Annotated in this window: 104 protein-coding genes and 1 pseudogene (2 of these 105 running past the window's edge); 53 read left to right on the top strand and 52 right to left on the bottom strand. The window is 53.5% G+C overall.

The window, feature by feature from the left end; translation table 11 throughout:
- The 5 genes and pseudogenes from R2K28_RS16520 to R2K28_RS16500 all read left to right on the top strand — a co-directional run.
- Nucleotides 1-56, top strand: partial view of a radical SAM protein gene (locus R2K28_RS16520; protein WP_316366162.1) — the 3' end only. Its footprint begins 832 nt before the window's first position; only the last 56 of its 888 coding nucleotides appear in the window; its start codon lies beyond the left edge, outside the window; it ends in the stop codon at nt 54-56.
- Nucleotides 57-222: 166 nt separating this feature from the next.
- Nucleotides 223-1,104, top strand: coding sequence for a hypothetical protein (locus R2K28_RS16515; protein ID WP_316366161.1), 882 nt, complete (start codon nt 223-225; stop codon nt 1,102-1,104).
- Between the two features lie 14 nt (nt 1,105-1,118).
- Nucleotides 1,119-1,388, top strand: a pseudogene (locus R2K28_RS16510) (NUDIX domain-containing protein); the annotation flags it as partial.
- 1,045 nt (nt 1,389-2,433) lie between these two features.
- Nucleotides 2,434-2,868: a hypothetical protein gene (locus tag R2K28_RS16505; protein WP_316366159.1), complete on the top strand. Its 435-nt coding sequence runs from the start codon at nt 2,434-2,436 to the stop codon at nt 2,866-2,868.
- 89 nt (nt 2,869-2,957) lie between these two features.
- Nucleotides 2,958-3,494 (top strand): TlpA family protein disulfide reductase, encoded by a 537-nt coding sequence (locus R2K28_RS16500; protein ID WP_316366157.1) that lies wholly within the window; start codon nt 2,958-2,960, stop codon nt 3,492-3,494.
- A gap of 11 nt (nt 3,495-3,505) precedes the next feature.
- Here the strand turns inward: R2K28_RS16500 and R2K28_RS16495 are convergent, their stop codons facing one another.
- The 3 genes from R2K28_RS16495 to R2K28_RS16485 form a co-directional block, all read right to left on the bottom strand.
- Nucleotides 3,506-3,739, bottom strand: coding sequence for a hypothetical protein (locus R2K28_RS16495; protein WP_316366155.1), 234 nt, complete (start codon nt 3,737-3,739; stop codon nt 3,506-3,508).
- A gap of 452 nt (nt 3,740-4,191) precedes the next feature.
- Entirely contained in the window at nt 4,192-5,349 is a 1,158-nt protein-coding gene (locus R2K28_RS16490; RefSeq protein WP_116448049.1) for a ribonucleotide-diphosphate reductase subunit beta, read from the bottom strand.
- Between the two features lie 53 nt (nt 5,350-5,402).
- Entirely contained in the window at nt 5,403-8,231 is a 2,829-nt protein-coding gene (locus tag R2K28_RS16485) for a ribonucleoside-diphosphate reductase subunit alpha (RefSeq protein ID WP_442871447.1), read from the bottom strand.
- A 1,224-nt stretch (nt 8,232-9,455) separates the two neighbouring features.
- Between R2K28_RS16485 and R2K28_RS16480 the strand changes: the two genes are divergently transcribed.
- Nucleotides 9,456-9,908 carry a CBS domain-containing protein gene (locus tag R2K28_RS16480; protein ID WP_116445225.1) on the top strand — a complete coding sequence of 151 codons (453 nt, stop codon included), beginning with the start codon at nt 9,456-9,458 and terminating at the stop codon, nt 9,906-9,908.
- Between the two features lie 169 nt (nt 9,909-10,077).
- Here R2K28_RS16480 and R2K28_RS16475 read toward each other — a convergent pair whose 3' ends face one another.
- Nucleotides 10,078-10,584, bottom strand: a complete 507-nt coding sequence (locus tag R2K28_RS16475; protein WP_316366154.1) for a DUF302 domain-containing protein — start codon at nt 10,582-10,584, stop codon at nt 10,078-10,080.
- Nucleotides 10,585-10,634: 50 nt separating this feature from the next.
- Entirely contained in the window at nt 10,635-11,246 is a 612-nt protein-coding gene (locus tag R2K28_RS16470) for a c-type cytochrome (RefSeq protein WP_316366153.1), read from the bottom strand.
- A gap of 505 nt (nt 11,247-11,751) precedes the next feature.
- On the opposite strand from R2K28_RS16470, the gene R2K28_RS16465 reads away from it, so the two are divergent.
- The gene (locus R2K28_RS16465) at nt 11,752-12,528 is read left to right on the top strand and encodes a c-type cytochrome (protein WP_316366151.1); all 777 of its coding nucleotides are present in this window, start codon (nt 11,752-11,754) and stop codon (nt 12,526-12,528) included.
- Between the two features lie 130 nt (nt 12,529-12,658).
- Here R2K28_RS16465 and R2K28_RS16460 read toward each other — a convergent pair whose 3' ends face one another.
- The 9 genes from R2K28_RS16460 to R2K28_RS16420 form a co-directional block, all read right to left on the bottom strand.
- Nucleotides 12,659-13,957 carry an NAD(P)/FAD-dependent oxidoreductase gene (locus tag R2K28_RS16460; protein ID WP_116444466.1) on the bottom strand — a complete coding sequence of 433 codons (1,299 nt, stop codon included), beginning with the start codon at nt 13,955-13,957 and terminating at the stop codon, nt 12,659-12,661.
- A gap of 16 nt (nt 13,958-13,973) precedes the next feature.
- Nucleotides 13,974-14,591 carry a c-type cytochrome gene (locus R2K28_RS16455; RefSeq protein ID WP_116444465.1) on the bottom strand — a complete coding sequence of 206 codons (618 nt, stop codon included), beginning with the start codon at nt 14,589-14,591 and terminating at the stop codon, nt 13,974-13,976.
- Nucleotides 14,592-14,776: 185 nt separating this feature from the next.
- The gene (locus R2K28_RS16450; protein ID WP_316366148.1) at nt 14,777-15,709 is read right to left on the bottom strand and encodes an ankyrin repeat domain-containing protein; all 933 of its coding nucleotides are present in this window, start codon (nt 15,707-15,709) and stop codon (nt 14,777-14,779) included.
- Nucleotides 15,710-15,789: 80 nt separating this feature from the next.
- Entirely contained in the window at nt 15,790-16,260 is a 471-nt protein-coding gene (locus R2K28_RS16445) for a NapC/NirT family cytochrome c (RefSeq protein ID WP_335342914.1), read from the bottom strand.
- 291 nt (nt 16,261-16,551) lie between these two features.
- The gene (locus tag R2K28_RS16440) at nt 16,552-17,178 is read right to left on the bottom strand and encodes an anaerobic ribonucleoside-triphosphate reductase activating protein (protein WP_316366145.1); all 627 of its coding nucleotides are present in this window, start codon (nt 17,176-17,178) and stop codon (nt 16,552-16,554) included.
- Between the two features lie 21 nt (nt 17,179-17,199).
- On the bottom strand, nt 17,200-17,385 hold the full coding sequence (gene nrdD, locus R2K28_RS16435; protein ID WP_316366143.1) for an anaerobic ribonucleoside-triphosphate reductase: 186 nt from the start codon (nt 17,383-17,385) through the stop codon (nt 17,200-17,202).
- A complete protein-coding gene (locus tag R2K28_RS16430) occupies nt 17,369-19,414 on the bottom strand; it encodes a ribonucleoside triphosphate reductase (RefSeq protein WP_316366141.1) in 2,046 nt (681 codons plus the stop codon). The genes nrdD and R2K28_RS16430 overlap by 17 nt, the downstream gene beginning before the upstream one ends.
- A 205-nt stretch (nt 19,415-19,619) precedes the next feature.
- Nucleotides 19,620-20,258 carry an MBL fold metallo-hydrolase gene (locus tag R2K28_RS16425; protein ID WP_316366139.1) on the bottom strand — a complete coding sequence of 213 codons (639 nt, stop codon included), beginning with the start codon at nt 20,256-20,258 and terminating at the stop codon, nt 19,620-19,622.
- A complete protein-coding gene (locus R2K28_RS16420; RefSeq protein ID WP_316366137.1) occupies nt 20,258-20,629 on the bottom strand; it encodes a thioredoxin family protein in 372 nt (123 codons plus the stop codon). Before R2K28_RS16420 ends, R2K28_RS16425 begins: the two co-directional genes overlap by 1 nt.
- Before the next feature lie 259 nt (nt 20,630-20,888).
- Here R2K28_RS16420 and R2K28_RS16415 point away from each other — a divergent pair, with 259 nt between their 5' ends.
- Entirely contained in the window at nt 20,889-21,551 is a 663-nt protein-coding gene (locus R2K28_RS16415) for a hypothetical protein (RefSeq protein ID WP_316366135.1), read from the top strand.
- Here the strand turns inward: R2K28_RS16415 and yacG are convergent.
- The 4 genes from yacG to R2K28_RS16395 form a co-directional block, all read right to left on the bottom strand.
- On the bottom strand, nt 21,548-21,739 hold the full coding sequence (gene yacG, locus R2K28_RS16410; protein WP_316366133.1) for a DNA gyrase inhibitor YacG: 192 nt from the start codon (nt 21,737-21,739) through the stop codon (nt 21,548-21,550). The two genes, R2K28_RS16415 and yacG, sit on opposite strands and share 4 nt — an antisense overlap.
- 4 nt (nt 21,740-21,743) lie before the next feature.
- Nucleotides 21,744-22,511 (bottom strand): cell division protein ZapD, encoded by a 768-nt coding sequence (gene zapD / locus R2K28_RS16405; RefSeq protein ID WP_316366132.1) that lies wholly within the window; start codon nt 22,509-22,511, stop codon nt 21,744-21,746.
- A gap of 174 nt (nt 22,512-22,685) precedes the next feature.
- Complete coding sequence (locus tag R2K28_RS16400) at nt 22,686-23,696, bottom strand: dihydroorotate dehydrogenase-like protein (protein ID WP_316366130.1); 1,011 nt, start codon at nt 23,694-23,696, stop codon at nt 22,686-22,688.
- 169 nt (nt 23,697-23,865) lie between these two features.
- Entirely contained in the window at nt 23,866-25,599 is a 1,734-nt protein-coding gene (locus tag R2K28_RS16395; protein WP_316366128.1) for a DUF3592 domain-containing protein, read from the bottom strand.
- 465 nt (nt 25,600-26,064) lie between these two features.
- Between R2K28_RS16395 and R2K28_RS16390 the strand changes: the two genes are divergently transcribed.
- Both R2K28_RS16390 and R2K28_RS16385 read left to right on the top strand, forming a co-directional pair.
- Nucleotides 26,065-26,787 carry a response regulator gene (locus R2K28_RS16390; protein WP_316366125.1) on the top strand — a complete coding sequence of 241 codons (723 nt, stop codon included), beginning with the start codon at nt 26,065-26,067 and terminating at the stop codon, nt 26,785-26,787.
- A 5-nt stretch (nt 26,788-26,792) separates the two neighbouring features.
- Entirely contained in the window at nt 26,793-28,394 is a 1,602-nt protein-coding gene (locus R2K28_RS16385) for an ATP-binding protein (protein WP_316366123.1), read from the top strand.
- A gap of 247 nt (nt 28,395-28,641) precedes the next feature.
- On the opposite strand, the gene R2K28_RS16380 is transcribed toward R2K28_RS16385, so the two are convergent.
- Both R2K28_RS16380 and R2K28_RS16375 read right to left on the bottom strand, forming a co-directional pair.
- Nucleotides 28,642-29,061 (bottom strand): hypothetical protein, encoded by a 420-nt coding sequence (locus R2K28_RS16380; protein WP_316366122.1) that lies wholly within the window; start codon nt 29,059-29,061, stop codon nt 28,642-28,644.
- Entirely contained in the window at nt 29,061-30,221 is a 1,161-nt protein-coding gene (locus R2K28_RS16375) for a hypothetical protein (RefSeq protein ID WP_316366121.1), read from the bottom strand. Before R2K28_RS16375 ends, R2K28_RS16380 begins: the two co-directional genes overlap by 1 nt.
- Nucleotides 30,222-30,281: 60 nt before the next feature.
- Here R2K28_RS16375 and R2K28_RS16370 point away from each other — a divergent pair, with 60 nt between their 5' ends.
- From R2K28_RS16370 to R2K28_RS16305, 14 genes are all read left to right on the top strand, one after another.
- A complete protein-coding gene (locus R2K28_RS16370) occupies nt 30,282-31,550 on the top strand; it encodes a diguanylate cyclase (RefSeq protein ID WP_316366119.1) in 1,269 nt (422 codons plus the stop codon).
- A gap of 236 nt (nt 31,551-31,786) precedes the next feature.
- Nucleotides 31,787-31,987 (top strand): transposase, encoded by a 201-nt coding sequence (locus tag R2K28_RS16365; RefSeq protein ID WP_316366117.1) that lies wholly within the window; start codon nt 31,787-31,789, stop codon nt 31,985-31,987.
- Nucleotides 31,984-32,853: an IS3 family transposase gene (locus R2K28_RS16360; RefSeq protein WP_316366115.1), complete on the top strand. Its 870-nt coding sequence runs from the start codon at nt 31,984-31,986 to the stop codon at nt 32,851-32,853. The genes R2K28_RS16365 and R2K28_RS16360 overlap by 4 nt, the downstream gene beginning before the upstream one ends.
- Before the next feature lie 117 nt (nt 32,854-32,970).
- On the top strand, nt 32,971-34,212 hold the full coding sequence (locus R2K28_RS16355) for a toll/interleukin-1 receptor domain-containing protein (RefSeq protein WP_316366114.1): 1,242 nt from the start codon (nt 32,971-32,973) through the stop codon (nt 34,210-34,212).
- A gap of 88 nt (nt 34,213-34,300) precedes the next feature.
- Complete coding sequence (locus tag R2K28_RS16350; RefSeq protein WP_316366112.1) at nt 34,301-35,200, top strand: TIR domain-containing protein; 900 nt, start codon at nt 34,301-34,303, stop codon at nt 35,198-35,200.
- Between the two features lie 51 nt (nt 35,201-35,251).
- Nucleotides 35,252-35,710, top strand: a complete 459-nt coding sequence (locus R2K28_RS16345; RefSeq protein WP_316366110.1) for a DUF4760 domain-containing protein — start codon at nt 35,252-35,254, stop codon at nt 35,708-35,710.
- Between the two features lie 58 nt (nt 35,711-35,768).
- Nucleotides 35,769-36,134, top strand: a complete 366-nt coding sequence (locus R2K28_RS16340) for a hypothetical protein (protein WP_316366108.1) — start codon at nt 35,769-35,771, stop codon at nt 36,132-36,134.
- Between the two features lie 325 nt (nt 36,135-36,459).
- The gene (locus R2K28_RS16335; protein WP_316366107.1) at nt 36,460-37,269 is read left to right on the top strand and encodes a MipA/OmpV family protein; all 810 of its coding nucleotides are present in this window, start codon (nt 36,460-36,462) and stop codon (nt 37,267-37,269) included.
- Between the two features lie 11 nt (nt 37,270-37,280).
- A complete protein-coding gene (locus R2K28_RS16330) occupies nt 37,281-38,357 on the top strand; it encodes an efflux RND transporter periplasmic adaptor subunit (protein ID WP_316366105.1) in 1,077 nt (358 codons plus the stop codon).
- A complete protein-coding gene (locus R2K28_RS16325) occupies nt 38,354-39,016 on the top strand; it encodes an ABC transporter ATP-binding protein (RefSeq protein WP_316366103.1) in 663 nt (220 codons plus the stop codon). The genes R2K28_RS16330 and R2K28_RS16325 overlap by 4 nt, the downstream gene beginning before the upstream one ends.
- On the top strand, nt 39,013-40,257 hold the full coding sequence (locus R2K28_RS16320; RefSeq protein ID WP_316366101.1) for an ABC transporter permease: 1,245 nt from the start codon (nt 39,013-39,015) through the stop codon (nt 40,255-40,257). The genes R2K28_RS16325 and R2K28_RS16320 overlap by 4 nt, the downstream gene beginning before the upstream one ends.
- A gap of 5 nt (nt 40,258-40,262) precedes the next feature.
- Nucleotides 40,263-41,381 carry a serine hydrolase domain-containing protein gene (locus R2K28_RS16315; RefSeq protein ID WP_316366098.1) on the top strand — a complete coding sequence of 373 codons (1,119 nt, stop codon included), beginning with the start codon at nt 40,263-40,265 and terminating at the stop codon, nt 41,379-41,381.
- Nucleotides 41,382-41,415: 34 nt separating this feature from the next.
- Nucleotides 41,416-42,258, top strand: coding sequence for an alpha/beta fold hydrolase (locus tag R2K28_RS16310; protein ID WP_316366096.1), 843 nt, complete (start codon nt 41,416-41,418; stop codon nt 42,256-42,258).
- Between the two features lie 247 nt (nt 42,259-42,505).
- Nucleotides 42,506-43,267, top strand: a complete 762-nt coding sequence (locus R2K28_RS16305; protein WP_316366095.1) for a sulfite exporter TauE/SafE family protein — start codon at nt 42,506-42,508, stop codon at nt 43,265-43,267.
- A gap of 21 nt (nt 43,268-43,288) precedes the next feature.
- Here R2K28_RS16305 and R2K28_RS16300 read toward each other — a convergent pair whose 3' ends face one another.
- A complete protein-coding gene (locus R2K28_RS16300; RefSeq protein WP_316366093.1) occupies nt 43,289-44,365 on the bottom strand; it encodes a hypothetical protein in 1,077 nt (358 codons plus the stop codon).
- Nucleotides 44,366-44,560: 195 nt separating this feature from the next.
- Between R2K28_RS16300 and ppk2 the strand changes: the two genes are divergently transcribed.
- Both ppk2 and R2K28_RS16290 read left to right on the top strand, forming a co-directional pair.
- Nucleotides 44,561-45,481: a polyphosphate kinase 2 gene (gene ppk2, locus R2K28_RS16295; RefSeq protein WP_316366092.1), complete on the top strand. Its 921-nt coding sequence runs from the start codon at nt 44,561-44,563 to the stop codon at nt 45,479-45,481.
- 7 nt (nt 45,482-45,488) lie between these two features.
- Nucleotides 45,489-46,163, top strand: coding sequence for a DUF502 domain-containing protein (locus tag R2K28_RS16290; RefSeq protein ID WP_316366090.1), 675 nt, complete (start codon nt 45,489-45,491; stop codon nt 46,161-46,163).
- Between the two features lie 119 nt (nt 46,164-46,282).
- Here the strand turns inward: R2K28_RS16290 and R2K28_RS16285 are convergent, their stop codons facing one another.
- A complete protein-coding gene (locus R2K28_RS16285) occupies nt 46,283-49,744 on the bottom strand; it encodes a choice-of-anchor D domain-containing protein (protein WP_316366089.1) in 3,462 nt (1,153 codons plus the stop codon).
- Between the two features lie 481 nt (nt 49,745-50,225).
- Between R2K28_RS16285 and R2K28_RS16280 the strand changes: the two genes are divergently transcribed.
- Entirely contained in the window at nt 50,226-50,720 is a 495-nt protein-coding gene (locus R2K28_RS16280; RefSeq protein WP_316366088.1) for a DUF1648 domain-containing protein, read from the top strand.
- A 288-nt stretch (nt 50,721-51,008) separates the two neighbouring features.
- Nucleotides 51,009-54,185 (top strand): MMPL family transporter, encoded by a 3,177-nt coding sequence (locus tag R2K28_RS16275; protein ID WP_316366086.1) that lies wholly within the window; start codon nt 51,009-51,011, stop codon nt 54,183-54,185.
- 118 nt (nt 54,186-54,303) lie between these two features.
- Here the strand turns inward: R2K28_RS16275 and R2K28_RS16270 are convergent, their stop codons facing one another.
- A complete protein-coding gene (locus tag R2K28_RS16270; RefSeq protein ID WP_116445358.1) occupies nt 54,304-54,513 on the bottom strand; it encodes a cold-shock protein in 210 nt (69 codons plus the stop codon).
- Between the two features lie 390 nt (nt 54,514-54,903).
- On the opposite strand from R2K28_RS16270, the gene R2K28_RS16265 reads away from it, so the two are divergent.
- Nucleotides 54,904-55,203, top strand: a complete 300-nt coding sequence (locus R2K28_RS16265) for a DUF1488 family protein (protein WP_316366085.1) — start codon at nt 54,904-54,906, stop codon at nt 55,201-55,203.
- Nucleotides 55,204-55,258: 55 nt separating this feature from the next.
- On the opposite strand, the gene R2K28_RS16260 is transcribed toward R2K28_RS16265, so the two are convergent.
- Complete coding sequence (locus R2K28_RS16260) at nt 55,259-56,077, bottom strand: NYN domain-containing protein (RefSeq protein WP_316366084.1); 819 nt, start codon at nt 56,075-56,077, stop codon at nt 55,259-55,261.
- Between the two features lie 74 nt (nt 56,078-56,151).
- Complete coding sequence (gene nifJ / locus R2K28_RS16255) at nt 56,152-59,727, bottom strand: pyruvate:ferredoxin (flavodoxin) oxidoreductase (RefSeq protein ID WP_316366082.1); 3,576 nt, start codon at nt 59,725-59,727, stop codon at nt 56,152-56,154.
- 385 nt (nt 59,728-60,112) lie between these two features.
- Here nifJ and R2K28_RS16250 point away from each other — a divergent pair, with 385 nt between their 5' ends.
- The 8 genes from R2K28_RS16250 to R2K28_RS16215 all read left to right on the top strand — a co-directional run bounded on the left by R2K28_RS16250 (nt 60,113) and on the right by R2K28_RS16215 (nt 68,864).
- Nucleotides 60,113-61,162, top strand: coding sequence for a 4Fe-4S dicluster domain-containing protein (locus R2K28_RS16250; protein ID WP_316366080.1), 1,050 nt, complete (start codon nt 60,113-60,115; stop codon nt 61,160-61,162).
- Nucleotides 61,155-61,985: an FAD/NAD(P)-binding protein gene (locus R2K28_RS16245; protein WP_316366078.1), complete on the top strand. Its 831-nt coding sequence runs from the start codon at nt 61,155-61,157 to the stop codon at nt 61,983-61,985. Before R2K28_RS16250 ends, R2K28_RS16245 begins: the two co-directional genes overlap by 8 nt.
- Nucleotides 61,986-62,200: 215 nt before the next feature.
- The gene (locus tag R2K28_RS16240) at nt 62,201-62,989 is read left to right on the top strand and encodes a sulfhydrogenase subunit delta (RefSeq protein WP_316366076.1); all 789 of its coding nucleotides are present in this window, start codon (nt 62,201-62,203) and stop codon (nt 62,987-62,989) included.
- Nucleotides 62,982-64,283, top strand: coding sequence for a Ni/Fe hydrogenase subunit alpha (locus R2K28_RS16235; protein ID WP_116445365.1), 1,302 nt, complete (start codon nt 62,982-62,984; stop codon nt 64,281-64,283). Before R2K28_RS16240 ends, R2K28_RS16235 begins: the two co-directional genes overlap by 8 nt.
- On the top strand, nt 64,280-64,711 hold the full coding sequence (locus tag R2K28_RS16230; RefSeq protein WP_316366073.1) for a hydrogenase maturation protease: 432 nt from the start codon (nt 64,280-64,282) through the stop codon (nt 64,709-64,711). The genes R2K28_RS16235 and R2K28_RS16230 overlap by 4 nt, the downstream gene beginning before the upstream one ends.
- Nucleotides 64,712-64,814: 103 nt before the next feature.
- Nucleotides 64,815-67,193 (top strand): protein kinase domain-containing protein, encoded by a 2,379-nt coding sequence (locus R2K28_RS16225; RefSeq protein WP_316366070.1) that lies wholly within the window; start codon nt 64,815-64,817, stop codon nt 67,191-67,193.
- 213 nt (nt 67,194-67,406) lie between these two features.
- Nucleotides 67,407-68,048, top strand: a complete 642-nt coding sequence (locus R2K28_RS16220; RefSeq protein ID WP_316366068.1) for an SGNH/GDSL hydrolase family protein — start codon at nt 67,407-67,409, stop codon at nt 68,046-68,048.
- A 201-nt stretch (nt 68,049-68,249) separates the two neighbouring features.
- The gene (locus R2K28_RS16215) at nt 68,250-68,864 is read left to right on the top strand and encodes a hypothetical protein (protein ID WP_316366065.1); all 615 of its coding nucleotides are present in this window, start codon (nt 68,250-68,252) and stop codon (nt 68,862-68,864) included.
- Nucleotides 68,865-69,241: 377 nt separating this feature from the next.
- On the opposite strand, the gene R2K28_RS16210 is transcribed toward R2K28_RS16215, so the two are convergent.
- Nucleotides 69,242-70,567: a putative Ig domain-containing protein gene (locus tag R2K28_RS16210; protein WP_316366064.1), complete on the bottom strand. Its 1,326-nt coding sequence runs from the start codon at nt 70,565-70,567 to the stop codon at nt 69,242-69,244.
- A 778-nt stretch (nt 70,568-71,345) separates the two neighbouring features.
- Between R2K28_RS16210 and R2K28_RS16205 the strand changes: the two genes are divergently transcribed.
- Complete coding sequence (locus R2K28_RS16205; RefSeq protein WP_316366062.1) at nt 71,346-71,663, top strand: YceI family protein; 318 nt, start codon at nt 71,346-71,348, stop codon at nt 71,661-71,663.
- A gap of 203 nt (nt 71,664-71,866) precedes the next feature.
- On the opposite strand, the gene R2K28_RS16200 is transcribed toward R2K28_RS16205, so the two are convergent.
- A complete protein-coding gene (locus R2K28_RS16200) occupies nt 71,867-72,265 on the bottom strand; it encodes an HIRAN domain-containing protein (protein WP_316366060.1) in 399 nt (132 codons plus the stop codon).
- 87 nt (nt 72,266-72,352) lie between these two features.
- On the opposite strand from R2K28_RS16200, the gene R2K28_RS16195 reads away from it, so the two are divergent.
- Nucleotides 72,353-72,754, top strand: coding sequence for a hypothetical protein (locus tag R2K28_RS16195; protein WP_316366058.1), 402 nt, complete (start codon nt 72,353-72,355; stop codon nt 72,752-72,754).
- Here the strand turns inward: R2K28_RS16195 and R2K28_RS16190 are convergent.
- Nucleotides 72,745-72,966, bottom strand: coding sequence for a hypothetical protein (locus tag R2K28_RS16190; RefSeq protein WP_116447578.1), 222 nt, complete (start codon nt 72,964-72,966; stop codon nt 72,745-72,747). The two genes, R2K28_RS16195 and R2K28_RS16190, sit on opposite strands and share 10 nt — an antisense overlap.
- Before the next feature lie 70 nt (nt 72,967-73,036).
- Nucleotides 73,037-73,693: an HAD family hydrolase gene (locus R2K28_RS16185; RefSeq protein ID WP_316366056.1), complete on the bottom strand. Its 657-nt coding sequence runs from the start codon at nt 73,691-73,693 to the stop codon at nt 73,037-73,039.
- 134 nt (nt 73,694-73,827) lie between these two features.
- Here R2K28_RS16185 and R2K28_RS16180 point away from each other — a divergent pair, with 134 nt between their 5' ends.
- The 4 genes from R2K28_RS16180 to R2K28_RS16165 all read left to right on the top strand — a co-directional run bounded on the left by R2K28_RS16180 (nt 73,828) and on the right by R2K28_RS16165 (nt 80,746).
- Nucleotides 73,828-74,397, top strand: coding sequence for an RNA pyrophosphohydrolase (locus R2K28_RS16180; RefSeq protein WP_316366054.1), 570 nt, complete (start codon nt 73,828-73,830; stop codon nt 74,395-74,397).
- Between the two features lie 88 nt (nt 74,398-74,485).
- On the top strand, nt 74,486-76,747 hold the full coding sequence (gene ptsP / locus R2K28_RS16175; protein ID WP_316366052.1) for a phosphoenolpyruvate--protein phosphotransferase: 2,262 nt from the start codon (nt 74,486-74,488) through the stop codon (nt 76,745-76,747).
- Nucleotides 76,744-79,302 carry a PAS domain S-box protein gene (locus tag R2K28_RS16170; protein ID WP_316366051.1) on the top strand — a complete coding sequence of 853 codons (2,559 nt, stop codon included), beginning with the start codon at nt 76,744-76,746 and terminating at the stop codon, nt 79,300-79,302. The genes ptsP and R2K28_RS16170 overlap by 4 nt, the downstream gene beginning before the upstream one ends.
- 67 nt (nt 79,303-79,369) lie before the next feature.
- Complete coding sequence (locus R2K28_RS16165) at nt 79,370-80,746, top strand: sigma-54-dependent transcriptional regulator (protein WP_316366049.1); 1,377 nt, start codon at nt 79,370-79,372, stop codon at nt 80,744-80,746.
- A gap of 596 nt (nt 80,747-81,342) precedes the next feature.
- Here R2K28_RS16165 and R2K28_RS16160 read toward each other — a convergent pair.
- The 4 genes from R2K28_RS16160 to R2K28_RS16145 all read right to left on the bottom strand — a co-directional run bounded on the left by R2K28_RS16160 (nt 81,343) and on the right by R2K28_RS16145 (nt 85,229).
- Nucleotides 81,343-82,185: an HDOD domain-containing protein gene (locus tag R2K28_RS16160; protein WP_316366047.1), complete on the bottom strand. Its 843-nt coding sequence runs from the start codon at nt 82,183-82,185 to the stop codon at nt 81,343-81,345.
- A 190-nt stretch (nt 82,186-82,375) separates the two neighbouring features.
- The gene (locus R2K28_RS16155; RefSeq protein ID WP_316366045.1) at nt 82,376-83,044 is read right to left on the bottom strand and encodes a TIGR04211 family SH3 domain-containing protein; all 669 of its coding nucleotides are present in this window, start codon (nt 83,042-83,044) and stop codon (nt 82,376-82,378) included.
- An 87-nt stretch (nt 83,045-83,131) separates the two neighbouring features.
- Nucleotides 83,132-84,037: an ornithine carbamoyltransferase gene (gene argF / locus R2K28_RS16150; protein WP_316366043.1), complete on the bottom strand. Its 906-nt coding sequence runs from the start codon at nt 84,035-84,037 to the stop codon at nt 83,132-83,134.
- Between the two features lie 22 nt (nt 84,038-84,059).
- Nucleotides 84,060-85,229: an aspartate aminotransferase family protein gene (locus tag R2K28_RS16145; RefSeq protein ID WP_316369764.1), complete on the bottom strand. Its 1,170-nt coding sequence runs from the start codon at nt 85,227-85,229 to the stop codon at nt 84,060-84,062.
- 288 nt (nt 85,230-85,517) lie between these two features.
- On the opposite strand from R2K28_RS16145, the gene R2K28_RS16140 reads away from it, so the two are divergent.
- Nucleotides 85,518-85,976, top strand: a complete 459-nt coding sequence (locus R2K28_RS16140; RefSeq protein ID WP_316366041.1) for a CopD family protein — start codon at nt 85,518-85,520, stop codon at nt 85,974-85,976.
- Nucleotides 85,977-86,026: 50 nt separating this feature from the next.
- Nucleotides 86,027-87,715 (top strand): hypothetical protein, encoded by a 1,689-nt coding sequence (locus tag R2K28_RS16135; protein ID WP_316366039.1) that lies wholly within the window; start codon nt 86,027-86,029, stop codon nt 87,713-87,715.
- Nucleotides 87,716-87,780: 65 nt separating this feature from the next.
- On the opposite strand, the gene moaA is transcribed toward R2K28_RS16135, so the two are convergent.
- The 10 genes from moaA to R2K28_RS16085 form a co-directional block, all read right to left on the bottom strand.
- Nucleotides 87,781-88,755, bottom strand: coding sequence for a GTP 3',8-cyclase MoaA (moaA, locus tag R2K28_RS16130; protein WP_316366036.1), 975 nt, complete (start codon nt 88,753-88,755; stop codon nt 87,781-87,783).
- Nucleotides 88,756-88,833: 78 nt separating this feature from the next.
- On the bottom strand, nt 88,834-89,406 hold the full coding sequence (locus R2K28_RS16125; protein ID WP_316366034.1) for a NapC/NirT family cytochrome c: 573 nt from the start codon (nt 89,404-89,406) through the stop codon (nt 88,834-88,836).
- A gap of 73 nt (nt 89,407-89,479) precedes the next feature.
- Nucleotides 89,480-89,905, bottom strand: coding sequence for a nitrate reductase cytochrome c-type subunit (locus R2K28_RS16120; RefSeq protein WP_316366032.1), 426 nt, complete (start codon nt 89,903-89,905; stop codon nt 89,480-89,482).
- A 49-nt stretch (nt 89,906-89,954) separates the two neighbouring features.
- Nucleotides 89,955-90,863: a quinol dehydrogenase ferredoxin subunit NapH gene (napH, locus tag R2K28_RS16115; RefSeq protein WP_316366030.1), complete on the bottom strand. Its 909-nt coding sequence runs from the start codon at nt 90,861-90,863 to the stop codon at nt 89,955-89,957.
- 1 nt (nt 90,864) lies between these two features.
- Nucleotides 90,865-91,722, bottom strand: coding sequence for a ferredoxin-type protein NapG (gene napG, locus R2K28_RS16110; RefSeq protein WP_316366028.1), 858 nt, complete (start codon nt 91,720-91,722; stop codon nt 90,865-90,867).
- A 100-nt stretch (nt 91,723-91,822) separates the two neighbouring features.
- Nucleotides 91,823-94,393: a nitrate reductase catalytic subunit NapA gene (gene napA / locus R2K28_RS16105; RefSeq protein ID WP_316366026.1), complete on the bottom strand. Its 2,571-nt coding sequence runs from the start codon at nt 94,391-94,393 to the stop codon at nt 91,823-91,825.
- Nucleotides 94,380-94,649: a chaperone NapD gene (locus R2K28_RS16100; protein WP_316366024.1), complete on the bottom strand. Its 270-nt coding sequence runs from the start codon at nt 94,647-94,649 to the stop codon at nt 94,380-94,382. The genes napA and R2K28_RS16100 overlap by 14 nt, the downstream gene beginning before the upstream one ends.
- A complete protein-coding gene (gene napF, locus R2K28_RS16095) occupies nt 94,646-95,197 on the bottom strand; it encodes a ferredoxin-type protein NapF (protein WP_316366022.1) in 552 nt (183 codons plus the stop codon). The genes R2K28_RS16100 and napF overlap by 4 nt, the downstream gene beginning before the upstream one ends.
- A 274-nt stretch (nt 95,198-95,471) precedes the next feature.
- Nucleotides 95,472-96,134, bottom strand: a complete 663-nt coding sequence (gene narL / locus R2K28_RS16090) for a two-component system response regulator NarL (protein ID WP_316366019.1) — start codon at nt 96,132-96,134, stop codon at nt 95,472-95,474.
- Nucleotides 96,127-98,061 carry an ATP-binding protein gene (locus R2K28_RS16085; protein ID WP_316366016.1) on the bottom strand — a complete coding sequence of 645 codons (1,935 nt, stop codon included), beginning with the start codon at nt 98,059-98,061 and terminating at the stop codon, nt 96,127-96,129. The genes narL and R2K28_RS16085 overlap by 8 nt, the downstream gene beginning before the upstream one ends.
- Before the next feature lie 161 nt (nt 98,062-98,222).
- Here R2K28_RS16085 and R2K28_RS16080 point away from each other — a divergent pair, with 161 nt between their 5' ends.
- A complete protein-coding gene (locus R2K28_RS16080) occupies nt 98,223-98,594 on the top strand; it encodes a YajD family HNH nuclease (RefSeq protein WP_116447029.1) in 372 nt (123 codons plus the stop codon).
- A gap of 41 nt (nt 98,595-98,635) precedes the next feature.
- Here R2K28_RS16080 and R2K28_RS16075 read toward each other — a convergent pair whose 3' ends face one another.
- The 4 genes from R2K28_RS16075 to R2K28_RS16060 all read right to left on the bottom strand — a co-directional run bounded on the left by R2K28_RS16075 (nt 98,636) and on the right by R2K28_RS16060 (nt 104,603).
- On the bottom strand, nt 98,636-100,540 hold the full coding sequence (locus R2K28_RS16075; RefSeq protein WP_316366009.1) for a M48 family metallopeptidase: 1,905 nt from the start codon (nt 100,538-100,540) through the stop codon (nt 98,636-98,638).
- A gap of 200 nt (nt 100,541-100,740) precedes the next feature.
- On the bottom strand, nt 100,741-101,331 hold the full coding sequence (locus tag R2K28_RS16070) for a LemA family protein (RefSeq protein ID WP_116446401.1): 591 nt from the start codon (nt 101,329-101,331) through the stop codon (nt 100,741-100,743).
- A 209-nt stretch (nt 101,332-101,540) separates the two neighbouring features.
- A complete protein-coding gene (locus tag R2K28_RS16065) occupies nt 101,541-102,956 on the bottom strand; it encodes a class I SAM-dependent methyltransferase (RefSeq protein ID WP_316366007.1) in 1,416 nt (471 codons plus the stop codon).
- A gap of 90 nt (nt 102,957-103,046) precedes the next feature.
- A complete protein-coding gene (locus tag R2K28_RS16060) occupies nt 103,047-104,603 on the bottom strand; it encodes a SulP family inorganic anion transporter (protein ID WP_316366004.1) in 1,557 nt (518 codons plus the stop codon).
- Between the two features lie 151 nt (nt 104,604-104,754).
- Between R2K28_RS16060 and R2K28_RS16055 the strand changes: the two genes are divergently transcribed.
- A complete protein-coding gene (locus R2K28_RS16055; protein ID WP_316366001.1) occupies nt 104,755-105,543 on the top strand; it encodes a TIGR00266 family protein in 789 nt (262 codons plus the stop codon).
- A 27-nt stretch (nt 105,544-105,570) separates the two neighbouring features.
- Here the strand turns inward: R2K28_RS16055 and cobO are convergent, their stop codons facing one another.
- On the bottom strand, nt 105,571-106,107 hold the full coding sequence (cobO, locus tag R2K28_RS16050) for a cob(I)yrinic acid a,c-diamide adenosyltransferase (protein WP_316365998.1): 537 nt from the start codon (nt 106,105-106,107) through the stop codon (nt 105,571-105,573).
- 333 nt (nt 106,108-106,440) lie between these two features.
- Between cobO and R2K28_RS16045 the strand changes: the two genes are divergently transcribed.
- The 3 genes from R2K28_RS16045 to R2K28_RS16035 are packed head-to-tail and all read left to right on the top strand — an operon-like array spanning nt 106,441 to nt 110,149.
- Nucleotides 106,441-107,445, top strand: a complete 1,005-nt coding sequence (locus tag R2K28_RS16045) for a Fe(3+) ABC transporter substrate-binding protein (protein ID WP_316369762.1) — start codon at nt 106,441-106,443, stop codon at nt 107,443-107,445.
- Between the two features lie 6 nt (nt 107,446-107,451).
- The gene (locus tag R2K28_RS16040) at nt 107,452-109,128 is read left to right on the top strand and encodes an ABC transporter permease (protein ID WP_316365995.1); all 1,677 of its coding nucleotides are present in this window, start codon (nt 107,452-107,454) and stop codon (nt 109,126-109,128) included.
- Nucleotides 109,112-110,149: an ABC transporter ATP-binding protein gene (locus tag R2K28_RS16035; RefSeq protein ID WP_316365993.1), complete on the top strand. Its 1,038-nt coding sequence runs from the start codon at nt 109,112-109,114 to the stop codon at nt 110,147-110,149. The genes R2K28_RS16040 and R2K28_RS16035 overlap by 17 nt, the downstream gene beginning before the upstream one ends.
- A 39-nt stretch (nt 110,150-110,188) precedes the next feature.
- On the opposite strand, the gene R2K28_RS16030 is transcribed toward R2K28_RS16035, so the two are convergent.
- A complete protein-coding gene (locus R2K28_RS16030) occupies nt 110,189-110,545 on the bottom strand; it encodes a DsrE family protein (protein ID WP_316365991.1) in 357 nt (118 codons plus the stop codon).
- A gap of 134 nt (nt 110,546-110,679) precedes the next feature.
- Between R2K28_RS16030 and R2K28_RS16025 the strand changes: the two genes are divergently transcribed.
- Nucleotides 110,680-111,147 carry a nuclear transport factor 2 family protein gene (locus R2K28_RS16025; RefSeq protein WP_116446409.1) on the top strand — a complete coding sequence of 156 codons (468 nt, stop codon included), beginning with the start codon at nt 110,680-110,682 and terminating at the stop codon, nt 111,145-111,147.
- A gap of 30 nt (nt 111,148-111,177) precedes the next feature.
- Here the strand turns inward: R2K28_RS16025 and R2K28_RS16020 are convergent, their stop codons facing one another.
- Nucleotides 111,178-112,356 carry a ketose-bisphosphate aldolase gene (locus tag R2K28_RS16020; protein ID WP_316365988.1) on the bottom strand — a complete coding sequence of 393 codons (1,179 nt, stop codon included), beginning with the start codon at nt 112,354-112,356 and terminating at the stop codon, nt 111,178-111,180.
- Nucleotides 112,357-112,693: 337 nt separating this feature from the next.
- On the opposite strand from R2K28_RS16020, the gene R2K28_RS16015 reads away from it, so the two are divergent.
- Nucleotides 112,694-112,891 (top strand): hypothetical protein, encoded by a 198-nt coding sequence (locus tag R2K28_RS16015; RefSeq protein ID WP_316365986.1) that lies wholly within the window; start codon nt 112,694-112,696, stop codon nt 112,889-112,891.
- A gap of 67 nt (nt 112,892-112,958) precedes the next feature.
- Here R2K28_RS16015 and R2K28_RS16010 read toward each other — a convergent pair whose 3' ends face one another.
- Both R2K28_RS16010 and R2K28_RS16005 read right to left on the bottom strand, forming a co-directional pair.
- Entirely contained in the window at nt 112,959-113,147 is a 189-nt protein-coding gene (locus R2K28_RS16010; RefSeq protein WP_116446412.1) for a ribonuclease H, read from the bottom strand.
- Between the two features lie 142 nt (nt 113,148-113,289).
- A complete protein-coding gene (locus R2K28_RS16005) occupies nt 113,290-114,975 on the bottom strand; it encodes a lytic transglycosylase (protein ID WP_316365983.1) in 1,686 nt (561 codons plus the stop codon).
- 190 nt (nt 114,976-115,165) lie between these two features.
- Here R2K28_RS16005 and R2K28_RS16000 point away from each other — a divergent pair, with 190 nt between their 5' ends.
- On the top strand, nt 115,166-115,343 hold the 5' portion of the coding sequence (locus R2K28_RS16000) for a class I SAM-dependent methyltransferase (protein ID WP_316365982.1). The gene runs 605 nt beyond the window's last position; 178 of the gene's 783 nt are visible here — the first part of the coding sequence; its start codon is at nt 115,166-115,168; its stop codon lies beyond the right edge, outside the window.

Raw genomic sequence — 115,343 nt, 5'->3', positions numbered from 1 at the left:
CACTCTCACACCCCGAGTCGACGAGTTTTCGTGCTGAATGGCAAAGAGGTTTGTAGTAAGCATCTATACTTAATAGTGACTATAAAGGAGAGCGGGAATTAGGGAGGTGCGATGATGAAGGGTAAATTATTCTATTTCTTAATATTTGCGCCGTTTTTAATCAGTTGCTCAGGCTATGTGTTCCATACCCTGCCAGACCTTGACGGCCCTTCGGGCAGAGCCATGGGTATCAATAATCGAGGTGACATTGTCGGTTATTGTGAAACCGAGGCTGGAGATTTTCATGCCGTATTGTGGGAGGGTGGCGCTGCTACCGACCTGGGAACCCTGGGCGGGGATAACAGCTATGCGTTTGCTATAAATGATGACGGTGTGGTCGTGGGTTACAGTCACACTGCCGATGGTAAAGTGCATGCCTTCATGTGGCGGGATGGCATCATGACCGATATCCATGATACTGAATTGCCACCCATTAATGAAAGTTATGCTCGCGCAATCAATACTGGTGAGTCAATTGCAGGAACAGTTGGATATGGGGGTGTAATGTGGCGAACGCCGGACGATTACGTCTGGCTCTTGGATGGGAGCGGCCTCAGCGGGCCATCGGATGCCCATGATATCAATGACTCCAATCAGGTGGTCGGTTGGCACCACTCAAGTGATGAGGCCTTTATTTGGGAGGATGGATTGATGGAGATACTTCCCCATCTTGGTATCAATCGTTCCAGGGCGTATGGGATCAATAACGCAGGTCAGGTGGTCGGCAATGTGTTCGATCCCGATAGCCATGAGGAACAGGCCGCCATTTGGGAGGGCGGTGCCCCACCTGTATTACTGGGCTCTTTAGGCGGTTCGTATAGCAGGGCAAACGATATCAACAACTCAGGAACAATCGTCGGAGCGGCGAAAAAGGCCGATGACGCCACGGTCCCGTTCTACTACAAGCTTTCGGATGGGGTTATGACAGAGTTGATGAATATTGGAATCGGTTCTGCCAGAGCTGTAAATAACAACGGTGTCATCGTAGGGTATGCTGTCAATTCCGCCGGGGATGATAAACCGGTAAAATGGGTCTGGTCGCGTGTAAGGTGGCCCTGGGAGTAGTTGCTTGAAGAAATATGAAGGTGATTGAGTATTGCCCTAAGTGTGGAAACGACGGACTGGCGTGGAGAGAAGGCAAGCAATGGGTCTGCCATCATTGCGGCTTTACTTATTATCATAATACAGCAGCAGCCGTTGGCGCGGTGCTGCTGTATCGTGATGAGGTTTTGATGACAGTAAGAAAGCATAGCCCAGGGCAGGGCGCACTGGACCTGCCAGGCGGTTTTGCCGATCACTATGAATCTCTGGAACAGGTGCTGACAAGGGAAGTAAATGAAGAGCTGATTGTTGTTGTTGATGTGAGTGACTGGCGTTACCTGTTCTCATTTGCCAATCGTTATCCATATGCCGGGATTTCTTATTACACTTGATAGCATAGGTTTTTAATCAGTGCGCGATGCGGTACGAAAACTACAGAAAACAAAAGGATAATCCGGTTAACGAATGTAATCTGTTCCATTGTCCTGATTTTTTGATTGTCTGTTTAATAATTACAGGGCGCGGATACCCAAATATAACCACCTGTCTATGACAACTGAACAGGATGCTCGGTCCATCTGGTCGATCCTATTTAAATCATGCACTATTTCTGAGAGAGCATGACTTGATGATAGACACTAATATACTAGGAATATGGTCTATGTTTGATTGTACTTTGAGAGATGTCATGAAGAATCTTATTTTCAAATCATTGGTGTCTCTACTAACCTTTCTTGTGATGCCATCAGAGAGTTTTGCGAATTCATGGACATGTCACTATGCGGAACTAACAAGGAATGTGGTTATCTTCTATCCAAATGAACCAAACACATTACCCTGCAAAGTCTACTATACAAAGCCCAAGGAAAATATTATGCCGCGTACATTATGGAAAGCTGAACATGAAGATACTTATTGTGAACGAAAAGCTGTCGAGTTCATTAACAACCTGGAATCAAAGGGCTGGCAGTGTGCCAGTGACAATGATCGTTAATCCAAGTCGCTCCATTCTTCACAAAATATCGATACCCTGCATTATAATCTGAGAATGCGATACCTGAGAGTCTGTGGGTGTTAATGGATAAATATTTTCAGGGCAATGTGATGAATAAGAAAATCACGCTATAGCGCATTTAAATTAATTTGCTTTTAAGCTGTCTAAGCCATGACTCGACTTACATAAAGCTGTAGAGGACTGGCTTTTGTTATTTATGAGCACTTTCCAAATTTATTGAATCCGTCTTCCCCTCTAACTCGTAAATTCATGTGATGGGAGTTTCCAGAGCTGTTGTAACAGAAACTTCTTTTTTTTCTATATCTCACAACATACTTATTGTGGAGGAGGGTAATAGAATGAAATTCAGATCACTTACCGGGATCAAAATGGCATTGGCAACAGCAGCCATGGTTGCTGTACCAATGTGGGTTCATGCTGAAACATTCACTGGCACGGTCAATGGTCATGACTGCGCACACAATGGCGTCACCTGTCCAGTTGAAAAACTTGATCCGCATATTGCACTCGAGTCCGATTTTGTCTTGATGGTGGGCGAGGGTGATTATCTCTTCATGCCGAACCTGTCCAGAGATATCAAAGTCAGATACGTACTGGATAACGTGCAGGTGAAGGGTGAAAAACATCCTCGGTTCAATGCGATTCAGGTCGATGAGTTTCGCGTCAAGAAGGGTGGCAAATTCGTCACGGTCTGGTCCCGGAAACAGGCAGCATTTGAATATGAAGCCCTGTATAGAGATGGGTTGGCCTTTCCCGGACAGAAAGCCTACTAAGCCCGGGCAAAAACGAGAAACCGAAGTGTAATTCAAGCTGGGTTCGGAAACTGGCTGAACCCAGCTTAATCTGTCACTAGATGATTCGCATGAAAGCCGCCACGCTGGTAATACTCTATATCCTGTTTGCACCAACGCTCGCATGGTCTACTGGATTGGGTATACGTGCCTACACAGTACCAAAACCGGCAGCAGATTTTTTCCTGCCCGATATGATGGGAGAGATACACCAAAGGTTTGATTACCGGGAGCGGGCGTACATAGTCAGTTTTTGGGCGACCTGGTGTTCACCCTGCATCAAAGAGCTGCCGGATCTGCAACGTGCAGCTGAGATACTCGGTGCTGATAATATAGCTGTTGTTACGGTCAACAGCGGTGAAAGCCGGGAGCTTGTGCAACAGTTTATAAAAGAGCGGTCCCTTATCCTGCCGGTGCTTTTGGACCGGGACTCCCATATGCTGAGACAATGGCAGGTGCTGGCACTGCCTACTTCATATATCGTCAATGCCCGGGGATTGGTTGTAGCGCGTGTGGTCGGTGGTATTGATTGGGATGAGTTATCGATACTGGCGCAGGTGCGTTCATTGATTTCAGCAAATCAAAACGATGTTGTACCTGACGACTAGGTCCCAAACCATCAATCCCGGCCAGTCGCCAGCTTTGCAACAATCCCATGCATTGCTACTTCAGCATTCTCAAAAGCGTCCGAGAGTTCATCGATCGTCGCATAGCCCTGTTTGGCGTTTTCCAGGCCTTTGGCGATCTCCGCCATCAATTCAGCAATCACATTCAGTGCATCGTCACCGCCCGTGGTAAATGCCTGTGTGACAGAATCTGTTATTTGATCGTTGACAGCAGTTGGAAATGCCATTTCAGTAACCTCGGTTGTCAATGTTTGGATCTCTAATTATTTAGACTAATTTTGAGATGGCTATAACTTATATCTTAGTTTAAAGCTTGAAAAAAAGGAAAAATCGGGCGATGTGCTCGCTGCTGCAACATCGCCCGCCTGCAGTGGCAGGAAGTGAGGAGAAGTGTTGAAAACCCTGTTATGTATGCCGCAGCGTCTGCCTCGCCAAACGTCCCATCTGTAAGGTTAAATTCTCTTTCCATTGGTCCAACGTCCTTGTAATCAACTGGGTGCGTCCACAAACCGGACACTCAAACAGCGACTGTTCCGTTCGTCCTTCCTTCTGGGATTCAACTTCGGCCATCAACGAAGAACAGTGTGAACAATGCATTTTACTCTCCGAGTAACTTTAAAAAACTCCTTACCATTAAGCCACCTCCCTTATGGCGGCATTTTCTATCGGCTATTGCCGATCAATCCCATTTGAGCGCGCCACCCGTTTGATACTCGGTGACCCGTGTTTCAAAGAAGTTCTTCTCTTTGCGCAGATTTGCCTGCTCATCCAGCCAGGGCAGGGTTGCCTCGGCACCGGGGAAAGGCTCATCCATACCCAGCTGCCGTGCACGGCGGTTGGCGGTAAAACGGAACTGACCGATGTGATCCTCTTTGGAGTAACCCAGGATTGGGTCGCGCATGATGTAGCTCGCATAGCCGATTTCGGCGGCTTCGGCCTCATCCCACATGTCGCGCATTGCCTGTTTATCCAGGGTGATGTTCTCTTCCTGGATGATCTGCTTGACCACGCGGATGCCGAATGAGGCATGCAGCACTTCGTCACGCATGATGTACTGCAGCTGTTCCGCTGTGCCTTTCATCAGGCCGCGACGCTGCAGGGCGAAGATGGGGCTGAAGCCGTTGTAGAACCAGCAGCCTTCGAAGATGGCGCCGAAGAAGATGTAGGCCATGACGAAGTTGTGCAGCTCGTCCGGGTCGCGCAGGTTGATATCGGCGCGCAGGATGGAGGAGAGGCGGCGGTTGGTGATCTGGATCTTCTTGTTGATCTCCGGCACCACCCGATAACGGTTATAGATCTCCCCCTGGTCGAGGCCGATGGTCTCGATGCAGTGCTGGTAGGTCCAGGTGTGCAGGGACTCTTCGTAGACCTGGCGCGCCTGGTAGATCTGCAGCTCGGGGGCGGACATCTTCTCCATCACCGCCAGGCCGATATTGCGCATCGCCAGGATGTCGGAGGTGGTCAGGTAGGAGAGCACGTTCTCGTAGACGTGGCGCTCCTCCAGGGTCAGCTTGTACTGATAGTCGTGGACATCCTGGGCCATGTTGATGTCCAGTGGGGTCCAGTGATTCTTGTTGGCGTTGAGGAAGTACTCCCAGGCCCAGGGATATTTGAAGGGGGCCAGCTGATTGATGTCGGTCATGCCGTTGATGACCCGCTTGTCATCCGGGTTGACCGGCTCCATGGAGGCCATGGCTTCGCTCTGCTGTTCCACCTCCAGGGCGCGGGCTGCCTCTTCCACCACGTGGGGATGGGCCGGCGTTGTCTCGGTTGACGCGGGTGCCGGGGTGACTTCCTGGAGTACCGGTTTAGCGAGTGGATCGTCCCAGTTCAGCATCTTCTATTCCTCTCTGTCTTTATCGCTTGAGTGGTGGCTTCTCATTGCATTGCTTATTGGCAGGCTTCGCAATCCGGATCGAGGATCGAGCAGGCCTGGGGCGCTTCGCTGCCACCGGCGCCGATCATGTCGACACCGTTACCGCTGCCTCCCTGCTGGACCGAGGTCTTCTCCGCGCCGGTGGCGCCGATGGAGCGCAGGTAGTAGGTGGTCTTGAGACCACGCACCCATGCCAGCTTGTAGAGGTTGTCCAGTTTCTTGCCGGAGGGTTCGGCCATGTAGAGATTGAGGGACTGACCCTGGTCGATCCATTTCTGACGCCGGGAGCCGGCCTCCACCAGCCAACGGGCATCGATCTCGAAGGCGGTGGCATAGATTGCCTTGATCTCGTCCGGGATGCGATCGATGGGTTGCAGGGAGCCGTCGTAGTATTTGAGGTCGTTGATCATCACCTCGTCCCACAGCCCCAGCTTCTTCAGGTCGTGGACCATGTAGGGGTTGACCACGGTGAACTCACCGGAGAGGTTCGATTTGACGAACAGGTTCTGGTAGGTGGGTTCGATGGACTGGCTGACACCGCAGATGTTGGAGATGGTCGCGGTGGGGGCGATCGCCATGGTGTTTGAATTGCGCATGCCCTGGATGCCGATCTTCTTGCGCAGGGCGTCCCAGTCCAGGGTCTGGCTCTCGTCCACCTGCAGATAGTCCCCCCGCTCGGCCTTCAGCAGCTTGAGGGAGTCGATGGGCAGGATGCCCTGGCTCCACAGGGAACCCTCGTAGCTGGAGTAGCGTCCGCGCTCCGCCGCCAAGTCGGAAGAGGCCTGGATGGCGAAGTAGCTGACTGCCTCCATGGAATGGTCGGCGAAGGCCAGGGCCTCTTCGGAGGTGTAGGCCAGGCGTTGTTTATACAGGGCGTCCTGGAAACCCATGATGCCGAGGCCCACCGGGCGGTGGCGCAGGTTGGAGTTGCGCGCCTGGGGGACGCTGTAGTAGTTGTAGTCGATGACATTGTCGAGCATGCGCATGGCGGTGCTCACGGTCTTTTCCAACTTCTCCAGGTCGAGGCCGTTCTCGTTGACGTGGGCGGTCAGGTTGACCGAGCCCAGGTTACACACCGCGATCTCATGATCGTTGGTATGCAGGGTGATCTCGGTACAGAGGTTGGAACTGTGCACCATTCCCATGTGCTGGTTGCTGTAGCGCAGGTTGCAGGGATCCTTGAAGGTGATCCAGGGATGGCCGGTCTCGAACAGCAGGCCGAGCATCTTGCGCCACAGATCCACCGCCTTGATGCTCTTGCTCACATCCAGCACGCCCTTGGCCGCCTTCTCCTCATAGGCCAGGTAGGCCGCTTCGAAGGCCTTGCCGGTGAGGTCGTGCAGGTCAGGGGTGTCATTGGGCGAAAACAGGGTCCACATACCATCTTCCGCGACCCGTTTCATGAACAGGTCGGGTATCCAGTTGGCGGTATTCATGTCGTGGGTGCGGCGGCGTTCGTCACCGGTGTTCTTGCGCAGTTCCAGGAACTCCTCGATGTCGATGTGCCAGGTCTCCAGGTAGGCGCAGACCGCGCCCTTGCGCTTGCCCCCCTGGTTGACCGCCACCGCGGTGTCGTTGGCCACTTTGAGGAAGGGGACCACACCCTGGGATTTGCCATTGGTGCCTTTGATGTGGGCGCCGAGGCCGCGTACCCGGGTCCAGTCGTTGCCCAGGCCGCCGGCGAACTTGGAGAGCAGGGCGTTGTCCTTGATGCTGCTGTAGATGCCGTCCAGGTCGTCGGGCACCGTGGTCAGGTAACAGCTGGAGAGCTGGGGGCGCAGGGTGCCGGAGTTGAACAGGGTCGGGGTGGAGCTCATGAAGTCGAAGGAGGAGAGCAGATTGTAGAACTCGATGGCTCGCGCCTCCCGGTTGATCTCGTTGATGGCCAGACCCATGGCGACCCGCATGAAGAAGGCCTGGGGCAGCTCGAAGCGGATACCATCCTCGCTGTGGATGAAGTAGCGGTCGTAGAGGGTCTGCAGGCCCAGGTAGGTGAACTGCAGGTCCCGCTCAGGTTTCATCGCGGCGATCAGATGGTCCAGGTCGTACTGACCGATGCGGCTATCCAACAGATCCAGCTCCTCGGCCTGCTGGATGTAACGTTTGAAATAGCTGCAGTAGCTTTCGGCCATTTCCGCCTGGGTGTTGACCGGGGTATCCAGACCGAGAAAGCCGAGGGCCTCCCGACGCAGGATGTCGAGCAGCAGGCGTGCGGCGACCTGGGAGTAGTTGGGTTCCTGATCGATCAGGGTGCGGGCGCTCATTACCAGGGTCTGGGAGACATCGTTCTCTTTCACCCCGTCGAACAGGTTGCGGCAGGCATCCTGCAGGATGAGGCCGGCATCCACCTCCTCCAGATCGTTACAGGCCTCGTTGACCAGGGCTTGCAGACGCTCCACGTCGAGGGGACGGGTGGTGCCGTCTTCCAGGGTGACATTGACAATATGCTCCTGGGGAATACCCTCGACCTCGGCGCGCTTGGCCTCCTCTTCGATGCGCTTTTGTGATTGGCGCTCACGATACAGGACATAGGCGCGGGCAGCCTTGTGTTCACCGGAGCGCATCAGGGACAGCTCCACCTGATCCTGGATATCCTCGATATGCACCGTGGCGTTGTCGGACAGGCGACGGGTGAGTGCACTGAGCACCTGATCGGTGAGTGCCTGGACGGTATCGTGAATGCGGCTGGAGGCGGCGGCGCTGCCGCCCTCGACAGCGAGGAAGGCCTTGGTCATGGCGACGCTGATCTTACCGGGGTCGAAATGGGTGACCTTGCCGTTACGGCGAATGACCTGGATGCCACTGCTGTTGCTGGATCGAGCCTGTGTTTGAGGCTCTTGCATCAAGGGTGGCTGGGTAACTGAAATGGAAGCGTCGCTATTGGCTGCTTGTGTGGCCATCTCTTCTCCTGAATATGTTCGCATCGTAGCCATTATTGCGCCGGGTCTATGAACTGACTGTCCTGGCTGTCGATTGTCTGTTGGTGGTTACATTGTTGTCTTTATTCGGCTGACAGGGTGGCCGGTGTGTGCGGATCGCTGCATCCCCTGTCTGCGTCAAGCCTGTTGCCATGGGAACGGCTGTTCCGGAGGCTGGTCTTTATCTCATCCCGGCCGGTTATCTCCGGCCTTGTTATCTGATTGTTGAAGTGGGAAACAGGATTCGGACTTCAAAACCAGTAAACACAATATATATCCTATTTGCTCGATGTCAACCACAATATATTGTGTATGAAGTTGTGGAAAAGCAGCTCCAGTCTGTGCGTGAATTGTGGATAAGCTATGGATTGTTATCTCCTTTTTCCGTTAAATCATTAGCTTACATTGCCAGGTGAAAGTCACCCCGGGGGATCGCTTGGACAGGGAGGGTTGAGGATTTTAGATTGGGGTAGACATGCTGCCTGATAATCAGGAATTTTGTTCCTGTGATATTGTTTGATTCCAGGCTCTCCAGATACAAATCCACATCATCTACCGAGTGGTGCCGTGGATATCTGCCAAGGTAGTCATTTACAACCGGGACTTTTCCCACGGCCGGTGAATTTGATGCAGTGGCCGATGCGCCCGGGGGTGGGAAAAGGGTTGGCAACCACATCCAGAATGCGTATTGTTAAGAGCCTGGAAAACAACAATATTTAACTAGGGCCTGTTAACACTAATCCAATGCACTCTGCTGGGGCTGTTTTTGCACCCAGCAAGGCAGAATGAGCGTGGTGTAGCCCGGCTACATGAGCGAATGATAACGCCGCTGGGCGCAAAAACAGCCCCAGCCCTTCGGGTTGCGCCTGAAAGAGCGCCACTCAGCGTTGCTCGTCGTTCATTTGGAGTGACCAAACTTCTCTCCTCGCGCCTTGATTGGCGCTCTTTCAGGCACAACAGAGTGCATTGGATTAGTGTTAACAGGCCCTAAGCTCAGAACAAGTCCTGGATGTATATCTTGCGTTTAAGGGCTTGCGTCCCTGGATTGTCAATCTGGACGATAGGGTGGCAATCATCAGCGAATGATAGCTTGATGTGGTTCAGGGCTTGGATAACTAAAATACAGTTGAACTGACGAGGAGTTTTTAAATGCTGGTAAGCGAAATCATGACAAGAACACCTAAAACGGTGACGCCGGATACCAAGCTTCTGGAGGTGGTTTCTCTAATGTGCCTGTTTCGTTACAGCGGTCTTCCGGTGGTGGAGGATGATAAATTAATTGGCATAATTGCAGAGAAGGATGTATTGCATCGGATGTTTCCCACCCTGGAGGAGATCATGGATGGAATATCCTCACCAGACTACGACAGTATGATGCTGCAGTATAAGGATGTGGTGAATCTCAAGGTGTCCGATCTCATGACCCCAAGTGTGATTACGGTCAGCCCCGACATGCACATACTGCGTGCCGCCACCATCATGGTTCGCCACAAGTTCCGCCGGATTCCTGTTGCCGATGCCGGGCAACTGGTGGGAATGCTCAGCCTGGGTGACATCCACAAGGCGATCTTTCAGGCCAACATGGCGGAGAGTATCGGTTAACGATTCAAGCCGCGAATTAACGCAAATCACCGCCAAGACTCGCAAATATAAAAAGGGAAAAGCATTGCTTTCAAGCCAATCCATGCCTTTGTGGCAGTAACCCGATACAAAAGAATTTCTAACATTTTTTTGCGTTAATTTGCGGTGATTCGCGTCCAGTTGCGGTGAATCAGAACTCCCCGGTCGCACCGGCAACCATCACGTCGAGCATCGCCTGGTTGACCCGAATGGCGATCTCGGTCAGTTCTGGTGGTAGAAGTTCACTGTTGATCAGCATGTCCAGATTCAACATCATCAGCCAGAGCTTGCCCTTTTTGTCCTCCACCATGGCGATACGGCAGGGCATATAAGCGGCATAGATGGGATCATGCATGATCATCTTGCGCGCATCTTCCGGATTACAGAACTGAAAGATGTCCAGATATGGGGTTTTAAGTCCCCGTGCCTCCAGCTCTTTTGATACCTCTTGTCTGGCTACGTATTTCAGGTTGATCTCCGCGGCGCGGGACATCAATGCCTGTATAGCGTCATCCTTGGTGATCCCATCCTTGACGCTCATCTGCACGACTGTCTGATTGATGTCGGTGATGTTGATTTCAGGTTGATCCCCAGCCACTACAGTTGTAGAGATCAGGCCCAACACCAGAGCGAGTCCCAGTGCTTGTATCGATTTCATAGCATTCTCCCGAGTATTTCGGTTCTTAAATTATTGTGAATGGGTCAGGGTTACTTTTTGTTATTGGGCGCAAGTGATGAGATATAGGCGAGCAGGGCCTCTATCTCTTTGTCCTTCAATTCATCGAAGGTTTCATCCTCAGGATCGTCATCGTGTACCCGTTTATCCCACTGGAACATCTTGATCTGGCGGAACAGGTAGCGTGGGTATTGCAGTGCCAGCGCAGGGATACCCTTACGCGATCTACCCATGCCGTTTTTCCGGTGGCAGCTTTTACAGTCACCATTATAGAGCTCTTTACCCAGTTCCATATCACCCGGCCAGAGCGGAATATTATTCAATACCGGATTGATCTTATCCAGATTGACACTTTCGTAGTAGGCGGCGATGTCGTCGATATCCTCCTCGCTGATGGAGTGGAGGGAGGAGGTGATGAGCATACGAGGATTGATTCTCTCTTCTTTGATATAGGCCTCGATCTGCTTGATCATGTATCCGGCTGGCGTGCCTGCGAGCCTGGGTGAGGCGGGCCCTGGAGTTCCTTGTCCATAATGGCCATGGCAGAGGGCGCAACTGCGAGCCTGCTTTTTGCCGTTTTCCAGATCGATGGCGTGGGCAAACATGGGGATGGTTAACAGGAGGGTTATGAGTAGCCTGTTCATAGTTCTGCGGCTCCTTCTATAGAGGATGGTCGTTATAAAAAAGTTTTTTTGGTATATAAATCCAACAGCGGAGCAAAGAGAACTCATGCCCCATTTCTTTAAAGGAATGAGGTCAAATTAGATTTCCTGGTCCTCTTGGCACCCTTGGCTGATGGTTTGTTATTAGGATTATTAATCCGACTTTGTATGAGCCGTCGATCGTTAAATTCGATCTTTTATTATCGCGTTCAATTCTCACAAAATCGTCTGTCGCTTTCAATTATTCTTATTCCTTTCAACCACTAATAAAATGGTGGAATAAGACTGATTTGAACTTTCTTTATTGTGTCATTGCGATACCCTCGCTATATTACAATGTTATATTGGACAAGATCCAAAGCGGTGATTGGAGCCCGAACCGGGGCGTCCACCGCTATCAGGCAGAACGCTGGTTGTTGAGTGGATTAAAAGGCGTACTACTTCTGGTGGGACGGCACTATAACGATAAATCACATATGGAGTTTCAATGAGAAAGTCTATCTTGGTAGTCTCCTCAGTGGTCATGATGCTGACGGGGCAAGCGGTTGCAGAACCCGCCAGCGATGCAATGCGCGAATATGAACAGGCATTGGAACTGACGCCGAATATTGAAAATGGCAAGCGGGTTTACAGAATCTGCTCTGTCTGCCATACACCGGAAGGATGGGGTCTCGAAAGCGGCGCCTATCCCCAGGTGGCCGGTCAGCTGCCGACTGTACTGATCAAACAGTTGGCTGATATTCGCGCCCGAAACAGAGACAATCCAACCATGTTGCCGTTCACCTCACCAACCCTGCTTGGGGGAGCGCAGGAGATCGCCGATGTGGCCGCCTATATCTCACGCTTGCCCATGTCACCATACAATGGGGTGGGACACGGTAATGACCTTGAAAGGGGTAAGGCGCTCTACCAGGACAACTGTACCGAGTGTCATGGTGATATGGGGGAGGGTAATCTGGAGGATCATATCCCGGCTATCTATGGTCAACACTATCGCTATCTGCTGCGCCAGTTCGAATGGATAAAACTTGAGCGTCGTCGGAATGCGGATAAAAAGATGGTCAAGCAGATTCATAACTTCACCCATCGGGATATACGCGCGGTGCTCGACTATGTATCACGCATCAAACCACCGTCGGAAAAGATTGCTAAAGAGGGATGGCGAAATCCCGACTTTCCCAATTTTGCCAGGCCGGCAGATCTGCACTCAGGTGCCGGTTACGCCATCGATAGGCGGCCTGTCAGGCCTATGCGCCCGAAATAGCCAGACAGTTTATACCCAATGAGCGGGCATAAAAGTTTAGTCATCGGTGTTTAACCGATTTCTTAGGGGAATAAAAAAAGCGGGGTTGAACCCCGCTTTTTTATTGCGCCAATCCTTGGCTTCAGTCGGCTTACATGAAGATATCGTTGGTGATATTTGTAAACCAGCTGTGGGCGTATGCAACTTCCCGTGCACGCATCTCCGGTGTTGCCTCGGTTGGGGTCAAGCCACCAGATACCTTGGTGATCTTTGAGCCGTCCTCGGCCAGCTGATAGACAGCCGCAACTGAGATACCCCAGTCCTTGCCAACGATGGAGTAGCAGGTGTTGACATAGGCCGGTGTGCCGGGCTCTTGACCGTTCAGCAGGGCTGCAACGCTTGCGGCGCAGACCTTGGCTTCAGAGTTGGCGGCGTAACCGGATTTCGGCATACCCTTGGCAATCGAGGCATCACCGATCACATGGATGTTTTTGTGAATGGTGGACTCGAAGGTGTGCAGGTTGATGGGGCACCAGCCGCTGTCATTGGTCAGACCCGCGGCGAAGGCAATCTTACCTGCCTTCTGGTTGGGGATGACGTTCAGAACGTCAGCCTTGACGGTGTCATCAAAACCGGTAGTGACAGATCTGGAACCTGCGTCCACCTTGACAACGGCATTGTCGTTGGAACCCTGGGCACTGCCACGCCACTCGATCATTGAGTTGTCGGTCTCATAGCCGTAGAGTGCTTTCCAGCCCTGGGTGAAGAGACCCATCTTGGAAAATTTCGGCTTTGGATCGAGGATGATGATCTTCGACTTCGGCTTGTGCTGTTGCAGGTAGTGTGCAATCTGAGAGGCACGCTCGTAGGGTCCGGGAGGGCAACGGAATGGATTGCCTGGTGGTGCAATGACGACTGTGCCGCCATCCTTCATGGCTTCCAATTGCTTACGCAGGGTGACGGTCTGAGAACCAGCCTTCCAGGCGTGAGGAATATCCTCGGCAACCTTGGCGTCGTAGCCCTCGATGCCTTCCCACTTGAAGTCGATACCAGGTGCAACGATGCAGCGGTCGTAAGCGAAGCTTTGACCTCCGGCTGTCTTTACGGTTTGGCCCTTGGCGTCGATTTCGGTGACCACATCATGGACCACTTTGACGCCATGACCACCTAGTCCGCTGTAGCCGAACTTAATGGAATCGATGCTGCGTCCACCACCCAGTACTTCATTGGACATGTAGCATGTGTAGTAGTGCTTGTTGGCTTCGATCAAGGTAACTTCGATGTTCGGATCGGCCATACGCAGATACTTTGCCGCAGTGGCACCACCGGTACCGCCGCCGACAACCACAACCTTCTTGGAAGCGCCCATGGCAATATAGGGGGTGCCCATCATGCCTATGGCAGTAGCCGCACCCGCGCCTTTAACAAATCCTCTTCGGGTAATCTTCATATCTCTTATTCCCCTCTTATTTCTTGCCTTGGGCATAGTAGTTGAAGAGCGCCTCGAAGCCGGCATCGCCCTCTTTCTTGATCAACTGGTTGACTTTTTTCTTCATCTTCTTCGTCATCTCACGATCACCCGCCTTGTAATCGGACATGGTGTAGTGAAGATAAGGTGTCAGCTGACCCATCAGGATGCCGGAATCGTCTTCCGCTGAAGTACCACCCTCGGCATGACACTTTTCGCAATACTTGTCATGCAGCTTGGCACCTTTCTTGGCTAGCTTGGCATCGAAGTCTTGCTTGGCTACAACGAAGGGTTGTTTGCTGAAGAGTTCGCCCATGGCCTTGATCTCGTCATCGGAATAGCCTTTGGCGATACGACCCATGATGGTGTTTTTAATCGAGCCATCTTTGAAACCCAGCATTACTTCTTCGAAGTAGATAGCGGAGATTCCGGCAATGCTCGGGGTGGCCGGGCCTGCGCTTGCACCGTTAGTGCCATGGCAACCAGCACAGGTAACGGCCAGCATATTGGCACTGGCGCCCGTCATCGTCTTGGGCTTGTCAGCAGCGAAGGCCGCAGATGAAGCACCGATAACCAGTGCGCCGATCAGGGCTCTCTGTAGTTTTTTGTACGCCATGTTACCTCCTTTGGTATTGAAAACAGGCTTACATTATTAGAACAGGGTACAAGGTGCGCCCTGCCGTTCGAACCGGAGCAGTGATTAGGACTGTTCCTGTTGCAGTAGACTCAGATGGGTATCCTCCACGCCTCATGTAAGGCAATTATTGGGAAACGCGTTCCCCCACCTGGGTAATGCCCTTTTTATTTTAGAAGGCTCGCAACCTCGACATGCTTTTTCTTTTTAGCGATGTCCAGGGCAGTGTGGCCCTCATTGTCTTTATTCATTTTGTTTGCGCCGTGTTGAAGCAGCAGCTTCACCATCGGCTTTGAACCTTTTCTTGCAGCTTCCATCAATGCTGTAATGCCGTCAGCATCCGCCAGATTAATATCGGCACCGCCCTCGAGCAGCAATCTCGTTGTCTCTAATCTGTCCTGACCTACAGCCCAGATCAAAGCGGTAGCCCCATCCTGGTCTTGAGCATTAACGTCCGCATAGTGGTCGATGAGGGTTTTAACCACATCGTTATGGCCGCTATCGGCGGCAAGTATCAATGCTGTTGAACCGTTTCTGTCCCGGCTGTCGATTTCAGCGCCATGTTTGAGCAGCATAGCACAGGTGTCGGTGTGTCCTTTTTCTGCTGCCATCATCAAGGCGTTGTGACCATGCTTGTCAGAAGCCTTGGGGTCGGCCCCCTTGAAAAGTAACTGTTCGACCATATCGGTTATGCCATAGCGGGACGAAATCATCAGTGCATCCCAACCGGCCCGGGTGCGATCATGAATGTATGCGCCACGTTCCAACAGCATGGCTGTCAGGGCAGGATGGCCGTTCTCAGCGGCGAAGGTCAATGCCGTGCAGCCGACCTTGGTCCGCGCATTCACATCCGCACCACGATTCAGCAGCAGTACCACCGCTTCGAAATTATCGTTCTCCACCGCCATCATCAGGGCGGTCTTGCCGAACTTGTTTGCAGTGTCGACCGGGAGGCCTTTGTCCAACAGGACTGTCATGGACTCAACATCGCCAACGCTAGCGGCCAGGCGCAGGTCTTTCTCGTCCTGTGTATCACCACCATACAGGGGTGTTGTCAGAAGAATCACAATGATTGCAAAGAGCAGTCTGGTGTTTTTCATTGCATTCCTGTAAGGAGACTTAACTTCATATTTCATCTAAGAGAAGCCGTTAAATTATTGCAAAGCAGTTTTCAGACCGGTCAAGACTCATCAGTTTCTTCTTCTTCTGGCTCATCCGGTTCCTCGTGTGCGACACCTTTATGGCAATCGATACAGGCCTTGCCCTCGTCCATTGCCTTCGGGTGGCGTTTGCGGGCGCTGCGATCCTGCTCACTCAGGTCCATATTGGTAAACTCATGGCAGGAGCGGCACTCACGGGAGTCTGAAGCGCGCATCTTTTCCCAAACCCTTGTCGCCATATCCCAACGGTGGGCCTCATACTTTTCCCTGGTGTCTATAGTGCCCATGATCTCATGATACACATCCTTGGCAGCCATGACCTTGGCGATCATCTTCGGGATAAAGGGTTTCGGTACATGGCAATCCGAACAGGTAGCCTGTACACCCGAAGCATTCTTATAGTGCAGAGTCTCTTTATACTCTTCAAGATTGACTTTCATAGAGTGACAGGATGTACAAAACTCCATCTCATTAGTGTAGGCAAGGCCCATGCTGAACAGGCCAGAGAATATGATGCCACCAATGAAAATAATGCCCGCTAAAATTATAGATATTTTACCCGCGGATCTGTAGCCAGCACGCTCTTTGAACATACTCCACCCTCAATATTATCCAAGGAAAGTTGTCAGCTTCCCCAGTGTCGTTTTTTGCTACCCCATCAATTTTGCTGCATACAGGGTATTTTTTCTAGACTGGAGGATGTTACGTCAAGTCGAATGTCAATGCAAAAAATACCATGTAAACAATTGCATGTGAAATTATTAGTAGGAACTAATTTAGTCCTATCCCAGCCGCTGGGTCGGGTCATTCCCTGGCAATTGCCGGTAGGGCTGCCACCTGTGATTGATCTCACCCAGGCGCATGAGTTCCCCTTGCAGGCGATGCTTGTACTCGGGATTGTCTATGCCGGGATAGAGGGTGGTGCGTATTTCGTATGCCACGCCGCTGGCCACCAACAGGCGGGCGGAATGCCAGGCAGACTCCCCGGAATTGGTTATTCCGGTCAGTGAGGGATAATCTGCCGCCAGCGCCTTGATATCCAATCCTACCCAGTCAATCATGGAGAGCAGTTGCTCGAAGCGTTGAGGATAGATGCCGGCCGTATGCAGTCCGACTCGATATCCCAGTCTTTTGATCTCCTCAATAGCCTTTCCGATGGATCGCTGCAGTGTCGGTTCACCGCCGCTGAATACAACCGCATCCAGCAAACCGATACGGGTAGTGAGAAAGTCGATAATATCCTTCCACGACATAGGGTTATCGGTCAGCCTCGGCTGCAGTTGGCGATTATGACAGTAGTGGCAACGCATGGGACATCCCTGACAAAAGATCACGGCTGAAAGATTGTCGGGGTAGTCGATGGTGGTGATGGGGGTAAGCCCCCCAACCTGGAGTCCCTCGCCTGGCATGGTTTAACTCATAATGGCCTGTTATGCGTCGTCTACAGGGGAATGGATCGAGCCTGACATCTGGGCCTGAGTGAAATAGCGGCGTTCCGCGTGCTCCGCCTGTTTGCCGGGATTGAATGCGGAGATGGGGCGGTGGTAGCCCATCACACGTGTCCAGATTTCACACCGGGTGCGTTCTTCGTCTTTTAGTTCAATGCTTAGGTGCATGGTTGATCTCCTGTTGTTTGCGCAGGATGAGTTCCTGATCGCATTTGGGGCAGAATTCGTGTTCACCACTGATATAGCCGTGTCGCGGGCAGATGGAGAATGTGGGGGTGACGGTCATATAGGGGATGCGGAAGTTCTCCAGTGCCCGTTTAACCAGTTTTGCGCAGGCCTCTTCGCTGCTGATATGTTCGTTCATGTAGAGGTGCAGCACGGTACCGCCAGTATATTTACGCTGCAGTGGCTCCTGGTGGTGCAGGGCGGCGAAGGGATCATCGGTAAAACCCACTGGGAGCTGGGATGAGTTGGTGTAGTAGGGTCTATCGATACTCCCCGCCTGGAGTATGTCTGGATAGCGCTTTCTGTCCTCCTTGGCGAAGCGGTATGTGGTCCCCTCTGCGGGGGTCGCCTCCAGGTTGTAGAGATTGCCCGTCTCTTCCTGAAATGCCACCAGGGTGTGACGAATATGGTCGAGGAAGCGCATTGCGAACGCCGCACCTTCGGCTGTGGCGATATCCTCCCGGTCATGGGTGAAATTGCGGATCATCTCGTTGATGCCATTCACCCCAAGGGTGGAGAAGTGGTTCCTCAGGGTACCGAGATAGCGCTTTGTATAGGGGAAAAGACCGGCGTCCATGTGGCGTTGGATCACTTTGCGTTTGATCTCGAGACTGTTGCGGGCCAGCCTCAGGAGCTCATCCAGCCGCACCATCAGGGCCGCCTCATCCCCGGGATAGAGATACCCCAGCCGCGCGCAATTGAGGGTCACCACACCCAAGGAGCCGGTCTGTTCAGCCGATCCGAAGAGCCCATTTCCACGTTTTTGCAGTTCGCGCAAATCGAGCTGTAGACGGCAGCACATGGAGCGGACCATATTCGGGCTCAACTCGGAATTGAGAAAGTTCTGGAAATAGGGCAGGCCATATTTTGCGGTCATCCTGAACAGCCGCCTGGCGTTTTCACTCTCCCAAGGGAAATCGGGGGTGATGTTGTAGGTCGGTATGGGGAAGGTGAAGACCCGGCCTTTCGCATCCCCGGCGGTCATCACCTCGATATAGGCACGGTTGATGAGGTCCATCTCGAGTTGCAGGTCGCCGTAGCAGAAAGGCATCTCCTGGCCAGCGACGACGGGGACCTGGTGGCGCAGGTCCTCGGGACAGACCCAGTCGAAGGTCAGGTTGGTGAACGGGGTCTGGGTTCCCCAGCGTGAGGGCACATTCAGGTTATATATCAGCTCCTGTATGGCCTGGTAGACCTGCTCATAGCTGAGCCTGTCTTTGCGCACGAAGGGTGCCATGTAGGTATCGAATGAGCTGAAGGCCTGGGCCCCGGCCCACTCGTTCTGCAGGGTACCGAGAAAATTGACTATCTGACCGACGGCGCTGTTCATGTGCTTGGGCGGGCCCGACTCCACCTTGCCGGGTACCCCGTTCAAACCTTCATGCAACAGGGTGCGCAGGGACCAGCCTGCGCAGTAGCCGGCCAACATGTCCAGGTCGTGGATGTGGATCTCCCCCAATCGGTGCGCTTCGCCGATTTCCGGGGGATAGACGTGATTCAGCCAGTAGTTGGCGATCATCTTGCCGGAGGCATTGAGTATCAACCCACCCAGGGAGTAGCCTTGGTTCGCATTGGCCGATACCCGCCAGTCGGTGCGCTGCAGATATTCGGTTACCGAGGCGCTCACATCCAGCAGGGTACGGCGGTCCTCCCTCAGCTTTTTGTGTTGTTCACGATAGACGATATAGGCACGGGCTGTTTTCAGGTGGTTGGCACTGATCAACACTTGCTCGACGATATCCTGGATACGTTCGATACCCGGGGTCTGTTCGCGATAACCGGTATGGCTCAATACCTTGATCACATGGGCGGTCAGGAGTCCGGCCTCTTCGCTGCTGAATTCACCGCTGGCTTCACCCGCCTTGAGGATGGCGTTTTCTATCTTCACCCGATTGAATTCCACCTCAGTGCCATTACGCTTGGTGACTTTAATGGGTAACCAGGATTCTCTCTTCAAGGCGTGGGCATGCATGACCTGCGACCCTCCAGGTAATTTAGCTTTATCTACTAGATGTAGGAATGTATATGAAGTAAAACACTATATGTTGTGTTTACAAGGCGATTCTTTGACTCAAGTCAATTGCCCTTCAAATCTTTTTCAGATGAGAGCTTATTGTTGATTCAACAAGTTAGAAATGGGTGTTGATAAATAACCCTAAGTGTTTGGGGGCGTTACACTAGCAACCATCGCAGACAAAGGGATTGCTGCGGCGCTCTTCAGCGAAGGTCGATTCCGGGCCATGTCCGGGAATGAACCTGACTTCATTGCCCAGGGGCCAAAGTCGACCTCGGATGGATTGGATGAGCGTAGCGTAATCGCCACGGGGGAAATCGGTGCGCCCGATGGAACCGTTGAACAGTACGTCACCGACCTGGGCAATTTGTGTGGCTCGATGAAAGAAGATTATGTGTCCCGGGGTGTGACCGGGGCAGTGAAAGACCTCCAGGCGCTCCTCCCCAATGGTGATTTCATCACCCTGGTCGAGCCATTGGTCCGGTATGCAGTTTGTACCCTCGCCAAATCCGAACATGGCGGTCTGTTGCTGCATATTATCCAGCAGGTAGGCGTCATCACGGTGCGGTCCCACAATCGGCAGGCTTAGACGTTGAGCCAGTTCATTGGCACCGCCGGCATGATCGAGATGGCCATGGGTGAGCAGGATGCATTCCGGTATGAGATCGAGGGCGTCGAGTTGACTCACCACCTGTTGGGTGTCACCCCCCGGATCGATGATAGCCGCATGCTGGGTCTTGTCGCACCAGAATAGGGTGCAGTTCTGCTGAAAGGGGGTGACTGGGATGATCTTGTAGTGCATCAGGTTATCTTCTGTAACAGAGATATAAGCTGTGATTCTGTTTTTGCGCCAAGTGCCACATCGGTGACCACACTGTCTTTCATCAACACCAGGGTGGGTGTTGCCCTGATATTGAATTGTCTGCCGGTTTCGGGATCCTTGCGCACATCCACTTTCACAATGCCGTCGTGCTGTTTTGCCAAACGCTCGATGATCGGGGTCATGGTGCGGCAAGGCGGACAGTTTTCACTATAGAAATAGAGCATCCGGTTGTTGCTTAGATTGCTGATTATCTTCTTGCCTACCAGGCGCTTTGCAGACATGTAGCTGAACAGGGGCACAAGTATGAGAAAACTTGCAACCAACAGCAGTATGATCATTACCCAGGACATAGCAATAGTCTACCCCGTGTGTACAGGTTCAAGATCCGTTTATGGTTTTTTCATGCAGGCCAGATACAATGTCAATCTGATTCTAACCGTATTATTGAATAAAAGGTTATCAGTTTTCCAACGTCTGACGATATGTTCCCTCATCGGCATGGTCTGCAGGGTTCCCCTGTCAGGCAGATTATGAGCCAGACAGAGGGTTGTTTGGCGCTGGGAGCGGTTCACTGAAAGACTCGTCCCTTGCGAACGAATGGGTTGTTAGATGGATCAGATGACGATTATCTTTGCCGTTGGGGGGTTATTGGCCCTCACCTTGATATTGGCGAGTGTTGCTCACCGCTATCATGCCTTCGTGGAAGAGCGCCGACAGCATGTGCAGCGCATCCTGAAGCGGGTGGCAGAGATCGATGGGCTTATCAGGCGCATGGTCGGATTGCCAGTACCGGTTGAGCTGGAGCGGGTTTTACGCCGCGATATCATTGCCCGCTTGCACGCGGTGAAAGGTGTGCATGCCCGCTATAAGGGGATCAACGAGATGATTGCCCAGGCGCAGCATGCGCTTGAACAGGTAGTTGCAAGCCCGGCCTCTGGCCCTATGAGTGAACAGAATGTGGAGCGCTTTTCCCGCCTGATTGGCGAGATCGAGTGGCTGCTGAAGGAGGACAGGCTGCTGGTAGCCATAGACGATCAGGAGAAGGGGCAGTTGCTGGAGATGATCGTCGTACGGCGAACCGAAACCCTCTACAGCTATCATTTGCGTGAAGGGAAACGGTTATTAGAGGGCAGACAACTCCATCAGGCCCAATGGCACTGCGAGCAGGTTAAGTCATTGTTGAAAAATATGGATATGCAGAGTGATCAGCTCAATGCCTGGCGACAGGAGGCTGATCAGTTATGCCAGCAGGTTGCTCAACACCTCTCTTAATTACTCGTCTCATCCTCGGAGTGGTCTTCCAGGGGTTCCGAGATACGGTGATTCTCATCAAACCAGTCTCCCAGGTCGATGAGACGACAGCGTTCACTACAGAAAGGGCGCCAGGGTGAGCCCTCTGACCAGACGACAGGTTTACCGCATGTGGGGCATGGGACGGTTCGCTGCTGGCTGCTGCACATGGTGTTAAAAGATACAGGCGGTTAGCTGGAAATCCACATCTTGCGTGGTTTGCACGGGTTTACTGGTTTCCCCAACCTCCAGGAAGCGGATGCTGAAGCGGTGCTTGTTACCGCTGATCTCGGTGAAGGTTGCCGTATTTCTGGGGAGTCCGACGCGAATCAACTGGGCCGGAGATGAGCTATCGAGGGTTTTCTGGAAGAATCCCTGCGTGGCCAGCTCCTGGGTCGGAAGGTTGCTGGCGCGTACCAGATTCAATAGCAGTACCACGGCCTCACGCACCGGGTGCAGCTCATGCATCCATTCGCTCATCTGGTTTTGGCGTAACTCGTGGGACTGGTTCAACCAGTGGTGGTACTGGGGCAGATCGAAATTGCAGCCCCCTCCCGGGATGCTGCTGCGCTGCAAAATAGCGGTGAGAAATTCATTACTGCGCAGCTTGCGGGCAATCTGGCCATCCATGCGATATACCTGATGAATCGCCTGTTCCAGATCATCCAATACCTGTCCCAACGCCTGCATGTCGACGCCCGGTTGCTGGCGTACCCGTTCAAGGTTCGCTGTGTGGCGCTCCAACTCCTTGAGAATCTCGGTCTTCAGGTCGGAGCGGCTGAAGATGGTGATGATACTCAGCAGGCCGTCTATGGCGGCCCGGTTACTCCAGATGTCAGCCATCGGGCGGAAATGATCCACATGCAGAAACAGATGTTCGAGTCGAAGAAAGGTGCGAATCCTTTCGTTCAACGGATGCTCAAAGTGAATCAAATCGGTCACGAGAGATCTGTTATCCATTAGCTGTTGAAAGTAAAAAGAATATTCGAATACCACTGTGACGCTGCCGCAGCGTCCCGGATTTATTTGTCATTATTATGTCAGGGCTTGAGGATTACTGCTAACCTCGAGCGTATTAATGGTCGCTTTTGTTATCGGGTTTGCAACTACAGATATTTAACCACGCACGCCGGGACTGACAGTGAAGCCGTCTATTATATTCACATAGTTTATCCGCTCGAACGCGCTGGGATCGGCAACACTGATCTGACTGACCCTGCCGCGAATCTCCTCGACCGATTCGAATCCCTGCTCTTCCATCCATGCCTCGATACCTGCAATGATGGGCTGGATTGCCTTGGGACCCTGTTCCAGCAGCAGGCTGCAGAGGTGGACCACATCGGCGCCGGCCAACAGCAGCTTGATGGCATCCTCCGGGGTATGTACACCACCGGTGGCCCCGAGCGAGAGCAGGGTGCGGCCATGCAGGATGGCTATCCAGCGCATCGCCAGCAAGGATTCAGCGGATGTGGAGGTCTGCAGGCTGGAGGTGAGACGCAGATTATCGATGTTGATGTCGGGCTGATAGAAGCGGTTGAACAGTGAAACGCCGCTGGCGCCCGCCAATTCCAGCTGTTTCACCATGTTCGCCATGGCGCTGAAGGCCGGTGAGAGTTTCATGTTGATGGGTATGGAAACCTGCTGTTTCAGCTGCTTGAGCAGTTCGATATAGCGCTGTTCGATCTCGCGGCCGCTGACCGTGATGTCGGCGGCGACCTGATAGATGTTCAATTCCAGTGCATCCGCGCCCGCCTGCTCCATCTCCCGGGCATGGGCAATCCAGCCGCCTGGAGTGGTGCCGTTGAGACTGGCGATGACAGGGATCTCCAGGGCCTGTTTCAACCCCCGCAGATTCTCCAGATAGCGCTCCTGACCATTGGAGAAATCGTAATGGTCTGGCAGGAAACCATCCGCCTCGGAGAAGCCGGTCTCCTGGTGGTGGAGAAAACGCACCATGGTCTCCTCTTCCTGAGTGACGGACTCCTCGAACAGGGAATACATGATTATGGCAGCGGCACCGGCATCTTCCATGCGGCGTGCATCATCGATGCTGCGGGAGAGGGGGGATGCGGAGGGCACCAGGGGGTTTTTCAACCGCATGCCCAGGTAATGGCTTGTCAGATCCATAACATTCTCTCGGCTGGTGGAGTGGTATAGCTCATCTTACATGGTAGATGGCATGTTATGTAATTTCGAGTCGCATGATGCAGAGTGGGCTACAGTGATCTGGTGTCATTTTGGTTGGGGCATAAACCAGGTACAGCAAGGAGCGCCTTGCGTAATCGCGTCGGTATTCTCAGTTTTCCCTCTGTTCATGCAGATTGAACTGCTCGCGGAAAAACTCCGTTACCAGTTTCGCCTTGCTGTGTGAGTCCAGATTCTCCGCCAATACTATCTTCCCTTTTGTGGTCTGTGCTATGACGTGATATTCGATCTTATGGGTGTTACCGCGCTGGGTCGATGTGGAACCCTTCTTAAACTCTATGTTACGCAGTTCATGGTAGCGGGCATTCTTCCAGCGGATAGTGATACCCAGCAGGCGCCGAATGGTCACCACTTGTCTGCCATCCCAGGCTATGTAGAGGCTGTTCAAGGCAGTGTAGAGGCCAGCCAGCGCCACCATGCTACCCAGAAAGGTGAATATGCCTCCCATGAAGTAGAGCATCCCACCCTCTTGCGCCGCCTTACCCCACAGCACCACACCGGCAATGGCAAAGACCACACCAACCACCGTGAACACAGTGGATAGCACCGGTTGGCGCAGCATCGGGTAGTAGAGCTCCTGCAGCATGCCGTTGCGACGCAGTGGCAGCACCATTTCGGCGGTCAATTCGGGCATGCCGCGGGGCGTCTCCTTGCCGGAGTCCAGATGCAGGAAACGGGACTGCTCAGCGGTGGCATAGACCGGTATGGTGTAAGAGCGATCCAGATCGATCCCCGGCTGTTCCGCCTTGATATTCAGACGCCAGAAATAGTGGTTACCCGTCTCCTCCTCGCTGGGGTTTAGACCCTCCGGCACGCTGAAGCGAAAACCCAATCGCATCCCCCGGGCTGCCGGCTCCACCTGGGCGTATCCGCTGTCTTGCCACTTCACCTCTTCACTACGGGAACGGTTCTTACCACTGCCGGTGACATAACTGTAGATGCAACTCAGGGTCACCTCACAGACCAGATCGGACACATAAGGTAGATCAATCTGGATCTCGCCACCCACGTCACCCCCGATTGAGCCGGGAAAGGGATCCAGGGTCAGCGGGGTATAGCCAAAACGGCGCCACTCCAGGGTCTGTTTCACAGTCCAGTATAAGAGCCCCATGCCAATCAGGGGGAAGAGCAGGATCAACAGCGCCAGGGCGCCCTCCTTGCGCCAAACTTCCGGTACGGCAATGGCGGCCGGGATACTCAGGGCATTCCAAAAGATGGTGAAACCCCAGAACAGATACATCCCAAGACGGGCCCCAGAAAGGATGCGGTTATCGGCCCACTCGGGGCGTGCCAGCCAGGGTTTCTGTTTAGCCTCCGGTGTATCGATGACACGCTTGCCGCGCAGGCCGAATAGGATCAGGCCCAGACCGGCGCCGCCAAATACGATGATGAAGATGGTGTTGAAGCCGATCATGCCCCAACGTAAGTCACGGTTAAGCACCGCCTGGTTGGGATCTGAGGGATCGTAGTAGACCGGCACCGGTTGTTGTTTGTGATATAACTTTTGAAGCTGGCGGCCAAGTTGTTGCTGAAAGTCGCCGATATTGTCACTGCCGCCGTGTATCGCCACCCGGTCACCGGAATATTTGACCCCATTCACCTGATAGCGATAGCGGGCCTCGGCTTGGTAAGTGGTAGTGTCGTCTGAACGATGGTGGCTCACCTCTGCCGAGATCAGGCTACCCTGGGCTTGTTCCCAGGAGGCCATCTGCACAGCATCAAAAACAGAGACCGCCGTTTTATAAATAAAGAAGAGACCAATGGCAAAAAAGGGCAGGCCAAATATTGCCAGAAGCCAGCTGCGTATACGTTTTTCTTTTCTCATCGCCCTGCCTGTACCGAATAGCCGCTATCAATTGCGTCGCATAGATTATAGGAAACATAGTGTTTCCAATGTTACTCAGCCTGATTCTGCGAAAACGTTATTATTTCATCGGCCATCGGCTGGTACTGTTGAGAGGAATTTCGGATATTGCTCACCCTCTCCCATCAAGGGAGAGGGGCATTTATGCCGGTTACCGGTGCAAAGGTGTGTTAACGGGACAATCCCCGTATTTTCAGCTTTCGGATGCTAGGTCTGCAGCTCCTCGCCGCTATTGATTGCCTAAGCGCAGCAGCAGGGCTGGCTACATTCTGTTACAGAGCAATACCTGCGGTAACAGGCAGAACACCCTGATCATGCTAATGTAGAGTTGGCAGGATGCTTACGCTGTTGTGGTTTAGATAGACGTGTAATCAAGGATGGTGCAATGATGATAAGGCATGGGATTTATCTGGTGTGAGGCATTCGATGCAGATCAATACCGAATCGGGACCCGCAAGGATCCTGCTGGTCGAGGACGATGTGGAGCTTGCCGAACTGGTGCAGGAGTATCTGCAGCGCTATGAGTTCGAGGTGAGCCTGGAACACCGTGGCGATACCGCTCCGGCGCGGGTGCGGGAGCAGCATCCTGATGTCCTGGTGCTGGATCTGAATCTGCCGGGTCGGGACGGGTTGGATATCTGCAGGGAGCTGCGTGCGGAGTATCCGGGCCCGATCGTGATGTTCACCGCCCGGGACGAGGATGTGGATGAGATCGTCGGTCTCGAACTGGGCGCCGATGACTATCTGACCAAGCCGGTGGAACCGAGGGTCCTGCTGGCAAGGCTCCGCTCCCTGTTGCGCCGCTTTCGACACAGCGAGCACAACCCTCAGGATGATGACCAGCTGCATTTCGGTACCCTGCTTATCGATGCCAGTGCGCGCGCAGTGAGCATCGATGAACAGGAGGTAGAGCTCTCCACCGGGGAGTTCGATCTGCTCTGGCTGTTGGCTACAAAGGCAGGCAAGGTGGTGAATCGGGACAGTGCCTTGAAGACCCTGCGCGGTTTCGGTTACGACGGCCTCGACCGCTCGGTGGATATCGGCATCTCCAGGTTGCGGCGCAAACTCGGCGACGATGCCAACCACCCCTATCGCATCAAGACCGTACGTGGCCGGGGTTATCTGTTCGTACCGGATGCCTGGGACTGATCCCCATGGCCCGACTCTACATCACCCTGTATGGGGTACTCTTCATTACCATCGCCTTCTTTTTCGCCAGCCTGAACTGGTTTCCCGACCTGGTTCTGCACGGCACCGTGAAACGCTACTATGAACGGGCCATGCTCGGGGCCTATGAGCTTGTGGAGAATCGCTTGCAGGGCAAACCCCCATCCAGCTGGGAGGAGGTTATCCGCGATCTGGAACCCCACTTTCATTATGGATTGGGACTCTACACCCTGGATCGGATCGAGGCTTCCGAAAAGCAGAAGCGCATCGTGCAGACGGGAGAGCTGATCTTCCTCGAAGAGGTGGAGCAGACCCGGTTCTTCAGACGTGTATTCGACTCCGACCAGTATCTGATGATGGTGCTGGGCCCCAACCCGGAGCAGGAGGAGCGGGATCAGGTGGCGGGTATAGTCTACCTGATCGAGGCAAAGTTCCTGGCCAGGGAACCCGCGGATTGGCCCACTGTGCTGATGGAGCTGGACAGGATATTCGATATGCCCTTGTCGTTGTTCAGCATCGATGATCCGGCGCTGCCCCAGGATCGATTGGTAGACATCGAGGCGGGGAAGACTGTCATCCTGGGTCTGGAGGAGATGAAGGAGACCTACTATAAACGTCTGGGAGAATCCGACCAGGTGTTCCGCGCCGGTCCCTTTCCCCTGCCGCCCCTGATACGCTACTTCAATCCTATCCTCTATTTTCTCCTGGCGCTGTTGATCGCCCTTGCGGTATACGTCTGGGTACGCCCGGTGTGGCGGGATCTCACCCGCATCGATCGGGGTGTGCGGGAATTGGGGGCCGGTGACCTGGACACCCGCCTGCTGGTCAGGCGCCGTTCGGCCCTGAAACCATTGGCGGATGCATTCAACACCATGGCCGATCGCCTGCAACGCCTGATCCACTCCCATCGGGAACTCACCGGTGCCGTCTCCCATGAATTGCGAACCCCCATCGCGCGGTTGCGCTTCAGGGTGGATATGTTGGAGGAGCCCCTGCGCGAGGGTGACCGTGAGCGCCACATCAGTGCCATGCGCAAGGATATCCAGGAGTTGGAGGAACTGGTCAGCGAATCCCTAAGCTACTCCAGGCTCGATCGGGAGCGCCCCGAGCTGGTGCTGGAGCCGGTCAATCTCAATGATTGGTTAAACGAGTTGTTGATCGATCTGGAGGAGTCACTGCCGACGCAACGCATCGTCTGCGAATGTTCAGTCGACACCGTTGATACTGTTGTGAACCTGGATAGCCGATTGATGGGGCGGGCGGTGAAGAATCTGTTGCGGAATGCTCACCGGCACGCCGCTTCAAAGATCGTGTTGCGCGGGGATTGTGGTAATGGGGAAGCGAGCATTGTCGTGGAGGATGATGGGACGGGGGTGCCAGAAGAGGAGAGGGAGCGCATCTTCGAACCCTTCGCCCGCCTTGACAGCGCCCGCGATCGGGAGTCGGGGGGTGTCGGTCTTGGACTCGCCATTGTCAATCAGATCGCCCGTTGGCACGACGGCAGGGTGTGGGTCGAGAACTCAGGCTTGGGGGGTGCCCGGTTTATTATTGCTTGGCCTGAGCAAGCCACTGAGAACCTCAAAGAGTAAAAACGCCGGATTCACTTGCTTGATGCCCGGGTAACTGGCCGACTGGCCAGAATCCGATCGCAAGTTGACACTGGCATATCTGCAGGATCAGGGAATGGATTGGGGAATACCCATAAGACTTTATCAACAGTTTTTATGGAACAGTGAAAAGGATGCCGAAACTATTGCGTGGAAGTTATCCGATGCCACCTCAACGAAAGTTCATGCCATGATCGGGTTACAAGGGCGTGCCACATCAATCATGAATTTAGTCTGATAATGGGAATCGGTGAACTACTTTCAGCTCCGGTGTGACTTCGCTGCTCTCCAAATACGAAATTGCAGTTGCGTGCCGCTTCATATAATCAAACATATCCTGTTTTCTAGAGAAGGATTTTGGTGGTTTGCCCTTGCCTGAAAAGATCAGCATGGTCCAGTAAGATTTAAGCTGTGTCGGTGTTTTACTGGAGATGAGGCGGTAGAACGTATCTCGCAATCGATGATCGCGGATTTGGATTAGATTTGCTTTCTTGCCATTGGCCAATCTATTTGTCCTGGAGAGAAACAAATTCGAAACTTCCTTTTTGCTGAGTGCGTTGATTGGGGAATTGGCTGGCACCACGATCGCAATATCGGCCTGAAGTAGTGATACATGGCATAACAGGATCAGAAGCATTAACCGTTTCATCAGAAGACCCCTTCCAGCAAAACGGTAAATACGTTAGCTTCACTTTCTACGCGACCGCGAAGCGGGTCTGATTCATCGATAATTTCGATGCGTTCTGCCTGGGCCTTAAGTGAATAGTTTCCACCCAAATCATAGCGAAACCCAATGCCTAAAGTCTCACGGTCATTGTCTCCAATCCGTTGAGAAGGTGGCGCACCACCAGGGGGAGGAGGTGCGGAACTCGGTGGTGCGGGGGCTGTAAAGGCCTCAAAATGCTGGCTTGCACGTACTGCCAAAATATAAGGTGTAAAAGAGCCCATCGGATAAGCGATCGACAAATAAGACAACATATCATCTGGGCTGATTTCTGCGTCAGAATCGCTTAACCCTGCATTGACAACAACATCCCGAAACCGTATTTCGGTTTCTATGCTGATCATGTTAGAGCTGGCATTATCGTCAATCATTTGGCCAAGTGGTGTAGAGACTTCATAGCCTGCATGCGCAAGCGCACCTCTCACCCAGAAATCCCTCCCTTCATATTTAATCGCAACCAGGCTTAGAAGTTCGCCGTCTACGTTCGAACTTTGATGCTCCGGTTCACCCAGACTGAATTGGAGACTCAGGAATGAATCTTTCAACGGGACGCGCTTGATGAGCTCTATACCCCGGTTATCGATGAAACCACCTGCGCCGGAGCCAGGTACTAGGGGACGTGCCCAGAGGCGTGAATAGCTAACACTTTTAAGCTCTGTTCCCTGCAGAAATGGAACTAAAAACATACCTAGACGGATATCGTAGTTATTGCCGAGATCGTAACTTAGATAGGCCCAGTCCAGCGACTTGTCGAATTCGTTATGTTGGTCATAAAACGTGGAGCCCTGCACAAAGGCGCTCAGATCAGACGATATCTCCAATTCGACCTGCAGTCCGAAAACTGAGCTCTTTAAAGTTGACTCCTTCGCATCAAGCACACGTGGAATATTGCCATTCGAGATTACCGGGATTGCTTCGTCGGTATAGGTCAGGTCCAGCGTATAGAAACCATCGATAGTCAGTGCGTCTTGCCAGCGATTTTCATTTGCACTAAGGTTAGAGCAAACCAATCCTGATAATAGAAAACAAAGGCCTATCCTCAAGGCGCTAATATACCCCGCTTTATTTAAATGCTTGTTATTCATGAATAAATACTGGTTATCGAAGCGGCATGTTAGCAATCGATCAGGAAAAATAACAATTCAATGACGATATTTCAGAAAATGTTGGTTACGCCATTTCTCGGTCTTTCGCTCTATACCGGACTGATCATTTATGGCTTATTTGAGTATACTGACAATAATAGACAAATTGAAGGTATTAGCGAAAAGTACCTGTCCTTGCTTGAGCTTTCAAACGAAAACTCGCGTTTGTTTAAACTGATTGTTGTGCAATTTAAAGATGCCGTCTTGGCAGGTGAACAGGAATGGGTCTCATACACACATGAATATAAAGACCAGATAAATTTAAATATCGACCAACTTGCCAATGCGTTTGAGGTTTTAGACCCGGCCTTCACCAGTCAATTGAGAATCGACTTCAACCTGTATTACTCCAACGCTCTAACGCTTTCTCTCGCCTTACTGAAAGATGACCGTGAACTCTCATCGCACGAAACATTAATCCAATCAGTGGAACGATATAGCAATCTCACTTCAATTCATCTGAAACGCCAAAACGAGCAGATCAAACAACACTTAATACAAGCGATCGAACACTCAAATTACAAACTCAATCAGTTACTGGTGTGGGGCACCGGAGTTGCCATACTTCTGCTGATAATAATGGTTTCTGTCACAACGATTATATCCCTATCAACGAAGCGAAGTTTTGCGCAGGTAATCGATAGAATGAAGGCGCTGGCCGAAGGGCGCCCGGACTTCAGTCGCCGTCTTGAGCATCCGAATAAGGATGAATTGGGGTATTTAATTCACTGGTTTAATAAGCTGTCAGAGACTCTGGAGAACGATTATTCCAAGATCCAGAAACTTTCGATAACCGACAAATTGACGCAGCTGAGTAACAGGACCCACAGCGATGAATACCTGCGAAGACAATTAATGCATTCCCGCGAGGTTAGTTGCCAACTAGTCGTGATTATCGCAGACATTGATCATTTTAAGTCCATAAATGACCGATATGGTCACCTGTATGGTGACCATGTATTGCGCGAGTTCTCTATGATTCTTAAACAATATACTCGCGTGCAGGATTTTATTGGGCGCTGGGGCGGTGAAGAATTCATCATCGTAATGCCGGATGTCGGTCTCGAACAGGCAATAAAGAATGCAGAGCGCTTAAGAGCAACGATTGAGCGACACGATTTTGGAGAGGCAGGCAAGGTCACTGCTAGTTTCGGTATATCGTATGGAATTGAAGGTGACACTCAGGAAGGACTAATGAAGAGGGCTGACCAGTGCCTTTATAAAGCCAAAAATAAAGGTCGAAATCAGATTGCGGTGGATAAACGTTAATAAAAAATCTTATCGCAAACTGAACCCAGACAGGGCGATTTTAATATTGGCAATTTTAGGTAAAATTTGTAAACAGTGAATTACCTGATTATAAGTTTTTAATAGACAAATACGGGGACACCCGAATAAATATTGCCAACCCGCTGTATATCAATGGATTAACCGCAGCAGGGAATGCTGCCATGAATTAGGATTAGAATTTTAAGGCGATTGATAGTTAAATTATTATCTTATGCGTGTCCCCTTATCTGATCTATAATTGGAGACGCCAATATAAACGTCTATCTGAGAAACAGTTTAATAACATGAACGGAGTCGATTATTCGAAACAGGAGAGTGAGGAAATCCGCAAATTAAAGCGCGAGATCGCCGATCTCAAGGAGGAGCGCGATTTCCTAAAAAAAGCAGCGGCGTACTTCTCGAATCAAAATCGGTGAAGTACGCCTATGTAGAATCTCTGCGGGGCCAGCATGCGATACACAAGATGTGTGCATGGCTGGGTGTGAGTCGATCGGGCTACTACAAGTGGCGTAATCGCCAGCCGAGCGAGCAGGCATTACGTCGTGAGCAGGTGCGCCAGGCCGTGATTTTGGTATTTGAGCAGTTCAAAAAGCGCTATGGGGCGCCACGCATCAGGCTGGAGCTGAATGAAGCAGGTATTCCCTGTAGCCTCAACCATGTTGCCAGATTGATGGCAGAATCCGGCTTAAAGGCCCGTAATGGCAAGCATTTCAAATTTTATCCATCGGGTAATGCCATCAATCATGTCAGCGAGAATCTGCTTGGGCGAAACTTCAGTGCCAGCACCCCGGATGAGAAATGGGTATCGGATATTACCTATATCAAGCTGGAGCATGGCTTTGTTTATCTAGCGGTGGTCATGGACCTTTTCTCACGACAGATTATCGGCTGGGCACTGGACACGTCGATGACAACGGAATTGATCATAGAGGCCTTTGAGATGGCAAAAGCACACCGCAACGTAAAGCCTGGGCTCATTCTTCACTCAGACAGGGGTGTTCAGTATCGCTCATCTGAGTATCAAGGAAAGTTGTATGAACAAGGTATACGGCCTAGTATGAGTCGAAAAGGTAACTGCTGGGACAATGCTGCAGTCGAATCTTTCTTTGCGAGAATGAAGGTGGAGTCGATCTATGCAGAGAGATTTCTAACCAAGGAAGATGCTTATGCATGCGTATTTGAATATATCGAACTGTTCTACAACAGTGTCCGACGGCACTCAACTATCGATTATAAAAGCCCAAGGCAATTTGAAGAAGACTACTATGCTCAGTGTGCATAATTTAATGTCTACTTTTTGTGGGTAGGATCAATTATTCAATAACACACCTAATGGGTAGCGTAGGTCTTTTCAAAAATGGCGGACATATTCATAAGTTACGGTTCTCAGGATGTGGAGGTGGCCGAGAGACTCTCCAGCATTCTCGAAGACGACGGATGGTCTGTTTGGTGGGATAGGAAGCTTGCCATCGGTCAGAGGGTTTTTCGAAGAATCGACCAGGAGTTGGCCGATGCGCGTTGCGTCGTCGTTATCTGGTCATTGACATCTTGTGAATCACATTGGGTGGAAACCGAATCATCAGAAGGACTGGAAAGAGGCATCCTCGTGCCTGTTCAAATCCAGAAGTGCCGCATCCCGTTCCAATTTCGGCAACTTAACACTGCGGACTTAATGGAGTGGGATCTAAAGAACTTAAGGCACGCTGAAATCATCAAAGTTCGAGAGTCTGTAAGAGTATTGCTAGATGAATCAGGCGAGCGCGAAGCAAAAGAAGATCTTGCGGGGTTGGCTGGAGTGGACGAAAGTCGGAGAACGGGGCTCCGGAAAGTATCCTCCGATCAACCCGGTACGATTGATCTCTTCGTACCGTACCTTGATATAGAGATGGAAGATATCGCAGAAAACGAAGGCGATTTTCTCCCACCAGAAACGATAGTCTCAGGTCCAAGTACAAGGTTACTGTTCGAATTTTCTGAAGAATCAATTCTGTGGATTGATTTATACAAATATCTCAAATCCTTGGGTCAGACGGAATGGCTCGAAGAGTTAGGTCGAGCAATCTATAGAGCACGAAATGCTCGTTCGCCCGGCGTACTTGAGTTGCAATTTAGAGCTACTACCAATGACCGTGTCTACCGACCTGTACTATATACAAGCATGGCTTTAACGGGAAGTTCGAAGCGCTTTCGGATTCTTTTCCTAGAGCAGAAAGAGGATAGGCTTCCACCAAGTACACCCTCCAATATTGTCCTGATTCAGTCACTCGTCAACAATGCGTTTGAGTTTCGCTATCGTGTCATTGAGCCATTTCTCAGAGTTTTCAATGAAGGTAACGAGGACAATTCTGTTGAACTACTAACTGACCTTCGTAAGAAAATAATTAGTTATGAGAAAGTGACGTCTCGGCGCGGATTCCTTGATACAAATAACCTTATGAGCATTTGTTCTGAGTCATCAGACAAAGAATCAGTTCTGGGATTGTTCCAACAATATTACAAATCAAGACAAAGTCTATTTGTTGCCATAGAAAACCAGAATGAAAGAGGTGTCAATGAGGAACTCGAAATACTTTCAGGTCAATATAAACAGTTTCTCGATATCTTGTTAAGGTCTTACCAAGTTGCAATTTCGAGAATCTAACAATGCCATACACGCGGACCATTCAACCGCTGTGCGGTTTCATGTCCGGTGATCGCTGCCGTTATGTACCAAAAACAAGGGATTAATTATGCCTGAATCGATTGGAGTTTTTCTTAGCTGGTCAGGAGAGAAGAGCAAACAACTAGCGAAGGTTTTTGATGGATGGTTGCCTTCCGTAATTCAAAGGATAGAGACGTATTATTCACCTGAAGATATATCTAAAGGGACCCGGTGGAATGATTCGGTAGCATCTAACCTTGAGAGGTCATCAACAGGAATAATTTTCATTACATCCACCAATACAACTGCACCTTGGATAATGTTTGAAGCGGGAGCTCTTTCTAAGAAGGTTGGTGCTTCCAGGGTTTGCCCACTTCTTTTCGAGATAGAGCCTACAGATTTGAGGGGGCCGCTTTCCCAATTCCAAGGTGCCAACTTCTCCAAAGAAGATATCTGGCAACTTATTAGTGATTTAAACGAGGAGTTGGATGAAGAAAGTCTGCCACATGACGTCCTTAGAAAATTGTTCGAAAAATGGTGGCCAGATCTCGAAGCAGATGTTGTAAAAGCCTTGAAGATTGAAGAACAAGATGAGATTGATGTTAGATCTGACCGGGAGTTGATAAAAGAAGTACTTACCCTCGTAAGAACATCTACCTTTCAATCATACGTAAGAGGGGTAGGCCCAGATCAAAAAGCAGTGGAAGATTTGGTGTTTGCATTCGCTAACTTGATACGAACCGCAAGTAAGCTAAGAAATGATGGCCTAATAAATGAGGTTGTGAAGATTGACCCACCATTAGCCAGGTTGCTAGTCCAATGCAGATATGGGCGTTCACAGTTTGAAGAGATGAGGCGCGAGATGGATGAGGTAACAAAAACGATCGATGCGGATACTGCCCGAATATGGAGCAAAGCCACACAGAATGGGAGCATGCTGCTCGGCGACGAAATATTCGGAATAGACTTAGAACATAAAAATGTATAACGAGACACGGGGTCTCGTTAATAAAGCTGTTAGGGCAAATAAAGTCGATTCATGTCTACTTGGATAATCGAAAACCTGGGGCATCTGCTAACCTCAGCATCCATCCTCATCGCATTCACAACCTGGCTTGTGAATCAAAAGAGCAATTTCCGTTCAGAGAAAATTAACCACACAGCCTCTATACTCAGCCAAACTAAGACCGTAAAGCACTTAGCTGAAGCAGATTACTTGATTAATAACCTAATCAATAAAAATGCCAAGATATCCAAGGAAGGGATCACACCAGAAATTGAAAAACCGATTTTCTTGATGCTCAATTACTATGAATCACTTTGCGCCCTAAGCGAGTTGGGAGTGATTGACAAGAAGACCCTTCTTCACTTGCGAGGCGGCTTGATGAAAAGGACATTTTATCTTTGTGAGCCGTACATCAGGCAGTATCGCCACGAACAGGGGCGCAAAGAGATCTATGCAAAGCTCGAGAAGTTTTCTGAGCAATTCGGGTGCTAGGCCCTAAAAATGTATAACGAGACACGGGGTCTCGTTAATAAAGCTGTTAAGTATCACTATGAGTAGACATCAGGGAAAACCAGAAGAACGAAGTTTTGACGGAGAAGAGCTTCCGTTGGAATTCAAATTGTCACGTTCGAAAATAATGTATATTGAAGATAAGTCGGAAGGTTTGGAAGGCGATGCTCGCATAGGTAGGGTATACCTCTCTAAGTCTGGGAAAACGCTTTATTACCGTGGTCAACAATTTCAAAGCCTTAAAGGTAGTGGTTACAAGGCAAACTATTTTGAGGTAGAGTCTGGAAACCATTTTTGGATTTCAGGTCCCAGAAAGGATCAACATGATCGGCTATATGGTGGTAATAGAGGTGTGGTGATCGATGATGACGTATATGAAGAATACATACAGAGTATCAATACTTAACAAATTGCTCCTGTTGACATTTTTCCGTTGCTTCTTTTGTGCTTGATAGCACAAAAGCATCCACTCCAAAAATGCAGCAGAGCAAGGGGTTAATGTCTGCTACTGAGAAGAACCACAAAGAAGTCTTCATGACAGCTATGGTCGCACTACGGACCTGTGGAGCTAAGTTGAATGCCACAAGATCTGGATAATCTGGCCCGCATCGCTTAATACATAACCCAGCACTCTGTTACATCCCGATACAATCCCTAACAAGCCCACCACAGACGCCGCCGCCGTCACCCCTTAAGCTGAAGTCATCAATTGGAACAACAGTGGAGAAGAGATGATGACTTCAGGACACAATAGTCGAGCTATCAAACATGCCCTTTCAACCATCGCAGTCGCAACAGTTTTGTCATTGACCGTACAACAGGTTTCAGCGGGCGAGTGGCGGGTCGGCGCGAACGTCGCCGGTGGTAAGAATCCGTTCGTGGGCGAGGATAACGTTGCCGCATTGATTCCGATGCTTGCCTATAAGGGTGAACGTTTCTACGCCAATCTCGGCAACCCCGGACTCTCATTTTTCAACGGCTCGACCAACTTTGGCGGTCTGGGTTATAGCGTCGTTAAAGCCGATGAATACAACATCGACCTGGTAGGACGGATTCGCGCCATGGGACTCTATCCGGAAGACAATGATGAACTGGAGGGTTTGGACGATCGGGATCCCGGTTTCGATGTGGGTGTCACGGCCCGTTGGCAGACTGGTTTCGGTGAGTTGAATGCCCAGCTGCTGGCGGATGTGAGCGACACCTCCGATGGCCAGGAGGTGATTCTCAGCTATGCCTATCCCCTCAAGCATGGCCAATGGACCTTGCGTCCGGAGATGGGGGTGAGCTGGCAGAGCAGCGATCTTAACGACTACTACTTCGGGGTCGATGCCGACGAGGCGACTGCCAGTCGCGCGGTCTACGAGGCGGATTCTACGCTGACGCCCTTCGCGGGCATCGAGTTCGAATATGCCTTCGATCAAAAGATCAACCTGATCGGCGGTGTCGGTATGGGTCGCCTCGGGGACGGGATCAGCGACAGCCCGATAGTCGATGAAGCGAATCTGGTTGGCGGCCACCTCGGACTGAGTTACACCTTCTGAGGCCGATGACGATGAAAGCTTCGCGCACCTTAATCGCGCTGCTTGCCGGGTCGACACTGCTCTCCTTTGCCTACCTGAGTCTAAGAGAGCAGTCCATGGAGGTTGAGACCGTTCCCGTGGAGCGGGGTGACCTCGAGCTGGTGATCCGGGTGACGGGTGAGGTGATCAACGATCGCCAGGTTGCCCTGACCGCCCTGGTGGACGGTCAGGTTAAGCGTGTCGAAACCGTGCTGGGTGCGAGAGTGGCATCCGGACAGGTGCTGGCCGCCATGGATAACCGGGCGGCCGCGGCAAGCCGGCAACGGGCCAAGGCCTTTCTGCGCCAGGAGGATGTGCGTCGGCGTGAAGAGCAGATGGGTTATCAGCGTCTCAAAAAACTCGCGGCCAAGGGGGCTGTCTCCACCGAGCAGCTGGAGCAGGCGAAGCTCGATTGGGAGGCGGCCAGCGCTGCCTGGGAGGTGGCCAAGGCCGATCTGAGCCTGGCGGATGTGGCCCAGGAGTGGCAACAGGTACGTGCTCCCTTCGATGCGATCGTGACCGCCAAATCCACAGAAGCAGGGCAGTGGGTGGAGGCGGGTACCCAACTCTTTACCCTGGTGGCCCTGGACCATTGGGAGATCGAGGCCCATGTGGATGCGGTGGACAGTGGACGGGTGAAAATCGGCCAGTCGGTATTGATTCGCTGTGACGCCTTTCCGGGGCTGGCATGGCGCTCCACTATCCGTTGGATCGGTCCCAGTGTGGAGCGGGAGAAGGACAAACGACTCAACACCTTTCGGGTCAGGCTTGAGCTGGGTGAAGATCCACCCCCGTTACTGCTCGGTCAGCAGCTTGACCTGGAGATTGCGGTGGATCGACGTCAGGGGGTGTTGCGAGTGCCGTTTGCCGCCCTGCAGGAGAGGGATGATGGGTTTGAGGTGGCACTGATCGATGCGGGACGGGTGCGTTATCAAGGCATCGAAACCGGCTTGGAGAGCGACACCCATGTGGAGGTCAAGGGCGGCCTTGATGCAGGTATGCGGGTGGTGCGTCTGGATGGGGAGAGTCTCGAGACGGGATTGCGGGTCAGTGCAGGGGGTGAGCCATGATCGATATCCGTGGTCTGTGTAAGTCCTACTGGCGGGCCGGGGTGGAGTTGGCGGTTGTTCGCGACGTGGACCTGGCGGTTGCCCGGGGCGAGTTCGTCGCCATCATGGGGCCTTCAGGTTCGGGCAAGAGCACCCTGCTCAATATCATCGGTTGTCTCGATGTGGCGGACCGCGGCCACTACCTGCTCAGCGGAGAGGCGGTGGACCACGCCATCCCCCACCGGCTGGCCCGGCTGAGGGCGCGCTATATCGGGTTCATCTTTCAATCCTTCAACCTTATTCCAACCCGAACCGCCCTGGAGAATGTCGCCCTGCCGCTCCTCTACCAAGGGGTCACTGGCATAGATCGCGAACAACGGGCCATGTCTGCTCTGGAACATGTGGGTATGGCAGACCGGGCTTCGCATCTGCCGAATCAGCTCTCCGGCGGCCAGCAGCAGCGGGTGGCGATCGCCCGGGCCCTGGTGAATCGGCCCTCCCTGTTGATCGCGGATGAGCCGACCGGCGCCCTGGACAGCCGCAACAGCGAGCAGGTGATGTCCCTGTTCAAAAACCTGCATACGGAGGGGCATACCCTGTTGATGGTGACCCACGACCAGGCGGTTGGCGAGTGTGCCGACCGGGTGGTGAAACTGCGTGATGGAGCGATCCAGTCATGAAGGGCTTGCGGATCTCCATGGAACTGATCAAGGAGGCGTTGCGGGCGCTCAGGGAGAATCGTCTGCGCTCCCTGCTGAGCGTGGTGGGCATCGCCATCGGCATCGCCGCGGTAATGACGGTGAGTGCCGTGAGCAGCGGTGGCAAGGCCTTTGTCATGAAGGAGCTGGAGACCTTCGGCCTGCGTTCGGTGTGGATCGTTCGCGACTATAACGACAAGGACCCGAACCGGCGGGTGCGCCTGGGGTCCGGGCTGGTGGAACAGGATCTGGCGGTGCTGGGCGGCGACTGCTGTCCCTCGGTGCGACGTCTCAGTCCGGTGTTGCTGCTGCAGAAGGATGCCATCATCCAGTGGGGCAACCGCTATAGCAATGCGGACATCAAGGGTGTGAACGCGGATTTTCTCAGCATCAACAACGATCGTTTGAAACAGGGGCGGGGATTCAGGAAAAAGGATATCAGCGGGCGCAGGCCGGTGGTGTTGATCGGCGAGACCGTGGCCAAGGATCTCTACCCGCAAGCGGAGCGTGTCATCGGTCGACACCTGCGTATCGGCGGCAGAAAATACCGGGTGATCGGGGTGCTGCAATATAAGAGCCGGGACCTGCTTGCCAGTATCGGCTCCGAGGGTGGCGATGATGCCAACAATCGTATTCTGCTGCCCTATACGGTGGTGCAGCAGATGAACGGCAATCGGCAGATCAGTTACCTGCAGGCCGAGGCGGTATCTTTGGTGGAAGCGGAAAGGGCCACGGCGCAATTGACGCAGGTGTTGCAGCGACGCCATCGGGGCGCCTACCAATATACCCAGGTGACCCTCGCCTCCTATCTGAAGACGGTGGACCGCATCCTCGGCGGGATCACCGCCATGGGGATAGTGGCGGCCTCCACCTCCCTGCTGGTGGGCGGAATCGGTGTGGCGGGGATCATGAGCACCGCGGTGGTGGAGCGGATCCGCGAGATCGGGGTGAGGATGGCGGTCGGGGCAACCCGCCGGCAGATCCTCTTCCAGTTCCTGGCGGAGGCGGTGCTGATCAGCGTCATCGGAGGCTTTGCCGGTCTCACTATCGGCCTGATCCTGGGTGGCCTGCTCGATCTTGTTACCGGCTTTCCACTCATTCCGACGACCACGGGGGTCCTGGTCGGTCTCCTGGTCTCGGTACTGGTGGGTTTGGCTTCCGGCTACTATCCGGCACAACGTGCCGCGGGTTTTTTACCGGTTGAAGCGTTACGGAGAGACTAGACATTATGGGAATTCGACACGATATATCTGTTGCTAGTATTAACCGCAATGAGAAGAGTCGGTATCTGCTGAAAGAGGATGTCACCGATTTCATCGAGCAGGCAAGGCACGAAAACAGTATCCCCGCCATGGCGGTAGTCGTCATGGACTCGGAGCGAATGCTTATCGCGGATATCCAAGGTGAAAGGGTAGTGGGCTCGAACAGCAGTGCCACCCTGGATGACTATTTTCATATCGGCTCCTGCACAAAATCGGTCCTGGCTGTAATGGCCGGCAGATTGATCGAGCAAGCAAAACTAAGCTGGGATACGCGATTCTTCGATCTCTATCCAGACTTGAAGGCGCTGTCCAGAAATGAATATCTCACTATTACCCTGGAGGATCTGTTGCTGTGTCAAGCCGGCATCATCCCGTTTACGGCTGGTGAAGAGTACTCCGGATTAGATGCAACGGTGTCCAGATCAAGAGAGGATTTTATAGCCTATCTGATACGACAGAAACCGGCTGCAAAGAGATCCAGGCATGGTTTTAAACATCTCTACTCGAATGCAAGTTACACCATGGCTGCAGCCATGCTGGAACAGGTTACGGGATTGACCTGGGAGGAGTTGGTCCAGCAAACCCTTTCCCGTGATCTGCAGCTGCCGGTCATATTCGGTTGGCCGAATAAGCACCACAGGAATCAGCCCTGGGGTCACGCGGAGATCGACGGCACGCTGAAGGCCCTCTCTCCGGAACATGAATACAGGCTTCCTGACATCATCGCCCCCGCCGGCGACCTTAGTCTGAAACCCTTGGACTATGCAAGCTATGTCCAACTTCACCTGCAGGGATTAATGGGCAAAGACAACTATCTTGCCGCCGGCACCTACCAGACGATTCACTATCGCCAACGGGGATTCTCCTTCGGTGTGGTAAATGCAAGCGCTTGGGGTGAGCGTTATTCAATGTTGGATGGCAGCGCCGGTACCTTTTACTGCGCAACCATGCTCTTTCCCGACTCTGACTTTGCGTTTGTCGTCATGACCAATTCAGGTACGGCTCCGGCCGTAAAAGGAATAACCTGGATTTCCAAAAAGATTATAAAAAAGTATTTCAAACTGTGGTGGATGTTCTGGATGTGATTTCTGAGACTGGTTCCAATGAAAAGGTGAAGAGATGACAGTGCGACTTTTGAATGGCTTTGTAATGGCATTGATCTGTGTCTGTCTGCTGACGGCTTGCACAACACTGCGTAATGTCAAACATCAATCGATAGAGGGTACACGGATTGGTTATGCCTCGCTTGGTCAAGGACCGGCAACCATCGTTCTGGAAGCGGGGCTGGGTGACGGTATGGCGAGCTGGGACGGGATCATGGATGAGCTGTCGGAAATCACCAGGGTCTTTGCCTACAGTCGGCCGGGGTATTTCCCCAGTAGTGCAACGGATAGACTGCGAACGCCGCAACAGGTCGTGGATGATCTGCGCCACTTACTGAAGCGGACGGGGCATCGACCTCCCTATCTGCTGGTTGGGCACTCTTTGGGTGGACTCTATGTCCTCAATTTCGTCGAGCGTTATCCGGATGAGGTGGCTGGTGTAGTGCTGGTGGATGGGCGGCATCCCATGACCACCCAGGCCTGTCTTGAGAGAGGGCTTAGTGGCTGCAACATGCCGCATCTGATGCAGGCCCTGCTTCCCTCCCATGCCCTCGAAGAGTACCAGGCCGCGCAATCCACAAGAATGCCCGTCACCATGGGTGACAAGCCCTTGGCGGTGATCAGCAGGGCGCCGGATCGTGGTATGACGTCGGCGGCCTGGCGGGCGTTATGGTCGGAGATGCAGGAGGATTTGTCAGAATTGAGTGGCCGCAGCAGGCGCCTGATTGCAGAGCATGGGGGGCACTATGTGCATAAGGACGAACCGGAGAGAGTGATCGAAGCTGTCAACTGGGTCTTTTCCAACTGGCGGGCTGATGTTGGAAGCGTGTCTGATCCAATGGTTGGTGTGAGCAATTAAAAGTCGTCTCACGCCACCGCAAGATATTATTTAGTGCCCATCCAGAAATACAGTCTTTTTTAAAAACACGTCATCCCGGCAAATGCCGGGATCCAGAGAAATTAATGAGTTACTAGATTCCGGCATTCGCCGGAATGACGAGAGTTGCAATTTCCGGATGGGCACTATTTAGGTTTATCCTATTGCGCTATGCATGGATTGGCGAATCAGCTAAAGTCGATCGATCGACTTGGTGCAACGGGTGGTCATGACTTACCAACTGCTATTTCTGTTCGCTGCAGGATTCTTCGGTGGCGTACTCAACGCCATTGCGGGCGGTGGCAGTTTTATCACATTCCCCGCATTACTGTTTGTCGGTGTAGCTCCCATCAGCGCCAATGCCACCAACACCTTTGCCTCCTGTGCGGGCTATATGAGCGGCGCCTATGCACTGCGCAAGGAGCTGCTGGCTTACCGCGCCCAGTTGCCACGACTCATCATCGTCAGCTTGGTTGGTGGCAGTACAGGTGCGTTATTGCTGTTGCTTACCCCGGAGTCGGTGTTTCGTCAAGCCATCCCCTGGCTGCTGCTCTTCGCCACCCTGTTGTTCATCTTTGGCGGGCGTATCAATCGAGCCTTGAAGCAATATGCCTCCGGACATCCGCACGCTTCCCTGTTGGGCGCTCTGTTGCTGCTTTTACTGTTGCTGGGGATCTCGGTCTATGGCGGTTTTTTCAATGCAGGTTTGGGGATCATCATTCTCAGCTATCTGGCATTGGAGGGTTTTGGTGATATCAATGCCATGAACGGACTGAAACTGCTCATATCATCCGTGGTGTCGCTGATTGCCATCGCCCTGTTTATCGTTAATGGGGCCATCGCCTGGTACGCAGGGATTGTGGTCATGTTTGGCACCCTGGTGGGCGGGTATGTGGCGGCCCATCTCTCCCGCCAGTTGCCTCAGACCTATGTCAGGACCTTCGTCATCCTGGCCGGCAGTGGCATGTCTCTCTATTTCTTCTTGAATTAGTGTTAACAGGCCCTACAGGCCCTAAGCTGAACACTCCTGTGTTGTCAGGTCGTGCATGATTTCAATGGTACGCTTATCCAGTCTGGCTTCAACAACCTTGAGTCTGTTTTTTGCATTGATTTCGCTGCCGGCAGGTTGTAACAACTGCCGCAGCATCGGGGCAAGTTCAAGCGCATAATCGGTTTGATGATTGTTTTCCAATGCCTGTAACAAAGCCTGATCGGCATTACGGTAGTCCCGTAGTTTACAGTAGACGCAGCTGATGCGCAGGTAGATGGCAAACTGCCGCTTTGTCGCATCATTGAGGCCGTGGTCAAGGACGGCATAGTGCTCCTTTGCCTGATAATAGTCGGCTGCCTCGAATGAGGCATCAGCTTCAGACAGGAGTCGAGAGTTGCAACTGTCGATCCAGAAATCGATACGGTCGCCGTAAAGGTTGAATTTATGATTTCTGAACTCTGCCTTGGTCAACCATTCACGTGCTTCCAGGTATTGTCCCAGTCGCATGTAGTGACGGCCGATGATGAATGCGCTTTGGGCATATCTTTTCTTGTCCTGTTCGAAGTTGTCTTTGACTATATTGATGATGCCTTGAGAGTCCTGCTGTTCAATGTTCAGTTCCAGGTCCGCAATCACATCGTGGTGTTTACGTGAATGCAGGCTCATCTCATGCAGGGCTTCTCTGGCCGCTTTGTGGACCTCTTCAGCCTCCTCCTCATCGGAAATAATATCCGCCAGCACCAGCAAGGCGCCAACGTCGCGAGCCTCCCCCAGTGCTTTGGCGGAGGCGCAGCGTTGAGTGACATCATCCGACCTCAATAAAAACTTCATGCAAAAGAGCATCATCTCACCAATATGCTCTTGCTTGCGTCCCCAAAGAACGAGCCAGGTGATTATCAAAATCCCCAAGCTAAGGGAGATGAGCAAGGCAATGACCAAGGTGGCGCTAATGTCGTCTCCACTATGTACACTAAGGGTATCCCCGGCAGCATGAAGTTTACCCGCTATCACAAAGGTGGTGAAACCAATTATCGAGTATCTACGACACTGTTGCCGGGGATGGTGTGGTTGGTTGTGTCGAGTGATAGTGGGCTGCATAGTGTTATCCGCGGTGGTGTGAAAACCCCTGTTTCTAAGCTAAGTCCAAAGAACTAGGTGAGTCAATCAGAAGGTATACGGGAATATCTTTCATTATCGGTACCACATAGTACTTGAGGTAATATGTGCAATGGAATTGTAACAGTCCCCGGGAGCAGCCGTGATATTTTTATCTCATGAATGCGGAGCAACAAGATGACAGATAGAGACAACCAGTTTGAGGGCATGGATTGGCTCCGGGCGGAGCTGGAGGACGCCCTGGACGAGGACTATGAACTTGAGATGTCAGAGCCGGCCCTATCCATGGAGTTGCGCCGCATCTATAAAAAAATGCATCCGCCGACCCTGGATCGGAGGGAGTACTTCAAGGCGCTGCTGACCCTGCAGGCGGAACTGATCAAGCTACAGGATTGGGTTGAACATAGCGGGGAGAAGGTCGTTATTGTCTTTGAGGGGCGGGACGCTGCCGGCAAGGGGGGTGTCATCAAGCGTATCACGCAACGGTTGAATCCCCGGGTATGCCGCGTTGTGGCCTTGAGTAAGCCCACGGAAAAGGAGAAGTCCCAATGGTATTTCCAGCGTTACGCAGCCCACCTGCCGTCAGCAGGCGAGATCACCCTGTTTGATCGCTCCTGGTATAACCGCTCAGGGGTCGAGCGGGTGATGGAATTCGCGACTCAAGAGCAGGTGGAACAGTTTTTCCAGGATGTCCCGGATTTCGAGCGTTCCCTGGTCAGGTCGGGGATACGCCTGATCAAATACTGGTTCTCCATCACTGACGAGGAGCAGCAGTTGCGCTTTCTGATGCGTGTCCACGATCCCCTCAAACAGTGGAAACTAAGCCCCATGGACCTTCAATCCAGGGTGCGCTGGGAGGATTACACCAAGGCCAAGGAAGAGACCCTTGCACGCACCAATATACCCGAGGCGCCCTGGTTCATCGTGGAGGGCAATGATAAGAAACGTGCGCGTTTGAACTGCATCCACCACCTGCTCGACCAGATCCCCTACAAGGATATACCCAACGACGCCATTACCTTGCCGGATCGTGTTTTCAATCCCAATTACGAACGCCAGGTATTGCCGTCATCACTCTACGTACCTAAGCGATATTGAACCTATTATGACTGAGATAAAATCGAGACCGCTGCATATCCAGCGCTATCTTATCAGCGGCGTAATCACCCTTATCCCGCTTTGGGTCACCTGGCTGGTCTTCAAATATGTATTCAATCAGCTTTCAAAGTTGGGTGCGCCTTGGGTCAAGATACTGTCACACAGTATCAGGAACGAGTATCCATCCCTTGCTCAATGGCTGCTTGAGCCATGGTTTCAAAACACCCTGGCCGTCTTCCTGATGCTGGTGGGTCTGTATCTGGTCGGTTGGTTCGCGAGTCGAATGATCGGCCGGAGAATCCTCAACATCTTCGAATCGACCGTGCAGCGCCTGCCGGTGATTCAGAATGTCTATGGCTTGGTGAAGAAGCTCATTTCGGCTTTAGGGGATAAACCGGAAAATGTACAACAAGTGGTATTGATCGAATTCCCATCCCCCGAGATGAAGACGGTAGGATTCGTGACACGTACCATGGTGGATGACAACAGTGGTCAGGAGCTGGCGGCGGTGTATGTGCCAACCACGCCGAATCCCACCTCGGGCTATTTGGAGATAGTACCGATCGAGAAGCTTGTGTCGACGGATTGGAGTATCGATGAAGCGATGAACTTCATCATCTCAGGGGGTGCGGTGGCGCCGGATACTGTGCCTTATACAAAAAATCGATCAGGCAAAGCATAGCGCTGATCTTCGTCTATTCATTGTCAGATAGCTCCTTTTCATTATTGCGATTTTCCAATTACTGGCAATACAGTTTGACTTTTGCGGGGACCGTGCAGCCCCGGTCCCCGCTGAACGGTTTAACAGGCGTCGTCATCCTCGGCACGATCCTCGTCGAAGCAACAGGCATCGATGCTTTGGGGCGTACAACCGCGATCACAACAGCACTCACTGCAGCCGCACTCGCCGCACTCCTTACCCGAAGCCTTTTCCCAGACGGTGTAGGCGAGCAGGTCGAGGGTTGTTTTCGGGTTCTCCGGATCGTCGCTCTTGATCACCAGTCCCTGGGCGCGCGGGCATTTCTCCTCGGCTTTGTAGCGTATCAGGATGTCGAGGCTCGCCCCCGGTTGCAGCGTCGCAGGGAATGGGTTGTTGACCAGCTTCCAGTACTTACTCGGCCGCGCGAGGCCCACATGCGTCACGTGTAGCGGGCAGTGGCCGACGTTGGTCAGAGTGAGGGTCCGTTCGCCTGCGCAGCAGGCCTTGACGCCGCCGATGCAGGTTGAGCCGGTGATCGATAGACGTCCCGGAGGCGCAGTGCCAGTGACCTGGATCGTCTTTGGTCCCTGGGGATCGTCACTGTTTATCTTGAGCGTGCCCGCCTTGGTGCCAAAGCCGGATGGCTGGAACCGGATCGGGATTTGCAGGCTGTCGCCCGCACCGATCACGATGGGGAAGCTGAGGACGCTTGGCAGGACGAACTCGGCACTCGACGTGGCGATGCTCTGGATCGTCAGCGGACAGGGGGCACTGTTGGAAAGGGTCAATAGCCGGTCGGTGAAGTCACCGACGCAGGTCTTACCGAAATCCCCATTGTCAGCGATTACCGAAACCAGGCGTGGCGGCGCCGCTTTGCCCGAGACCCTGAGCACGCGAGGTCCGCCGGGGTCGTTGGAGAAGACGGTGATCAGCGCCGTCTTGTTGCCGAACGAGGTGGGTTGGAAGCGTATCGGGATGTCGATGCTGTCTCCCGAGTCAATCACGATCGGGTAGGCGTTGACCCCGGGGGCAACGAATTCCCCCGAATTGGAAGTGATGTTGGTGATCGAGAGCATACCGAATCCGCTATTGGAGAGGGTCAGGATCATGTCCTTCGCTGTGCCGACGCAGACATTCATGAAGGCGCCATCGTCGGGCAGCACAGTGACAAGCCGCGGGCGGAGTTGCACGGTCCGGATCGCGATGTTGTTGTCGTTGGGCACGAGCCGCCAGTCCTCGATGGTGCGGCCCGCGTGGTATTTGTCCGCATTGTCCGGATCGCCCTCGGCCGAGACCACCATCATCATGCTGTCATCGCCGTCTTCGTTCGGGTTAGGCGCCCAGGCAAAGGGGCCGACGACGATCTCCTCGGCGTCGTTGGGCTGGATCGTGGGTGCGCCGATCTCCGGGGTGTCCATGGCCTTGAAGTCGGTGGGCCAGACATGTCCCTCAAGCGGTTTGCAGTGGAAGCCCCGGACATTGACCTGGTTGGCGATGGAGCTGCCGCGGTTCTTCACCCGCACATAGGCGTAGTTGGTGCCGATCACCGGATCCTGGTGGGCGCCGCCCGCATCGGGCTGGTGTCGGTTCCAGATGGTTGCGGTGGCCCGGTGGTCGGCGAGATACTGGTATTCGCCACCGCGCCCGTCGTCGATATAGACATCCACGAGGGGTGGGTCGCCGTCATTCAAATCCTGTTTCTCGAAGGACCATTCGAGCACCTTCTCGTAGGCGCCCCCCGAGAGGCCGCGGGTGGTCCAGTCACCCGCATCGGCGGTTAACAGCGCGTCTAGGAAACCTGCCGGGGAGCCTGGGTTGGTGGCAGGGGAGAGGGTGCTGACGGCGCGGAGCATGAGATAGGTCATGACATGGGCCGAGAATTCGCGTCGGGTCAGCGCCGTGGAGTCGCCGCCGATGCTGCGATAGGCGCGGAACAGGGTCGTCGACAGGATCTGCTCGGAGGAGTAACTGCCCACATCATTGGTGCCGCCCCAGCCCCAGCCGGCGGCGGGATCCCGGTCTGAGCGCCGCCCCAGGTTGGAGTAGGGCCAGAGCATGAAACGGTCGTTGTTGCCGCCATTGTGCCATCCGGAATAGGGGTCGTTCAGGATCATGCCGAAGCTGTCCCCGGCGCTGTGTGCAAAGCCGAAGTTCGCGGTGTTCACATGGTCGTAGAGGATGCCGTGTCCGCCAAGTTCGTGGAGCACCAGATACCAGTCCGAGGCATTGCCCGTGGGCGTCCCGCCGGTGTTGTCGATGCGACCGTAGCAGGCGTGTTCGATGCCATCCCCGTCACCGTAGCAATGGCCGTTGTTGCTGCCGCTGAAACCCCTGTGGTCAACCTTGATGGGAAAGCTGGTGCCGTCGAAATAGGTATCGAGGGGAAAGCCCAACTCCTCCACCAGACGGAAAAAGCGGTCGTTATTATAGTAGGCATTGACGGCGAGAAACTCATCGGTACGCACGTCGTAATCGAAATCCACACCATCGGGCTGGGTGGGTGGTAGGATGTTGGGATTGTGCACATTTATCACTTGCACGTATTCGCCAGTCAGCGATTGGGTGCCGCCCACGGCCGGGTCCAGGCCGAGCAGCTCCACGTCGTCCCGCAGCGGATTGAGCACCGCATTGCTTTGGCTGGCGTCGTTTGCCGTGTCCCCTGTGGAAATGATCGGATCGTAGGTGAAGACGAGCCCGTTCACGTGGGAGGTGAGCGCCCGCAGATAGAGAATCTCCCCGGTCGCGACGCTGACCAGGAAGCGCCAGTTCATGTGATGTCCCTCGTGGGGCAGCCGGACGATAAGTTCGGCCACGAGATGCCAGCTGCCATCCTTGAGGGAGTCGGGAAGCATCGCCAGTGGCAGGGTTGGGAGGTGTTCCTCCTCGATCGGCTCTGCGGGATATTTCTCCGTCTTTTCCGCGGGCTCCGGATGGTCATGCTGGCGCCGCGCCCGGTCGAGCTGATAGACGTAGAAGCGTCCGGAGATGAGTTCGGGCTTCGCGCGGTCCTTGCCCTTGCCGGAGCCGTCGAGGCATGAGCCGAGAATCTCGGAAAGCTGGGTTGTTGCCGCGCCTAGCGCCTGTTTCGATGTGCCCTCCCCAGCCCCGGGGCCTGACTCGCCGGCGGAGAAGAGCTTACGGTAGCGGTTTATGTCGCGGGCTGGGGGTAGCTCGGCATCAATGCACGTTTTGCTCGTGTTGACGATCGAGATGATGCGGCCGGTTTCCTCATTTCTGGTCGCCGTGATCCCGGCGCCCCAGACCGGTGTATCGAGATAGGTCTGGGCATAGACGTAGGTGGTGGTATCGAAGAAGGTCTTTTCATCGGCAAGGTGAAAGGAGGGGCCTGATTTTTTTGGCTCCAAATGGCTCGCTTTACGGCCAAGCTCGCTCAGGTCCGCGATGTCGATGCCGAGTTTACCGGCGAACTGGCGGACATGGGATTTAGCCGAGGCGCTGCTCGGCGTTGCCGAGCCGTTGTTAGCAAAAGTGATTGCCCGTATGGTGCCGTCACCATCCCGGGTTATCGTGGCGTTTAGATCTGCTTCGAGACTGTGTTTCATCACTCTTCTCCATTATCTGGACAATCAACCTTGTTGGAAATCCGCAACGAATAAGCAGTCTTCCAACATCCTTCTTAAGAAAACTTTTTTACAACACAGTTTTCTTTGTCCTCAGTCAGCCATGAAATATCTAACTATTTGATTTGCGGGACTAAGATACCCTGCGGATTATGCAAAACCGAGGTTGGAAATCCTTTCCCTATGGGCCGCCAGGGGCGCCGGGCATACGACGACTCAGGAGAGCGTACATGGGAATATAAATCCTAGTGTAGAAGGGCCGCGTGAGCCTTTCAAAGTGAAAGTTACCGTGCAATTGGATAAAAATTCGGGTATGTGATCCTGTTATGGTGGGGTCAGCGACCATCGTATCCTTGATGTTCAGGATCTATATCCACCGAGATGAAGGCAAGGAATATTTTTAGCGCATTCTAGAATTTAGTATTCTAGCCGTATGTATGTGCGGTTTTGGGTTGTTTGAAAAATGCGAACTACCTTCATTGTGAGCTTCCTGGCTAATGTGATGCTTGCCCTTGTATCGTTGGTGACGCTCCCGGATCGAGTGGCGATTCACTTCGGTCAGGGTGGGATGCCCGATGGATGGGCTTCAAGCCTGACTGGTACACTTATCATGTTGGGTGTGCATTGTCTCCTATTCTGCTCTCTTTACTTTTCACCGAGACTGCTTGCTTTGGTACCTGCCAAATGGGTCAGTCTTCCAAATCGTGACTACTGGCTTAGACCAGAGCGCCACTCTCAAGCCATTGTAAAATTCAGCCAGTATATGTGGCAGTTTGGCACGGCACTGTTTATGTTTATGTTGTTCACGGGCTTGCTCAGTCTCAAGGCAAATCTGTCCGATCCGGTGCGACTTGATGAGGGCCCATTGTTAGTTGCGCTGGTGGTTTTTCTTATTTATACGGGATATTGGACTCTTAGATTGCTAAGGGCTTTCCGTATCCCGCCTAAACACCAGTAATTTCAATTCAGCAGGCTTTGATTCCTTGTTGCTACGGCAAGGTGTATTTAAGGAACCATACAATGTAGTCCATATATTTCATGTGGTAATTAAATAGCTTCAGCGTCGACTGAATGCCTTCTTAATCAATATTCGGGTTATTACATTGAACTATACTAATGACGTAAATAAACGACATGCTGAGTAGTTAGGAAGTGATACAAAAAGAGTAAATATAAATTGCGGTAAGACGATCCGCTGAGCTTTTGAGTGGATATTGATCTACGGACGGAGCGGGGAGCTCTACGCATGATGAATATCATCCTAACCGCTGCACGCTATCCAGGCTGGGTGCTACTGGTACTTGGATCTATCACGCTTCTCGCGATCACCCGCTTGCCGGATTTACGCGTCGAGATCACCGCCGAAGGGATGATGGTCAACAATCCCCCGGCTATCGCCGAATACCAGCGCACCATTGACACCTTCGGCAGTGAAAATATCACCGTCATCTATCTGGAAGATCCAAATCTGTTTGAACCAGAGAACCTTTCAGCCATCCGCCAGGCATTGAAGGACATTCAGGCCATTCCTCAGGTCAGCCGAACCGTCAGCCTCTTCTCGGTGCATTATCTGCGTACAGTGGATGGATATATCTATACTGATCCCTACCTGAAATCCATTCCACAGACCCGTGAAGCCGCTGATGCTTTGATACAAGCGGCACTGATCAATCCCCTGATCGAAAGAAATCTGCTCTCCAGAAATGGCTCTGTCATGGCGATCAACCTGTTTTTCGACATGGAGCATTACCATCGCGGTTTTGATGAGGAGGTTGCATTTGCACTGGATGATGCGATTAAGCCTCTGCAACAGCGCTTCCGGCAAGTATTTCATTTGGGCGATCCCTCGGTGCGGAAAGATATTTCAGAACAGATCCGCTCCGATCAACGCCTGATTCTACCACTCGCCCTGATGGTGCTTGTGGTTACCCTTGCGCTCACCCAGCGCCACTGGCTAGCCCCAATGATCCCGTTACTGACCGCCGGCATGAGTGTGGTTTGGATCTTGGGTTTGATGGCGGTCCTCGGTATCCCGGTAAATGTCATGACCTCGATTGTGCCGGCCCTGCTGATCATCGTGGGTTCAACCGAAGATATCCATTTGCTGTCTGAGTACCAGGCTGCCATTCGCAAGGGAAAGAAGCATCTGGCGGCGATCAAACTGATGGCAAAGTACATGGGGATAGCTATCGTATTGACCTTTGTGACCACTTTTATGGGTTTTCTTTCGATCTCCCTCAATCGTATTGATCTGCTGCAACAGTTTGGTCTGATCACCGCCTTGGGATTGGCAATGAATTTCCTGGCCACCATTACCCTGGTCCCGGCCTGTCTGCAACTAACCCGGCAATTTGGTCTGGAAACACTCTCTACAACCCACTACCCATTTGCGTCATTTACCACCTGGCTCTATCAGCAGCTGTCCCGCTATCCGAAAGCGATCATTGGCTCCGTACTGATGTTGATGGCGGTCTGTCTCTTGTGGGCAACCCAGATCAAGGTCAATAACAATGTAATGGACTACTTTGATCACCGTTCTGAAGTACCACAGCAAGCCAAATTTCTGCATCAAAACCTGTCTGGAATGGATGCGCTCTCAATCGTGCTGAGCGGAACCCAAGGCACCTTCCTGCAAGTGCCTTATCTCGAGGAACTGGATAGGCTCCAGGACTATCTTGACGAGACAGGTCATTTTGACAAGAGCTTTTCATTTGCCGATTTCATTGGTGTGGTCCACAGCGGTATCGATGGTGAATGGCCCGGTACTATCTATCTCCCTGCGCGTAATGAAGTGGTCAAGGAGTATATGTCCCTGTTGGATCATGTAAATGCGGCGGCCTTTGTCTCAGCCGATTACAGCCAAGCCCGTGTTCTGGTCCGGCACGCCATCAGTTCATCCCATGAACTGAACGAGGCGGTTGACGAGGTCAAGCAGTACGCCGAGCAATGGATGGACCCGACCTTGGATGTGATGATCACGGGTAGCAGCTATCTTAACAGTCAGGCTGTGGATTACATGGCAGACGGCCAGGCAAGGTCACTGTTACTGATGCTGTTCGTGATATTCCTCCTGGTGGCCCTGCTGTTCATGAACATAAAAGCAGGTTTGATAGCCGTGATAGCCAATCTGTTTCCGATTGTGGTGTTATTCGGTGTCATGGGGATGTTTGGTATTGCATTGGATACCGGCACCACCATGGTGGGAGCCATCGCCTTAGGTATCTGTGTCGATCACACCATGCATTTTATGGCGCGTTACCAACGCCTGGCTAAAAACTGCCGATCAGGATCGGAGGCCTTGGTTCAGGTCATCCAGCAGGAATCGACCCCCATCATAACCACGGCACTGGCCTTGGCTGCCGGCTTCGCCACATTGACCTTATCCAACTTTCCCCCGGTGACCCTGTTTGGCCTGTTGAGCGCCTTGGTCATGTGTCTGGCTTTGCTCGGGACCTTTGTGCTCATCCCACTGATGCTGCGAAACACCCGCCTGATTAGCGTATGGGATCTACTCTCGCTACACCTGAGAAGAGATGTCCTGGATAAATGCCAATTGCTTAAGGGTATGCGGCCATGGCAGGTCAGAAAACTGGTGGCAGTGAGTCATATCAGGGAGTATGAACCGGACGAAGCGATTCTTCTGCAGGGTACTTCATACGATACCATGCTGGTGCTGCTCAAGGGTCAGGCCGAGGCCTGGCGTACCCGGCATGATGGCTCAACCTATCTGGTCAGTAGCTATGAACCTGGTGGTGTTTTCGGCGTGTCATCGCTGGTTACCAACCGGGAGCGATTGGCTGATGTGGTTGCTGTCGGTAATGTGCAGGCATTGTCACTACGCTGGGAAAGTATCCATCGAATCGCTCGACTCTATCCCCGTATAGCTTCCAGATTTCATGAAAATCTTTCCACCATCATCGCTAAACGGTTGTTTCATGAAACCGATAGTCTCTCTTATCAGGATGAACTGTCGGGTCTTTACAGCGCCTCTTTTCTACAAGAGCTGTTGAACTTCACAGCAGAGAAGGCGAATCGATACAAAGAGCCACTCTGTCTGATCATGCTTACCATAGAAGGTGAAGAGGTGATAATTCAAAACCATGGGCGGCAGGCGCTGCGCTGGGTGTTCCGTGAGATTGCAAAAGCGGTAAAACAGGCACTACGCAAAGTCGACTTGCTCTCTCGTTGGGGGGTTGGGGAGTTTATTATCATGTTACCAAGAACGGACCACACTACATTGGAGGAGATTGTGTGGCGTTTACAGGATGCCCTTCGAGAAGCGGATTTCAGTGTGGTCGATGTGCTGAATATACAGGCGCGCTGGGCTAACCTTCGGGATGGCGAGACCGCTCAATCTCTGGTGACACGGGCGAAATCCCATGATGCTATTTGGGAGTTAAAGCAAGTCAAAAGTGCTGAGTGATGAGCCTGTGATCAATCAAATAACTTTGTAATGTAATGCTGATTGGCTGATTCTATCCATCCCAATCTGCCTATAGAACCCCGCCTCAGATAAGGCGGGGATGTTTAAAATCAACAGGTTACAGGGGAACTACATTTTCCGCCTGAGGGCCTTTCTGGCCAGCGGTTTCGGTAAATTCGACCTTTTGGCCGTCTACCAGGTTGAGATGGCCTTCACCAACGATGGCGCGGAAATGCACAAACAGGTCTTTTCCTGATTCGCGCTCGATAAATCCATAACCTTTTGCACTGTCGAACCACTTGACGGTTCCGGTTTGTCTTTCAGACATCTTTAAATACCTCAATCAATATAAAAATTCATCCGTCTCCAAGAGCGGACACTCACCACAAATCTTGGATAACACTATGAAGCACGATTCGGGTGTAACTATTGAGGAAACAGCGAATGTTAGGCGTTAGGACTAAGATCTTGCAGGTAATTCACCATATACAGCTTGCTACTGAATTGCAATCGGTTATTTTCTGTGATGGCTAAATTTTAAACAACAAATCAGGCATGAATTAAAAATGAGACCGGTCCCTGATAAATAAATAATCTATATGATACGACTTCAACTATAATTACCGTATCGTGGACTTGTAGACTAAAGGATTAAGCCGTCTTTCATAAATACTATAGCCGCAATTGGATGGAGCGGCGTCAGTAAGCAGGCCTCATCATGACTTGGACCAACAGAAGAATATCCGTTTCAGACGATACAGTGATCCATTTTCCCGGATATGAGTCATGGAACAGCATGACAGAGATGGCAACAGTTGCAGCAGATGTCAACAAAGAGCGTGTACTCTGTAGAGTGTCGTTGAATATCCTGGAAGATAAATTTGGTGTTATGGATGACACACCGGTGCGTTGTATCGCTCACCATCGTGCAGTAATACAAGAGGCGGCTAGAAAGTTGATACAGAGCGAATCCTTCGAGGATGACGGATCAATACTGATTCGATCAGGCGATATCTGACAATAATATCTGGACCTTCTCAGCAAGCTGATTTTATAAGGTTCTTAGGTTTTGACTAGGTGGCATTTTTGATCATGTAGCCACCGGATTTTTCATCGGCTTCCAAGATCACTAATTTTCGTTTCTTTGCCTCTTCGAGTAGCGCGTTGAAGGTATTGAAGCCATGATATCGCTCGCTGAAACCGGGTTTACGACGCTTCAAGGTTTGCTTGACCATGGAACCCCATACCTTCCCTGTTTCTCCACGTTCCTGGATCAGGTCTTCTACCGTGGCGACGACCAGGTCCAGTGCCTCCTGCTTTCTCTTCTCCTCTTCACTGGGTTGCTTCTTTGAGGCTTTCTTTTTAACCGTCTGTTTGCTGGAGCTTTTCCGTCGGCTTTGGCTGGACCTTTTACTCTCTCTCACCAGGTCGTCATAGAAGATAAACTCATCGCAGTTGGCGGTAAGCAGGTCTGATGTGGAGTTCTTAACCCCGACACCAATTACTATTTTGTTGTTTTCTCTCAACTTGCTGACGAGTGGGGAGAAGTCGGAGTCTCCGCTGATAATGACGAATGTGTCCAGATGAAGCTTTGTGTAGCAGAGATCCAGGGCGTCAACCACCATCCGGATATCAGCCGAATTCTTGCCTGACTGGCGTACGTGGGGAATCTCTATCAGTTCGAATGCCGCTTCGTGCATGGCGGCCTTGAACTCTTTGTAACGATCCCAATCGCAGTAGGCCTTTTTAAACACGATATTGCCTTTGAGCAGCAGATGCTCCAACACCTTTTGAATATTAAACGCCGCATAGTTGGCATCGCGTACTCCCAATGCAACGTTCTCGAAGTCGCAGAAGACGGCCATGTTTTGTGTTGAGCTTGATTCAGGCATTGGTCACTGTCCTGTTAAAGGTGTTTGTTCTTGTTATCCCGGAATGGGGTTCATACATTCTAGTCGCTTATAAGCTAATCATCCGACTCCCCCACCGCCAATCTCGCCAACTGTTCATAAAGTTGATAACGGGTCTTGATATGCTGTTGTGCCTGACGCAGAAAGCGTTCCGAGTGCTCAGGGTGGGTACGTTCCAATACGCTGAATCGGGTCTCTGTGGAGGCGAAATCCCGGTAGGGGATGGATGGCTCCTTGGAGTCCATTTTCAACGGGTTCTCACCCTTTTCACTACGCCGCGGGTCATAACGGAACAGGGGCCAATGTCCCGAATCCACCGCCAGCTCCTGCTGTCGGATGTTGTTCGACAGGTCGACCCCATGGGCGATGCAGGGAGAGTAACAGATGATCAGGGAGGGACCGTCGTAGGATTCGGCCTCGAGAAAGATGCGCAGGGTCTGTATGTCCTTGGCGCCGAATGCCACCTGTCCCACGTAGACATTGCCGTAGGCCATGGCCATCAGGGCGATATCCTTTTTGTTGGTCGGCTTGCCACTGGCAGAGAACTTGGCAACGGCACCCAGGGGGGTGGCCTTGGAGGTCTGGCCGCCGGTGTTGGAGTAGGTCTCCGTATCCAGCAGCAGGATGTTGACGTTGCGCCCGGCGGCGAACACATGGTCCACACCGCCATAACCGATGTCGTAGGCCCAGCCGTCGCCCCCCACCAGCCAGACGCTTTTCTTTGCCAGGCTGTCGGCCACCGCCAGCAGGCGCTTCGCCTCAGGGGTGTCGATCTGCGCCAGTTTCTGCTTCAAGGTGTCGATACGTTGACGCTGTTCGAAGATCTCGGCCTCGCTCTGCTGTTCTGCCTTGAGCAGGGCATCGCTCAGTTCGCCACCCAGCTGGTCCCGCATCCCGTTGATCAGGGTGACTGCCTGATCCCGCTGCATATCGATGGCGATGCGCATGCCAAGACCGAATTCCGCATTGTCCTCGAACAGGGAGTTTGACCAGGTGGGGCCGCGGCCCTCCGGGTTGGTGGTGTAGGGGGTGGTGGGCAGGTTGCCGCCGTAGATCGATGAGCAGCCGGTGGCGTTGGCGATGAGCATACGGTCGCCGAAGAGCTGGGTCGCCAGTTTGATGTAGGGGGTCTCGCCGCAACCGACGCAGGCGCCGGAGAATTCGAACAGGGGTTGCATGACCATGGATCCCTTGATGGTGGTCTCCTTGAGCCGGGTCCGGTCGTATTCGGGCAGGCTGAGAAAGAACTCCCAGTTGCCCCTTTCCTGTTGGTGATAGGCCTCGTCATCCACCATGTTGAGGGCCTTGCGCTGTGGATTCTTCTTGTCCCGTATGGGGCAGATCTCCACGCAGAGACCGCAACCGGTGCAATCGTCTGGCGCCACCTGATAGCTGATGTGGCTGCCCGGCTCGAAATCCTTGGCCCCCTTGACCGGGGTGTGGAGGAAGCTGTCGGGGGCATCCTCGGTCAGGGCTTCGGGGAAGATCTTGGAGCGGATGGCGGCATGGGGACAGACCAGGGGACACTTGCCGCAGTGGGTGCAGAGATCCATCTCCCACTTCGGCAGCTGCAGGGCGATATTGCGTTTCTCATAGGCGGTGGTGCCCAGGGGCCAGGTGCCATCGTTGGGCATCAGGCTGACCGGCACCGCATCACCCAGGCCGGCGATGATGAGGGAGGTGACCTGCTGCACGAAGGCAGGCGCATCGGCAGGTACCACGGCTTTGGGACTCTCCTCCTTGGTTGTCGCCTCCGGCAGCGGAACCTGATGCAGGCCCGCCAGGGCGGCATCGATAGCGTCGTAGTTGCGTTGCAGCAGGCGCGCACCCTTGCGGCCATAGCTCTTTTTCACCGCCTCCTTGATCAGTTCGATGGCAAGATCCTGCTGCAGCAGGCCGGAGATGGCGAAGAAGCAGGTCTGCATGATGGTGTTGATACGCCGTCCCATGCCGGTCTTGTCGGCGATTTCGTAGGCATCGATGATGTAGAGGCTCAATCCCTTGTCGAGCATCTGCCGCTGCATCTTACCCGGCAGGGTATCCCACACCTGATTCGGGCCGGCACTGGTATTGAGCAGAAACACACCACCAGGCTGTGCCATCTCGAGCATTTCGTAGCGGCCGAGAAAGGTGGGTTGGTGACAGGCCACGAAACTGGCTTCGTCCTTGCCGATGAGGTAGGTACTGTTGATCGGATCGGGACCGAAGCGCAGATGCGAGACGGTTATCGCCCCCGACTTTTTCGAGTCATACTGAAAATAGCCCTGGGCATGATTCTTGGTCTGTTCGCCGATGATCTTGATGGAGTTCTTGTTGGCGGAGACGGTGCCGTCGGCTCCCAGGCCATAGAAGAGACAGGCGGTGACACCTTGCGAGGCGGCGGGACGGAAACTGCTGTCCCAGGGCAGGCTGGTCTTGCTGAGGTCGTCGATGATGCCGACAGTAAAAGGATTTCTCGGTGTCTCTTTTGCCAGCTCGTCAAAGATGGCCTTCACCATTGCCGGGGTGAACTCCTTGGAGGAGAGACCGTAACGTCCGCCGATGATGCGTGGCAGGTGAGCGCGGCGTCCCTCGTTATAGGCCTGGGCAAAGGCCCCCAGGACATCCTTATACAGCGGCTCGCCGTCGGCGCCGGGCTCCTTGGTGCGGTCGAGCGCGGCGATCTTTTTCACCCCATCGGGTACCGCATCCAACAGCTGCTCTGCAGCGAATGGGCGGAACAGGCGTACCTTGACCATACCCACCTTTTCCCCTGCCGCAACCAGGTGCTCCACCGCCTCCTGGGCTGCACCGATGCCGGAACCCATGAGCATGATAATCCGCTCAGGATGCTCTGCACCCAGATATTCGAACAGGCTGTATTGTCGTCCGCTGAGGCGGGCGAATCTGTGCATGGCGGATTGCAGGATTGCCGGCGCCTTGGCATAGAAGGGATTGACAGTTTCCCGGCCCTGGAAATAGACATCGGGATTTTGCGAGGTGCCGCGGATCACCGGGTGATCGGGTGAGAGCGACCGTTCACGGTGGGCGATGATCCACTCCTCGTCGATCATCGCCCTGATGGTCTCTTCCCGGGGCAGTTGAATCTTGTTGACCTCGTGGGAGGTGCGAAAACCATCGAAGAAGTGGAGGTAGGGGATACGGCTTTCGAGGCTGGCCGCCTGGGCGATCAGGGCGAAGTCCGCCACCTCCTGCACACTGGCGGAGCAGAGCATGGCATACCCGGTGGCGCGGCAGGCCATGACGTCGCTGTGGTCACCAAAGATGGAGAGGGCCTGAACCGCCAGGGAACGGGCCGAGACATGTAAAACAGTCGGGGTCAGCTCACCGGCGATCTTATACATGTTGGGTATCATCAACAGCAGGCCCTGGGAGGCGGTAAAAGAGGTGGAGAGGGACCCCGCCTGCAACGCCCCGTGCACGGTTCCCGCGGCACCGGCCTCGCTCTGCATCTCGATCACGTCCGGCACCGAACCCCAGATGTTTTTTATCCCCCGGGCGGACCACTCATCGGACCACTCCCCCATGGGTGATGCGGGGGTGATCGGGTAGATGGCGATGACTTCATTGGTGAGGTGCGCGATATGGGCGGCGGCTTCGTTACCGTCGATGGTCACCATCTCTTTTTGCATATCCTGAATTCCTGGTCTGGTTGCCGGGGCAATAACAATTTCCGAGTTGATCAATAACAGCTGTCGATGGTCAGTGCGCTCCTATCCTTGCTCCGTTTCAGTGCATCCGATTTCCATGATTGATGAAGGTCATAGTACAGCTTGTTTTGTGTTTAATTTACCTACCCAGCATTGAATCCTTGACTAGAATTAAGTCGAAGAACAATGCGACTTTCATTGCGAATTCTGTAGCAGTACGAACACGTTTTTTTAACTTTACGCTTTTTTTCCAGTGATGACCAAGTAACGGTCTCAAGGATCCAGTGTGAATTCTCAGCACCACTCAGCGGTCGAAAGACGTCCGGGTTATTTAGCTCGTTCGTCATTGCAGACACTATTTACAGTTTTGAGTCAGTCCGGTTACAAGATATTGGGCCCACGGGTGCGTGACGGAGCGATTCAATTCGAGCCCCTTGACGGCCCGGACGCATTGCCTGTGGGTGTGACCAATGACCAGCAGCCGGGGCACTATCGGTTAAACCACGGAGAGAGTCCGCGGCTCTTCGACTGGAACCACGGACCCCAGGGTTTGAAGCCACTCTGTTTCGCCCCCCGTGAGGTGCTCTGGCAGGAGATTGCCGATCCCTTCACCTTCAATCGAACCCTGCCGGAGGTGAAACACACCGCGGTGCTCGGTGTGCGGGCCTGCGATCTGGCGGCACTGTCGATTCTGGATCACCATTTCGAGCTGGAGATGCGCCCCGATCCCCATTACAAGGAGCGCCGTGAAAGCCTGTTGCTGATCGGCGTCGATTGCGCCCATTCCGCCTCCACCTGCTTCTGTCTCTCCACCGGTGACGGGCCGGCCTTGGATGGCGGTTACGACATCGGCATGGCCGAACTCGACGAGGGTTTTCTGATCTGGCACCTGAGTGCAAAAGGTGAGGCGATCACCAGCCAACTGGCACTGCAGCCCGCCGATGATGCCCAGCTCGAGGCGATGTTGCAGGCCACCGATCAAGCGGCCAGCGAACAGCAGCGTAAGCTGCCCGGGAGTGAAGCGCTGCAACAACTCTACAAGCGGCTGGATCATGCTCAGTGGGATCAGGTTGCAGAGCGCTGCCTATCCTGTGGCAACTGTACCGCGGTCTGTCCCACCTGCTTCTGCTATCAGGTGGGTCATGAGGTGGCCCTGACCGGCGATGTGGCGGAGATGGTGCGTAATTGGGACTCCTGTTTCAGTCCCACCCATAGCGATATGGGTCACTTCCAGGTCCGGAGTAATATCAAACACCGTTATCGTCAATGGATGACCCATAAATTGGCCGGCTGGCAGGTACAGCAGCGGCGTATCGGGTGTACCGGTTGTGGTCGTTGCATCGCCTGGTGTCCGGTGGGTATAGATCTGACCCAGGAGGTTACAGCTGTGTTGGAGGAGGACAGTCTCGATGTTTGATCCCCATATGCCACATGTCGCAGTGATCGACGAACGTATCCAGGAGTCGCCAACCATCTTCACCCTGCGGTTGCAGTACGACTGGGAAGTGCAAAAGGCCTACGAATTCGATCCCGGTCAGTTCAACATGGTCACCCTGTTCGGTGTCGGAGAGATCCCCATCTCCATCGTCAACGACCCCTTGGACAACCACTACTTCGACCACACCATTCGGGTGGTGGGTCGTGTCTCGGAGGGCATGTCGAAGCTGCAACCGGGTGACCGGGTGGGTATACGTGGTCCCTTTGGCCGGGGTTGGCCCCTGGCGCGGATGAAGGGCAAGGATATCCTGCTTATCACCGGCGGACTGGGCTGCGCCCCGCTGGTCTCTGTGATCCGGTTCATCATGCGTCGCCGCGAATACTACGGTCGTATCCATATCCTGCAGGGGGTCAAGCACTCGGATGATCTGATCTGGCGCGATCAGTATGACGAATGGGCGAAGTTGCATGACGTGCATATCCTGCTGGCGGCGGATGTCGCCGGCAAGGGCTGGAAGGGACAGCAGGGAATGGTTACCGAATTGATGAGTCAGATCTCGGTACGACCCCATCGAACCGTCGCCATGCTGTGCGGACCGGAGCTGATGATGCTGGCAGCGATCGCCGGTTTGCGCGACATGGGCCTGGCCGACGGCAGCATCTGGTTCAGTATGGAGCGCAACATGCAGTGCGGCATCGGACAGTGCGGCCACTGCCAGATAGGTCCTCACTATGTTTGCCAGGACGGGCCGGTGTTCTGTTATTCGGATCTGGCGGATTTCTTGGGGACCAAAGGATTTTGACTGAAGAGTTTTGAGTTTTGAGTTTTGAGTTATGAGTTATGAGTTATGAGTTTTTAGTTGGTTGTGTGCGGGGAGCCGCACCACATCGATTCCCTCTCCCTTGGGGAGAGGGACAGGGTGAGGGGATATACAACGTGAGCGAAGCGAACACATTTAACTCAAAACTAAAAACTCATAACTCAAAACTTCCATATTAGATGGGACGGAGTATAGACATGACAGGCACCAAACCAAAGCTCGCGGTCCACAAATTCAGCTCCTGCGATGGCTGTCAGCTGGCGCTGCTGAATCTGGGTGAGCCGTTGCTACTGCTTCCGGAGCTGGTGGATATCGTGCATTTCGCCGAGGCCGGTCCCAGCGATCCGGTGGCTGATGCCGACATTGCGCTGGTGGAGGGTAGCGTCTCCACCCCGGAGGATATCGAACGCATCAAGCAGGTGCGGGAGCACAGCGGTTTGCTGATCTCCATCGGTGCCTGCGCCACCGTGGGTGGGTTGCAGGCACTGGCCAATTTTACCGACCGTGGCGCCTGGATGGCGGCGGTCTATGATCGGCCCGACTACATAGAGGCGCTGGAGAGCTCCAATCCCATCTCCGAATACGTCAAGGTCGATTTCGAGATCCCAGGTTGTCCGGTCAATTCGCGCCAGGTGATCGGTGCCTTGCGTGACCTGCTGAACGGTGTCAAACCTCGTCCGGAGACCCGGTCGGTCTGTATGGGATGCAAGCGCCTGGGTGTGGTCTGTACCATGGTCACAAAGGGTGAACCCTGCATGGGGCCGGTGACTGTGGCGGGGTGCGGCGCACTCTGTCCATCCATAGGCCGGGGTTGTTACAGCTGTTACGGACCCCTGAAGCTGATCAACGATCGCTCCCTGGCCAAGCGTTTTGCCGAATTGGGCCTCGACCGCGACGCTATTGCGCGACGCTTCCATTTTATTGCCAATCACGCTCCTGCCTTCAAACGGGCGGGTGAGCGGCTGAAAGATAACACCCATGAATGATTCAACACGCGATATTCATATCCATGTGCCGGTGCTGACCCGGGTCGAGGGCGAAGGCGCCCTGAAGATCGATGTTGCGGACGGCGCCATCCAGAACCTGGCCCTGCATATCTACGAGCCACCCCGGCTGTTCGAGAAGTTTGTCGAGGGCTACGAGTGCGATCAGGTGATCGATATGGTGGCGCGCATCTGCGGTATCTGCCCGGTGGCCTACCAGATGAGCGCGGTGCAGGCCTTCGAGGAGTTGTTCGGTCTGGAGCCCCCCGGCTGGTTAGAGGAGATGCGACGTGCCATGTATTGCGGCGAATGGCTGCAGAGCCATGCCCTGCATATCCATCTCCTGGCGGCCCCGGATTTTCTCGGTTTCGATTCCGCTATCGCCATGGCGTCCGACTATCCGGACGCGGTGCGGCGTGGCCTTGAACTGCAGACCCTGGGTAACGATCTGATTGCACTCTTCGGCGGTCGTTCGGTGCATCCGGTGGGGGTTCGTGTGGGTGGTTTCTACCGGCCGCCGAGGCAGGATGAAGTGGATTCCATGCTGCGCCGCCTGCAAGCGGCACTGCCGGCTGCGGAGGCCCTGGTGGGTTGGACGGCGGGGCTCGATTTTCCGGATGATGAACAGTCCTTCATCAGCGTTGCCATGAGCCACCCCGATGAGTACGCCATCAATCGGGGTAATCTGATCTCGGGACAGGGACTCGAGACGGAGATCAATTTCTACGAGAGCTCTTTTCAGGAGCATCAGTCACCCCACTCCACGGCGCTGCATTCGACCCTGGATGGACGTCCCTACCTGGTCGGTCCCCTGGCCCGGATCAATCTCAACTTCCACCAGTTGCCGCCACCGGTGCGCAAGAGCCTGGACGAGTGCGGGATACATTTCCCCAGCCACAACATGTTCCACAGTATCGTGGCCCGGGCCATCGAGCTGCATCTGGCCCTGTATGAAGCGATTCGGCTGCTGCAGAACTATCGTCTGCCCGATGAACCCTATATCCCGCTTCAGCCCCGGGAGGGTAATGCCTTCGGTTGCACCGAAGCGCCCCGGGGTATCCTGTGGCACCGCTACGATGTGGATGAGCAGGGGATAGTGCGGCATGCCCGCATCATACCCCCCACCAGTCAGAATCAGGGACGCATCGAAGAGGACATCCGCCTCTCCCTGGAGCGGTTCGGTCTGCACAATCCGGACGACGCCCTGCGGCTGCGGGCGGAACAGGTGATTCGCAACTATGATCCCTGTATCTCTTGTGCCACTCACTTTCTCACCCTCGACGTTCATCGCCGATGACCCGGGTCATAGGGGTCGGTTCACCCTTTGGGGCCGATCGCCTGGCCTGGCTGGCGGTTGATCACCTTGCCGGATTGGAGTTGCAGGATTGCGAGCTGCTCAAGCTCGATCGACCCGGCAGTCAACTGGTCAGCTATTTTCAAGGTGTAGAACAGGTTGTGATTATCGATGCGGTGCGCCTGTCGGATAGACCGGGAGGCGTAATGACGATTGATGTTGAGCGCTTGCATCAGCTGGAGTATCAGACTTCCAGCCATGGTTTTGGCGTCGCCGAGTCGATCGCCCTGGCCGGGCAACTGGGTGATTTGCCAGTGCGACTGCACCTGCTGGGTATTCAGACAGGTGAGGATATCGACCGGCTGCCGAGTATCGATCTGGGAATGCTCACAAGCCTGATCAACCGGTTATTGGATAGGGCATCCTGTTAGCGCGGTCATTCCGACTCCCCCGCGGCCACCGCCGGTCGCAGCATCGGCATCAGGTTTTCAGTGGCTGGCCGATAAGTATCATGGGGATAATCCAGGAGAGGTGATGAAGCCTAAAAAGATCGGGCGATTTCAGGTTGGTGAACAACTTGGCGTGGGCAACCAGGGTACTGTCTATCTCTGCCATGACAGCCAGCTGGAGCGCAAGGTTGCGATAAAACTGCTCAACAAGTCGTTGCAGGAGTCAGCATTTCAGGATGAGGCCCGGGCCGCGAGCAAGCTCCAGCATGCCAATATCGTCTCCATCTATGAGGCAGGTGAGCACCAGCAGGTCCCCTATCTGGTGTTCGAATATGCGCAAGGCGATCTGCTCAAGGATCTTATCAATGGCCAGCCTCTGGAACTGGGTGATGCGCTGCAGATCTTTCAAGGCCTGCTGGAAGGTATGAGTCAGGCCCACAAGGCCGGTATCGTGCATCGGGATCTGAAACCGGCGAATATCGTTATCAACAAGGAGAAGGTGCCGAAGATCATGGACTTCGGTATCGCCCGCCAGCTCTCCGAAGCCAGGGGACCGGATCAGCAGCTCATCGGCACCCCCCGTTACCTTGCCCCGGAGTATATCCAGAAGGGCGAGGTCGGGCCCCAGGCGGATGTGTTTGCCCTGGGGCTGATTCTGGATGAGATGCTCACCGGTATGCCGGTCTTCAGTGGCCATAAGCAGCAGATCGTTATCGACGCAATACTCAAGCTGGAGGTCAAACCACCCTCCCAGTTCAACTCGGCAGTGGATGAGAAGCTCGACAGTTTTATCCTCAAATCCCTCGAAAAAGATCCTGTGTTGCGCTATAGCGATGCAACCGAGATGTTGCAGACCTTCAATGAGATGCGGGGCAACAAAGGGGAAAAGCTGAGTGTCGAAGAGGACGCCAGCGGTACCGTGGAGTTTCTGCTGCGGCGCATGAAAAGGAAGAGTGATTTTCCCGCCTTGTCCCAGTCGGTGCGAAGTATCAATGCCATGGCCGATGCCAGCAACAAGGATGTGAATCAGATGGCGGGGGTCATCGTTAATGATTTTGCCCTCACCAACAAGATCCTGAAGGTGGTCAACTCCGCCTACTATGGACGCTTTTCCGGCAGAATCGGAACCGTGTCCCGGGCAGTGGTGGTTCTGGGTACACAAGCCATACGCTCCCTGGCGGCCTCGTTGATCTTTTTCGAACATATCGAAAACAAGCAGCAGGCCGAACACCTTCGGGAGTTGGTCTCTTCGGCAATGTTTCGGGCAACCCTGGCGCATAAGGTGGCGGGTGAGATCGACCAGGCCGAAGCCGAGGCCTATTTCCTCACCGGTCTGTTGAACGACCTGGGTAAACTGCTGGTGGCTTTCTATCTGCCTGACGAGTCCAAGGAGATTGAACGCTCGATCAAGGTGGAGGGAAAGGAAGCAGTCGCGGCACAGCATGCGGTATTGGGTGTGAGTTATGAAAAGATCGGTATCGAGATCGCCGGGCAGTGGAATTTCCCCAAGTCGCTGATCGATAGCATGAAGTGCTGGCAGGGCGAGCATAAACCCGTGAATCGATTGGAGCGCAGGCGTCTGGTCACTGCCTTCGCCGATGATGCCATGACGGCGATGGTCGAATCGGGGCTCGACGACACATCCGCCATGGAGGCCATCACAAAGAAATATGCCAAGGGCCTCAATATCACAAACAAGCAGGTGAGTCGTTTCGCAACCCAGTCCATCGATGAGTTTCAGGAGATTGCGAAGGCGATATCGAGTGACATATCGGATCAATTCGTAAAAAAACTCACGGCCAAATCGGAGGATCTGCAATCCCACAAGGGGGTGGAAAAAAGCAAACCCAAAGGGATAGACAAAGATGGCCTGGGTGAAACCCAGATCCTGGATGAAGAGGGGACCCAGACAGTCGAAACCACTGAGGCAGGTGTTGCTGCCCCAACAACCCCGGAAGACGCCGAAACCCTGCTCATGGATGGCCTGCAGGAGGTGACGGGCATGCTGGTGGGTAACCATAGTGTGTCCGAGATATTTAACGTAGTGCTCGAAACCATGTATCGGGCGGTGGGTTTTCAGCGAGTCGTATTGGCGTTACTGGATCGCAAGCGGGGTGAGATGGTGGGCCGGTTGGGTTTTGGCGATACCGCCGAAGAGTTCGTCAAGTTATTCCACTTCCCCACGACCTACAAAGTGGATGTGTTTCACGGGGCATTGAAGAATGCCGTCGATGTCTATATTGCCGATACCACCGAAGACAAGATCCAGGCTGATATTCCCGAATGGTATAAGAAGATCTCCAGCGCCGGATCGTTTCTGCTCTTTCCGCTGGTAGTCAACAACAGGGCGGTGGGTTTGATCTACGCGGATCACTCCAGCCCCCGCGGTCTGGAGATCGATAAAAAGAGGCTCAATCTGCTGAAGTCGCTCAGGAATCAGATTGTATTGGCGGTGAGGTCCTAGGGACAATAGCCATAAGCCTGGCACATTAATATTTTACCGGTAACTAATTTACTTCCATTTGATTGGAGCTGTTTATGGTTCCCATTTATTATTTTGGTTGAAGCTTGGTAGTCATTTTATGGCTAACCATTCATTTTGACTTGACCATTGGAATAAACAATTTAACAAAAGTGGTACAAGTTCACCGCTTATTGTGACTTTAGAAGGGAGAAGATGGAGCAGATACTCATATATTCAGACAGTCTCACATGGGGGATCATCCCCAATACGCGAAAGCGGCTGGTATTTGAAAAGCGCTGGCCCGGGGTGTTCGAGAACGCTCTTCTGAAGGAGGGTAAGAGGGTCAGGGTTGTTGAGAATTGCCTAAATGGGCGCAGAACCGCATGGCCTGATCCATTCAAGAACGGGAGAAACGGCTCGGAGGGGTTATCAGAAGTCATCGAAATGAACTCTCCTTTGAGGCTTGTGATTCTCATGCTGGGCACAAATGATTTTCAGTGCACACATGAGAACGATGCGTGGCTTTCCGCTCAAGGAACAGCAAAGCTTGTGAACATAATCAGGCTATCTCCCGTTGAACCCGGTATGCCTATACCGAAAGTGCTGATAATCGCACCGCCGCGTATTACAGAACCCAAAGGCGCTATCGCTAATAAATTCAAGGGTGCGGAGAAGCGCTGTATTGGATTGGCCGGCGAGCTTGAGAAAGTAGCTGAAGAAATGTCCGCAATCTACTTCGATGCGGGTTCAGTCACACAAGCCAGCGTAGTTGATGGGATCCACCTTGATGAACCACAACATGAAATATTGGGAAAAGCCGTCGCACAGATAGTCATAGGTGAAAAAATCTACTAGCACGAATATCATGGCGCATCCCTTTTGGGACTGATTGGTTCCCGGCTATGCAGCATCAGTTCCATAAACATGAAAGCGCTACTGGACTGCTATTGGTGTTTATTCCAGTAAGTGGTAGTGCCGATTTTTACTCTGAGTTCCAGAGAGTTACAAAGGAAGTCACTCATAGGGTGGACTGACACAATAGAACCGGATGAATATATGATGACATGCAAGAAAAGCGTTCTTTTCGGAGTTGTTTCTATGGGGCTCGCAGAGTTACTAGCTGTTTCTTTAATAGTCACTACATCGTTAATGTTTAGCGCCTGCAGCGAGGGTACCAATCCACCGCAAACCACTTCGGTGCCCCTTAACAATCCGAGCTTTGAACAATCCGATCAATACCTTGAAGGCTGGGGGTTTTCACAGCATGCAGGAAAACCAGCGTACGCAGTATCCATCGACACAACCAACAGTACAGATGGCAACAACAGTTATCGTATCGAGCGCGAACTGGTTCAGTCTTGGGGAATGATCTATCAATGGTTGCCGCTCGATAATGCCATGGGAAAAACCATTAAGCTGACCGCCATGATCAAAAGCGAAAACCTGGGTCCGGATGGATTCGACCTCAATCTGGTGTTTCGAAAAGCCAACCGAAAGGTCATTAGCAATATCGCTAGCGAAGCAGTCACAGGGACCAACAATTGGCAACGGATATCAGTTACAGGCGTTATCCCAGCCAATACGGCTCAATTACAGATCACAGCAGTCTTGAATGATGCTGGTACGGCTTGGGTGGATGATGTTCAGGTGAGCATAACGGATAAGAATTGATACGTAACTGACGTCTATGACTACAGGCCCTAATGGTATGCGCCGCGCAGTTTAAGCTTAGGTTAAAGAGGGATAAGGTTATCTTTATTAGAATCGGTTCGGTCTCTATCCCTTTCAGGTCAATGCACAAGCGAGACAGAGTAAAATTATCAGCAACCTTAAAACAGAAATTATATTAATCTCTTTCTCCCGAATTTACTTTTTGTTTTTTATGATATTGACGTAGACGCAATAGACAAGGTGAGCATGCTATATTGTCTGTGCCGTAGAAAAAGTGCACCGAATTCAAGGATGGCAATCCTTGGAATCCGGTGCGTGTATAGCCAACCAATCGACTATTCGACTGAAGCTATATTCAAGGTCACATACTTCACCTGCTACATCGTGCTCTTCATGGCGACATTGGAGAAGTCACTCTCGTTTCCATCTAGATCGTAGGTTGTGACTGCAAAGTAGTAGTCGCCGACATCCAGATTTTCAACCAGATACTCTTGGATGGTGCAATCAGCCAAGTCAACGATCTGCTCCAGATTGTCAGCAGTCGTTCCCATGTAGATCTTGTACCCGGCAATCTCGCTCATGTCGAGGGTTGCGCCGTCAGTACGAGTTGATGGAGGAACCCAACCGAGTGCTATGTCGCCTACCGTGGGTTCGGGTTCCACCACCGTGATGCTGAGTGGGCTCAGTGAAGCAGTGGCGGTTCCATCAGTGACTGTGATGACGATGCTGTTGTAGACACCGACGTCCTCGCTGCTGGGCAGGCCGCTGAATACACCGGTAGTGGAGTTGAAGTCTGCCCAAGACGGTAGATTCGAAACACTGAAGGAGAGATCGTCATTGTCAGCATCGGAGGCATTGGGCGCGAACCGGTATTCGTTTCCGGCTATGACGCTGGATTCGGCTGTGCCACTGATCACAGGCGCGGTGTTAGGTTCTGGTACATCATTGATAGTGATGGTGAATCCATCCAGGCTTACCCTCTCGCTACCGTCGGATACAGAGATGACGATGTTCGGGTAACTACCTGCTGACTCTGAATCAGGCGTACCGCTGAGGCTTCCATTATTAGGATTAAAGCTTGCCCAGTTTGGCTGATTGCTGATTGAGAATGTGAGGTCGTCGCCATCAGGATCGTATGACCCTGGTGTGAAGCTGTATGCACTCCCTTCATCGCTATTGGTGGCAGGTGAGCCGTCGATGCTGGGTGCGCGATTGGTGTTGCTGACGTTGATGCTGAAGGCACTCAAGGCTGCCACGGCGCTACCGTCGGAAACACTGATAAGGATATTGCTGGTTGTACCGGCCGAGTCGTAACCAGGTGTGCCGCTGAGTACACCGGTAGAGTTGTTGAAGTTGGCCCAGCTTGGTGGATTGACGATGGAGAAGGTCAGGTTGTCGCCGTCAGCATCGCTGGCCTGGGGTGCAAAATGATAGCCGGTACCTTCTGCGACAGAGGTGGCCGGTGCGCCGTATATTACGGGCGCTGAATTCTCAACCACCGGCTCCGGGTCTTCGACAGGTGTCTCAGGTTCTTCAACGACTTCAGGCGGAGTCTCAGGTTCTTCAACGACTTCAGGCGGAGTCTCAGGTTCTTCAACGACTTCAGGCGGAGTCTCAGGTTCTTCAACGACTTCAGGCGGAGTCTCCTCAACGGGTGGTTCTGCGCCGCTGAGGCAATCGGCAGGTGCGCGGGTGACCGCCATTTCCAAAGCCGAAGCCCCATTTCCAACACTAACGCTACAGGGTACAGCGGCTGGGTTGTAGAATTTAAATCTCCAATAGCCACGTCTGTTGACTTTTTTTGTTCCCAGATAAGTGTCTGTACCGGCGATGAAGGCGTCTACCTTTGTACCAGGAGTTCCACTGCCCTTGAGAACCAGTAGTGCTTTTCGTTTTCTCCATACGGCTTTGTCGAAACTAAACGAATCACTAAGTTTGGAATAGCTCTCTTGATAGACCTGCCCAGCTTGCAGTTGGGTCATCTGGGTTAAAAAAAGTGCGGGAAGTAGAACTAGTGGTAGAAGAGTGTGACGAGCTTTCATTGTACAACCTCAATTGCGGAATCCTTTGGTTGCTAACTATGGCGGTCAACACCTGCTTTTATTCACTCACAAGATCACAGTTTTGTAGGACGAATTTCACACATTTTGTTGCGCCGCTCCACAGTGTGAATAAGCTCGAAAATATGAAATTTAGTTTGTTAAAAATATCCGAAATAACACCTGATACCCTTGCCTTTTAGTTGCTGCAAGAAAGGGTGTGCAAGAAGTGAGAACTGGTCGAACTCGTATGTGAGAGTTGAATCTAAAAAAACTTTAAAAAAGCTTGAAAATGAAATTAAATCCCGTTCATTAATTACATTCTCATTGGGTCTGTTTATGGTGTTTTTAACAATCAATTAACTGAATAATGTTTGATTAAAATCAGGGAGAATAAGCAAAACTTATTTGATCTGGATCCATAAATTTAATTGAGCGGAGTATGATTAAGATTCCCACCAAATCACTGCTGCTTATCTTCCTCTGCTCCAGCTCGTTGCAGCCGGTTTTGGCATCGGATTATGTCATCGACACAGAAAGTGGCCATGCCTATATCCAATTCAAAATAAGCCATCTTGATTTCAGCTGGTTGACCGGGCGTTTCAATGCATTTTCCGGCGAGATCAGCTATACAGAAAGCAAACCCTCCGAAGCGAAGATTGAAGCCATGATCGATACCAGGTGTATCGACTCCAACCATGCCGAACGGGACAAACATTTCAGGGATGAGGACTTTCTGAATGTTGCGGCATATCCGTAAGCCAGATTCATCAGTAGCTCATATATAGAAGATGGCAAGGACAAGGCCACTCTCATTGGTGATCTGACCTTGAAGAGCATCACACGGCCGATTCGAATCGAAGTGGAACATGTGGATGCCGGTGCCGATCCCTGGGGCGGTTTGCGCATTCGTTAGGGGTTATGATTCGAATCGAACCGATGTGATGGATCGGTAGTGCGATATTATTGATGTAGCCACTCGACACGAAAACGAATCTTGCGCCATGGATTCTCCTCTTCCAAAAGACGCACGATGGTGGTCTCCAACAGCTCACCCTGGTCCAACAATCGGGCCAGGGTGCGATTTTCGCGGCGGGGTATGTAACCCAGATGCTCATTCTTGAACCACACGGCAATGGCATAGGGGTCATGGGGATTACTGGGCTCACGCTTGAGATGAAGTTGTTCACCGACTTGGAGAAAGGGCCAGATCGACGCGGCGCGATGGTACTGATAACCCGCCAGGGGTGATTCCTGAAGCATTACCCGGCGCCGTCTGGTGAAACTCAGAGTGTAAGGCGTGAAGCGTGGTGCCAAACCTGTCATCTGCAGCATCGAGACCAGAAAATTATTTCTCTTCATGGGGTACACTCCCTGCTTATCGGTTAGATTGAGCATAACCGGGGTAGGGGCTCAATACGTGAGTCTGCTGAGGAGGTATGGATTTCTATGCTGGAATATATCCTGTTCGATGAGTCTTCATGGTGTGGCTTCGTCGACTATTTACGCCAGCTGGGTCTGGAGCCGGAGACCTCTGTTGGGGAGGATGGTTGGCTGGTTGCATTGCCGGAAGACCTGGATGACGCGATGGATGCCAAGATCGAGGCCTATTACGATCAGCTGCTGGATAACAACGAGGCCTTGGTCGCGGAGAGGGAAGGAGAGGCTCATCAGCATGTGGCTGGTGTGAATGTTACCCTGGCTGACGGACGGGTCGTTCAAGCTGCTGTTGATCCCAAGCTGATGCAGCGTTTACTGGATGCGGTCTCCCCCCATGAGCTGGGCGAGTTCGTGGATGCCGTAGCGGCCGCGGTGGAGAATCCGGACCATCGGCCCTTTTGTCAGCGTTGAGTCTCTGAGGGCTTCTCTGGCTGGCCCTGTGACGCCTGCTGCTGGGCCTTTTCCGCCGAGATCCGCTCGGCCTTTCTCTTTTCCACCATCTCGATGTACTCCTTCGGTGTCTGATGGATGTTGGTTTCAGGGGGATTGTCACTGCTCTTCATCACATACAAGATACCGAGTATGAGTACGATCAGTACGGCAAAAAAAGCGGTGTTACCCATTATGAATCTCCTTGTCAGCGAATACAGTTGCATCAGCTGAGTAGATTGGATAGTTGATCACAGGCCCTGGTTAACTGTGTAACAGCAGTATCTCCCAGTTACGTGTCCTGGCGATTTCGGCCAGGGTTTCGTCAGGATCCACGGCAACCGGGTGTTCCACGGTTTCCAGAAGAGGAAGATCGTTGTGTGAATCGCTGTAGAACCAGCTTCCTCGCAGACCCTCTCGATGCTCGTGCAACCAACTGTTGAGGCGATTCACCTTGCCTTCCTTGAAGCTGGGTTCCCCCGCCACCTCTCCAGTATAGTGCCCATCCAACCGCTCCGGCTCGGTGGCGATCAGATGCTCGATACCGTACTGCTGGGCGATCGGGGAGGTAACAAATGCATTCGTGGCGGTAATGATCAGCAGTGTATCCCCGGCATGACGGTGTTTCTCCACCAGTTGGCGCGATTGGGGGCTGATGATGGGCGAGATCTTTGATTCGAGAAACTCGCTGCGCCAAGCGAGCAGGTTTTGCATGGTGTTTTCCCGCAGGGGCCTCAGGGAGAAGCGCTGAAACTCGAAGATATCCAGACAACCCGCCTTATACTCCTGGTAGAAACGATCATTCTCCTGCTTGTAGGTCTCTCCATCCACGATGCCTTTCTCAACCAGGAACTCACCCCAGAGGTAATCCGAGTCACCGGCCAAGAGGGTGTTATCGAGATCAAAGATTGCCAATGCCATGTTGATACTATGCCCTAACTACCTTCTCAATTCGCACGATTACGACATTTTCCAGGATTAGGTTATGAACAGTAACGGAATATCCATAATTAGCAAAGGCTTATGTTAAGCCGCCTTGCTGCTCAAGGGCGAATATGGAAGAATCTATACTGAGATCTTGCAATGCTTTGGCTTCTACCTTGATTGACACTGACGGTTTTCGACCCAATGTAGGTATCATCCTGTGTAATGACAATCGCCAGCTATTCTGGGGGCGTCGGGTCGGACAGGATGCCTGGCAGTTCCCGCAAGGTGGTATAAAATCTGACGAAACCCCTGAAGAGGCGATGTTTCGTGAGTTGCAAGAGGAGGTGGGACTCGCGGCGGAGCAGGTCGAGATCATGGGTTCAACCCGCAACTGGCTGCGCTATCGTCTGCCGGAACGCTATATCCGCCGCAATAGCGAGCCCCTGTGCATTGGCCAGAAGCAGATCTGGTTTCTACTGCGAGCCCAATGCGGAGAGGATGCCTTCTGTCTCGATGGTTGCGAGACCCCTGAATTCGAGGAGTGGCGCTGGGTCAAGTACTGGCAGCCCATCCGCGAGGTGATCTACTTCAAGCGTAATGTCTACACCAAGGCGCTGGAAGAGCTGGCGCCCCTGCTCTATCCGGAAGGGTCTCCGAATCGATTCCATACCAACTATTTAAGACAGCAGCGGCGTTGAATCGCACTTCCTCGACAGACAACAATCGTTATAGTACTGGAGGTCCTGATTTTCTCTGGTTCCAACCATACACCTAAGGACCACGTGCATGCTTGATACCCTGCATCGTATCGTCAAAGAGGTCAATGCAGCGCCCGACCTGGTAAAGGCCCTTGAGATCATCGTATCTCAGGTAAAGGGGGCGATCAGCACCGATGTCTGTTCCGTCTACCTTACCGATTTTGAGCGCCGTGAGCATGTGCTGATGGCTACCGAGGGCTTGCATCGGGATGCGATAGGCAAGGTGAGACTGCCCTACCACCGTGGGCTCATCGGCCTGGTCTGTGAACGGGCGGAACCGGTCAACTTGGCGGATGCGCCGAGCCACAGCCGCTATCTGTTTACCCATGAGACGGGCGAGACTCAGTACAAGGGCTTTCTGGGGGTGCCCATCATCCAGAATCGCAGGGTGTTGGGTGTATTGGTGGTACGTCAGCATATCCAGCGCAGTTTCGAGGATCAGGAGGTGACCTTTCTTTTCACCCTTGCGGCGCAGCTCGCTGGGGCCATTACCCATGCCCAGGCCAGCGGCGATCTGGTGCCCGAGGATGACATGGCGCCACCCAACCGTTTTCTCCAGGGTAGACCGGGGTCCCCGGGTGTGGCGCTGGGTACCGCTGTCGTCGTCTATCCCCCCGCAGATCTGGATGCGGTGCCGGACCGGTCGAGCAAGGATCCTGATAGTGAAGAGGAGGAATTCCGCACTGCGGTCGCCGCGGTGGTAGAGGATCTGATGGCGATAGAGGATCGTTTTGAAGAGACGCTTCCGGTGGAGGACCGGGCCCTGTTCGACGCCTGGTTGATGATGCTGGGGGGCGACTCCCTGATCGGCGGCACGGTGAGGAGAATCCATGAGGGCAACTGGGCACCGGGGGCGTTGCGAGAAACCATCGAGGAACACGCCAAGGTGTTTGACGCCATGGAGGATATCTATCTGCGGGAGCGCGCCTCCGATGTAAGGGATCTGGGACGGCGTATTCTGATGTATCTGCAGCAGAAGGTGGTTGGACCCATCGACTATCCCGAGAACACGGTACTGGTTGGCGATGATGTCAGCGCAATGCAGATGGCCGAGGTGCCAAAGGGGCGGCTGGCCGGTGTCGTCTCAGCCCAGGGGGCCAGCTTTTCCCACCTGGCCATATTGGCACGGGCGATGAATGTGCCGGCCGTGATGGGGCTTAGCGATCTGCCGGTCAATCGGGTCGATGGCCGCTTCGTGATTCTGGAGGGCTACCTGGGTCGTCTGTATGTCTCTCCACCCCCTTCGGTGATCCAGGAGTATCAACGTCTTGCCAGTGAGGATTTGGCCCTCTTCAAAGAGCTCGAAGCGGAGAAGGACCTGCCTTGCGAAACCACGGATGGCGCCAAGGTGCCGTTGTATATGAATACCGGTTTGATCTCCGAGCTGAGCTCCCAGGTTAGCGAGGAGTCCGAGGGGGTGGGCCTGTATCGCACCGAACTGCCATTCATGGTGCGCGACAGCTTTCCCGGCGAGTCGGTGCAGGTGACCAACTATCAGAGGGTGTTGAGCGCATTTCACCCCCGCCCGGTCACCATTCGTACCCTCGATATCGGTGGCGATAAACCCCTCCCATACTTTCCGGTGGAGGAGTCGAACCCGTTTCTGGGTTGGCGGGGAATCCGCATCTCCCTGGATCATCCCGAGATATTCCTTACCCAGGTACGGGCTATACTGCGTGCTGCCATCGGACTGAATAACGTGCGGCTTCTGCTGCCGATGATCAGCCATGTCCAGGAGGTGGACGACGCCCTGTTGCTGATCCAGCGCGCCCATGATGAATTGATGGAAGAGGGCTTCGCCGTCACCATGCCGAAGATCGGGGTGATGATCGAAGTGCCGGCGGCCGTCTATCAGGTCGATGCCCTGGCACGGCGGATCGATTTCGTCTCTGTCGGCACCAATGACCTGACCCAGTATCTGCTGGCAGTGGATAGGAACAATGCCCATGTGGCGGACATCTACGACGACATGCATCCTGCGGTGTTGCGGGCACTGATCCAAATCGTCAAAGGGGCCAAGGATTTTCAGCGCGAAGTCAGTGTATGTGGGGAGATGGCGGGTAATCCCGCTGCCGCTGTGCTCCTGATCGGCATGGGGGTGGACAGTCTGAGTATGAACGGGGGCAGTTTGTTGCGGGTGAAGTGGGTGCTGCGTTCGGTCTCCCGTTCCAGAGCCCGGGAGTTGCTACAGGCGGCATTACGCTGTGAAAAGGTCTCCGAAGTCAAACAGCTACTGGGCAACGCCCTGGAAGAGATGGGGTTGGGTGGCCTGATGCGTGCGGGCAGATGAACCGGTACTACGGATCAGTGCTGAATTTGGACTGGCTGAAGCAGTTTCTTGCGATCCTGATTCCCTTCGCGGCAACCCTGGCCATTGGGGCCTATGTCCACTACTACACCATCTCGGAAACGGAACGGGTGACTTGGGAGTCAAGCGAACTCCTCAATGTGGGACTGGCTCGCAGTGCGCTCAACAGGGATCTCTCCAACGTTATTTCGGATCTTATCTTTCTTTCCAGTTATATCGAAAGGCAGGGATTTGACGAGGGTGGTAAATTACGTGCCCATCAAGTCGAGCAGCTCTCTTATACCTTTATCAAGGAGAAACGCCTCTACGACCAGGTCAGGTTTATAGACCTTGATGGGCGTGAACGTGTGCGGGTGAATTTCTCTTCGGGTCAACCCCAACTGGTATCACCGAGTCAGCTGCAGGATAAGTCAAAACGTTACTATTTCCTGGAAACCATGGCATTGAAACCAGGGGAGATCTATATATCACCCCTGGATCTGAACATTGAAGAGGGAGCGATCGAGCGCCCAATCAAACCCGTTATGCGCTTTGCGGTGCCCATCTACAACAGCCTCGGGTTAAAGAAGGGCATCCTGGTGTTGAACTATCTGGGCGATCGCCTGTTGAACGATTTCAATCGCGCGGCGGCGAACATTGCCGATCATATTCATCTGTTGAATGCGGAGGGTTATTGGCTCAGTAGTCCCAGTGGAAGAGATGAATGGGGTTTCCTGCTCGAGCATAAACGACGTTTTTCCGAACGGCATGCACAGGCATGGCAGGCGATTGGTGAACTCGGTTCCGGCCAGTTGCGAACCGAAGCGGGACTGCTGACTTTCGAGACGGTCACACCCTGGAAGGTGGCCTCGCAGACGATGCACGGTATTAGCGAGAGTGGCTATGCAATACCAGCTGATGCGTCCCAGTGGAAGGTGGTTTCGCAGGTGCCGCAAAGGCGTTATAAGCCCGGTTTCTGGCAATTCATCGGGCAGCACCTGCCACTCTATTTCACCATTCTGTTAGTCCTCCTGTTCGGTTCCTGGTTGTTGGCCGTCGCCAATGTGAGACATCGCAACGCACAGCGACAAAGCGAATATGAACGGCGCTTCAGGCAGACATTGGAAAATATGCAATTGGCGGCGATTAGCCTGGATACGCATAATCAACTGATCTTTTGTAACGACTATTTTCTACGCTTGACAGGTTGGCAGCAGGATGAGGTTCTTCATTGCGATTGGATCGAGCGTTTTATTCACCAGCAAGAAAAGCAGTCGTTGAAAGACGCCTTTCGGGGACTGTTGAATCAGAGCGATGTCTCACGGGATGTTGAGGTGGATGTGCAAATGAAATACGGCGGACATCGCAGGATAGCTTGGCACAATACACTTTCAACTGATTCCCAGGGACAGGTCATCGGTATAACCGCAATCGGTGAGGATGTCACCGATCGGCGTAAGGCGGAAGACAAGGTGCGCAAGCTCTCCCACGCGGTTGAGCAAAGCCCCAGTATCGTGATGCTGACTGACAGAAGGGGTATGATCGAATACGTCAATCCCAAATTCACCGAGGTCACGGGATATGAAGCGGAAGAGGTTATCGGTAAACGGCCTAATCTGCTCAAGTCTGGAGAGATGCAATCGGAGGAGTATGCGCAACTATGGACCACCGTGAAGGAGGGAGAGGAGTGGCGAGGCGAATTCCACAACCGGCGTAAAAACGGGGAACTCTACTGGGAATCCGCTTCGATCTCAGCACTCAAGAATCCAGCGGGCGAGATCACTCACTATGTCGCGGTGAAGGAAGACATCACCGAGCGCAAGCGACTGCAGGATGAAATTGACAGGCACAACCAGGAGTTGGCACGCACCCAGGCACTCACAACCATGGGCAGGATGGCGAGTATGATCGCCCATGACCTGAGGAACCCATTATCGTCGGTCAAGATGTGTATGCAGATGTTGAGTAAACAGGCAGAGAGTGAACTGGCCGAACTCTCCGTGATCGCCTTGGATCAGATTCGCTATATGGAGAATATTCTGACCGATATGCTGACCTACGCCAGGCCTGAAGCGGTCAATGTGGAGTGGGTGAATATGGAAAAGTTGCTTGATACCACGCTACTCAGTCTGCAGCGGCGCATCGATGAATCGGGGGTGCAGGTGAAGGTGGAGCATCGGCCCGGTTTGCCGGCGCTGCCCGCGGATGCCCACAAGTTAAGACAACTATTTTCCAATCTGATCGTGAATGCGATACAAGCAACGGAGAATCTTTCCGTGGAAAACAGGATGATCACTATCGATAGCTGTCAGGTTCTCGGTGAGACAGGCAGCGCAGTTCAGGTCTCTATATGTGACAATGGCGATGGTCTGCCGGATGAGGAGTTGGAGCGGCTTTTCGAACCTTTCTATACGACGCGCACAAAGGGTACCGGGTTGGGTTTGGCAATTGTTAAGCAAATTGCCGATCAGCATCATGGCAAGGTTGCGCTGGGATCGCGTGGAGAGGGCGGCGTCTGCGCCATAGTCAGCCTGCCGACTGCACCCGTTGATGGCTGAGCGATTGGACAGGACATTGCGGATTCTATTAATCTAAAAACAATCACTAGACGAAGAACTCCAGATTATGGCCAGAATTCTCATCGTCGACGACGACTTTGCCATTTGCCGGACCCTACAGTTGCACCTTTCAGGTTTGGGACAAAGTGTCGAGATCGCGCACAGCGTGGATGAGGGGTTGCAGAAGTCGCAACAGTTTCATCCCGATCTGATCGTGCTCGATATCCGAATGCCGGGTAAGTCAGGGCTTGAGGGGTTACCTGAGTTTAAGTCATCCCTGCCGGGTGTCCGTGTAATTGTTATCACCGCCTTCCACGACATGGAGAGCACCATCGAGGCGATGCAACAGGGTGCTGACGACTATATCCACAAGCCGATCGATATCGACGAGTTCGACGCCGCTATCGAAAAGATACTCCAGAAAGGCGAGGGAGAGTTGGTCGATACCGCCAGTGAGAGTCTCTCTTCCCTCTCGATGGTCGGTCACTCGAGAGCGATGAAAGAGATCTTCAAGACTATCGGATTGGTAGCGATGAGCCCGGCAACTGTGCTGATAACGGGAGAGTCCGGCACAGGTAAGGAGTTGGTGGCAAGGGCGATACATCGGAGTGGCAATAATCCGGACGGTCCGTTTGTTGTTGTCAATTGCGCTGCGATTGTCGAAACACTTTTAGAGTCGGATATGTTCGGCCATGAAAAGGGTGCTTTTACCGGTGCCGTAGCGAAACAGGTGGGTAAATTCACCCTGGCCGAGAACGGCACCATCTTTCTCGACGAAATCGGTGAGCTCTCGCCGATCATGCAGGCAAAACTGCTGCGCGTCATCCAACATAAGGAGTTCACACCCCTCGGTGCCAAGGAGGCTCTGAGGAGCAATGCCCGCATCATTGCCGCCACGAACGTGAACCTTTCCGAAGAGGTGGGTCGGGGTAAATTTCGCGAAGATCTCTTCTATCGACTGCAGGTGGTGAATATCCATCTGCCACCCTTGCGGGAGAGAAAAGAGGATATCATGGGATTGGTTCAGGCCCTGTTGGGGCGTATCAACAATGAGCTGAATCGAAAGGTAACCCACATCACAACTGAGTCCTTGAACTGCCTCCAGGCATACGATTGGCCCGGGAATGTCAGGGAGTTGGAGAATGCACTGATGAAGGCTGTGGCGATGTGTTCGACCGACAGCCTCTCCATCGACCAGTTTCCGGCCGAGATCAGTGGCATCAATGTGGGTGGCCAGAGGGAGCCATTCCATGCATCCGGTGCCACCAGCCTGCAGGCGATGGAAAAGGCCCATATCAAGCATGTACTCGATCTTGTGGATTGGCACCGGGGTAGAGCTTGTGAAATACTCGAAATTTCACGTCCACGACTTAGACGAATGATGCTTCAATATGATCTGTCGCCACCGCCAGGAGTGGCGGCTGAGAAAGAGAGTGACGACTGAGCAGAAGCCGGCCAGTTCCTCGGTGAGCTGAACAATGTAGGGAAAGCCTAGGGGCAATCCCGGCAGGTGGTAAGATTGGTAACCGATAGCGCGTAGCCACCATCCCTGAGAAGGATCGTCCAGTGAAACGATCCGTTCAACCGGATCATGATGAGGATTGAACGAATCGTTCAATCACTCTCTCCCTGCATCCTCTGAATAAGCAAAACGATGCATCAATTTGGTTTCCACATGCCTGGTCTGGGTTGATGACAAGTAGATAGATTGCTTTTATATCAAGGGATTAGTGATTTTATTGTGGATGCCTAGAGAATTACTCAGGAATAACGGCACAAAAAGTGCTGCTTATTCAATAGGGAACGCACCCATGTCTGCATGGGATAGCACCAGAATTGATCGGATGAAATCTTCTGGAAGAGGGTTTCTTAAAAAACGGTTGGCTAAGCAAAGGCACTCAACTAGCGCTGAGGAAAAAGGCCTGTTCGGCCTATAAGAAGTAGCCACACAGTGGCTTAAACGACCAGGTCGCCGGTATCGCCGGCGGCCTTTTTTATAAGCGACAGATGTGCCGTTTACCCGCCTTCCCGCCAATCCCGTTAGCAGCCCAATGCCCGCATGATCGATTGTATCTCTTCTCCCGATGCCTCCAGGATGGCCTGAATGGCAGCATGATCGAGGTTCAGGCGTTGGCTGGCGGTAACCTTGTCCCAGTCAAAATCGTCACCCAGTTTTTCCCAGTAGGCACACAGATTGGCTGTAATAATCACATCGGTGACATCGGGTTTCCCCAGATGCACGCGTTGCAGATCGTCATGGTCACTGGCGGTATTGGCGATGTCATCACTGAAATGCCAGGCCTCGAGAATGGCGTGGCCAATACCTGTGTGCCAGTTCTTCTGCAGTTCCTCGATGCTCTCCGGATTATCGAACAGTTCCGGGTGGTCCTTGGCCCGGGTGTAGATGTAGTACTTGCCGATATCGTGCAGTAGTCCGGCCAGCATGGCCTCATCGGGATTCACGTTAGAGTGATTTTTGGCGATCACATAGGCAATGGCGGAAACATTCACGCTATGTTGCCAGAGCGCTTTGAGTTGATCCCGAATAGTGTCCACAGACTTCGAATCCATGATCTGTTCCACTGCGATGGAGACCGCAGTACTGTAGGCAAGGTCGTAACCCAGGCGTGCCACCGCGGTACGCAGGTCCTTGATCTGAGCGCCACTGCGGTTGGCAAAGTTTGAATTTGCCACTTTCAATAGCCTGGCTGTGAGTACCGGGTCGCTGCCAACCACTTTTGCCACTTTGTCGGCGGATACATCGTCACTCTCCAGGACCTGCTTGACGCGAACCGCAACGTCGGGAAAGGCGGGTAGCTTGAGATTGCCGGTTGACAGTTCGGTGCCCAGTTGCTGTACAAATTCGAAAGCGATGTCATTCATGGTTTGAACCTGAATATCTGTTTGGACCTAGATCAATAGCGAGGACACAACAGCAATCGCCCCCCCTTGCTGTTCTAGCGGCTTTTACAGTAGGAACTTAATGCTTCACTCGCCTGCGGCCGGGTTGCTTGGCGGTAGGGGAAGGGGAGTCCGCAACCGCCGGTTTACGGTGGCGGGCGGAGAGAGTCAATCAGAGAGAACCCCAGGAGCTGCGTCGGCGCTGAAAACGAAGATGGGGCAGGATCAGTCCAATCAGTATCCCTGCGATGATGACGCCTGCACCGATGAGGAACCAGTCGCGGGTGGCTTGATTGCTGAGGTCACGGTTCTCCTGCTTCAGCTCTTCCGCCTCCCGGGTCAGGTCGGCGACCTGCTTGCGCAGTTCATTGCGCTCGTTGGAGATACGTATGGCATTGGAGGCGGTTCTCTGGATGCTTTGCAGTTCCTGCTCCTGCTTGTCTTTAATCTGTTGCAGTGACTTGTGGGAGGCTAGCAATTCACGATGACTCTTTTGCAGATCTGCCAGGTTGCGACGCAGTTCTCCCGGCGCCGCCTTTAACGCATTGATCTCCTTGCGCATGGTCTCGAGCTGAGTACGTGCCACCGGCTCGCGCAGCAGCTGGCGGGTGAGTACATAGCCCTCTCTCGTCCCGACTCTGACCTTGCTGTAGCCGGACTCCTTGTTGATGGATATAACGTCCACCGCGGTGCCGGTATCGATGTACCGGGTTATACGGTGTTTGATACTCTCGCCCGTACGCATGGCGATCTTGAAGGTGTCGGTGACATAGTAGGTCTTGGCTTGAACCACTACAGGCAGTAGTAGCAGGCAGAAGATCGAAATAGCGAATCTCTTCATGGCAACCTCTTAGTCCGACAAATATCGGGCATTTTACAATTCACAACGTTCCTAGTTTCGAAACAGGCCACATTTTTTAAAGGCTGTTTACCTGCCGAGTAGAAGAAACTCCATTAACGCCTTTTGAGAATGGAGGCGGTTTTCCGCTTCGTCCCATACCACGCTATCTTCTCTGTCAATGACCGAAGCGCTGACTTCTTCGCCACGGTGGGCAGGCAGGCAGTGAAAGAAAAGTGCATCATCGGCCGCTTGCGCCATCAGCTCATCGTTCACCTGGTAACGGGCGAACGCCTTCTCCCGCTGTTTCTGTTCCTCTTCCTGTCCCATGCTGGCCCATACATCAGTGACTACCAGGTCAGCGCCTACGGCTGCTTGCAGGGGGTCTCTCACTATACAGGCCTGATCCTGGGCGGCCTCCAGTATCGATTGATCGGGATCGTAACCCTCAGGACATGCGATATTCAAGTGGAAGCCGAAGCGCCTGGCTGCATTGATATAGGAGTGGCACATATTGTTACCGTCACCAATCCAGACCACTCGTTTGTCACCAATCTCACCCCGATGCTCGAAATATGTCTGCATATCCGCCAGCAGTTGGCAGGGATGGAGGAGATCGGTGAGGGCATTGATGACAGGTACCCGGGAATGGGCGGCAAACCGTTCCAGGATCGATTGATCGTAGGTACGGATCATGATGATGTCGAGCATGCGCGATAACACGCGCGCGCTGTCTTCGATCGGTTCACCACGTCCCAGTTGCGTATCCCTGGGAGAGAGAAACAGGGCGTGTCCACCCAGCTGCGACATGCCCACTTCGAAGGAGACACGGGTGCGGGTGGATGACTTCTCGAATATCATGCCGAGGTTTTTGCCTTTCAACGGCGTATGGGTATCGGTTCTGTGCTGCATGCGTTTGAGCTCACTGGCTCTGCGAATCAATGCATGCAGTTCGTCACTGCTGAGATCGAGAATTGAAAGAAAATGCCTTGTCATAATTGTTTTCTCAACCGGGCGATCAGAGGTATCCCATGATCAGCCCACTGACCATGTCGATGATTTCATCGCATTCACTATCACTGATGATCAGCGGTGGCAGCAGTCGTACCACCCGATCAGCGGTGACATTGATCAATATGCCCTGTTCAAGGGCTTGGGTTACGAGCTCGGAGCATGGCCGGTCAAGTTCGATGCCGATCATAAGCCCGGAGACACGAATAGAGGCCACGCCTTGTTGTGTGCCAAGCCTGGATTGGAAACCCTTATGCATGCGTTCACCCAGTTGGGCGGCCCTGGCTACCAACTGGTTGGATTCAATGCTATCCAGTACCGTCAGTGCAACCCGGCAGGCGAGTGGATTGCCGCCAAAGGTGGAACCGTGATTCCCGGGTGAGAATACCTCGGCTGCAGCACCGCTTGCCAGACAGGCCCCGATAGGAACGCCGTTGCCCAGCCCCTTTGCCAGGGTCATGACATCCGGGATGATATGGTTGTGTTGATGGCTGAACATGCGACCGGTACGACCGATCCCGGTCTGGATTTCATCCAGCATCATCAGCCACTCGTTGGCATCGCAAATCTCACGTATCCGGTTCAGGTAATCCGCTTTGGGGATATTGATTCCGCCCTCGCCCTGGATGGGTTCAACAAGCACAGCTACCACATTGTTGCTGTTGTTGGCTATTTCAAGGATCGCTTCGATATCGTTGTATGGGACACGCACGAATCCCTGCACCAGGGGTTCGAATCCGGCCTGAACCTTGCGGTTACCGGTGGCGCTCAGGGTGGCAAGGGTGCGACCATGGAAACTCTGGTCCATGACGATGATGGCGGGATTCTTGACCCCTTTTTTGTTGCCATAGAGGCGGGCGATCTTGATCGCCGCTTCATTCGCCTCGGCACCGGAATTGGCGAAAAATACCCGCTCCATGGAGGCCAGGTCACAAAGTCTTTGGCCCAGCTTCTCCTGATTGGCAATGCCATAGATATTGGAGGTGTGGAGCAGGGTTCCGGCCTGTTCACACAAGGCGTCTCGAATCTCAGGGTGAGCATGGCCCAGCCCACAGACCGCGATGCCTGCGATGGCGTCAAGATAGGAACGGCCCTGTTCATCCCACAAATGGGCGCCTTCGCCCCGCAGGAAGGTTATAGGTAACCGATTGTAAGTCGTCATCAAAGAGTCGACCATGTACATACCCATAAAACAAAAAAGGCATCCCAATTAGGACGCCAGTCAACGCGTGAATCCCGCCAAATTGGCAGGGAATCGGGTAGTTTACCTAGCCAGGTGCAGTTTTTCAAACTTCTTTGCCGGTTATGTTTATCCGGGCTGTGAGGGGTAAATCGGGTTGACGGGAGCAGGTCTCGGATCTCCTAGAAGGACCACATTCAACGGTATAAGAGTTGGAGATCGGGTGGCGGTTAGGCACAATGGGGCAAGCTTCATTAATCAGCCACGTTGTGGGGGTGGAGTTTTATGTCGATTGCTATGACTCTGCATATCCTGGGTGTCATTGTTTGGGTTGGAGGGATGTTTTTTGCGCATATGGTTCTGCGTCCCGCGTTGAATGATATTTTGGAGCCACCCCAACGGTTGCCTCTGCTTGTGCGTGTGTTTGATGGCTTCTTCCCCTGGGTTTGGGGGGCTGTTCTCGCCATTCTGGCGAGTGGTTTCTGGATGTTGTTCACCCTCTATGAAGAGAGTATCGGCTTGTGGGTGGGTTTCATGTCAGTGGTTGGCGTCGTGATGTCCGCTATTTTTGTCTTTATCTATGCCATACCCTATCAGCGGATCGGGACGGCCCTGAAAGACGATGACAAGCCGAAGGCCGTGGCGGCGGTTGGCCTCATACGACAACTCATATTGGTCAACCTCATGTTGGGATTGTTGGTCACCGTGGTTGCAGTAGCGGGTAAATATGGCCTGTTTCAATGAGCAGCGAGGGCCGAATAATCCAGGATTCTGCTATTTGTGAAGATATGAATATGACTATTGTGACATACCGATTCATCCAGCGTCTCATTTCGCTATCTTGCATTGTGCTGTTCCTGAACCTGCCGTGCTTGGCGTTTGCCGAGGAGGAACTTGGCGCGGTCGCTGACAAGCAGAGCACCACCCATACTACACTGCTCAATCTGGTAAACATCAGGGAGAATATCGAAAAGGATATTGCGGTACTGAGCAAGCGTATTGCCGGCGCTGAGTCGGAGACACAGAAGGGGTCACTAAGGCAACAGTTGGAGAAGCTCGATGCGGAGCTCTCGCGTACGGTGGAAAACTTCGAGAATATTTCCGCGGGCCTCGACCTGACAGACCTGCGCGGTGAGGAAGAAACCCAATTCGATCTCAAGCAGGAGTTGTTTTCTTTGCTTAAGCCGGCCATCGATGAGATGAAGGACATGACGTCCAAGGTACGTCAGAAATCGGAGTTGAAGGAGAAGATCGCCTATTACGGTGAGAGGCTGAAGATTCTTGACGAAGCCCTGCAAAATGTGGATCTGTTAAGCCAGAAGAGTGATTCGGAAAAGTTGCAAGACTCTCTCGGTGCGGTGGCTGAAAAGTGGCGAAAGAATCACGCATTCATGAGCAGTGAATATCAATCGGCACAGTTGCAGCTTAATGAAATACTCGCTTCGGAGGTCTCGATAACAGATGCCTCTCAGGACTACTTGAAGCAGTTCTTTCAACGTCGTGGCCTGTATCTGATTGTAGCGCTGTTGGTGGTTGCAGGTATCATTTTTCTGTCCCGGATCAGCGACAAGGCGATGCGGCGCTTGATGCCTGGATTTAAGAAGAAACATCGCAGTTTTCGCATCAGATTATTGGAGCTGGCACATCGAATAGTGACCACAGTGCTGATCCTCGTCGGTCCAATGGTGGTTTTCTATATTGTCGAGGATTGGGTGCTGTTGAGTTTGGGCATCCTCTTGCTGTTGGGTATTGTCCTCGGACTGCGCCAGGCTTTACCCAGATATTGGCACCAGATACAGCTGTTTCTGAACATTGGTTCCGTACGTGAGGGGGAGCGCATCTTTCTGGATGGATTGCCCTGGCGGGTTGAGCAGATCAATGTCTTTTCCATCCTGGATAATCCGGATGCGGGAATCACTCTGCGTGTGCCAATCAAAGAGCTGGTCGACCAAAAATCGCGACCCTGCAATCCAGAGGAGCCCTGGTTTCCATGCCACAAGGATGATTGGGTGATACTCAGTGATGGGGTCAGGGGACGGGTGATTGGAATCTCCCCGGAACTGGTACAGCTGGTGGAACGGGGCGGGGCCCAGAAAACCTACCAAACCAGTGATTTTCTCGCCGCATCACCACGCAATCTGGCAACCAATTTCCGCATCAAAGAGATTATTGGTGTCAGTTACGCACTGCAGCAGCAGAGCACCGAAACCATCCCGGAAATCCTGCGCAACACGATTCAGCAACGCTTGGAGCAGGAGGGCTATGGTGATTATCTGCTCAATTTGCGGGTTGAGTTTTCCCAGGCCAATAGCTCTTCACTGGACATTACCGTGATTGCGGACTTCAGTGGTGAACTCGGCGATCTCTACAATCGCCTGCGGCGCGCCATACAACGCTGGTGTGTCGATGCCTGCACGGAGAACGGATGGGAGATTCCCTTCCCGCAGATGACAGTGAGCGGTGCCATCGGCAGACTTACATGACTGCTGACTGCTGACTGCTGACTGCTGACTGCTGACTGCTGACTGCTGACTGCTGAGCCTGTTATCTAACCACCCAGGGATGACATCGGGCGAATAATCGCGGTTGGGGTTTCATGGAAGTTGTGCCGCTCCGGTTTATGCGCGACGGCGTACCGGATTGCCTGCTGGATGGCTTCATCCGAAGCACCCTCGCGCATCAGCGGGCGCAGGGCCAGCTTATCTTCCTGTCCGAGACAGAGGTGGAGATCGCCGGTCACGGAGACCCGTACCCGATTGCAGGTAGCACAGAAATGTTGTGACTGTGGAGTGATGAAACCGATCACGAAACCGGTATCGTTAATCTGGAAGTAGCGCGCCGGACCGCTGCCCAGCATGGCGGCAGTGCGTAGAGTGTAGCGTTTTTTCAGTCGTTGCTCGATCTCGGTAAGGGGTATGTAGCGCTCAGTTGCGGCCTGTCCGCCCTCTCCCACCGGCATGGTTTCGATAAATCGCAGAGTCAGATCGTGATCCATGCAGTACTCGATCATGCCCTCGACCTCATCGTCATTGATGCCGCGCATGATCACCATATTGATTTTTATCGGGGATAGTCCAAATGCCTGGGCACTCTCTATCCCCTCCAGTACAGGTTTCAGCTGGCTGCCGGTGATCTGTTTGAATTTTGCCTCATCGAGTGAATCGAGACTGATATTGAGCCGTTTCACGCCGGCACGGCTCAATGCCTCGGCAAACTGGCTGAGACGGGAGGCATTGGTACTGAGGGATAGCTCTTCGATACCGGCCACCCCGGCGATACGCGAAGCAATCTCATCCAGTCCTTTACGAACCAGTGGCTCACCGCCAGTGAGCCTGACATGCTTGACGCCCAACACGGCGAACTGGGCAACCAGCCGTTCTATCTCATCGGGGGTGAGCCAGTCGCTGGGGGTCTCGAAGTCTCTATGACTTCTGGGAAGGCAATAGAAACAGCGAAAATCGCAGCGATCCGTAACCGATAGGCGCAGATATTCGATTTTCCTGCCGAACGGATCATTTAACATGGTCGCCTCTTAATGCTAATAGCATTACTAGTTTCAACCTCCCCAGACTTCCTAGCATTGTTCACCAGCCACTGTATGTCAATATTCGGCATTTGGGTCGAACCCTTCAGGTAGTGCGTGAGCTATACCTTTATGGCAGTCGATACAGGTTTTTTGCGGTTCCTTTCCATCCAGCGCATCCCAATAGTGCGGGTCGTGCTGCTCGGAACTGCGGGGCGCTTGCTTGTCCAGGTCCATGGAGACGAATTTATGGCAGTTGCGACACTCCCGTGAATCGGTCTTCTTCATTGAACGCCAGACGTTTTGCGCCAGCTCCAGACGCTTGGCCTCGAACTTCTCAGGCGTATCGATGGTCCCCAGCATTTTATGGTAGAGCTCATTGGTCGCCTGAATCTTACGTACGAACTTATGTACCCACTCTTTCGGAACATGGCAATCGGGGCAGGTTGCACGTACACCGGTCCTGTTGGTGAAATGAATCGTTTCCTGAAGTTCCTGGTAGACCGTCTCATCCATTTCATGACATGAAATACAGAAGGTTTCGGTATTGGTTATTTCCATTGCGGTATTGAACCCGCCCCACAATATGACACCGGCAACGATACCGACAGCAATCAGGAACAAACCGCCTTTTTTCTTAGTTTCGCTCATTGTTACACCAAATTAAATCGAATCCTGCCTAGTGAGGTCCGGTCTCCACTCAACGAGGAGACCGGACCGAACACTATTTGGCACCTTGGAAGTTGTTTTGAACCAGCGGATCCGCACCCATTTGAGGCGCATGGCACTGGTTACAGAAATAACGACGGCTGGAGACAGTTTTCAATACCTTGCCGTCGCGGTCTTCATAGTGGCTGTCGCCTACTTTCGGCGCCTTTTCTTTTTCATAGGTTTCTTCACTATGGCATTTCATACAGCCGTTGTTTTTCAGGTTGATTTCATATTTATCCACCTCATGGGGAACCATGGGGGGTTGTAGTTTGAAGCTGCGTTCGATGCCGCCTTTGACATTGACTAACTTCAGATTGGCAGGTTTTTTCGCCATAGTATCCAGTTTGTCTCCACGCAGTGATTGAACATCAGCCAGCAACGCAGTAGACAGGAACATGGCAGTAATTGCCGCAATGGTTAGAAGTGCGATCTTTTTCATACCTTTCTCCATCATCACTCTCAAAAACAGAATTGGTTTGATGCACCGGTCAAGTCCGGACACCTCGATTGAATTGACCCTCTTGCTTGTACTCGTCGATTATACTGGCGTGACGACCGCCATAACTGAAAACGTCTATTGCACAGATATCGATACAGCGCCCGCAGTTGGTGCAGTCGGAAGAAAGGATTACCGGGCTCAGCCCTTTCTTCTCACCCTTTAGCGCCGGCTTGATCACCTGCGGTTCCGGACAGATCACATAGCATTCCATGCAATCGTTGCAGACCTGCCGTCGAGCTGCATTTACCCTCAATAGGCTCTTACTGCCGACCAGGTTGTAGAAGGCGCCTACCGGGCAGATGTGTCCGCACCAGCCGTCCTTCGCCACCAGCAGATCGAACAGGAAGATTCCCAGGATCATGATCCAGGCCGCGCCCATGCCAAAGACGATGCCGCGGAACATCATCGAGACTGGATTGACCAGCTCCCAAATGATGCCCCCGGTCACCACAAGTGGCAGGATCAACGTCAGCGCCAACATCCAGTAGCGGGTGGAACGCGAGATCTGCGAGGTGGTTCTGATCCCCAGCTTGCGCCGCAACCAGGCGGCCAGGTCGGTGACCATGTTGACCGGGCAGACCCAGGAGCAGTAGACCCGGCCTCCCACCAGGAAGTAGAAGATGAGCACGATGACCACGCCGATAATGGCGGCAGTCTCCGGAACCACCCCCGACAGACTGGCTTGTAGCAACACATAGGGGTCGGTCAGCGGCAGCACGTCCAGGGTCAGGTTTGAGGCCAGGTTGCCCTTCACGATCCAGATGCCGAGCCAGGGACCGGTCAGGAACAGCGCCAGAATCCCGAGTTGACTGAGTCGCCTCAGGATCAGGAACTTATGGGCCTTGAACCAGCCTTTTTTGGCGATGGCATCGTCACCCAATGTCTTCATGTCTAACATGCTACTTGTCCATGAAACCGCTATTGAGTGTATCCAGAGGATTGGAGGAGAAGGGTGTCTCCTCGGCCTCGCCTTCGATGATCAACCCTTCGCCTTGCAGGTCGTAACGCACCCCTTCGGGCAGGTTGTAACGATGCTCGGTGTCGGGAGTGACCAGCGCCTCACCCGCTTTCTCTTTCTCCTTCCAGCCCAGACGGTAGTGCTTACCCAATTCACCTTTCGCAAGGTGCATGGGAAAGACTTTGATGGCTGCCTCTTCCAGAATGCATGCACGTTCACAGAGCCCACAGCCGGTACAGGCGTCCGAGTGAACCACGGGAATGAACAGGGCATGTTTGCCGGAACGGGTGTTGTGCTGCATGTCCAGGGAGATGGCGCGATTGCGGATCGGACAGATGTTGAAGCAGACTTCGCAACGAAGTCCGTGAAAGGCAATGCAGTTCTCCTGATCGATGAGCACAGCCAGGCCCATGCGTGAATCTTCGATATCCTTCAGGTCATGATCGAGGGCGTTGGTGGGACAGGCCACCACACAGGGAATATCCTCGCACATCTCACACGGCCCGGTACGGGCAATGAAGTAGGGCGTCCCGGTGGCGACTTCATCGCCAACCTCACCCAGAAACAGAATGTCGTAGGGACAATCGCGCACGCAGAGGCCGCAGCGAATGCAGGCGCCGAGAAAATCTTCCTCCGGCAAGGCGCCGGGTGGACGAATGTAGTCAGCCGGCAGTGATGAGGCCCGTTTCGAATAGGCGCCCAGCCCCAGTCCGACCAATCCCACGCCACAGGCAGTCTTGAGCATGTTGCCCAGGAACTGTCTGCGGTTGAGCTCGTTTTTTCTCTCTGTTTCCGACATAGTTGAAGTTTCAGTTTTTTTCAGTGCGGTAAACCGCACCCTACGAATGCCCCGGTGTAGGGTGCGGCTTGCCGCACCGTTTCACCGGGTCGATTTACCACTAGGCACGCGTGATCTTCACCCCGCACTTCTTGTAGTCCGTCTCTTTCGAGAGCGGATCGGTCTGGTCGAGGGTCAGCTTGTTGACCAGGCGTCCGGCATCGAACCAGGGCACGAACACCAGGCCCTCGGGCGGCTTGTTACGACCCTTGGTGTCGACCTTGCAGACGATCTCACCACGACGGGAAGTGAGCTTGGCCAGCGCACCGTTACGCAGACGACGTTTCTTGGCATCTTTCGGGTGCATGTAGACCACCGCATCGGGGACCGCACGATAGAGCTCAGGTACGCGACGGGTCATGGAGCCGGAGTGCCAGTGCTCCAATACACGGCCGGTGCAGAGCCACAGATCATACTCTTTATCCGGTGGCTCGGCGGCCGGCTCATAGGGCGCGGTGATGATGTTGGCCTTGCCGTCAGGCTTGCCGTAGAACTTGACGCCTTCACCCTTGGCAACGTGGGGATCGTAGCCTTCACGGAAACGCCACAGGGTCTCCTTGCCGTCGATCACCGGCCAGCGCAGACCGCGGACCTTGTGGTAGGCATCGAAGTCGGCCATCTCGTGACCCTTCTTAGGAATACCTTTGGCTGAGTTGAAGAGGCGATACTCTTCGAACAGGCCCTTTTGCACGTAATAGCCAAAGTGTGCCGACTCGTGATTATCATACTTGTTGCCGCGGCTGTCGGTGACTTGTTCCACCGGGAACTTGTCCACCGTGCCGTTAGCGTAGAGCACGTCGTAAAGGGTCTTGCCGGCATACTCCGGTTTTTTAGCGATCAGATCAGCTGGCCAGACATCTTCCACCTTGACGTACTTGGAGAACTCCATGACCTGCCACACGTCGGATTTAGACTCCCCTGGTGCCGCTACCTGCTCACGCCAGAACTGGGTACGACGTTCTGCGTTACCATAGGCACCTTCCTTCTCGATCCACATGGCGGTCGGCAGGATCAGGTCTGCAGCCTGGGCCGATACCGTGGGATAGGGGTCGGAAACGGTGATGAAGTTGTTCGGGTTGCGCCAACCGGGATAACTCTCGTCATTCATGTTGGCCGCAGCCTGCATGTTGTTGTTACACATGACCCAGAAGGTATTCATCTTGCCGTCGTTGAGGGCGCGATGCATGGCGACCGCATGGATCAGGGTCTTGCCCATGGGCTTGCCACTGATGTCGGTCTGATCGGCGCCGTCGGTCTTACCGTTGGCTCGGGGAATGGTGCCTGCTGGCAGCTTCCAGGTCTTCTCGGCGAACTTACAGTGGGCATCTTTCTTGGTGACCAGGTCCGCAGGCAGACGATGGGTGAAGGTGCCGACCTCGCGGGCGGTACCGCAGGCGGAGGGCTGACCGGTGAGGGAGAAGGGGCTGTTGCCGGGCTCTGCGATCTTGCCCATCAGCAGATGCACGTTGTAGCAGAGGCCGTTGACCCACACACCGCGGGTATGCTGGTTGAAACCCATGGTCCAGTAGGAGGAGACCTTCTTGTTGGGATCGGCATAGGCCTTGGCCAGTCTAAGCAGTTTGTCCTTCGGTACCTTGGAGAGCTTGGCAGTGTGCTCCAGCGTGTAGGGTTCAACCGACTTGGCATACTCTTCGAAACTGATTTTGGAGAGCTTGCCCTTGTTCCGGTTCTTGGCTGCCTTTTCGCGCGGATCCGTGGCACGCAGACCGTAACCGATATCGGTCGGGGTCTTGGTGAAGTTGACATGCTTGTCGATGAACTCCTTGTTATAGGCCTTGTTCTGGATGATGTAATTGGCGATGTAGTTGAGGATCGCCAGATCGGTCTGGGGTTCGAAGATCATGCCGTTGTCCGCCAACTCGTAGCAGCGATGCTCGAATGTGGAGAGCACATGGACCTCGCAGCCGGGCTTGGTGAGGCGAGTATCGGTGAGACGAGACCAGAGAATCGGATGCATCTCCGCCATGTTGGCGCCCCAGAGGACGAAGACATCGGCGTGTTCCAGATCGTCGTAACAGCCCATCGGCTCGTCGATACCGAAGGCGCGCATGAAGGCACCTACCGCAGAGGCCATACAGTGACGGGCGTTTGGTTCCAGGCTGTTGGAACGGAAACCGGCCTTCAACAGCTTCTGTGCGGCATAGCCTTCCCACACGGTCCACTGGCCGGAACCGAACATGCCGACGCCCTTCGGCCCTTTGGCCTTGCGTGCGGCAACCCACTTCTCGGCCATGGTCTTGAAGGCCTCGTCCCAGGAGACCGCCTCGAACTTGCCGTTCTTGTCATATTTACCGTTGGTTTTCCTCAGCAACGGTTTGGTCAACCGGTCCTCTCCGTAAAGGATCTTCGGTAGGAAGTACCCTTTGATACAGTTAAGGCCTTTGTTGACCGGTGCATCGGGGTCGCCTTGGCTGGCTACCACTTTGCCATCTTTTACACCCATCAGAACGCTACAACCGGTGCCGCAGTAGCGACACGCGGCTTTGTCCCAGCGGATGCCGTCATCCGCATCGGCGGCCGCTGCATTGGAAAGCGGCAGGGTGACACCGGCTACAGAGGCTGCTGCTGCCACTGCATTGCTTTTAATAAATTCTCTTCTAGTTAATTTCACGGTTCATTTCCTCCATCGACTCTTCACCGCCATAGTGATAAATCAAAACAGTGCTCACGACGCCTTCAACGTCGCGTAGCGCATTCATGGTGTCGGACATTGGCGACATCGACTCGCCCTTGTCCTCGATAGTGACAATCAATTTACTTACCTCGGTTCCGCCATGGACCTCGACGCCCTGGAACCTTTGCAGACGTTCACTGACCACTGCTCCCAGTGCCGGTTTGGTATGGACGATCAAGCTGCATATATTCATGAATTGACAATCTCCTCACGGGCTTGGGTTGATGCCGCGTGGTCATTGGAAGTGGGGGTAATCGTTATCGAGTGGCTCGGACAGACCGCAATACAAGCACCACAACCGGTACAGGCCGTTGGATCGGGTTGCGGTTGTGAGTAACCACCCGTTTGAAGTTGGAACCGAATGGCTCTCTCCTCACACTGATCGCCGCAACTTCTGCAGACTACGGCATTGCGGGAGAGACAGGATGAGTCGATCTCGATATCTAGCGACCAGGGTGGGGTGGTTGGATCATCCGGGAAGCTGAGTGCCCGGGGCTGACACGCCTTGACGCAATCGCCGCAAAATGTGCACTGTCCCCGGCTAAAATCGATCACCGGATAGCCACCGGATCCGCTCACGATGATATGGCTCGGGCATGCCTTGAGGCACTCGCCGCATCGATTGCATAGCTCACTGAAACGGGCATCGTCCATCGACCAGGGTGGATGTATGCCTCTGCGACGACTATTGATGTCGCCTCGTAGGAACTGAACTCTGTCAATGGATATCTGCACAATCATGACCAAATCGAGGGAACCGGATCGGCGATAATTCATCAGGGTGAGTGACAAACGCCGAATGGGGAAAGTGTTTCATCGGGTGGATGCGTCCGCTTTGATACGGATCAAGGTTTGAGCGAAAAAATTAAGAAAACTTAATATAAATCAATATGTTACCAATATATTGGTAGAGTCTGTTACCCCTATGTGGGTAGCGGATATGTCGTTTGAGGTAGGGGGGTGAATTGACTGACGCTTCTGCCATGGGCGAAACCGCGAGAGTCAATTGCAATGATTAGGGGTTTACGGTTATTCCCTTGTTCAATGCCCAGACTGCTGCCTCGGTTCGGGAGTGGAGCTTGAGCTTCTTGAGCAGATGCTTGACGTGTACTTTCACCGTTCCTTCGGAGATGTTCAGGACATGTGCAATCTGTTTGTTACTCTGGCCCCGGGCAAGACACTGCAGGATCTCCTGTTCCCTGGCCGTGAGTGATGAGACGGGATCCGGCTGCTTGAGTTTGTCATCATCCCGCAGTGCTTTCGCCAGTAACTGGGTCAGGTGATCGCTGATCACCAGGGTGCCACCCACCGCCTTGCGGATCGATTTGAGGATATCCTCAGGCTCCATATCCTTCAGCAGATAACCGTCTGCACCCATGCGCAGGGCGGTCAGTACATCCTCTTCGTTATCGGATACGGTGAGCATAAGCACCCGGGAATCGATCTCCTGCTCTCTGATCGCCTTCAGGGTCTCGAGTCCGTTCATGCCCTTCATGTTGATATCCAGCAGGATCAAGTCGGGAGCGAACTGTTTCGCCACCACCAGTCCGTCGGGGCCGTTGGCAGCCTCGCCTACCAGTTCCAGGGTGTCGTCCATATCGATCAGATCGGATACGCCTTTCCTGAACAGGGGATGATCGTCGATTGTTAGTACAGTGTATGTCTGTTGTTCAACCATGTTTCAACTGCTCGATTAACATCTTTTTGGATTCAGTATCAGATGCATCAGTAAGATTGAAGATGAGCTCTATACGGGTACCGCCACCGGCTGGTTCATTGATGGTCAAACTCCCCCCAAGCCACTCAGCACGCTCTTTCATGATAGGCAATCCATAGTGTTGCATCATATCACCTTCATCATTGATTCCGATGCCGTCATCCTCGACGCTGACATTGACCCGCCCTGTTTGATCGCACTCCAGTACCACATGGGCGCGTGTTGCGTTGGCATGGCGGATGACGTTTGACAACGATTCGCGGATGATCTGGATGATATGGATCTCCGCATTGGGAGTGAATTGACAATTTCCTATATGGTTGGTGTATTCAATAGTAATGCCGGATCTGTTTTTGAATTCCTCAACCGTCTCGCTAATCAACTTACCCAGGTTGGCATCGGTCACTCTGAGCCTGAAGGTGGTCAACAGTTCGCGCAGTTGGCGATAGGCGCCGTTGAGTGCCGAGCGCAATGCGGCGCTTACCAGTAGAATCTCTTTTTTTTCCCGTTCATCGTTGATCGATTTCTCAAGTTTGGCTACCTGTATCTTCAGATAGGAGAGCGACTGGGCAATAGAGTCATGCAGCTCTCTTGCAATCACGCTGCGCTCCTCCATCAAGGAGAGTTTTCGACTCTGGGTGACCTGCTGGGCCACGTTGATCGACAGTGCTATATGGCTGGCTACGGTCTCCAAGAGACGCTCCTGCCACTCCTCCAGCCGCATCTCTTCAGGAAACTCCACCAGCAATACCCCGAACTGCTGATTCTTGTCCCGTATGGGTGTGGAAAAGATATTCACGGGTACAGGGGAATCGGGCATTGCCAGCTTGAAGGTATGGGAGTTGCCATCACCGAGACAGATCGCACACTGGTTGTCGGACTTGTCCTTTGACAGGATATCCGTGTCGCGAGTCGATGCATAGCGATAGGCCTGATCGTCACCGGGCTGTCCCAGGCAGATGGTGCCATTGTTCACCCCCAACAAGACCTCGATATCGTGGATCACCGCTATCAATACATCCTCGCTCAATGAGGAGTCGCTGAGCCGTTTGGTGGCGGAATAGAGCAGCTCCAAGGTGCGATTGCTCTGCTCCAGGTCATGGGTCTTTTCACGCACCCGGTTTTCAAGATCCGTGTAGATGACTGAGAGATCCTCCGCCATGACATTGAAGGCCTGACCCAGCTGGCCCAGTTCATCCTCACCGAGATAGCGGCTGCGAACGGAGAAGTTACGATGCCGCGCCGCATTGGCGCAGGTAAGCAGATTGCGCAGTGGATTGAGTACCCGGGTCTTGGTCAGATAGAGACTGATCAGGGCAACCATGAATGTGAGAATCAACAGTATGATCTGGATGATTCTGTGTTGTTGGTTGATCTCTTCGGCATCGATTTCGAGGGCCTCCACAAAACTGTGGATATCATCGACGAAGTTGTCGACCAGTGCCAGGTAGTTACGCTGGCTGTTATCAAGTTGTCTTCTCTCCTCCGCCGACAGGGTGTCCGCAGTGCTTAATTGCAAATAGTCCTGCAGGTTGGGAAGCATCAGCTCTTGCCACTGGGATTCGACTCTCCGATAGGTTTCAGTGACCTTTTTATGGGGCCCTTTGGTGAGTACGTCGTGGATGCGATGACTGAACAGGCGTTGATTATATTCCGTCACCAGGTTCCTGGTGCGGGTGGTCGCCAGCTCGTTATGGAACTTGGTGCGATGCACCAGGCTGCTGGCGATGCGATAGGACTGCATGCGCAAGGTGCCGGCCTGGTTGATGGCGGCGGCGTATCCCTCCGCGGTTTCAGTGATGATCATCGAGCTCATCATCCCCGATACGGCCAGAATGAAGAGAATGGTGATGACCGTCCCGAATCTGAGTAGCAGTGAGTTTTTCACGGTGGGATGCTCTGCTGTTTAGTGTCTCATGGGGATTGATGTTAACAGTGTGGGATCCTGCCGTCAGCCTCATGGTAAAAAAGGCAACACGGCATACCCAAAGGCCGGGAAGGTGAACTATATTTCCCTTTTATACTCATTGCACCAGTCAGGGGTTGAGCATGTCGTCGCAGCAATCAAATGAGAAACTGGACCGGGTCGTTGCCCAGGCCCGTCGCGACAGGGAGCAGCGGGAGCAGGGTTATCGGGAACAGGCGTTGAAACTCTATCCCTGGGTTTGCGGTCGTTGTGCGCGGGAATTCACCCGGGAAAACCTCAGGGAGCTGACGGTTCATCACCGCGATCATAATCACGATAACAATCCCCCGGATGGGAGTAATTGGGAGTTGTTGTGCATCTATTGCCATGACAATGAGCATTCGCGCTACCTGGAGGCGGATGCCGGATACTCCTCCGTCGATTCGGCAGAGCACAATGCCAGCACTCATCAGCCTTTCGGTGACCTGGCTGATCTGCTGAAACAGAAAAAGTAGCCAGATTCGGTGCGGCAAGCCGCACCGTATGTCCTCTACAATCAGCGATCACTCAATAAGGGCAGTGGGATATGCAGGGCCGCACCGATCGCGCGCAGCAGTTCCAACTCTTCGGTGGTGACCTGGCTATCGGTAAGAATGGTCTCCACCAAAGCGGTGATCAGACGCTCTTTCTCCTTGTTCTTCAGAGCATCCAGTTGCTGCAGCGCGGTATCCAATGTGGCTACCCAATCGGTGGGCTGCTGCATGGGTAGCAGTTCCAGGCCGAGACTCTTGATACCCTTCCCATAGCTGCGCTGTATCTGTTCACTCTCCCTGTGACCATGATCGGCGAGGATGGCGATAACGCTCCGCACCGCCTCTGCCTGCTCCACCAGGGTCTGGTTGCCGCCGATGTGGCTCTGGGCGGGATTGAGGGCATCCTTCAGGTAGAGAGCGATCACCTTTGCCAGGAGAAACTCAAATACCTCTATCTTGCCATCCAGATGCACGATCTCGTTGACAGTGCCGAGCATGCGCTGGGTAAACTCCACCGGGCGCCGTTTCAGGGCGGGAAAGGCGATCTCCAGCAGGGGCAGACGCTGTTCAGGTTGGATCGGCATGGAGGATCTCATCAGGTGACGCACCTGGGCCTCACTCTCCGCGCCCAGGTTGCGGGCAATGGTGAAGAGCTGTTGCTCACGTATCGATTCGTCCTTGTCGAGCAGGAGACAGAGTAACAGTTCCGGCGCCCACTCGGTGGACCGGGCGGCGGAGAGCATACTCTCGGGCATACTGGCCGCCAGGGCTGCTGCAGCCAGGATCTGCTCCCAGCCGGGACTGCCGATACCCTCGATGATGCTGCGCGGATCGAAGGGGGTGCGTTTTGCGCTGGCCTGGTCTGCAGCGGCCTCCCGTTCCGCCTCCCGGCGGGAGCGTTGCTGCAGGCGTTTGGCGATCTCCGCCAGCTCCTGCTCCCGGAAGCCGGGTTCGATACGCTGGATGCGTTCGAGTATGGGTGGATGGGTGGCGAACAGGTTGGCGGCCATGCCCTGTCCGAACAGCATGTGGGCGATCTCCTCACTATCCCTGGCCAGGGATGCCCCCTGGGCGTGCACCGCTATCTTTTTCAGTGCCCCGGCGATGCCTTGGGGATTGCGGGTGAACTGCACCGCGGAGGCATCCGCCAGGTACTCCCGCTGACGGGACACCGCCGCCTTGATCCAGCGGGCGAAGAAGAGACCGATATAGCCGATGGCGGTGAGGGCCGCGGCGAACAGCATGATGGCGCCGGCGTTGTTGTTTTTCGAACCGGAGGAGTAACGGGCACCGGAAAGGATGCGCCGTCCGGCAATGGCCAGGATCATGATCCCGAACAGGGCGCCGATGAGACGGATGTTGAGGCGCATGTCCCCGTTGAAGATGTGACTGAACTCATGGGCGATGACCCCCTGCAGCTCCTCGCGGTTCAAGCTCTCCAATGTACCCCTAGTCACCGCCACCGCTGCATCGCTGGGTGAATAACCAGCGGCAAAGGCATTGATACCCGACTCTTGCTCCATGATATAGATCTCGGGCACGGGCACACCGGAAGCGATGGCGATCTCCTCCACCACATTGCGCAGGCGTTGACGCAGCGGATCTCTCGGATCGGCTTCCACCGGCACCCCTCCCATCTGGCGTGCCACAGCACCACCCCCATCCTTCAGGCTGGCGCTGCGGTAGAGACTGGCCAGCCCGATTGCAGCGCCGGTCCCCCCACTGGCCAACAGCAGGATGGTACTGTTGTGAGTGAGAAAAGTACCCAAGCTTTGGGTCGTACCTGCACTCTCGTTAAGCACATTGCCGAACAGCAGCAGTATCGCAATATCGATGGCGATGATGATGATGACGACGGCAAGCAGAAACAGCAACACCAGGTTTCGGGTGTTGCGTTTGGCTTGGTCCTGTTGTTCGAAGAAGTTCACGTGTCGAGGTCCTTCGGTAACAGATTGCCTAAAGCGTGTTTATCCGGAAACGATACAAACCTGGGTAGGCGCCTGACGGCTGACTTTCGCAGTAGCGGCCTGGATGCCGCGTAAGCCCCGTCAGTCCAGGGATGGACTGTTGGGGCGTCGGAGAAAGACAGCCGTCAGGCGCCGAGGGGTTGAAAATCGCTTGCTGTATGTTAAGTGAATGAAACCTGTGGTACTTCGCGCTTTGCCTCATCCTCTATCTCGAGCAGGGTTGCCGGCAGGAAACGGAACCAGCCTGCAATCAGATTACTCGGGAATGACTCGCGGTCTATGTTGTATTGCATTACCGAGTCGTTATAGGCCTGGCGGGCAAAGGAGACCTTATTCTCGGTACTGACGAGCTCCTCCGAGAGCTGCATCATGTTCTCATTGGCCTTGAGATCGGGATAGGCTTCGGCCAGGGCGAACAGCCGACCCAGGGCGCCGCTGAGACCCTGTTCCGCTTCCCCCAGTTGTTTCATGGCTTCCGGATCGGATGGGTCTTTCGCTGCCTGCTGCAGGCCGCTGACCGCCCGGTTGCGCGCCTCGATCACCGCTTCCAGGGTCTCTTTCTCGTGTTTCATATAGCCCTTGGCGGTCTCCACCAGATTGGGGATCAGATCGTGGCGTCGCGTCAGCTGCACATCGATTTGCGCAAACGCGTTTTGGTAGCGGTTACGCCCGGCGATGAGCTTGTTGTACATGCCAACGCCGAAACCGATGACAGCCAGAATAATAACCAGTAGCACGATTGATGTTGTCATTGTTTGCGGTCCTCTAAGGGAATTTGCCAATCCTATCCTATTCTGTACGAAAGCTGTTAGATTTTAAGCGTCATCCAGTGAAATTGCAGTGTTCAGCCGTTATTCGAGGATGAATTGTCACCAGTTTTTACAAACTGAAGACGTTACATTCGCTTCATGTGCTATCCGATAAATTCTTGCAGCCATTATTCACCATCAGGTGAATTGATTTACCGCCATCTGTTGCCTAGCGCTCTCAGTTTCCATTTGATTCTAGAGAGTAAGTTAACGGGTGTCTCATGGAGTTCAGGTATCGTGGCGGTTATGCTTTCGGTTATGCTTCGCAATTGGTCGCTGATAGGGTCTGTTTTTTGTCGGCTGTTATCGAGTATGCCGATTTGCTGTAGCGATAACTGCAGGATAGGGCGATAGAGAAACAGATTTCTGAAGTCGACTTGCAAACCCTTGGCCGCAAGCAACGCTGCCAGCTCGTAGCGGTGTTCCGTTGCTGCTCCCACACGGTTGAGATATTCGGCCCGCTTATAGAGATAGGATGGCAGTGAATAGGGGATCGTTTTACCCAGGTCGAAAATCGACTCTGCCTGGATGGCCCGCTGAGCCAACTCCAAGGGTCTATCAAGACTGATATCGAATTGAAGGGAAAGCTGATGCTCGATCTGTTGCGATATGTCTGGTTCATCGAAAACAGTATCGGCATTGAGCGCAGAGGTATAGTAGTTGATTAGATGCCCGAGATAGACACGCTTGTCGAGATCGGCCCCCTGATTGATTTTTGCTGCGTAATAGGCCGCAAGTTGGGAATCAACTACATTATCTGTATCGAGTTCAATCGGCTTATCGGACAGGTAGGCAACGTTCGTTTGATGGAGCAGCTTCACATCTGCATGTTTAAAGCCGGCCTGCTGGGCAAGATGTTCAAGTTCATTCTGCGAGAGTAGGAAGTAGTGTGCTCCGGGTGAGAGTGCTGCGTAGAGTTCGCCGGGCAAGCTATCTTTGTGCAGCGCTGAGACGCAGGGGGTGGTGATGAGCAGGATGCCACCCGGCTCAAGATAGCTGCGCAGCTCCTTGAGGAATGCGAGCGGGTCGGATACGTGTTCCAGTACCTCGGTTGCGTAGATGAAACTGAATCGCCTGTCGTGGAGTGCTTCTGCCTCATGGGTATAGGCATTTATGATCGGCAGTTTCAATAACTCTCCACCCTTGACCCCATAGGCGGAGGGTTCGAGGCCAAGTGCATCAATGTCCCAGGCTGTACGGCAGTAATCGAGGGTGACACCAACGTTACAGCCAATCTCCAGAACGGAGTTGAAGCGACTGAATGGAAGCCGTTCGAGAAGGGGGAGTTTCCAATCCAAACCGGAAACCAATTCTAAGTAATGGTAGATCAGATAGATGAAATTCGGATCTTGCAGTGCTGCTTCGGCCGCAGGGTAGGGAAGGATCATCTCGGTTGCGTTTAACGTGAATGCGCTGTGGCATTGACTGCATCTTGCTACCTCTAACTGGTCATAATCAGGGTGCCAGTGGGAAGCGTTGAGGATGATTGCATTGCCCACTCGGTTGCCGCAAACGATACAAGGGTGGTTGGTAGGGGTGGCTGAGTCAATCCAGCTGACGCCTGACATTTCACGTCTTCCATTGTGTGAGAAGCCTGAAATCAAAAATACATCTACCTCCTACCCGCGGTCAAGGTAGCTGATGTCCACTCTCGCATCTCAGGCCACCCTGTCATCCGCAACCCGGTAGGTGGGATCTTCCATCATATTGACCTCCACCAAATCGCCGGCCTTTACCAGCAGGTTCTGGCACTCCTGGTTCAGGTGGCGGATATGCAGCGTCTTCTGCCTGCGCATATAGCGTTCGGCCAGATTATCAATCGCCTCCAGTCCGGAGTGATCGTAGACACGGGCGTCGGCGAAGTCGACGATCACCTCCTGGGGGTCGTTCTTTGGATCGAACAGATCGGCAAAGGTCTGCACGGAACCGAAAAAAAGCGGGCCGCGAAGGGTGTAGTATTTGATCCCATACTTGTCGATGTTGGTATCCGCATGCATCTGCTTGGCATGCTCCCAGGCAAACACCAGGGCCGAGACGATGACGCCGACGATGACCGCGATTGCCAGATCGGTCAGGACCGTAATCACGGCCACCAATATGCCGACGAAGGTGTCTGCCAGGGGAATCCGGCCGAGTAGACGAAAGCTGGCCCATTCGAAGGTGCCCAGCACCACGATGAACATCACCCCAACCAGTGCGGCAACCGGAATCATTTCGATCAGGCTAGCGCCGAACAGGATAAAGGCAAGCAGAAACAGTGCCGCTGAAATTCCCGACAGACGGCCGCGACCGCCTGAATTGATATTGATCAGGCTTTGACCGATCATGGCGCAGCCCCCCATGCCGCCAAACAGGCCGTTCACCGTATTCCCGACCCCCTGTCCGATACACTCTTTGTTACCCCGCCCGCGGGACTCGGTCAGCTCATCGATCAGGCTCATGGTCAGCAAGGATTCAATCAAACCGACACCGGCAAGAATGATGGCATAGGGCAGGATGATCTGGAGGGTTTCAAAGGAGAGGGGGACCATTGGGATATGAAAGCTGGGCAATCCGCCGGCAATGGTTGCGGTGGGATCCCCCGACAGATCACGCAGCACGTCCTGCACTGAGCGGGCATCCAGATCTAGAAAGATCACTATCAGGGTCACGCTGACAATGGCCGCCAGCGAGGCGGGTACGGCGGAGGTGAGTTTCGGCAGGAAGTGGATGATCCCCATGGTGAGCGCAACCAGTCCCAGCATGATCCACAAAGGTGTGTCGCTGAGCCACACCATGACACCGTTCTCATCGGCCACCTGGAACTGTTTCAACTGGGCGATGAAGATGACGATGGCCAGGCCGTTGACGAATCCCAGCATCACGGGATGGGGCACCAGGCGGATGAATTTACCCAGGCGCAGCAGACCGGCGCTTATCTGGATGAGCCCCGCCAGCAGGACCGCCGCGAACAGGTACTCGATGCCGTGTTCCGCCACCAGGGCCACCATCACCACCGCCATCGCGCCGGTGGCACCGGATATCATGCCCGGCCTGCCGCCGATGACGGCGGTGATGATGCCCATCATGAATGCGGCATAGAGGCCTACCAGTGGCGCCACGCCGGCAACGAAGGCGAAAGCGACCGCTTCAGGCACCAGTGCCAGGGCAACCGTCAGGCCAGAGAGAACGTCGTTTTTTACGCACTGTTTCCCCGGGCAGGTGAGTTGAAACATGGATGACCTCGCATGGCTGTGGCAAAAAGCGGCGAAGTATATCAGAAAATCATAATATAACTAATCTTGATGGTTGATATTTTTCACCACTTGGGTCAAAACTCTCCACAGACAATCACACAATCATTTGATCTGAACAGGAGTGCTGGCGATGCGTTGCCATGAAGTGGACTACGAGATCCTCGGATCCGAGATGCAGTTGGTTGAAGTGGAGCTGGATCCAGGCGAAACGGTGATCGCCGAGGCAGGCGCCATGACCTATATGGAGGAGGGGATAGATTTCGAGACCAAGATGGGTGACGGCTCCAGTGCAGATGAGGGATTGATGGGGAAGCTCTTCTCCGCGGGCAAGCGAGTCTTTACCGGCGAGTCCATCTTCACCACCCATTTCACCAACCGGGGCAATGGCAAACAGCGGGTCTCCTTTTCCGCCCCCTATCCCGGCAACATCGTGCCCCTGAATATGCAGCAGTTGGGGGAGAAGATCACCTGCCAGAAAGATGCCTTTCTCTGTGCCGCCCTGGGCACCAAGGTGGATATCGCCTTCAATCGCCGGCTTGGGGTGGGGCTGTTCGGTGGTGAGGGATTTATCCTACAGGCCCTTGAAGGCGATGGGATGGCCTTCATCCAGGCCGGGGGCACAGTCATCGAAAAGCGTCTCACGGGGGAGACCCTGCGGGTGGATACCGGTTGCCTGGTCGGTTTCACGGGGGGCATAGAGTACGACATCCAGCGTTCCGGCAACCTCAAGTCCATGGTGTTCGGCGGCGAGGGTATGTTCCTGGCAACCCTGAAGGGGCATGGGACGATCTGGTTACAGAGCCTGCCATTCTCACGCATGGCGGATCGCATCCTGGCGAATGCCCCTTCATCGGGGGGCGGTGATCAGGGTGAGGGATCGGTGCTTGGCGGGATCGGGAGATTGCTGGATGGCAAATAGGCTAGTTCTCAATTCAGTCAAGTTTGCTTAAAACTCCACACCCTGTTCGGCATGGATGCCCTGCTCGAAGGCGTGTTTCACCAGTTTCATCTCCGTCACTGTGTCAGCCACATCGATCACCTCCTTGGGTGCACCACGTCCGGTCAGGATCAGATGCATCCAGGGTGGTTTCTCCTGTTGGATGAACTCAGCGATCTCCTCGCCACTGATCCAACCGTATTGACAGACATAGTTGATCTCATCCAGCACCACCAGGTCGTAGTGCTGGGTGCGAATCTTCTCCTGACAGAGTTGCCATATCTCCCGGCTGGTGCGGCGGTCCTGTTCCGGATTGTTGGTGTCCCAGGTGAAGCCATCCCCCAGGGCATGCCACTCGATGTTCTCAAACCGGGAGGCGGCCTGCTGTTCACCTGTCTTCCACTTCCCCTTGATGAACTGGATCACCAACACCTGCATATTCCAACCCGCCGCCCTGAAGGCGGTGCCGAAGGCGCTGGATGATTTGCCCTTGCCTTCACCGGTGAGAACCAGGGTTATGCCGTTTCTTTTTTGTCGTTGCTTCATGTGTCTTATCTGGCCCGAATGGTACTTACATAAGGGGCTTTGGTTGGGAGAGCGAAAATTCTGGTGGTAACTGAGCTATCCTGGTGGGGCAGGGCTCCACCGAAACGCATTGGAAACACCCGAGGATCTCATTGGTATGTTATCCAATCACCTTATGTTGAATACCTTTCTTAGGCCTTAATTAAACATATTGCAATCAGTAGGATAGGTTGGGCCTGCTGCGTTGCCAATTGATTATTTTGCTAATCTAAATAATAATCGTTATCATTCTTATATATTCTACATTATTTCTATTTCACGTTGGAGGCTTTTGTGTTGCCAATCTCAAAACCGATTTTACTGGGGCTGCTGCTGACCCTTATCGCACCTTCCTTGTCCCTGGCGGATGGGGTCGTGAATCTCTACTCGGCCAGAAAAGAGAAACTGATCAAACCCCTGTTGGATCAATTCAGCGAACAGACAGGGATCAAAGTGAATCTTGTCACCGGTAAGGCCGATGCCCTGTTGCAACGTCTGCAGAGTGAAGGGCGAAACACCCCCGCCGATATGTTGATCACCACGGACGCCGGTCGCCTGTATCGGGCAAAGGCGGCGGGTGTCACCCAGGCGGTCGAGTCTGAGCTCCTGAAGGGTGTCGTGCCGGAGAGTTTTCGTGATCCGGATGGTCACTGGTACGGTCTTTCAGTGCGGGCCCGTCCCATTCTGTATGTCAAGGATCGGGTGGATCCGTCAAAACTCTCCACCTACGAAGCACTCATTGATCCCGACTGGGACAACAGGATATGCATCCGTTCTTCCAGTAATATCTACAATCAATCCCTGGTGGCATCGATGATAGCCGCGAATGGTGCGGAGGCGACCGAGACCTGGGCCACTGCCTTCGTCAAGCAGTTCGCCCGGCCGCCCAAAGGGGGTGATCGGGATCAGATCAAGGCGGCTGCAGCAGGGCTGTGCGATGTGGCCGTTGCCAACACCTACTATCTTGCCGGCATGCTGACCTCGAAAGAGCAGGGACAGCGGGATGCTGCAGCGAAGCTGGCGGTGTTTTGGCCGAATCAACAGGGCCGGGGGGCGCATGTGAATGTGAGTGGTGCGGCCCTGACCAAGGCGGCCAAAAACAGGGAAAATGCCATCAAGCTATTGGAATTTCTTGTCAATACCGACTCTCAGGCCTGGTACGCAGAGACCAATGGAGAGTATCCGGTGCGGGAAGATGTGGCCCCCAGTGAACTCCTCAAGGGCTGGGGCGATTTCAAGATGGATCGGCTCAATCTCTCCAAGCTGGGTCAGCTCAACCCGGATGCGGTACGCCTGATGGATCGCGCGGGATGGAAATGATCGCAAGTGTCATCCACGACGAATAGATTTGCTTTACCCCATCTCTCCATCGGGTTCAATCCATGGAGCGTGGGAGTATTGACGGTAGCCGTTGTGCTGGCGGTGCCGGTGGTCGTGGTGCTCAGTTATATTTTCGAGCCTGCCGGGGAAGTCTGGCGCCACCTGGCCGATACGGTGTTGCAGGACTATGTGATCAACTCCCTGTTGTTGATGGTCGGTGTCGCCATCGGGGTATTACTGTTGGGTGTCAGTACGGCCTGGCTCACGAGCATGTGTCAGTTCCCCGGGCGATCGGTATTCGAATGGGCCTTGTTGCTGCCGATGGCGATACCCGCCTATATCATCGCCTATACCTATACCGGTCTGTTCGATTTTGCCGGGCCGGTGCAGACCTTGCTCAGGGAGTGGACGGGCTGGGGCTATGGCGACTACTGGTTCCCGGAGATCCGCTCCATCGAGGGGGCGGCAGTGATGTTGGCCCTGGTGCTCTATCCCTATGTCTACCTGCTCTCCCGGGCCGCTTTTCTCGGCCAGTCGATCTGTGTCCTGGATGTCAGTCGCACCCTGGGTAACGGTCCCTGGCGAACCTTTTTTACGGTTGCTCTACCCCTTGCCAGGCCCGCCATCGTGGCAGGGCTCTCCCTCGCGCTGATGGAGACCTTGGCGGATTACGGCACAGTGCAGTACTTTGGTGTCTCTACCTTCACCACGGGGATATTCCGCACCTGGTACGGCCTGAACAACGCGGCCGCTGCGGCACAGCTCTCCGCCATGCTGTTGCTGGTGGTGTTTGCCTTGATCATTCTCGAGAAGATCTCCCGCAAGCAGGCGCGCTATCACCATACCAGCCAACGCCACCAGGTACTGACCCGCTTCCAGTTGAATGCCAGGCAGTCGAGCATGGCCTTCCTGATCTGTTTCGGGGCCCTGCTATTGGGTTTCATCCTGCCGGCGGGCCAGCTCTTGTGGTGGGCCTTGACCACGGCTGAGGAGACTCTCGACAGCCGCTTCCTGAGCTTGGTCACCCATACCATCATGCTGGCAGGGACAGCTTCAATCCTGGCCCTGATGCTGGCACTGCTACTGGGCTATGGAAAGCGGCAGCAGAAGAGTTGGGCAACCCAGTTTGCGGTGAGACTGGCGGGGATGGGGTATGCCATACCGGGTACGGTAATCGCTATCGGCGTGATGATCCCTTTTGCCGCCTTCGATAATGCCCTCGATAGCTGGATGCGGGAGCAGTTCGGCTGGTCCACCGGGTTGATTCTGAGCGGTACCCTGATCGCCCTGGTGTTTGCCTATCTGGTGCGCTTCCTGGCGGTCTCCTTACAGACAGTGGAGGCAGGCTTGGGCAAGATCCGTCCCACCATGGACGAGGTGGCCCGGTCCATGGGTACGGGCTCGGGTGAGATTGTGCGCAGGGTGCATATGCCGATGCTCAAGGGCAGCCTGATGACGGCCTTGTTGCTGGTCTTTGTGGATGTCTTGAAAGAGTTGCCCGCGACCCTGATACTGCGTCCCTTCAATTACAATACCCTGGCAGTCAGGGCCTATGAACTGGCATCCGACGAACGCCTTGCGGACGCCTCCTATGCCGCGTTGACGATAGTTGCAGTGGGTATACTTCCAGTCATACTGTTGAGTCGAACCATAACCCGGTCACGTCATGCCAAATCAACTTGAAGTCAGGCGAGCAAGCGTCAAGTATGGTCGCCAGTTGGTGGTGGACAGTGTCAGCTTCGAACTGGAGAGCGGCGTGATAGGTTGTCTGCTGGGACCCAGCGGTTGTGGCAAGACCAGCCTGTTGCGTGCCATCGCGGGGTTTGAGCCGCTGGCGCAGGGAGAGATCCTGTTACACGGTCGCCGGGTCTCCCTGCCAGGTCATACCCTGGCCCCGGAGAAGCGCCAGGTCGGCATGGTATTCCAGGATTTTGCCCTCTATCCCCATCTCAGCGTCAGGGACAACGTCGCCTTCGGGCTACGCGGGGGCAGTGGTAAGTCGCAACGACAGCGGGTTAAGGAGTTGCTGGCACTGGTCGGCCTCAACGGTCTTGAGGAGAAATATCCCCACCAGCTTTCAGGCGGTCAGCAGCAGCGCATTGCATTGATCCGCGCCATGGCGCCGCGGCCGGAGATACTGCTGCTGGATGAACCCTTCTCCGGACTCGACGTGGAGTTGCGGGAGCAGTTGGCTGGCGAGGTACGTGAGATTCTGAAAAGAGAGGGGGTGACCGCAATCCTGGTAACCCATGACCAACTGGAGGCGTTCGCCCTGGCCGATATCATCGGTGTGCTGGGTAGCGGACGTTTGCGTCAATGGGATAGCGGTTACAACATCTACCATAAACCGGCGGATCGATTCGTGGCGGAGTTTATCGGCAAGGGCTCGATGATCCCTGGACGGGTGTTGGAGGATGGGCGTATCGATTCCGTGCTCGGGATCATGTGCGCCGATCTCAAGCAGCAACACCAGGCGGGGGATTCAGTTGAACTGTTGCTGCGACCCGACGATATCATTCATGATGATCAGAGTGATTATAAGCTGAAGATCGTCGGCAAGGTTTTTCAAGGCGCTGAGTATCTCTATACCCTCTCCCTGGATGATGGCACCGAGCTGTTATGCTTGGTGCAGAGTCACCACGATCATGGGATAGGGGAGAGACTCGGGGTTCGACTGGCAGTGGAACACGTGGTGGCGTTATAGAATCCCAGGTCACACACATCGTCAATCGACCACTGGTAATCAAAAGGTGATGGAACTGCCCCCGACCATGTGTTCCAGAATCGAGGCAAGGCCACGAGGTTGTATGAACGCCTGTCTAAGCAAGGGTTTGCCTTCACTGTCTTGTGGCAGGGAACAGACGGTGTCACAGGCTGAACAGACAAAGATCTTGCCATCCAGTTCGACAAAGTTCTCCATCAGACTTGCCAGGGCCGGAAAGCCTTTCTGACTGATACCCTCACAGCTGCCCTGGTAGGCCCAGTGGCTGCCGTCACCCACAAGGAAAAGTTGCGTATCGAGATCCATGGCCATGGCGGTACATGCGGCCGAGAAGGCTAACGTGGCCCGTTTACCACCATCTTCTGCACCGGAACTCAATACAACCACATAGTTATTGATATTTGATAGATGAGTGAACGATGCAATATTGTTGAATTATGAATAATGAAATGGTGAATTATTCACACAGACTTGTCTACATACTTGGATTCACGTTTTCTGGAGAAACCACGATGCAAGAAAAACCACCTGTTCCACCTTTTGATCAAGAGCGCGCCACGCAGAAGGTTCGCATGGCGGAAGATGCCTGGAACACCCGTGACCCTGAGCGTGTCGTGCTTGTCTATACAGAGGATACGCAGTGGCGAAACCGGGCAGAATTTCCCCATGGCAGAGAACAGGTGAGGGAATTTCTACAGCGCAAGTGGGCGCGTGAATTGGACTATCGGCTGATCAAGGAGCTTTGGACATTTGGGGCAAACCGTATCGCCGTGCGCTTCGCCTACGAATGCCACGACGACTCGGGCCAGTGGTATCGCAGCTATGGCAACGAAAACTGGGAGTTCAATGCACAAGGATTTATGCAGCGACGATTCGCCAGCATCAATGATCTGCCAATAAAGGAATCGGACCGTCTCTTTCATTGGCCGCTGGGGCGGCGACCGGATGATCACCCCGGACTTAGTGAACTGGGACTCTGAAACAGGCTTTTGGGAAAATTGGGATGCTAACTATTCAATCCATGCGTAATCGATGCTGATACGTTCCCCGGCAACCGGGCGGAAAAGCTGATCGGCGAAGGCGACATGGTCCGCATGGTCACGGTAGCTGTCTATCACCGCCGGGTGGCAGAACTGCACCAGCCAGGTGTAGCGGTAGGCGGCATCTGTCTTGACCGCGCTGCCGGTAGCGACCTCACGCACCCCGGGTATTTTTGACAGCACATCCCGGCCTTTGGCCATCATCTCTATGACACCCTCATCATCCAGTCCATTGACGTTGTAGACGATGAGATGCTCCACCGGAAGCCAGGGTGTGCATTGGGTCAGCACTTCGGTAGCGCGCCCGGTAGAACCCCAGAGCCGAATACAACGCTCGGCTTCCTCACTGACAGCAGCTTGTACACCCCGGGTCAGTTGGGTAAACGCGTTATTCTCTGTTGCCTCGACATTTTTCCGAATGGCGGCGCCTGCCGCATCGGCCAGCGCGGTATAGTAGTTGATTTTAACCACGCCGTTGGTGATCAATTGTCGGTACTGGTCTTCGGATAGGCCGGTTCCACCATGGATCACTAAAGGTAGGCCCAACGCCTCGTTGATATCCCGTAAACGCTGGAAATCGAGCTTCGCTTCGCCCCGCATACGACCATGCACTGTACCTATGGAGACTGCGAGGAAATCGATACCCGTAGTCTCAACGAAATGGATGGCCTGGTCCGTTGTCGTGTAGCTGACCTTTCCCGGGTGTCGTTCTGCATCCTCACCCTCGACGCCTGGGACATAACCCAGTTCACCCTCCACAGGCACTCCGCACCCGTGAGCCATCTCGACCACCGAGCGGGTAGTACGGATGTTATCGTCCAGGGACCTGTGAGAAGCATCCACCATCACCCCATTGCAGCCATGGTTGATGGCGTTCATGGCAGACTGCAAGCTCTCTCCATGGTCCAGATGGATCGCGACCGGTACCGAGGCGTTGCGCGCCGCCTTCTCAACCGCGGACAGTAAAAGCTCAAAATCGAAATACTCAAAATGGGATTCGGCCAGGCTTAGGATGACCGGTGAAGCACAGCGTTCGGCGGCATCCAGTATACCTTCCAGGAAATCGAGGTTGACCAGGTCAAAGGCCCCGACTGCATAGCCGTTCCCATAGGCATGGTGCAGCATCTCTCGCATGTTGACCAAAGGCATAAAGTTATCTCCCCTATATTGCTTCAGTCCCTTATCGACATTTTGGTTTGTTATTCTTGTTCATCATCAACGCATGGTATGCAGTATATCGCTGGCAGGTGCGATGATCTGCGGGTTGACTGGTGCCGATACTAACATCGTGATTGGCGGCGATGCCATGCGAAATCTATGGGTTCAGGCGGTTTATGATCTCAATCAGAAGATGATCAGCATCGGATAGCAGAAAGTCGTCGCTGACCTCCGGTTGCCACCAATAGATAAAAACTAATAACTTGGTTGGTGTAATCTAATATGCAAATCACCAGAGTGCTTCTACAATTAGGACAGGAATCACAGAGTGGCATGGGATCAAATCGTCCCCTACGCAGAATCAGCCCGGGAGAGAAGAGTGACAACCAGTGAATTGACGAGATCGATTCAAAAGCGTCTTGCCACGCTACCGAATTGGCTGCGGCAGTTGACGGCAGTCAGTTTTCTGTTCTTCCTTGCGAAGGGAATGCTTTGGCTAGGTGTTGCAGCCTGGATTATCCTTTGACACGCCTGACCGCCGCCGCCGCTGTCTCGTCGGTGGCGGATGAAAGTTCGAACGGAATCAGGTTATTTCAGCAATTGAACAAACGATCGATGGCATCCAGCCCCTCTTGGACGATCTCGTCCAGGTCTTCCGGATCGTCATCGTGCTCGTAGGCGAGCATTGAATAGCTGGCCAGTGATTTCAGCCCCATGGCAATCTTTTCCACATCTGCCAGATTCAGTTCAACACCTTCTCTTAAATGACATTCATCACTCATTGAACCCGCCTCAAAAAATACTACTAATCTTGTGGATACTCGAATAGGGACAGTAGGCTGTCAATTAATTAGGCCTGTTTATTGATGTAGGTCAATCAGGGGTCGCTGTCACAAGGTTTGGGGATGGCCCGGCCGGATATCCTTAGAGGGTCTGTTCTGTCACGTCGACATAGAGTTTAAGTCTTTGACCAGGCTGGAGATATTTACTATCAAGCGTATTCCAGCGTTTGAGGTCGGCAACAGACACCTTGAAACGCTGAGCGATACGGGATAGAGAGTCACCGCGTCTGACTCGATAGTGCAGCCTGCTCTGGGTACCCGATGGCTGAAGATTGAGAAGGGAGAGTTCGGAAGATTGGGCTTTCTTTACCCATATCACAAGTTTTTGCCCCGGTTTTAGGGGGTCCCCCGGGGCCATTCCATTCCATGCCGCGAGTTTTCGATGATTGACTGAGTGGGCCTTGGCAATCTTCCACAAACTATCCCCCGGCTTCACGATATAGCTTCGTTTGTTGCCACTCCGGGATCTGTTCTGGATTGCCGCCTTGCGTTGCCCGGCGCTGAAGGTGTATTGACTGAGGCCTTTACTGGAGACTGGGATCAACAGGTGCTTCCCTGCACGGATTCTGTTGCCCTTGAGTTTGTTTATCTGTCTCAGGACTTTAGTGGTGGTGCCATGTTTTCTGGCGATGACGCTCAGTGCATCACCCTGTTTGATCTTATAGCGTTTCCATGTCAGTCGCTCTTCCACGGGCAGTGCCGCCAGCTTTTCGAGAAAGGTTTCAACCTTGTCCAGCGGCAGACTGAGTTTGTGGGGGCCATCCGGATCGGTAGCCCATCGATTCAGGCCGGGGTTGAGGAGATAGAGATCCTGAATGGACAACTCCGCCATCTCTGCCGCCAGGGCGAGATCGAGCTGAGATTGAATGTCGACGGTGGTGAAATAGGGTTCATCAGCGATGGGTGTCAGGGTGATCGCATAGTACTGGGGATTTCTGAAAATCTCAGCCAACGCCAGCAAGCGGGGCACATAGGCGCTGGTCTCGTCAGGTAATTTCAGGGACCAGTAATCGGTTGGCTTGCCACGTTTTTTATTGCGTCTAATCGCACTGCGAACCGTTCCAGCCCCAGAGTTGTAGGCGGCAAGCGCCAGTTCCCAGTCATTGTCGAACTGCCGGCTGAGGGACTGCAGATAGTCCAATGCGGCATGGGTAGACGCCACGATGTCCCTGCGTCCGTCATACCACCAGTTCTGCTTCAAGCCAAAATAGCGGCCGGTGGAGGGGATAAACTGCCACATACCGGCAGCGCGGCCCGGTGAGTAGGCAAATGGCCGATAGGCGCTCTCAACGGCTGGCAACAGAGCAATCTCACTGGGGATATCCCGCTTTTCAATCTCCTGCATAATAAAATGGAGATAGGGTTGGGAGCGTTCCTGGATACGCTGAATATACCCCGGATTCTTGCTGTACCAGTTCAATTCCCGCTCGATTCTGGAATTGTGGGGAAAGGTCAGTCGATAACCATCCAACATCCGGCTCCAGAGATCGGCAGGCTTTTCCGGGAGTGTCAGTTCTGTGACAGTAGTCTGCAACTCCTCGGCCACATCCGGCAGCCGCTCACTTGTGATGGCACTCTCTTGTGCGCTCGGCTGTGTCTGCAGCGTTTGCGTCACAGCCGGGGTGAGTTCTACTTGCTGCAGCGCACTTGTAGCGCCGCCGTTGGGCAGGCTTTGACAGGCAGCGAGGAGACAGATGGCGAATAGGTTCATAATACGCAGGGGAATCTTGAAATACCGCATCGAATTGTTAAGGCTTGTTGTAGGCATACTCTATATCGGAGGAAAATAGTATCAGAGCCGCGTATCATTTCCATGGCTGGTGCTCCATATTGCGTGGTAACCCGTAGCTGACTGCCATTCGGGCATACCTCCTGATAACCTGATGCCTCTATTGAGGCGTACCGGACTGCACAGATTACCTGACAGTAGTGTCGGTAGCAAAGTAGATACCTTAACAATGAGAGACAATAAGTCGTTGAATTTGGGATCTTGTCAGCAGAAACAACTACAAAACTGGTTTGCGAGTGATTTGGGCAGGCTATTGGCTGAGCAGGAGGCAGAGTGTCTGGATTCCCGGGTTGCCACCCTGTTTGGCTACCATGTGGTGCAGCTGGGGCTCCCCTATGACAATCAGG

The sequence above is a fragment of the Candidatus Thiodiazotropha sp. CDECU1 genome, assembly GCF_963455295.1.
GTDB lineage: Bacteria > Pseudomonadota > Gammaproteobacteria > Chromatiales > Chromatiaceae > Thiodiazotropha.
Note: the sequence above shows the minus strand (reverse complement) of the source record. Positions and strands in the feature narration are given on the sequence as shown.

Coding starts and splice junctions, on each gene's coding strand:
- R2K28_RS16515 (WP_316366161.1), top strand. CDS start 223: ATGGGTATCAATAATCGAGGTGACATTGTCGGTTATTGTGAAACCGAG.
- R2K28_RS16505 (WP_316366159.1), top strand. CDS start 2,434: ATGAAATTCAGATCACTTACCGGGATCAAAATGGCATTGGCAACAGCA.
- R2K28_RS16500 (WP_316366157.1), top strand. CDS start 2,958: ATGAAAGCCGCCACGCTGGTAATACTCTATATCCTGTTTGCACCAACG.
- R2K28_RS16495 (WP_316366155.1), bottom strand. CDS start 3,739: ATGGCATTTCCAACTGCTGTCAACGATCAAATAACAGATTCTGTCACA.
- R2K28_RS16490 (WP_116448049.1), bottom strand. CDS start 5,349: ATGCTGAACTGGGACGATCCACTCGCTAAACCGGTACTCCAGGAAGTC.
- R2K28_RS16485 (WP_442871447.1), bottom strand. CDS start 8,231: ATGCAAGAGCCTCAAACACAGGCTCGATCCAGCAACAGCAGTGGCATC.
- R2K28_RS16480 (WP_116445225.1), top strand. CDS start 9,456: ATGCTGGTAAGCGAAATCATGACAAGAACACCTAAAACGGTGACGCCG.
- R2K28_RS16475 (WP_316366154.1), bottom strand. CDS start 10,584: ATGAAATCGATACAAGCACTGGGACTCGCTCTGGTGTTGGGCCTGATC.
- R2K28_RS16470 (WP_316366153.1), bottom strand. CDS start 11,246: ATGAACAGGCTACTCATAACCCTCCTGTTAACCATCCCCATGTTTGCC.
- R2K28_RS16465 (WP_316366151.1), top strand. CDS start 11,752: ATGAGAAAGTCTATCTTGGTAGTCTCCTCAGTGGTCATGATGCTGACG.
- R2K28_RS16460 (WP_116444466.1), bottom strand. CDS start 13,957: ATGAAGATTACCCGAAGAGGATTTGTTAAAGGCGCGGGTGCGGCTACT.
- R2K28_RS16455 (WP_116444465.1), bottom strand. CDS start 14,591: ATGGCGTACAAAAAACTACAGAGAGCCCTGATCGGCGCACTGGTTATC.
- R2K28_RS16450 (WP_316366148.1), bottom strand. CDS start 15,709: ATGAAAAACACCAGACTGCTCTTTGCAATCATTGTGATTCTTCTGACA.
- R2K28_RS16445 (WP_335342914.1), bottom strand. CDS start 16,260: ATGGGCCTTGCCTACACTAATGAGATGGAGTTTTGTACATCCTGTCAC.
- R2K28_RS16440 (WP_316366145.1), bottom strand. CDS start 17,178: ATGCCAGGCGAGGGACTCCAGGTTGGGGGGCTTACCCCCATCACCACC.
- nrdD (WP_316366143.1), bottom strand. CDS start 17,385: ATGCACCTAAGCATTGAACTAAAAGACGAAGAACGCACCCGGTGTGAA.
- R2K28_RS16430 (WP_316366141.1), bottom strand. CDS start 19,414: ATGCATGCCCACGCCTTGAAGAGAGAATCCTGGTTACCCATTAAAGTC.
- R2K28_RS16425 (WP_316366139.1), bottom strand. CDS start 20,258: ATGCACTACAAGATCATCCCAGTCACCCCCTTTCAGCAGAACTGCACC.
- R2K28_RS16420 (WP_316366137.1), bottom strand. CDS start 20,629: ATGTCCTGGGTAATGATCATACTGCTGTTGGTTGCAAGTTTTCTCATA.
- R2K28_RS16415 (WP_316366135.1), top strand. CDS start 20,889: ATGGATCAGATGACGATTATCTTTGCCGTTGGGGGGTTATTGGCCCTC.
- yacG (WP_316366133.1), bottom strand. CDS start 21,739: ATGTGCAGCAGCCAGCAGCGAACCGTCCCATGCCCCACATGCGGTAAA.
- R2K28_RS16400 (WP_316366130.1), bottom strand. CDS start 23,696: ATGGATCTGACAAGCCATTACCTGGGCATGCGGTTGAAAAACCCCCTG.
- R2K28_RS16395 (WP_316366128.1), bottom strand. CDS start 25,599: ATGAGAAAAGAAAAACGTATACGCAGCTGGCTTCTGGCAATATTTGGC.
- R2K28_RS16390 (WP_316366125.1), top strand. CDS start 26,065: ATGCAGATCAATACCGAATCGGGACCCGCAAGGATCCTGCTGGTCGAG.
- R2K28_RS16385 (WP_316366123.1), top strand. CDS start 26,793: ATGGCCCGACTCTACATCACCCTGTATGGGGTACTCTTCATTACCATC.
- R2K28_RS16380 (WP_316366122.1), bottom strand. CDS start 29,061: ATGAAACGGTTAATGCTTCTGATCCTGTTATGCCATGTATCACTACTT.
- R2K28_RS16375 (WP_316366121.1), bottom strand. CDS start 30,221: ATGAATAACAAGCATTTAAATAAAGCGGGGTATATTAGCGCCTTGAGG.
- R2K28_RS16370 (WP_316366119.1), top strand. CDS start 30,282: ATGACGATATTTCAGAAAATGTTGGTTACGCCATTTCTCGGTCTTTCG.
- R2K28_RS16350 (WP_316366112.1), top strand. CDS start 34,301: ATGCCTGAATCGATTGGAGTTTTTCTTAGCTGGTCAGGAGAGAAGAGC.
- R2K28_RS16345 (WP_316366110.1), top strand. CDS start 35,252: ATGTCTACTTGGATAATCGAAAACCTGGGGCATCTGCTAACCTCAGCA.
- R2K28_RS16340 (WP_316366108.1), top strand. CDS start 35,769: ATGAGTAGACATCAGGGAAAACCAGAAGAACGAAGTTTTGACGGAGAA.
- R2K28_RS16335 (WP_316366107.1), top strand. CDS start 36,460: ATGATGACTTCAGGACACAATAGTCGAGCTATCAAACATGCCCTTTCA.
- R2K28_RS16330 (WP_316366105.1), top strand. CDS start 37,281: ATGAAAGCTTCGCGCACCTTAATCGCGCTGCTTGCCGGGTCGACACTG.
- R2K28_RS16325 (WP_316366103.1), top strand. CDS start 38,354: ATGATCGATATCCGTGGTCTGTGTAAGTCCTACTGGCGGGCCGGGGTG.
- R2K28_RS16320 (WP_316366101.1), top strand. CDS start 39,013: ATGAAGGGCTTGCGGATCTCCATGGAACTGATCAAGGAGGCGTTGCGG.
- R2K28_RS16315 (WP_316366098.1), top strand. CDS start 40,263: ATGGGAATTCGACACGATATATCTGTTGCTAGTATTAACCGCAATGAG.
- R2K28_RS16310 (WP_316366096.1), top strand. CDS start 41,416: ATGACAGTGCGACTTTTGAATGGCTTTGTAATGGCATTGATCTGTGTC.
- R2K28_RS16305 (WP_316366095.1), top strand. CDS start 42,506: ATGACTTACCAACTGCTATTTCTGTTCGCTGCAGGATTCTTCGGTGGC.
- R2K28_RS16300 (WP_316366093.1), bottom strand. CDS start 44,365: ATGCAGCCCACTATCACTCGACACAACCAACCACACCATCCCCGGCAA.
- ppk2 (WP_316366092.1), top strand. CDS start 44,561: ATGACAGATAGAGACAACCAGTTTGAGGGCATGGATTGGCTCCGGGCG.
- R2K28_RS16290 (WP_316366090.1), top strand. CDS start 45,489: ATGACTGAGATAAAATCGAGACCGCTGCATATCCAGCGCTATCTTATC.
- R2K28_RS16285 (WP_316366089.1), bottom strand. CDS start 49,744: ATGAAACACAGTCTCGAAGCAGATCTAAACGCCACGATAACCCGGGAT.
- R2K28_RS16280 (WP_316366088.1), top strand. CDS start 50,226: ATGCGAACTACCTTCATTGTGAGCTTCCTGGCTAATGTGATGCTTGCC.
- R2K28_RS16275 (WP_316366086.1), top strand. CDS start 51,009: ATGATGAATATCATCCTAACCGCTGCACGCTATCCAGGCTGGGTGCTA.
- R2K28_RS16270 (WP_116445358.1), bottom strand. CDS start 54,513: ATGTCTGAAAGACAAACCGGAACCGTCAAGTGGTTCGACAGTGCAAAA.
- R2K28_RS16265 (WP_316366085.1), top strand. CDS start 54,904: ATGACTTGGACCAACAGAAGAATATCCGTTTCAGACGATACAGTGATC.
- R2K28_RS16260 (WP_316366084.1), bottom strand. CDS start 56,077: ATGCCTGAATCAAGCTCAACACAAAACATGGCCGTCTTCTGCGACTTC.
- nifJ (WP_316366082.1), bottom strand. CDS start 59,727: ATGCAAAAAGAGATGGTGACCATCGACGGTAACGAAGCCGCCGCCCAT.
- R2K28_RS16245 (WP_316366078.1), top strand. CDS start 61,155: ATGTTTGATCCCCATATGCCACATGTCGCAGTGATCGACGAACGTATC.
- R2K28_RS16240 (WP_316366076.1), top strand. CDS start 62,201: ATGACAGGCACCAAACCAAAGCTCGCGGTCCACAAATTCAGCTCCTGC.
- R2K28_RS16235 (WP_116445365.1), top strand. CDS start 62,982: ATGAATGATTCAACACGCGATATTCATATCCATGTGCCGGTGCTGACC.
- R2K28_RS16230 (WP_316366073.1), top strand. CDS start 64,280: ATGACCCGGGTCATAGGGGTCGGTTCACCCTTTGGGGCCGATCGCCTG.
- R2K28_RS16225 (WP_316366070.1), top strand. CDS start 64,815: ATGAAGCCTAAAAAGATCGGGCGATTTCAGGTTGGTGAACAACTTGGC.
- R2K28_RS16220 (WP_316366068.1), top strand. CDS start 67,407: ATGGAGCAGATACTCATATATTCAGACAGTCTCACATGGGGGATCATC.
- R2K28_RS16215 (WP_316366065.1), top strand. CDS start 68,250: ATGATGACATGCAAGAAAAGCGTTCTTTTCGGAGTTGTTTCTATGGGG.
- R2K28_RS16210 (WP_316366064.1), bottom strand. CDS start 70,567: ATGGCGGTCACCCGCGCACCTGCCGATTGCCTCAGCGGCGCAGAACCA.
- R2K28_RS16205 (WP_316366062.1), top strand. CDS start 71,346: ATGATTAAGATTCCCACCAAATCACTGCTGCTTATCTTCCTCTGCTCC.
- R2K28_RS16200 (WP_316366060.1), bottom strand. CDS start 72,265: ATGAAGAGAAATAATTTTCTGGTCTCGATGCTGCAGATGACAGGTTTG.
- R2K28_RS16195 (WP_316366058.1), top strand. CDS start 72,353: ATGCTGGAATATATCCTGTTCGATGAGTCTTCATGGTGTGGCTTCGTC.
- R2K28_RS16190 (WP_116447578.1), bottom strand. CDS start 72,966: ATGGGTAACACCGCTTTTTTTGCCGTACTGATCGTACTCATACTCGGT.
- R2K28_RS16185 (WP_316366056.1), bottom strand. CDS start 73,693: ATGGCATTGGCAATCTTTGATCTCGATAACACCCTCTTGGCCGGTGAC.
- R2K28_RS16180 (WP_316366054.1), top strand. CDS start 73,828: ATGGAAGAATCTATACTGAGATCTTGCAATGCTTTGGCTTCTACCTTG.
- ptsP (WP_316366052.1), top strand. CDS start 74,486: ATGCTTGATACCCTGCATCGTATCGTCAAAGAGGTCAATGCAGCGCCC.
- R2K28_RS16170 (WP_316366051.1), top strand. CDS start 76,744: ATGAACCGGTACTACGGATCAGTGCTGAATTTGGACTGGCTGAAGCAG.
- R2K28_RS16165 (WP_316366049.1), top strand. CDS start 79,370: ATGGCCAGAATTCTCATCGTCGACGACGACTTTGCCATTTGCCGGACC.
- R2K28_RS16160 (WP_316366047.1), bottom strand. CDS start 82,185: ATGAATGACATCGCTTTCGAATTTGTACAGCAACTGGGCACCGAACTG.
- R2K28_RS16155 (WP_316366045.1), bottom strand. CDS start 83,044: ATGAAGAGATTCGCTATTTCGATCTTCTGCCTGCTACTACTGCCTGTA.
- argF (WP_316366043.1), bottom strand. CDS start 84,037: ATGACAAGGCATTTTCTTTCAATTCTCGATCTCAGCAGTGACGAACTG.
- R2K28_RS16145 (WP_316369764.1), bottom strand. CDS start 85,229: ATGGTCGACTCTTTGATGACGACTTACAATCGGTTACCTATAACCTTC.
- R2K28_RS16140 (WP_316366041.1), top strand. CDS start 85,518: ATGTCGATTGCTATGACTCTGCATATCCTGGGTGTCATTGTTTGGGTT.
- R2K28_RS16135 (WP_316366039.1), top strand. CDS start 86,027: ATGACTATTGTGACATACCGATTCATCCAGCGTCTCATTTCGCTATCT.
- moaA (WP_316366036.1), bottom strand. CDS start 88,755: ATGTTAAATGATCCGTTCGGCAGGAAAATCGAATATCTGCGCCTATCG.
- R2K28_RS16125 (WP_316366034.1), bottom strand. CDS start 89,406: ATGAGCGAAACTAAGAAAAAAGGCGGTTTGTTCCTGATTGCTGTCGGT.
- R2K28_RS16120 (WP_316366032.1), bottom strand. CDS start 89,905: ATGAAAAAGATCGCACTTCTAACCATTGCGGCAATTACTGCCATGTTC.
- napH (WP_316366030.1), bottom strand. CDS start 90,863: ATGTTAGACATGAAGACATTGGGTGACGATGCCATCGCCAAAAAAGGC.
- napG (WP_316366028.1), bottom strand. CDS start 91,722: ATGTCGGAAACAGAGAGAAAAAACGAGCTCAACCGCAGACAGTTCCTG.
- R2K28_RS16100 (WP_316366024.1), bottom strand. CDS start 94,649: ATGAATATATGCAGCTTGATCGTCCATACCAAACCGGCACTGGGAGCA.
- napF (WP_316366022.1), bottom strand. CDS start 95,197: ATGATTGTGCAGATATCCATTGACAGAGTTCAGTTCCTACGAGGCGAC.
- narL (WP_316366019.1), bottom strand. CDS start 96,134: ATGGTTGAACAACAGACATACACTGTACTAACAATCGACGATCATCCC.
- R2K28_RS16080 (WP_116447029.1), top strand. CDS start 98,223: ATGTCGTCGCAGCAATCAAATGAGAAACTGGACCGGGTCGTTGCCCAG.
- R2K28_RS16070 (WP_116446401.1), bottom strand. CDS start 101,331: ATGACAACATCAATCGTGCTACTGGTTATTATTCTGGCTGTCATCGGT.
- R2K28_RS16065 (WP_316366007.1), bottom strand. CDS start 102,956: ATGTCAGGCGTCAGCTGGATTGACTCAGCCACCCCTACCAACCACCCT.
- R2K28_RS16060 (WP_316366004.1), bottom strand. CDS start 104,603: ATGTTTCAACTCACCTGCCCGGGGAAACAGTGCGTAAAAAACGACGTT.
- R2K28_RS16055 (WP_316366001.1), top strand. CDS start 104,755: ATGCGTTGCCATGAAGTGGACTACGAGATCCTCGGATCCGAGATGCAG.
- cobO (WP_316365998.1), bottom strand. CDS start 106,107: ATGAAGCAACGACAAAAAAGAAACGGCATAACCCTGGTTCTCACCGGT.
- R2K28_RS16035 (WP_316365993.1), top strand. CDS start 109,112: ATGCCAAATCAACTTGAAGTCAGGCGAGCAAGCGTCAAGTATGGTCGC.
- R2K28_RS16025 (WP_116446409.1), top strand. CDS start 110,680: ATGCAAGAAAAACCACCTGTTCCACCTTTTGATCAAGAGCGCGCCACG.
- R2K28_RS16020 (WP_316365988.1), bottom strand. CDS start 112,356: ATGCCTTTGGTCAACATGCGAGAGATGCTGCACCATGCCTATGGGAAC.
- R2K28_RS16010 (WP_116446412.1), bottom strand. CDS start 113,147: ATGAGTGATGAATGTCATTTAAGAGAAGGTGTTGAACTGAATCTGGCA.
- R2K28_RS16005 (WP_316365983.1), bottom strand. CDS start 114,975: ATGCCTACAACAAGCCTTAACAATTCGATGCGGTATTTCAAGATTCCC.